We start from the raw sequence: 115,343 nt of genomic DNA on the forward strand, positions 1-115,343 counted from the left end.
TATTTCCCACACAATTTGACAAAGAGCCGTTAATTATTAAAAAGAGTTCCAAAACATTGTTAAATCAATGCTTTGGGCTCTTTTTTCTTGTTTGAAATTATCGTTAAATGCTATTTTAAGTACCATTTACTAAAAATTAGCATATTTTGAGAATCTTTATCCAGTTTCCCTTACCTTTTCAGGTGTTACATGAGTATAAATATTCATGGTTGTTTTTATATCTTTATGTCCTAGACGTTCCTGTACTTCTATGATACTAGCACCAGATTCAAAAAGTAAACTAGCGTGAGTATGTCTAAAACCATGTAAAGTAATTTTAGGTAAATTAAACTTTTCTAAGATGCTATAAAGCCAGTCATTCGTAGCTTGTGGGTAATATAATTCATTAAATTTATTAGTAAAAAGAAATTGTGATTCTTTAGAAGTATTATAGCCAAGCTTAAAATACCATTTTTTTGATTATAACGCCATTGTTCGAGAAACTTAATAGTTTTGGTACCAGGAGCAATTTTTCTTTGAGAACTAATTGTTTTTGGCTCCTGAATGATGATTTGGTTATATTCTTTCATAGCAAGAGTTTTACCGATTGTTAGATTTTGATTGAAAATATCAATATCTTTCCATTGCAAAGCAAGCACCTCAGATTTTCTCATATCAGTAAAGGCTAAAATTCTTAAAAAAGTTAAAATTTTAGTGCTAGTTCTGCTTGAATCCTCTGTGTGGCTTTCTAAGTACTCAAAAAACGTTCTTAATTGTTCTTTAGTGTGATTCAAATGTTTTAGCGAGAATTACAGATATGGTATCTGCCCTAACTGATATTGTAGCTAAAACCGTTACGAAAAAAGAAATAAAATCTATTGGTGAGGTACATCGAGTTGTTATACCAAGTGGTGAAACCTTATCTAAATCAAAGGAGATGGAGGGGGGCTGTTCGCGGTTTTTATTCGAATGAAAAAGTATTGCTGGTCAAACCAATTATATTAATGTAGATCCATCATAATTAAGCAGAGGTTTTCAAGTTGCAGATGGTGTTTCGAACGTTATGAATGTCGTCTATTTGGTTGTTGGACAATACTATATGTCTGAAGTAAATGATAAGCTAGAGTCTATGAATAAAAATCTCATTGAGATAGGGAATTTTGAACAAAGAGAATTTAAGTCGAAAATATTTTCATTAAACACGAGAGTAGGTAAAATAAGTAAATTTAGTTCTCATATATTAGAGAATGAGGAACTGAGAAACAGGCAGTTACATTCTTTAGAAGCTATAGAAGGAAAAGTGACACAACTCTTGCAACAGGTTAATATCACGATTGATGCTTTTTTCCAAAACAATGAGCAACTAGATTTTAAGACGTATTTGGAGAAGATAAATGAGTTGAGCATGTTACTTAGCTATCAAATAGTTCTTGTTTCTTTGTTATAAGAGGTAAACAAGTTGATGTATTCACTGAATAAATGTGCTGTTAATGCCGAGATGTGTTATTAGATGTTCAATGGCTATTTGAAACAATCAAATGAAAGCTTATTAAAATTAAAGTTATGTCATAAAATTCAAACAAAAAATTAGGGAATAGACTTAGTTAACCACCGAATTAAAAAGTATTGTTTCGAAAGAGCGGTAGGTGAAGTACAAGGTCTATTTAATATGAATTGGAAATATAAATTACTTGACGAAAATATTGAAAAAATAATTATCAAGCAAACAGTTGATACAAAATTACAATTAGCACCTCTTGAAGAAGTGTTTGACAAAGATATAGAGATTGTCGCAAAGGATGGAAAACTTTGTTACTTGAAGTAATTGAATAAAAAAGAACTAGCTCTATCCCGTGTATCAAATCAATATGAAATCAAATACATTAGTTACTGAAATTGATAAATGTTTTAGAATTAATAAATAAGAGTAATAAGAAAATTAATTTCTGAGTTTTATGCTTATTACTACTTAGTGATAGATAAAAAAGCTAATGGAAGAGGTAGTGATTTAATCGAATATCGAGTGTCAGGAATGTTTTTAAATCAGTTTTCTTGACGCTTTTTTTGTTTCGATTGGTTTGGTTGTCTCTGAAGAAGAAAAAGCATCAATTTTTAAAATTGGCCAAGCTTACATTCTTCTGATATGTGTATGTAAATATCTATAGTTGTTTTTATATTTTTATGTTGTAAGTAGCTTTAAGGTTTTAACACAAAATTTTTATAATAATACTGATTGGCTGTATCTGAATCCATGAGGCAATATTATATATACGTACCATTATTTTAATTTCTCTTCATTTCTACCCAGGGAGTTTCTTAGTCATTCATTTATAGCATACTTGTGATAATATTTTTTGATTTTTAGCTTGTGAAATGGTAAAACTTTTCTATACAAAAATTATGAGGTCTTTATTTTATTTAAAATGTTATTTTATCAATTCTAGAACAGACTAATCTTTTTAAACTAAAAATTAAAAAATATATAATATTTAACTGTATATTCTGTTTTTAGAATTAAAAACACTGTATGTATTGATAATTTTTATTTTTAGTATATGATTATTATAAAAGGAGAATTGAAAATGTTTGATTTTAAACAAGAAATAACTAGAAGTATAGGAAATGCTAATCTTAATTACCAAATTGATAATGTAAAATTAACTGATTACCAAAAGTATATAAATGTTATTCAAACTGGTAATATAGGAAATTTGAAAGTTAAGAATCAAGAATCATCAAAAATAATCAAACTTCAAGATATTTCGATTGGAGGGACAAAAAGTAATGTTAAAAAGAAAATAAGGAATGAAATTATTTGCATTAAAGAAACGGATGACTCTTGCCATTTAATAGCAAGATGTTTAGGAGGTACTAATCAACAAGTTAATCTTTTTGCTGGAACGCGAACTCTAAACAGAGCGATAATGAATCATGTTGAAAAAGTTGTAAAAAATTTTATTAAGGCAAGTAGTACAAGTGTATTTTATCGAGTTGAATTAGTACATGAAGTTCAATCTCAAAGGGTAAAAAAAATAGAGATTATAATTGTACCTTTAAATTCTAATGTTATTCCTGTTAAGGTAGAAATATTCAATGTTTAACAAATAAAAAGATTTAAAACAGGTGTTACATATTAATTGAATCAATAAGATAGATTAATTTCTGAAATAGCTCTTCAAAAAGTTAATGCCAAACTAAATGGCATTTAGTTAATTTTAGTTGAATATCATTCATTCTGTTTAATAAAAATGAAATGATAAAATATATGTTTAAAGCTTATTGCTATTCATAGGGGATTAAAAAATCTGATGGAAGGTTCTGTAGGTTAATAAAACAGAGCTAGTTAAACACTATGTTTACTGGCTTTTTTGTTTTGGAATTTGAGAGGGCAGATACGTAATACTGTAAAGGTCCGTTGCTAAACAATATTGACCCATCCTAAGGGACTATAATTATAGTCCATCCAGTAGACTAGATAATTAGATTTTCTAGAATCATGTCAAACTACGGCTAGCCGTTGATAGTGTAGCGAGTACTTGGATCTGCCAATATCGTCTTACCTCAATTTCATTTGAAAACATAAGGATTTCTCTAAAAAGAAAGCGTTGACATTAAGAAAATCTTGTGATATTATTAAGGTGTAATTAAGGAATGTGATTAGTTTGGCTAAGCATGACCGATTTACCAATGTCTTTTGAGGACCTTGAGTAGATTGGTTTTTTTGTTTTTTTAGGAAAGGGAATGGCTGTAAAGATGCATGATCAATTTTCTGTAGATATAAAATTAGTATTGATAAGTAGGCGTGGCAGATATAAAGAAGCACGACTTGACCTGGTACAATCAGCTGGAACGTACCCTGTTGTACAAATAAGCGTTGTATAGCCCTATGATTATAAAAAGAGTATTGAATAACAATACAATTATTTGTGAAGAAAATAATGAAGAAATCATTATAAAGGGAAAAGGGATTGCTTTTTCGAAAAAAGCAGGAGATATGTAGAAGAAGCTAAAGTTGAAAAAATTTTTAGGTTAGAAACAAATGAAACCATAGGGTTGTATCAAGAGGTGATTATGAACACGCCTGAGGATATCATTTTGATATCTGAAAAGATGATTGATGATATTAAAAGAAATACCAATAAAAAAATTAACGATAAAATATACGTGACACTTACAGATCATATCTCAAACCTATTGGAACGCATAAGTATGGGGATTGTGTTTGATAGTTCTTTGCTATGGAATGTTCGAGCACTTTATCCAGAAGAATATGGCTTGGCTAAAAGTGCAGTTAGCTTATTATCAAGGCATTTAGATCTCAAAATTCCAAGTGATGAGGCGAATTTTATTGCCATACATATTGTTAACTCTGAGATGAATTTGGACTTGCAAGAGACTGTGAATATTACCAGAACGATTGATTCAGTTATGCACTTAATCACAAACGAATTTAAGGGCATAGCATTGATTGAAGATTCATTAGACTATGCAAGATTTGTACTCCATTTAAGATATTTATTGCAGAGAATCATACAAAATGAAGCACTAAATAGTCATAAAGAAGATAACATGCTTAAGTTACTCTTTAAGGAATACCCTAAACAAGGGGAATTAGTTACAAAAATAGTATCGGTTTTATCTGATAAATACAAAAAAGAGATTGCTGGAGAACGCTTGTTTCTGATGATACATGTGATTCGATTAACCACAAATTAATCAAGGAGGATTATTATTTTTTAATTGGAAGGTGACAGTTCGGCTGGCTTGACCATGTTCATCGCAACTAAAAATTGGAGGATTTGAACATGAATTACGCAAAATTAGCAAAAGAGATCATAGACAATGTAGGTGGCGAGAGTAACATCGTATCTTACACGCACTGCATGACTCGATTGCGATTTATTCTAAAAGACGTAACAAAGGCTGATGACGTAGCCTTGAAAAAGCTAACCGAAGTAGTAGGTGTTGTCAACAAAGGAGGTCAGTATCAAGTCATCATTGGGCCAGAAGTTAGTGAAGTCTATCTTGAAGCAAAAAAAATCGTCAAAGAAAATAAAAGTGATGACGCGTCAGTAGCATCATACGAGAAAAAAGAGAAGTCAGTAAAAAAAGGGCCTTCTCAGATTTTAGATAATGTAATGGGCGCGCTCGCATCATGTATGACGCCTTTGATTCCCATTCTCTTATGTGCTGGTTTTTCAAAAACGGTAGCCGCAGTTTTTGGTCCGCAGTTGCTTGGCTGGTTTAGCAAAACAAGTGATTTATACAATTTATTTACATTTGTTGGGGATGCTGGATTCTATTTCCTACCAGTATTTGTTGGCTATACGGCTGCAAAAAGATTTGGTACGAGTGAAGTAATGGGCTTACTCTTAGGGACGATTATGATTCATCCCTATTTAATCCAGTTAATTCATGATGGTGGTAAATTTAGCGTTTATGGCCTACCTATTATTCTTCAAAATTACACATCAACAGTACTTCCCATGGTCTTAATTGTTTGGGTTATGTCTTATGTAGAATCATTTTTCAAAAGAATAACGCCAAATACCTTGAAAACCTTTGGTGTCCCCTTTGGCACACTCCTCGTTATGCTACCACTTGCACTAGGTGTCTTAGGACCACTGGGTGGCTTTTTAGGAACTTATATTGGCAATGGCTTAATTTGGTTGCATGCAACGATTGGTCCTCTAGGTGTAGCTGTAGTTGCTGCATCGTTTAGTTTATTAGTCATGACAGGTATGCATACAATTTTGATTGCCTTCTTATTTATGACATTTGCTCAAAATGGGTTTGATAGCTTTTTAATGCCAGCGATGCTTGTCAGTAGTTGGACTTGTGTGGGTGTAGCAGTAGCTTGTGTGTTCCAATTTAAAAATCGGGATAAAAAATCAACAACGATAAGCTATTTGTTCACTTGGTTTCTTGGTGGTGTTGGTGAACCTTTATTATATGGCTTATTTGCGAGATATAAACAAGCATTGTATGCACAAATTCTTGGTGGGTTTATTGCTGGGTTAATCGTCGGATTTTTAGGTTTAAAAGCACATGTCCTAAATCCATCAAGTGGCGTATATGGATTAGCCGCATTTTTCGGTGGCTCAAAGATGAACTATTTGTTCTTAGTCATTTCAGTAGTCGTCTCATTTGTTGTCAGTTTTATCGCGATGACAGTCATTAAGCTGACTGAAGAACAAAGAAATTAGCTGGAGAGAAAAAATGATAGTATCAGATGTTATTGCACAAGTAAAAGCACTTTATACAGGTATTGACCAAGATGGCAATAAAATTGATGAACATACGACGAGAGATAAGGTTTTATTTGGGGACGAAAATATAGCGTGTACTGGGATTGTTGTAACTTGCTTTGCCTCTGTAGCGGTGATTCATCAAGCGATTGAGCAGGGCGCAAATCTAATCATTTGTCATGAGTCTATGTTTTGGAATCGTGGTAATGTTGGTAGTGTTTTAGAACAAAATGAAATTTATAAGAAAAAAAGTGCATTATTGGCTGAACATAAAATAGTCGTCTGGCGAAATCACGATTTTATTCATTCGGGGTTCAATGTTGATGGCAATATCGTAGATGGTATATTTTATGGTGTTATGAAGAGTTTAGCTTGGGATGAGTTTCTCATCAAAAAGTATGATGATCACTTGAATTTTAAACTCCCTGACTACTCTGTTAATGAGATCGCTAAACACCTGATTGAGAAATTAAATCTAAATGGTTTGAGAATCATTGGTGATCCTGAAACGCGCGTTAGACATATCAGAATTCCTTTTCATATATTAGGTTTTGAGTATGATTTAAGTCTGATCATGGATATGGAGGAAGAGAAAATTGATGCCTTAATTGCACTAGAGATTATAGATTTTACTGTGAGCGAATATATAATAGACTCGTCTCAACTCGGTAGACCCAAAGTCGTCTTTTCCGTGGGTCACTTTAATCTAGAAGAGCCAGGTATGGCCTATCTTATCAATTATCTGCCAACATCTATCACAGAAGCGCTTGATGTTAGCTTTGTTAAATCTGGAGATACATTTGACTATATTACCAAATAAATAAAGCATGTAGTTACGTAGTAATGAGAGAGATAGCTACATATTATTTAACCCTGAAAACGCCTCATAGTTTGCCTTTTCTAAACATAAGAGAAGTTGTCTTTGGACAGCTTCTCTTATGTTTTATAGGTCATTTTAAAGGTAATCCGTCATATTGTTTTAATCGGTAAATACTAAACGATACATTATGATAAATCAGCTTTATCAATTCGGATTGACGGATAATGATCTAGTGCTAATAAATTAGTGTTTAAGTCACAACTATAGAGAAAATAAAAACTATTATCCTCATTAGTCGTGACTAGCTCTAAAAATTTGTCATGGATTAACTGATGATCTATGGAAATAAAGACAATTGATACGACACCATACTTTTCATCATCATTATCATTTTCAACATGAGCTTTCATTATTATCTTCAATTCTTCTGGTGAATTCAATACATCATTGATGTATGCGTCTCGTTCATTATTCATGATTTCTCCTTTTAAAGTAACAATAAGATGTAAGTAATAGCTGTCCGAATTGACTCACCTGTTCTCATCTATTAGTTAAAATGGGTAAGTTTATACTTTCAAATAGGAATTTTCCCATAAATCAGACCTCTTTACATCTAATTATACTAATAAATTCATCTTTTCTCAAACTTAAACAGATAATAAACGTAATAAATGATGACATATCTTTTAAATACAAATTTTGCGCTATTTTTTTAGGACTTGAGATACGTCATGCCTGTATTTTAAATATACTGAATAACTTCCTCAAAGTTAAGCTTCAAGACATGATTTTCCGTAATGTATCTCTTTATATCATCAACAAACCAATAAGTTGACAACCAAATATGAATAAGATAAACTTATACTTACGAATTTTCGTAAGGTTACGCTTGACGTGATTTATTACAAGTAATCAGTCTGCTATTTTAGGATGATATCAAGTCATCTCATGACAGTAAACATCACAATAATTGGTACACGATGAAAGGATAGTTTAAACATGAAAATGGCACATACCTGTGTAAGGGTCAAAGATTTAGCTGCGTCTCTTGAATTCTATAGCAAATCATTTGGTTTTGAAGAAAGTAGTCGCAGAGATTTCCCTGAATATAAATTTACTTTAGTTTATTTAACCCTACCAGGAGATGACTATGAACTAGAGTTAACTTATAACTATGATTCAGAAGGCTATGAGTTAGGAAATGGTTACGGTCATATCGCAATCTCTACTGATGATCTTGAGGGATTACATCAAACCCATAAAGCAGCGGGATTCGACGTGACTGACTTGAAAAATTTACCTGGTGAGCCACCAGCCTATTATTTTATTACGGATCCTGATGGCTACAAAGTTGAAGTCATTAGATAAGAAACGGTGACTTTCAGTAGGTTGAATACAAGCGCTTAGCCATGTCTAAGCGCTTTACTAAGCTATATTTAGGTTAGATAATGAATTAGCAAAACAGGCATGCTAGTCATAGCATATGCCTGTTTTAAGATAGTTAAATCGTGTTAGGAGATTTTTTATGATACAAGTAAAACAGATCATCACAGGCCCTCTAAAAGAAAACTGTTATCTTATCTATAATGATCATGCGGTGTTAATCGTTGATCCTGGAGATAATGCCGATGTCATCAAAGCAGAAATCAGTCGGACACAAGCAAAACCGATAGCTATCTTACTAACACATGCGCATCATGATCACATAGGCGCCTTAGAAGCAGTTCGTAGACAGTACAAGGTGCCTGTATATATCAGTTCAATCGAACAAAGTTGGCTAACAAATCCGGTATTGAATTTATCTGGACTACCTAGAAATAAGGGGATTGCCGATGTTATTTGTCGACCTGCTGAATACGAATTTGAAAAGTATCAAAGGTACACCTTAGGGGATATGACTTTCAAGGTTGTTCCGACACCTGGTCATTCTCCCGGTAGCATGAGTTTTATATTTGATGACTTTGTCATCACGGGAGATGCACTATTCAGTGGTAGTATCGGCATAACTGATCTCCCTTTTGGAGACAAAGAAGTTCTGCTAAATGGGATCAAGACAGAGCTTTTCACATTACCTGATCAATTCAGAGTTTTTCCAGGACACCGGGAAGCAACAACGATTGGTAAAGAAAAAGACACGAATCCTTTTTTTAATTAACCTCAGCTGAAAATATAGCCGCCTTAACTATCAATAATGTTTCGTCTGTTCGACGACTGTTACTAATAAGATGAGTAGTGAAGCAAGTAGCAAGTCTGCTTGTTTTTTTTATGTATTTGATAGCTGCTAATAAATTTTGTAATGATATACCAATGCGTAACTGACTAAATTAATTTTAGGTTTTGAAAATAGGAAAAATGCAGGTTAAGGTGTCGTCTAATTATTTCCAGCGCATAAAAATTAAACTGTCAAAATACTTGAATTATAATTAAATTGTTAGTATAATAACATTGTTGGTAATGAAAGAGGATTTTTATGAACAAAAAAATAAGTTTAGCACCGATCGTCGTTTTTTTTAGCCTACTTTTTGCAGGTCAACCTGTACAAGCAGAAGTTAAATCCCAAGAAATTACGAGTTTAGAAGAACCCACATGGGTATTTAAGACGGGGATGTCACGTGCAAAGTACCATGATCGTCAAGATTTAGGTGTGGTCTTAAACGCAGGTGCGACGATCAAGATTAGAAAATCAAGTCATGCAGATGGCTATAAAAGCTTATCACTTTGGTTATTGGCAAATGATAGAAAATTAGAAAAGAGTGTTACAGTCACAAATGATTGGCAGACTGTCACAACCACATCTAGTGTTGTCCCCTTTATCAATACACCTTATGGGGAAAAAAATGCAGCAATAGAGTATGAGATTGAGGGCTCATCTACTAGCCTACCTATTTATGATCAAAAAAAGAGTGAAACGGCGTTCTTTTCAGAATGGGATGCTAGTAATGCAGCATTCGGCCTGATTAAAAGTGATAAATTTCAACTCCTCATACCAAGTGCTGAAAAAAACAAGATAAAAAAATTATCAGATTTCACCTCTTTAGCAGATTATATTAGCTATCAAGACAGCATTATCAACTATTATGATGGGTTGATGGGATTGACAGCGTCGCAAGGGATTAATAAAACGCCAGAAAATCGCTTTTTTCTGAAAGCAGATGGCGGTGTCGGTTCCGGAGTGGGTGCCTTTTATAGTGATAATTATTCGGCAAATGGTGAGCCAACAGTCGTCAATATGTGGATGACCAAATGGAATTGGGGGACCTTACATGAGCTGGGTCATGCCTACCAGCCAGCTTATGGGAATAAAGGCATGTATACTGGAGAAGTAGCTAACAATCTTTTAGCGGTGCTATTCACATACGAGCACAGAGGAAAAGCTGATGGAGATAAAAAATCATGGCTGTATAACTACAACAAGAAACAGGCTGTCGAAGCATCTTTATATGATGCGCTGGTAAATAATGGACAAGGCTATGCAGGTGTCGATTTACGCCGACGTTTGATTTTACTAACAGATTTAACACAAAGTGTTGGGAAAGAGAATTGGACCAAGTTAAATGTTTTCTATAGAGAAGCAATTAATAATGGTGACACAGCGATTCAAAATTTGTCACTTCCTGATTTGTTTACTTTATATTATAGCAGTCAAACGAAAAAAGATTATAGCCCAGTTTTTACTAAATGGGGGTTATCATTGACTGCTTCAAGACAGCCTACGATAAACCGAGGGAATGACTATCCAGGTGTTGCTTCTTTGATCGATGTTGTGCCCAAATCAAATCTAGATGCTGCGGTCAGCTTTTTGAGCGATAAATTATTGATAGATTCCCAATTTAATTTGGTAACAAATCAAGATATAGCAGGCTTGCAGTTACCAGGTGGGGGATTGAGCATTCACCTTAAGATTGATGAGTTTGCCCAATTAAAAGGTAAGACATTACAATTGAAAAATGGGCAAGAAATCGTAAAAGAAGTTGTTATTGAGTCACCTGATTTGCTGGTGCCAGATCTGAAAAATGGCATTTATACGATGGTCTTTCCGGAAACGGCAAAACGGTACATAATCAACAATTACTATGGCTATGTACGGGATGCGCAGAACGAGACAACTGCAATCTTTACGGAGCTAGCAGGTAGTCAACTATTTGATGAAGTAATTGCTTTTAAAGGGATACAGTATGACTTTGCTTATTTGAAAACCGATTTTCAAAGACAAAAGATGACTGTTGATGTCTTTTTGGAGCGACCACATCTTTATTATGCTGGCGAACTTTATGCATCCATACAAGTCTTTGATGAAGCAGGTAAACAGATTTATGAAAAGATGATAGAAGGCACGGATGTCAAACCAGAAAAAGTAGAGTTACCACTAAAAGAAGGTTATCAAATTAAAATTTTTCATGCTGAAACAAAAAATCGATTGCGTGGCTCAACTGCTGGCTTAATCAATCCAGCAACTAAGACGAATGTACTTCTGGTTAAAAATGGTCAATTAGTTAACCAAGATGGGACGTCATCAGCAACAGTCGCAGTAGATAAAATTTTGACGGCAATCGAGCAGTTGAAACAAGATCCTGCCCTCAGTGCCCTCAAAGGATCACCTGAAAAAGATCAGATTATTGTGGCAATTCTAGCTTTACCACAAGTAGATCGAGATCAATTATTAGTGGACCATCAAGATCTTCTAAATCTGAAACCTGGTCAGATGACGATTCGCTACCTCGATGACAAAGGTACGGTGATTTCTCCACCAGATGTTCAAGTAGGACGTTTTGGTGAAACTAGAAAACTTCAAGCTAAAGCAATATCAGGTTATGCATTTTCAGAAGAGACACCAGAGGTTGACCTAGCCTATCAACTTGACCCAACCAGTCATACCTTTATTTATAAAAAGCAACCTGACCCAATCCTCCCTAAAAACAAGTTATTATTAAAGGATGCTGTTTTAATACAAGGGGAGATATGGGATCCTGAAATGCATGTCGTCGAGTTGATAAAAGATAACGAGACCTATACATTTGCTGATGCTGTCAAGTCTGGGGCGTTAACTTATACACCTAAAGGTCTAGATACTAGCAAAGTGGGTACCTACACAGTAACCTACACATATGCTGGTGCTGCGAGTACAGCTAAAGTGATAGTTAAGGAAACAAACCAAGCAACCGCAACTACAAAAAAATCACCTGAAGTGCCGCATTCAGTTGCCTCTAGTCAAGCTCTTGCTAAAGAAAAGAAACAGGTTAAACTCTTGCCTAAAACAGGTGAGAAGAAAACTTACCTAGCAGTGATACTAGGTTTGCTACTTATCATTGTTAGCTTATATGATATTAATCATAAACGTAAAGCTAGTAATTAAGGGTAAAGAGCTCGTCTTAGGACAGCTTTTTTTGCTTTTTCCATAAAACCTATTCAAAGTGTTATAGGGCATTTTAAAAATAGTCTCATCATTTACGAATAAAAGTTTGTCTATTCTCAAAAAATATAATACTACATTTAAATGTAAACTAAATTGAAGTTTAAAGTTTGCAACTATAGGGAATAAATCAAATTTAGGGCGCATAGGAGAAGTTGCATGAAAAAAATGACAGTAAAATAGCGACGAAGATGATCACTAGAGTCGCTATGTTTTTAGTTTTAAACATTATATCTGGTATGATTGCCATACCGGTTCCAGCTATCGGCGTGCCATTTGTACTACAAAACATGTTAATTATGATGACTGGTGGTTTTCTAGGTAAAAAATATGGCACCTTTTTATGGATAAAGTATGGGGTAATGACCCTATTTATTTAAAGGTAAGCGTTGATCATCATTTTGAAGTATGGTCTTGCGATAAAAAAGTGGCGGAAGCTTGTATCATGAAATGACTAAGTTCTTTTTGTAAATGTCTATAATTAGTTGTAATTTTCGATAAATTTGTTATAATTAATTATATATCAATAGGGATTTAATTAGGATTTAAAACAGGGGAGAACTTATGAAGAAAAAATTGCTAATGCTCGTTTTTGCTACAACTTTACTGGTCGGTTTATCCGCTTGTAGTAGTAAAGCAGCTACAGAATCATCTAAATCATCATCTAGTTCAGAAAAATCTGAAGTTGTCAAAAAATCGTCTAAGTCGTCTGAAGAAAAGAAAACAACAGAATCATCTTCTGCTAAAAAAACAGGTAAAGCTAATCAATTTGATTTGATGATTGAAGCTGCTCAGTCACAAATTCCTCAGTTGAAAAAACAATTTGGTGATACTTATTCTGATATGACAATCACAAGAGGTGAAGGGGATACTATCGTCTATACTTATACCTATGCGCAAGATCCAGCTGTTGCTATCGATGCTGCTGCTTTAAAACCGACTTTGGTTAAGGGATTAAAACCAGTTATTGATTCGACTAAAGGAATATTCCCAGATGTGAAAATTCAGATTATCTATCTAAAACCTGATAAAACTGAACTAGTGAATCTCATGATCACACAGGAAGATACAAACGCTATCGGTTAATGTTGCAAAAGTGACTGATGTGCAAGCAAGCTTTAAAAGTGAGTACCGTAGTACTTGCTTTTTTTGTATGCCGTTAGACGGATAAATAACCTATGATGACACGATTAGCTATCTGGTATGGGTATCTCAAGATATATCGATTATGATATAAAAGTTAAAACAGTTGACAAGCGTATTCTTATAGTGTTTAATATACCCATAGAGGTATATTAAAGGAGAATAAGATGCTGTCACTATTTAAAAAATATCCGAGTGTTACGACGATGGAATTAGCAGAGTTAGCCAAAGGTAACATAACTTTGCTAGATGTTAGAACACCAAGTGAATATCAAGGTGGGCATATTGCTAAAGCAAGAAATGTGCCATTAAACACGATTGATAGCTATCAGGCAACGAAAGACCAGCCTGTCTATATCATTTGCCAGTCAGGTATGAGAAGTAAGCAGGCAACACGTATTCTATCTAAAAAAGGTGTTGAGGCAATCAATGTCCGAGGTGGCATGAGTCAATGGCATGGTTTAACAAAAAAAGGCAAGTAAAGCATTAGATAGGAAATTAATCATGGAAAAAATTATTATTATTGGTGGTGTAGCAGGTGGTATGTCTGCTGCGACACGCCTGCGTCGTTTAAAAGAGGATGCTGAAATCATTGTGTTTGATAAAGGCCCTTATGTCTCTTTCGCCAACTGTGGCTTACCTTACTATGTCTCAGGAGAAATCGCACAAAGAGATGCTTTAATCTTGCAAACACCAGACTCTTTAAGCACACGGTTTAACTTAGATGTCCGACCACTTCATGACGTGATTCGGATCAATCCTGAGAAAAAAACAGTTACAGTCAAAAATCAAGAGGGTATTTTTGAGGCGTCCTATGACAGTCTTGTACTCTCACCAGGTGCCAAGCCTTTCATTCCAGAAATTGCTGGCTTGCAAGATGCTGATAATATTTTCAGCCTCAGAAATGTACCAGACTTAGATAAGCTGATGGCTAAGATAAACGAGAATGGGGCAGAAAAAGTAACGGTTATCGGTGCTGGTTTTATTGGGCTTGAAATGGCTGAGAACTTAAAGCAAAAAGGATTAGCCGTCACAATCGTTGAAAAAGCGTCACATGTACTGCCTACAATGGACGAGGAAATGGCTGCTTTTGTAACGCAAGAACTAGTCCATCAAGGCGTGCGCGTGATAACCTCTCAGTCAGCAGTGGCTTTTAAGGATAAGGGCAGAACGATCCTCCTAGAGGATAGCACGACGCTTAACTCTGATATTACGATACTATCAGTTGGCATACAGCCAGAAACACCTTTGGCCCAAGCAGCAGGGATAAAGTTAGGGTTTCGGGGCGGTATTCTAGTAGATGAGCATTACCAAACTAATCTCAAAGATATATATGCAGTGGGTGATGCCATCGTCGTTAAGCAGCAAGTTACGGATTCGGACACCTTAATTTCATTAGCGTCTCCTGCTAACAGACAAGGCCGTCAAGTAGCAGATGTGATCGCTGGGTTACCCCGACAAAATAAAGGTAGTATCGGGACAGCGATCGTTAGGGTATTTGATTTATCAGTCGCATCTACTGGTCTAAGTGAGCGAGCAGCTAAACAAGCAGGCTTGCAAGTTGAGGTTGTCCATACGACGGGTAAAGACCATGCCGGCTATTATCCAGGGGCAACAGATATTACCTTAAAACTCATTTTCAACCCAGAATCTGGTGTTATCTATGGCGCGCAAGCGGTTGGTAATAAAGGGATTGATAAAAGAATAGATATCATCGCGACGGCCATCAAAGGTGGTCTAACCATCTTTGATCTGCCAGAGTTAGAGTTAACCTATGCCCCACCATTTGGCTCAGCCAAAGATCCAGTTAACATGATTGGGTATGCAGCCATGAATTTGCTAGAAGGCCTAAGTGATCATGTGCAGTGGTATGATTTAAATGCTGAATTAGCCACAGGAAAAGTGTTACTCGATGTTAGAAATGAATCGGAATTAAAGACAAATGGCCAGTTCAAATCGTTTGTGAACATTCCCTTAGACGACTTACGGTCACGTTTGTCAGAGTTGGACAAAACGATTTCCTACATCGTCACTTGTCATAGTGGCCTTAGAAGTTACATAGCAGAACGCATCTTAAAACAAGCAGGATTTAGCGTTCAGAACTTAGATGGCGCATTTTCCCTATACAATACAATTAAACCGGAGGACATTAACCATGTATAAATCGATTTACAGTGATGATTTTTATCAACTAACACAAACAGCATCTTTAGCGGTATTAGACGTCAGAGAAGTAGAGGAGTTTGAAGATGGGCACATCGCGTCAAGTGAGAATTTGCCCTTAAGTAGTCTGGTACTGGACTATGAGAAATTAGATAAAAGTCAGCCTTATTTTGTCATCTGTCATGCAGGCGTGCGCTCAGCAAATGCCTGTGAGTTTCTAAGTCAAGAAGGCTATGATGTGACAAATGTTATGGGGGGTATGTCAGCTTGGGAGGGCGATGTCGTATGACAACATCTTGTGATACAAAGGTTTTAAACCGTTTGAAACGGACTGAAGGTCAACTTCGTGGGATTCAAAAGATGATTGAAGAGGAGAAGACGTGTGTCGATGTCATTACACAACTCAGTGCTGTTCGCTCAAGTGTTGACAGGATTATGGGGATCATCGTTGCAGAAAACTTGAAGCAGTGCCTAGAAAATCCAGAAGTAGATCAGGCCACGCAAACAGAAAAAATCGAGCAAGCCATTCAACTGATTGTTAAAAAATGACTTTTTATGAAATTTAGTACTATCTATGATCAGCTGTTACCTTTACAAACTATAAATATTAAATTAGTACAACAAATTACAGAAAACGCTTGCAATTAGGTGGGTAATAGTGTAAAATGAAGTTAATTAAATGGGTAGTTACTGATTATGCAGGCTATACCTTGAAATGTACAGGATAATATCGTGTACGTTTTAAGGTATGGCCTTTTTTTCGTAAGGAGGTGAATAGTTGCGTGGAAATTAGGAAGGTACTAAATAACAACTCCGTTTTAGTTGGTAAAGGGACAAAAGACTACATCTGGATCGGAACGGGTATCGGGTATAAAAGAAAGCCTGGTCAGGAAGCAGATGAGACAAAAATTGACCGTGTTTTTGTCTTGCAAAAAAAATCCTCTGAGAGATTGATGGACTTATTGCAAGATATTCCCATGGCTTATGTCATACTTGCAGATGAGATTATCAAGTACGCTAAAACAGAAATTTCATATGAACTGAGTGATGCCCTCTATATTTCATTGACTGACCATATTTTTAATATGATTCGCTTAGAAAAGGAAGGCTTAACCTTTACAAATCAGTTGTTCTGGGAAGTGAGGAAATTCTACCGCAAAGAATTTTCAGTCGGTGAGATGGCGATTCAGCTAATTAATGCTAAATTTGATGTGACACTTGATATGACAGAAGCAGCCAATATCGCCATGCATTTTATTAATGCGGAGCTAAATACCGATGGTCAAGTTGAAAATATTAATGAATTAACTAGAAAGATTAAGGATATCACTGAAATCATTCGGATGCATAATCAAATAGAGGTCGACGGTGAAAGTTTAGACTTTGAACGATTTGTCACACATCTAAGGTTTTTCTTTAAACGATTAGAAAAAGTAGAGGTTAAAAATAAAGGGAATCCGTTACTCGTATATGCGATTGATAAGTATCCGGCCGCTTATGAAACGACCGTATTAATTGGCAAATACTTAAAAAAAGAGTTGGTTGATGATGAACAGTTATATCTGACGCTGCATGTCCAAAAATTAATTGAAAAATAAGACAAGGTGTCACTGGTAAAGCAGGCAAGACTTGATGAAGCTGATGTGAAGCAGCTTTGTTTGGTCTTGCTTTTTTTATTGACATTAGATTAAAGAGGAACCGTATGACGGAGTACCAAAATTTAAACGAAACCATCTTGAAAAATATAGGTGGGAAAGAAAATATTAGCGGGTTAGCGCATTGCATGACGCGTCTGCGCTTTAGGCTAAAAGATGAGTCGAAAGCAAACACGGAGGTAATCAAAAAACTATCTGGCGTCGTAACAGTCGTCCAAAGTGGTGGCCAGTATCAAGTTGTGATTGGTAACCACGTCTCAGAAGTTTATAAGGAATTTGTTGTGATGGCAGGCATTCAAGATGCAGCACCATCAGAGGCCAGTGAAGACAAACCAAAAGGTGTTTTAAATAATTTTATCGATATTGTATCAGGTATCTTTACACCAGTTATTAGTGTCTTGATGGCAGCAGGGATGATCAAAGGGCTTGTCGCTTTATTATCAGCCTTTAAATTACTAGAGCCGACGTCTGGTACCTTTATCATCTTAAGTGCAACTGGAGATGGCCTTTTCTACTTCTTCCCATTATTCTTGGGTTATACGGGCTCTAAGAAATTTGGCGGTAAACCATTTATTGGGATGGCGATTGGGGCAGCCCTAGTCTATCCCACCATTACAGCGACCATGGCAAATGGAGATGCTTTATTTACCTTATTTCGTGGTACTGTAATTGAATCCCCTGTCTATGTCACTTTCTTAGGGATACCCGTTATTTTGATGAGTTACACCTCCAGTGTCGTGCCGATCATTGCGGGCACTTATTTAGCGGCCAAGTTAGAAGGGGTCTTTAATCGGGTGATTCCACGTCTTGTCCGTAGTTTCTTTATCTCCTTTTTAACCTTAATCATTACGGTGCCACTTGTTTTTCTAATTGTTGGGCCACTGACAACCTGGTTAGGGTTGTTCTTAGGTCAACTCTTATCTGCATCCTATAATTTGAGTCCAATCTTATCTGGGATTTTAATCGGTGGTTTTTGGCAGGTGTTTATCATGTTTGGCTTGCATTGGGGCTTTATTCCGATTGCCTTAAACAATTTAGCGACGCTTGGCTATGATGTTGTCATGATATCGGGTTCAACAACGCCACTTGCTATGGCAGGCGTGACCTTAGGTGTCATGTTAAAAACGAAAAATAAAAAGTTAAAAGAAATTGCTCTTCCAGCCTTCCTATCCTCACTATTTGGTGTGACTGAGCCAGCCTTATATGGGGTCACCTTACCAAGGAAAAAAGTGTTCTATACGACCTCAGTTGCAGTCGCAATGGGTGGTGCGATTATGGGACTGTTTAAAACGAGAGCCCATATTAACGGTGGAACTGGTATCTTTGCTATCCCACGCTTTATTAATCCGAAAAGTGGCTTTGACGCTAGTTTTATCGGCTTTATCTTAGCCTGTCTAGTCGCCTTCGGAGCAGGGTTCTTAATTACTTACTTCTACTCTTATAATCCCAAGATGGATGAGGAAGATGCATCTGTATCTGAGACTGAAACGGGTGATAATCATCCGACTAATGAGACAATCGCACCATCAGCGGAATATGAGATCTTATCGCCGGTTAAGGGTGAGATAATTCCCTTAGACCAGCTAAAAGATGCCGCCTTCTCTACCGGCTTATTAGGAGATGGCCTTGGCATCATCCCAAGCGAAGGCAAGCTCTATGCGCCGGAAGATGGTGAAGTGACTGTTTTGTTTCCGACAAATCATGCTATTGGTATGCTTTTAGACAGTGGCATCGAGCTTCTGGTGCATGTCGGGATGGATACGGTTGACCTCACCGGCAACTATTTTGAACCCTTAGTTAAGCAAGGAGATAAGTTTAAAAAAGGTCAGGTGCTACTAACCTTTGATATAGAAGCCATTGAAAAGGCAGGGTATGGGTTAGAGACCCCCGTTATTGTGACCAATACGAAAGATCTACTAGACGTGCTTAAAACGGATGAAAAAAATGTTGACACGTCAGATGTCTTATTAACGATTATTACATAGGAGGTTCATAATGAGCGATAAAAAAAACATGATATTATTTGTAGCAGACCAAATGCGAAGTGATGCGATGGCACACATGGGTAATCCAGCAGCGATTACACCAAATTTGGATAGCTTAGCACAAGAAGGGGTATCATTTGAAAATGCCTACTGTCAAAATCCAGTCTGTGTGCCATCTCGAAATAGTTTTCTAACGGGGTTGTATCCCCATGTCAGTGGGCATCGGACCATGCATTACTTGCAACGTGAAGATGAACCAAATATCTTAAAAGAGATGAAAGAAAATGGCTATGAAGTCATCTGGATTGGTAGAAACGATATTGTGCCTGCCGATCGACCAAAGACTGCCTACTGCGATGAATATTACGATGGTGTTGTACCAGAAAATACGCGGGATGCTGAAAATAGTGAAATGAAATTTTCGGCTGATATGAATGCCGATAGTAAAAAGCTCTATGATGAGATGCTATCAGGGGATACCTACTATTCTTTTTATATGGGTAAACTACCAGATGGCGAAGGCTATGGTAAAACTGATTGGAACTGCGTCGAGCAAGCTTTAGCTTATATTGATCGGAGAAGTCAATCAGGATCGGATAAACCGTTCTTTGTTTATTGTACGATTTCATTCCCACATCCGCCCTATGCTTGTGAGGATCCTTGGTATTCAAGTATTGATCGTCATCAGTTACCCAAGCGTCGACCGAGTGTCAAGGATATACCGAACAAGGCATCAATGCTCTATGGGATTAATGAAAAACAGCACTTAAATGACTGGTCAGAGGAGCGCTTTGATGAACTGAGAGCGACTTATCTCGCTATGGTGTCACGATTTGACTCTCAATTGGGGATGATTAAGGATAAGCTAAAAGAAGCAGAGCTTTATGATGACACGACCCTGATTGTGTTTAGTGATCACGGTGATTATACTGGGGATTATGCCATCACAGAAAAAGTACAAAATTGTTTTGAAGATCCGATTTCAAATGTCCCATTACTGATTAAGCCAGCCAAAGGGATTGCTGTGACACCTCGAATTTCTAAGGCGCAAGTTGAGCTATTAGATTTGCCGGCAACACTGGCCGATTTAGGAGGCTTTAAGTTGTCCTATACCCAATTTGGTGAATCTCTTTTACATGCTGTATCTGGAGATGAAACGCATAAGGATGCCGTATTCTGTGAAGGTGGCCGTGTTCATGGCGAAACACAGGCTATGGAGCTAGGACACAGTCCAGTATCAACCTATTGGCCTCGTTTGTCCACGCAATATAGTGAAGGGCCTGAGCACACTAAAGCAGTTATGTGTAAAATGGGAGACTACAAATACACCATGCGACTTTATGAGACAGATGAGTTATATGATATGATTGCCGATCCTATGGAAATCAATAATTTAGCAGTTGACCCAGCATATCAAAAAATCGTGCAGGAGATGAAAAATCGGGTGGCAGAATTTTATATGGCGACGACTGATTTTGTGCCTATGAAAAAAGACAAGCGCTAAGGCATCACCTTGGCTAAGCGATGTCATCGTTGCAACACAAGAAAACCGAGTTTGCTAGGAACCTACGTTCTCTATTTGAGGAGTTGACTTAGTAAACCGGGTAAGACAAAATGAAAGGTGTAAGCCTATGAAACAGATATCAGTGTTGATCAAACCTGCTTCTTCACTTTGTAATATACGCTGTAAATACTGTTTCTATGCCAATGTAAGTGCCCTTCGTGAGGTGCGTTCGTTTGGTAAAATGACGTCAGAAGTAGCAGAAAAAATGATCGCAAATATTTTTCAGGATTTAGCAGATGGTGATGTACTCACACTTGCCTTTCAAGGCGGTGAGCCAACCCTGGCTGGTCTATCTTACTTTGAACATATTATCGCTTTAGTAGCGGCACAGGTGAAACAAATCGACGTACACTATACCATTCAAACAAATGGGATGGTAATTAATGAGCAGTGGTGCAGGTTCTTGAAAGCCAATAATTTCTTGGTAGGCTTATCGATTGATGGGCATCCCCTCTATCATGATTTAAATCGTATTGATCCAAAAGGTAACGGAACATTTCACCGGGTCATGCTAACCAAGCAGCTATTTGATACCTATGCCATCGACTATAATGTCCTCTGTGTCTTGACTGCACCTTTAGCAAAGGAAGCCGAAAAAGTATTTCAGTTTATCCAAAAAGAGCAGATTAGCTATATTCAGTTTATCCCCTGCTTGGCTGACTTAGATACAACTGAGGGTAGTGACTACGTCTTGACACCAAAAGGATTTTCGGCATTCTATCGTCAAGTATTGACTGATTGGTTGGCTGCACTAGAAAAAGGACAGGCTATCAGCGTTAAACTATTTGATGATATCATCAATCTTTTGGTAGCTAAGCGCGTGACATCCTGTGGGATGTTAGGAAATTGCCAAGTGCAGTATGTGATTGAAGCAGATGGGAGTGTCTATCCTTGTGACTTTTATGTGCTGGATGACTATCGTATGGGCTATATTCAAGATGAAACGCTAGGTCAGTTATTTACCAAGAAAAATGCGAAACGCTTTATCTGTGAGAAACCCAATCTGCCAGAAACTTGCCAGACCTGTCCTTTCTTGAACATGTGTCGTGGTGGTTGTAAACGCATGAAAGATGCCATGTATGTTGATCAGAATGGGGACTGTGGCTACGCTGCACTATTACATGAATTTTTACCTCAGATTGATCATATTTTAGCGACAGTAGAGGAGCGATGTTGATGATAGGGGGACTCTATTTCTTTGTTATCGTCATAGCAAACACGATTGGTGCGATATCGGGGATGGGTGGAGGGGTACTCATCAAACCAACTTTCGATTTGATAGGTGCACATTCAGTTGTGGCGATTTCCTTTTATTCATCAGTTGCTGTACTTACCATGTCCCTAGTATCAACCGCTCGACAAATCAGCAGTCATCAGCAGTTTAATTGGCGCTTGATCACATGGGTATCAGCAGGTGCAATAGCTGGGGGGGTGTTTGGCAACCGCACACTTGATTATTTACTAGATAAATTTGACAGTGACATATCAGTTCAGATGATACAGATTGTCTTGACAGTTATCACATTACTTTTTGCCTTGTGTTATAGTAAAATGACACATATAGGGTATCAATTAAGCAACAGTATCTGCTACTTGATTTGCGGTTTAGTATTAGGTTTTCTAGCTAGTCTATTAGGAATAGGTGGTGGGCCAATTAATGTCTCCTTGTTTATGCTACTATTTTCGATGCCAATTAAAGAAGCAACAGTTTACTCAATATGTAGTATTCTTTTTTCACAGCTATCGAAAATAGGGACTATAGCCTTAGGTGTTGGGTTTTCCAGCTATGATTTATCTGTTTTAGCCTATGTTATACCAGCAGCGATTATTGGTGGTTTATTAGGTGGGAAATTAAGTCATGTCTTATCTGAAGAGAGAGTGATGCAGGTCTTTCAGGTTGTTATCATAAGTGTCTTATTAATTAATTGTTATAATGGTTTCAAATTACTATAAAAAAAACACCTGCTATACTTTTGGCACAGTAGCCAAAGTATAGCAGGTGTTTTCGTCGTGGGTAATGTCAAAAATCAGCATTTAGTTCATCAGCGATATCTTGTAGGGCATCAAACCTCAAGTAGTGGACAGCAAAACCATCAGTTTCATTAAATTTGGCCACTAAATATTTGAGCTTTGTCTCATTTTCTTCATCATAGAAAACAAAGGCACCGTCGGCGTGCTGGATTAAGAAGGCGTTGTATTCGCGAAATTGTCCTGGATTTTCGTAAGCATCGTAGGCATATTGGATGAAGTCAACTTGCTTGAATAATGCCAATTTCGTTTGATTGCTCTCATTCCAATTCTGACCATGTGTTTTGAAAGGGAAAATCGTCGCAAGCTTAAAGTCATAGTCGCTTTTCATTTCTAAGGCGACTTGTAAGACCCAGTATTCGAATCCTAGATTGCCACCAAAAATTAGCCATTCTAGTCCTTCAGATGCTAAACTCTCTAATTTTTTTCGAATGGCAAGTTTAATGACAGTAAGTTTGATGTCTTTTTCGTCAAATAGGCTAATATCAAATGCCGTATAGCCGGCAATTAGTAATGTTTTCATCTTTAAAATGATCTCCCTTTTCCATCTTGTTTCAATTCGGCTAATGTTTTTCTCATGTAAGCGTTTAAAAGTGATTTTGTACCTTAATCTACCCCTATATACTATCATTTACTTGCACATTAGACTATAAAATTATATACTTGTTATGACTATATTTTATTATGATGAGGTGCTAAAAGCTTGCTGTAATCATGAGTTTATTGATATGATATCAATCTCAAAGATTGCCCCGTCACTCGAGTTTCAGTATTTTATAACTACTGAATTTGAATGGCAGAGTGCTTATCTTAAAAGCTTATGAAGGGGAACTCATGGTTAATTATCCAGGTGGTATTGTAAGTGCCCGAAAACAAAAAAATCAACAACCTAAACCAGTTAAATTTGGCAAACGTGGGATGAGCTTTGAAGCTGAAATTAATGCAACAAATGCCTATTACTTGGCGCATGGTTTGGCAGTGATACATAAAAAACCGACACCAATTCAAATCGTCAAAGTCGATTATCCTAAGCGTAGCCGTGCAAAAATTACAGAAGCCTATTTTCGTCAGGCATCGACAACAGATTATTCAGGTGTTTACCAGGGTTATTATATTGATTTTGAAGCAAAGGAAACACAAAATAAAACGAGTTTTCCCTTGAAAAATTTTCATGACCATCAAATTGAACACATGGAAAATGTATTGAGTCAAAAAGGTATTGCTTTTGTCCTTTTACATTTTACAGTACTTTCAAGAACATTTTTACTTAAAGCATCTGATTTAATCCCATTTTATAAAGAAAACAAGGGGCAAAAATCGATTCCTTTAACTTTTATTGAAGATAAAGGAGATGAGATTTCAAATCAACTACTACCTAGTATCCCATATCTTGACCCTATTCACAAACTTTTAGGAGGTGACTCACATTTCAAATCTACAACAAAATAGACAAAAATCAAAATTACGTGTGTTGAAAGTGATTAAATGGTTTCTCATTTCAATATTTACAGCTATTATTCTGGCATTTGCAGCAGGCGTAGCCCTTTTTGTTTATTATGCAAAGGATGCACCGGTTCTAGATGAGTCTAAACTTCAATCTAAACCTTCTTCTGTCATTTACGATAAAGATGGACAAATTTTAGCAGATTTAGGGGTTGAGAAGCGAGAGTTAGCAAAAACAAAAGATATTCCTTTAGCCTTGGTGGATGCAGTCACATCTATTGAAGACCACCGTTTCTTTAAACATCGAGGTGTTGATCCGATTCGAATTATCTCATCAGTTATCCATAATACACAAAATGATAGCATGCAAGGTGGCTCGACGCTTACTCAGCAGTTGATCAAATTATCTTTTTACTCGACCAAATCAGAAGATGCAACGATTCAGCGTAAAGCACAAGAAGCGTGGATGGCAGTTAATCTTGAGCGTCAGAAGACAAAAGAAGAAATAATTACCTATTACATCAATAAAACATATCTTGGTAATGGTTATTATGGGATGCTCACGGCAGCAAAAAGCTATTTTGGCAAAGCGTTAACTGACTTGGATTTGTCGCAGGTTGCGCTACTTGCTGGTATGCCACAAGCACCAAATTCATATGATCCATATGCACATCCACAAGCTGCTAAGGAACGACGTGACATGGTTTTAGGTGCCATGTATCGCTACAAGAAAATTACTAAAAAACAGATGGATGAGGCCATAGCCAAACCGATTTCTGATGGCTTACAAGCACAGTCAACTCATAAATCAATTCCAAGCTATCTTGATAACTATATTAAACAAGTGATTGAAGAAGTTCAGGCAAAAACTGGGTTAGATGTTGACAAAGCTGGCCTTAAAATCTATACGCCACTGGATAACGCAGCACAACAAAGATTATGGGATATTTTCAATACAGACCAATATGTGGCCTTTCCTGATGATCTTTTCCAGGTTGCATCAACAATTGTTGATGTTGATTCTGGAGCTGTTGTTGCCCAACTTGGCGGACGTAAACAGCCGACAGATGTCACATTTGGCTTAAACCAAGCTGTGCAAACTAACCGAGACTGGGGCTCTACCATGAAGCCACCGACTGACTATGCACCTGCTTATGAATATGGTGTCTACAAGTCTACGGGTGATATCATTAATGATAGCTGGTATATGTATCCTGGTACAAGCACGCCTGTTTATAACTGGGATAAGCTTTATCAAGGAAATATAACAGTTCGAAAAGCAGTTTGGGGTTCAAGGAATATTCCTGCCATTAAGACACTTGCTGCAGTTGGCTTAGATAAATCACAGAAATTCCTTGAGGGATTAGGGATTAACTATCCAAACATGCAATATTCAAATGCGATTTCGAGTAATAACCATGATAATAGTCCAACATATGATAGCAGTAAATATGGGGCTAGTTCTGAAAACATGGCAGCTGCCTATGCGGCATTTAGTTCGGGTGGTATTTATACCAAACCTTATTATGTCAACAAAATAGTAGATGCAGATGGAAAAGAGACCGTATTTAAACCTGCTAGGAGTCGTGCGATGAAGGCGACAACGGCCTATACAGTCACAGATATTCTTAAAGGTGTGATTACTAATGGGACGATGACAAATGGTGTCATACCTGGGTTAAACCAAGCAGGGAAAACAGGGACATCAAACTATAGCGATGATCTATATAGTCAAGCCATGGCTAACATAGATGGTCCATACGATGGTAGCTCTCTTGCGCCGGATGAAAACTTTGTCGGCTATACACCAAAGTATTCGATGGCGGTATGGTCAGGCTACCAAAATAGTTTGACTCCGGTTTGGGGATCTAAATTGTATCTTGCTTTGGATGTTTATCGTGAGATGATGACTTACCTGGCATCAACGACGAATAATCCCGACTGGACGATGCCAGAAGGCATTCAAAAAACAGGTAGTGAGTTGACAATCACCAAGTGATGACAAAATATTGATGACTTATCTTGACAATGATAGCTATTCTAGTATATAATAGAATAGTTGTGGCGGTATAGCCAAGTGGTAAGGCATGGCTCTGCAAAAGCTTGATCGTCGGTTCAAATCCGTCTACCGCCTTATTTTGGCAACTACATGAGAATACACGAAAGTAAAACCGCATAACAGTGCGGTTTTTGTGTTTTTAGTTTTACCTAGTTTCATGTCCTCTCAAAAAAATAGGTTGAGTTTAGGTCGTCTAAACTCAACTTACTACAGGACTAGGTCTTATCTTATATATTGACAAAAATTAGATATATTGCTAAAATTTTGATAGATGAACGATTCGAGAGAGAAAACGTAGGCATGTTATGTCGTGCGTTTTTTAAGTTGGTAAACTAGAGGTCACGCCTAATTTGGCAGTGATTGTCTGGGCAGACATAAAAACAAGATATATTGTTTTCTAGAGGAGAGAGGAGTAAGCAGTTATCATAGCATTACTGAATTATAAAAAAAATGACGATTCTATTTTACGACCTGTTGGTGCAGGGTTATCCATTCTGTACCCTTTAGTCATAGGGCTAGTATGCCACAATCTGGTGATTTCACAATTTGGTGTACTTGGTGCATTTAGTTACTTAGCCTTTCAAAAGATCAGCATTGCCTATAATCTAAAAGCAACCCTATTTCATGGACTGAGTATAATAGCTGCTTTTGTTTTAGGTGTTTTAGTATCAAAGGCCATCTTTTTATTGCCATTCGTGATTGCTATTCTCTATATTATCGGGTTTTTAGCCACTAAAATATATCGGATACCAAAGCCAGGTCATTTTTTTGTGATCATGGTTTTTGCAACGGCGACCAATTTGAGCTTACCCCTATATGATTTACCGAAAATGAGTGGATACATCAGTATCGGGATCATCTCTGGTATGATCAATGGCTTGTTACTCTCCTATATTGAGAAATTACCATGGCAAGGTGAACAGGCGCCGTTTCAAAGGTTATCTTTTAAGGATAAATATTATGTGACGATCTATAATCGGCCAAGGGTTTGGATTGATGCGATTAATTTTGCTTTCATTCTATTTGTAGCTGGCTATATTGCCTATTTGCTTCGTGAGGATTTTGGTTATTGGGTATTAATCAGCAGTGCTGCAGTACTGAGTGGGGAAGAAGTAGCGATTATCAAGCATCGTTATTTAGGCAGAATTCTGGGTAGCATCATCGGCTTACTGATAGGTGCTGTGCTGATATCCCTTCCCTTATCAACGCTAACTATCATGATTATTTTGCTTTTTTTAAACATTTCAGTTGAGTATTTTATGCCAAGAAATTATGCCTTGGCGAACTTTTTTACCAATCCTCTGGTTCTGCTGTTAAGTCTTTTGACAACTAAGCGAGATCACACTGCCTTGATATTAGGTAGACTGAATGGTGTTATCATTGGTAGTTTATTAGTGGGCCTGTTAATTGGTTTGATGCATTACGCGCTTAAAACAAATGACAATGAATTCTAATATGCATTAGGTCGAGTAGCTGATCAGCATAGCTCTGGTCCGGATTTATAGGTATATCAGATGAAAGAAAGAAAATCATGAAGAAAAAAATAATGAAGATTGTATTGTGGGTATTATGTATTATTCTAGGCCTAACCTTAGTTGCTTTTATCGCTTTTCAAGTGTCTCCAAAACCTAGTGCCATGCTTATCGCAAGGGCATTTAATGGAGAAGTGAAAATTTCAGATCAGAAACCTTTTGACAGTGCTGCTAAAAATGTAACGGTCTCATTAGATAAGACCTATCAGTCAAAATTTAAGGATAATACATATGATGTCTATTATCCTAAAGCGAGTAAAGCCCCGGTTCCTGTTTTATTATGGGTTCATGGGGGTGGTTATGTTGGCGGAGACAAAGAAGGTGCAAAAGAGTTTGCAACAAGAATCGCTTCCGACGCACAGGTTGCGGTCGTATCGATGAATTACCAAGTAGCCCCTAGCTCTCAGTACCCTAATCAGGTTGTTCAGGTAGAGGAGTTGATAAGCGCGCTTAAAAAGCAGCATGACAAGCGGTTAGACCTATCCAACTTGTTCTTAGGTGGGGATAGCGCAGGCGGTCAAATTGCTTTACAATTTGCGGCGACACAGACCAATCCTAGCTATGCGAAACAAGTTGGCATATCACAAGTTTTAGAAGCGAAAACAATCAAAGGTGCTATTTCTTACTGCGGTCCTGTAGATATCAAGCAGATGGCTGATCAAGCGATTGATGGGAAAGCGATGAAATTTTTCATCAAAACAGTTGCCTGGTCTTTAATTGGCACAAAAAATTGGCAAAAAGATCCTAAGTTATTTGAGGCAAGTGTGGTTGATCATGTCACAACGGCATTTCCACCGACCTATATCACTGATGGCAATGCCTATTCATTCCAGGATCAAGGGCTTGCCTTGGTATCAAAATTAACATCACTAAACCTACCGGTTACAGGGTTATTTTACAAAGACCAAAAGAAACAGATGACACATGAATATCAGTTTAATTATGCAACAGATGAGTCAAAAGCATGTTATGAGCAGACCTTGCAGTTTGTAAGGCAGTATAAGTAAGGCAAGGATACCTATTTTTCAGTAGAAAATAACCGTTTAGAGGCAGACGGTTTTTTTTTCTACTACTGAGTTGATAAAATCAACTAAATATTATTTAAAATTGGAAACACACCATGCTATAATTAAAAGAGTAGAATAAAGATATGAACTGGTTACTAGCACGTTTAACAATGGGAGCAAGTCGGATGACAATGCAAGGTGAAAGTGATACGATAATGTCAGGGGATATCAAGGTCAAGGATGGTGGGGTGATTCATTACCTACGAACAGGAAAAGGGACACCTTTGATCCTGCTCCATGGTAATTCGCAAAGCTCGGCCTATTTTGAACCACAGATGAATCTGCCATTTGATACAATTGCCATTGATTCTAGAAATCAAGGGAAATCAAGTAGTTCTAAGGCGCTAAATTTCAAGCTAATGGCACAAGATCTTTTGGACGTTCTAGATGCTTTACATCTAAAAAAAGTAGATATCTTAGGGTTCTCTGACGGGGCTAATATCGCCATGATGTTTGCAAAAAACTATCCGGAACGTGTCAACAAGTTAATCTTAAATTCAGGCAACTTAAAATTTTTGGATATCCACTTTATATTTAGAGTCCTATCAAAGATTGAACATTTTTTTGTCCGTAGTCCTGTTTCTGCTTTATTGGTCAAAGATATAGGTGTAAAATTAGCAGATTTAAAAAAATTTATGATGCCAGTTTTAGTTATTGTTGGTCAATATGATTTAATCAGGCTATCATCCTCTAAAAAAATTGCCCAAGCTAGCCATGGTCAATTTATAGAGATACCCAGAGGATTTCACACGGTTTCCAAAACCAAACCCACAATATTTAATCGCTATGTGACGCGTTTTTTACAAGATAAATAGGAAAGATAGGAATATGCTGAACTTCTTTAAACAAAATAAAAAGTATTTCAAACTCATTTTTATGCTTGCGGTTGCGTTTGTAGCGCTGACTCAGATTGCAAGTCTGATCAAGCAAGTCAAGCCGGACAAACTGGCCTTGATTTTTGAGAGGTTAACTTTCTTTGATGTGATACTTATTGTACTGACAGGTATCATTAGTGTCCTTCCCATGCTAAACTACGATAGGATACTCAATAAGCTCGTAGGAACCCATTTCCCAATAGGTGAGCTGCTCAAAACATCTTGGTTGATTAACACCATTAACAATATCGCTGGATTTGGTGGTGCTGTTTCCATTGGCTTACGTAGTCAATATTATGGTAAAGAGAGTAAAGAAAAGCTTTTGTCAAATATCTCAAAAGTCTTCTTTTTTGCCTTGTCGGGGTTGTCAATCTATGGCCTAATTGGCTATGCTTTTATTAGATTAGGTAAGGTTGATGAGTTTCTAGCACAGTATAGTCCTTGGTTGATTGGTGCTGCTGCTTATTTTGTTATCGTGCTTTTATTTACTAGGAAGAATTTGGGTGGTCTTAAAAAAAGGCTACAGGCTGAATTGTTATTGACCAGTTTTCTAGAGTGGAGTGGCGTTATGCTGACCTTCATCGTCATTGGTCATGTGCTGGATGTCAAATTATCAGTCGCCAGTTTGATCGTCCTTGTCACTGCAAGTTCAGTGATTGGTATTTTGTCGATGATACCTGGTGCCCTTGGCTCATTTGACGTGATGATGTTACTCGGTCTGCTCCATATGGGTGTTTCCAGGGAAATTATCCTAATTTGGTTATTACTTTATCGCATCGCCTATTATCTGTTGCCACTAAGTATTGGTCTTTTAAGTTGGCTATTTACCACGGGACGTGAGTTTGACAAGCGCTTTGATGGTATACCGATTAATTTGAGCAAGGAAGTCTTGCATAAAGTTGTCTCACTTTTAATCGGCATAACGGGAGGTCTGCTGGTCCTTTCTGCTACTGTACCCGAAGCCTTTCGACATTTTGTATGGTTACGACGTATTTCGCCTTGGAATGCAAATCTAATCTCAGAATCTCCTAAAATTATTTTGGGCTTTCTCTTAATTATCACCAGCCGTGCCATTAAAAATCGGGTATCTCGCGCCTATATCCCTACCTTGATTATAGAACTAGCCATGATAGGCTATATCTTTTTCGATGATTTTTCTTGGTACTCTATTGTCCTGATGACGGTATTATTTTTGATGACGATCTTCATTCGCAGCGAATTATATAGAGAACAGCTGGTTTTGAGTTATGAATCTATTCTTTTTGATAGTTTTGTCGTTGTCGGCTTGATGCTACTTTATATTATCGTTGGCACCTTATCACGACCTGCTTATCAGCTGCATCACAAGGTAAATGATTTTCTATTATTTCCGTCTGAAAAAATCTGGTTTAGTGGCTTGATCGGGATATTTATTGTGGCAGCGGTTTGGTTTTTGTATCTCCATTATTTACAGGGGAAACGTCTCAAGATTGGGACAGAGCTTGATGAAGCTAGAGCACTAACGATTTTGTCAACTTATGGTGGTAATACACAAAGTCAGCTTTTGTTTATGGGTGATAAACGGATGTGGGTCTATGAGGACAAATTACTCGTGCAATTTGCTATCCGTCAAGATAAGATACTGGTGATGGGGACACCATCAGGAGATTTGTCTTGTTTATATGAGGCGCTACTCGCTTTTATCAAACTGTCAGATCACCTTGGCTATCGTCCAGTCTTCTATGAAATTGATGAAAAGACGACCTTGATTTTACACGAATTAGGCTATCATTTCATTAAACAAGGAGAAGAAGGGCACGTCAGCTTGACTGAGTTTAGTTTAACTGGAACGAAAAATAAGACGAAGCGTCAGTCCGTGAATCAGGTTGAGAAAGCAGGGTTTCGTTTAGCCATTTTGACAGCTGAGGAAGTGACACCTGAGGTGATGACAAGACTCCGCGCAATTTCTGATGAGTGGTTGGGTAAACGTCGAGAAAAAGGCTTTTCTCTTGGCTACTTTGATGAAGCCTATTTGATGAAGGCACCGATAGCAATCGTCCGCTCAGATGAGCAGATTGTTGCCTTTGCCAATATCATGCCGACTTATACGAAAGAGTTTGTGACCATTGACTTGATGCGACATACTGATGATGCCCCTAAAGGGGTGATGGATTTTCTATTTATCAAGCTATTTGAACATTTTCAAACAGAAGGTATCGCTAAGTTTGATTTAGGTATGACACCTCTTGCCAATGTTGGGACAGCAAGAAGTTCATTTGTATCAGAGCGGATTGCTAACTTAATTTATCAATTTGGTGACTCCCTCTATAATTTCGAAGGCTTACGCAATTATAAGAAAAAATATGTGACATTCTGGGAACCACGCTACACTGCCTATTCGCATAATGCTAACATTGCCTTTGTCATGCTAGCACTTCTCCTACAAGATAATCAAAAAGTGATAGAAAACGAGGATTGATGAGATGACGAGGATTTTAAACTTACGAAACCGTCTGCAGACTGAAGGATTAGAGGCATTGATTGTGACTAATCTAAAAAATATTTACTACCTAAGTGGGTTTTGGGGATCAGCAGGCACTGTTTTGCTGACACAACAAGCACAGTACTTATTAACAGATTCACGCTATAGCACTGCTGCCAGAGAGTCAGCACCTGATTTCACAATCATCGAGACCCGGCAAGCGATTGCTGAGATAGATAGGCTTGTCAAAAAAGAAGGGATCCGTAATCTTGGCTTTGAAGATACTTTATCTTATGCGGAATTTCAAGCCATGCAAGCACAGTTATCAGCTAGTAACTTGAAGCCTTTGACAAATTTTATAGAAATTCAGCGACAAATCAAATCACCAGATGAAATTAGAACGATTAAGAAAGCTTGTCAAATTTCGGATCAAGCTTATAAAGATCTTCTTAAATTTGTTGAACCTGGTAAGTCAGAACTTGAACTGGCAACCTTTTTAGATTTCAAGATGCGTGAGCTTGGTGCATCTGGTATTAGTTTTGATACCATCGTGGCATCAGGGGTGAGAAGTGCCTTGCCGCATGGTCGTGCGACCCATAAACCAATCGAATTTGGGGATATTGTCACAGTCGACTTTGGCTGTTACTATGATCACTATGCCAGTGACATGACAAGAACCTTTTTTGTAGGAGAAGCAGATCCCAGGTTACAAGCCATTTACCATGTTGTCCAAAAATCCCAGCAAGCAGTCATTGATACAAGTAAAGCAGGCCTGACTTATGGAGACTATGACCTTGCTGCGCGTCAGGTGATTGATGCAGCAGGATATGGGGATGCCTTCACGCATGGTATCGGACATGGCTTAGGCTTAGATGTTCATGAAGTACCCTATTTTTCTAAATCATCACAAGAGCAGTTGCTAGAAAATATGGTCATTACAGATGAACCGGGTATCTATCTTGATGGTCTAGGTGGTGTCAGAATTGAGGATGATTTATTGATCACTAGTCAAGGCGTAGAGGTCTTAACCTTAGCACCCAAGGAACTTATTATCCTCTAAATATAGCGAAATTATTTGAAATATGATAAAATGGAGAGAACAGACAAAAATGCAGAAAATGAAAGTGAGATTATAACACATGGTAGCAGCAAACGAACTGAAAGCGGGAATGACTTTTGAAACAGATGGCAAACTCTTGCGTGTCCTAGAAGCAAGCCATCACAAACCTGGTAAAGGCAATACGATCATGCGTATGAAATTACGTGATGTACGTTCTGGCTCTACATTTGATACGTCATATCGTCCAGAAGAAAAATTCGATCAAGCTATCATTGAGACACATAATGCACAATATCTATATAAGATGGATGATACAGCCTATTTCATGGATAATGAAACATATGATCAATATGAAATTCCAGTTGAAAGTGTTGATAACGAGTTGAAATTTATTCTGGAAAATGCAGAAGTTAAAATTCAATTCTTCGGTACTGAAGTGATTGGTGTTCAAGTACCGACAACTGTTGTGTTAGAAGTTGCTGAGACGCAACCTTCTATCAAAGGTGCAACTGTAACTGGTTCAGGAAAACCTGCCATCATGGAAACTGGCCTTGTTGTCAATGTCCCTGATTTTATTGAAGTTGGACAAAAGCTTGAAATCAATACTGAAACAAGTGCTTATTTGAAACGTGCCTAATCATGCCTGACATTAATCGTATTAAAAGAGGGGAAGAAAAAATTATGACAGATACAAATACAATGATCAATATTGAAACACTCGGTGAGATCGTCATCGCACCTCAAGTTATCGAAACGATTGTTGCGGTTGCAGCAGCTAAAATCGATGGTGTTTACAGTTTGAGAAACAAACGTTTTGCTGATCTTATCGGAAAAAAAGCTGATGGTCGTGGCGTTTATGTGCATCAAGATGAAGAAAAAATTATCGTAGATATCTACGTTTATTTAACATATGGTGTTTCTGTACCAAGTGTTGCCATGGAAATGCAACGTATTGTTAAAGAAAATGTATTGGATATGAGCGATATCGTAATCGATGAGGTCAACATTCATGTCGCTGGTGTTGTCCCTGAAAAAACACCAAAACCTGATTTCAAAGAACTATTTGATGAGGATTTTCTAGATGTCGACTAAGCCGTTAAACCAGCATGAAATTAGAATTCGTGCTGTACAAGCCCTATATTTGTTAGAGATGATACCAGACGAAACAGTCGAGGATGCGATGATGTTTGCCTTGACAAACGATGCGCGCCTTTTGAGTCAAACGTTAGCTGATGATACCGTGGTAGCAATAAAAAAGAAAACCAAAAAAGTTGGTAATGTCTTTTCATTCACACCAAATCGTGAAGGTGGCGTGACTAAGAGACAAGAGTTTACGAGTGAGTCTGTTACACCAGAAGCAGTCGTAGAGACACAAATTGAGGCGACTATTTTAACAGATAGATTTGACGACGTACACAAAAAAAACTTAGAGTTTTTGATGTCTCTAGTCTATGGTGTTCGCGCTAAAAAAGTAGCTGTTGATGAAGCAATTAGCCAATACCTGGCTAAAAACTGGTCTATCAAACGTTTAGCACCGATCAATCGCGTGATTCTCAGATTAGGGACCTTTGAAATCCTATTTTCTGAAACACCTCGTGTTGTTGCCATAAATGAAGCGATTGAACTTGCAAAAGTATTTAACGATGAAAAAGATGCGAAATTTATAAACGCTATTTTAACCAAAATAGGTGAATAATTGCGTGATTAAAAAGCTAATACAAGTGATAGCTATCCTTGTATTAGCTTTTTTGTGCTAGTCTAGAAGATAATGGTTTCTTAATCTAAGCTTGTATGCGCCAACTCAACGACAGGAATCAGCAAATGCAGATGTTGTTTCTAATGAATTAGTTTCTTAATTTTAAATCCCAATTTATCAGAAATATTTGGTAAAATAGTAACATAATTGTTTTCAATGATCAATTCATTGTAGAGAGAGGTCATACATGACACAACCATTATTTTTAGATTCAGTACTTCAAGAAAAGATTTGGGGTGGCGATCACCTTAAAGGATTCGGCTATGACCTACCATCAGATAAAATAGGCGAATACTGGGCCATTTCTGCCCATCCAAATGGGGTATCAACCATTAAGAATGGCCCATTCTCAGGTGTTAAACTAGATGAACTGTATCAAACGCATCGTGCCTTATTTGGGAACAGTAAGAAAGATGTCTTTCCGTTACTCACAAAAATTTTAGATGCTAACGATTGGTTAAGTGTTCAGGTCCATCCAGATGATACCTATGGTCTGGCTAATGAAGGAGAACTTGGTAAAACAGAATGTTGGTATATTATTGAAGCGCAACCAGGTGCTGAAATAATTTATGGTCACAATGCTGAAAATAAGGCTGAATTACGTCAGATGATCGAATCAGGGGATTGGGATCATTTACTGACAAAAGTTCAGGTTAAGGCGGGAGACTTTTTCTATGTGCCGAGTGGGACCATGCATGCGATTGGTAAGGGGATTCTTATCTTAGAGACCCAGCAGTCATCAGATACCACCTATCGTGTCTATGATTTTGATCGGAAAGATGATCAAGGCAATCTAAGAGAATTGCATATTGACAAATCAATTGATGTGCTAAATTTTGGTGCACCAGCAAATACGACAGCTGTAGTAACAGAGACGTCAAATCTAATCAAGACGTCTTATGTCTCAAACGCGTTTTTTACCGTAGAAAAATGGGAAATTTCGGGATTAGCTAAGTTTGATAAAACTGCCCCATACACGCTATGTTCTGTCTTGGAAGGACAAGGCACACTAACTGTAGCTGGTCAAGGGTACCCTGTTAAAAGAGGGGATCATTTTATCTTAACAAGTGATATGGCAAGTTGGGAATTTGATGGTCAGTTAATGATTATTGCTAGCCATGATGGAGAATAAGTATGGCTGAAATTACCTATAATTCTTGGGTTTCTGCCTATAAAAGACCTTTTGGTGCCGCGCTGATTGGCACAAATTTTGAATTTGATTTACTCATCGATACGCCGCATCATGTAGAAGTGAACTTTGTTATTCAATTCGAAAAAGGCTTTAAATCCTATGAGAAAATGACAGCTACTTCTGAGAAAAACTTTCATTTTTCTTTAAATACCTTGTCTGAGATTGGCTTTTATAGCTATTATTTCCAAATCATTGAGTTTGATGGGCCACATGAGTACCGTTACTTTTATGGTGCAACAGACATAGGTGGTGGGTTAGGGATGACTTATGCGGATGAGGGAGCAGTTGTTCCCTATACACAAACCATCTTTTTAAAAAAAGAAAAAGCACCAGATTGGTATCGAAACGCCGTTTTTTACCAAATTTTCCCAGATGCTTTTGCCCAGAAAGGCCATGCCAATCAAAAGGATGATATCTTCTTTTATGGGAAAGAAACAGATAAACCTTATTATATCCGAGAAAAAAATGGGGATATCACGCATTGGACTTTTTATGGTGGTAATTTACAAGGGATTGTAAGTAAGCTGCCTTACTTGAAAACATTGGGTGTGACAGCACTCTATCTTAATCCAATTTTTGAAGCAAGAAGTACGCACAGATACGATACAAGTGACTATATGAAAATTGACTCTATTTTAGGGTCTGAAGCTGATTTTCAAGCCTTAGTTACTGCCCTTCATCAAAATGATATGAGACTGATATTGGATGGTGTTTTTTCTCATGTTGGTCGAAACTCTAAGTACTTTGATTTTGATGGTAAATCTGGTGGGTTGGGCGCCTATCAAACTGATAAGTCTCCTTATTTTGATTGGTTTTCATTTAATCACTATCCGGATGACTATAAGTCATGGTGGGGGATTAAAGATCTGCCAACGATAGATAAAAGTAAGACAAGTTTTCAGCAGTTTATTTACGGAGATGCAGATAGCGTTCTGGATAAATGGAATGGCCTTGGGATTGATGGCTGGCGCCTTGATGTAGCAGATGAGCTGCCAGATACCTTTATCAAAGGGATTCGGGATACCTTAGAGCGCTATCCTGATCAAGTCCTCATTGGTGAAGTTTGGGAGGATGCATCACGTAAAGTCGCTTATGACCAATATCGCAAGTATATATACGGTGACGGCTTACATGCGACCATGAACTACCCATTCCGCGATATTATTTTAGGCTTGTTAGTAGGTGGTTTATCACCAGAACAAGCAGCGAAAAAAGTGATGCAGTTATCTGAAAATTATCCTAGAGACATCTTTTTAAATAATTTTAATAATATCGGGACCCATGACACAGAGCGGATCTTAAGCTTGCTTGATCATGATTTGACGAAACTTAATTTAGCCGTTGGCTTATTGATGACCTTACCTGGTGTGCCGACGATTTATTATGGAGATGAAGCAGGGATGACTGGTCTAAAAGATCCAGATAATAGAGCCTTTTTCCCTTGGGATAGTATCAATCAAGATAGCCAAAAGATTTATCAAAATTGGATTAAGATTAGAAAATCAATACCTGCTCTAGCCAATGGTGATATCAGCTTGTTTTATTCGGATAAGATTTTTGGATTTGTCCGGACAGATGAGACGCAGTCTGCGATTTTTATTTTTAATCTTACAAATGAAGGCGTATTAGTCAATGCACAGGATATGACATTTTTAGCGCAACCGGTTGAATTTTCCCCGTTTTTTGTTGGTGCACTTGAAAGTATTTATAAATTAAAATAAAGAGCAGATAAACTATTAGTAGGCTACTGCAAAAAAAGTTAGCTAGTTTAGATAAGACTGATGTCTTATCTTTTTTTTATGCTTTTTCCGCCTTTACAAGAAGATATGATGCCGGATAGTGTATTAAGTATACTGCGTAAAAAGGAGCACTAAGAGTAGCTAACTATTCACATTAAGGGAAAATTATTTATATATGAAAAAGTGCTGTTAAATACTGAATTTTCAGGCTAATTCAAGCAAACGGTTTCACCTTGTGCTATAATTAGAATTAAATAAGGGTTATATGATAAGGAGGTTGCGATGGTCCAACAGTCAATAGATAAGGCATTAAGCACATTTTCAACTGGCGAAAATTTTCATGCACAACACTACCTTGGCTGTCATCGAACGGCAGACGGCTACGTTTTTCGTGTGTGGGCACCTCATGCAAAACAGGTTGCATTAATCAGCGACAAGACGCAATGGCGAAGTAAGCCGATACAGATGACCTTAACTCATTTAGGCGTTTGGGAAGTCTACTTACTAGCAGGTCAAGTCGCAACTGGCGACTATTATAAGTATCTTGTGACCCGCTCAACTGGTCAAATGATTGAGAAGCTAGATCCTTATGCCATTCGGTTTGGTGAACGGCCTGATACAGCAGCCCAGATCTATGATATTTCACCTAAAGATTGGCAGGATAAGGCCTGGTTAACAAATCGACGTCAGTGGGATATGTTTAGCTCACCTGTAAGTATTTATGAAGTACATGCGAGCTCTTGGCAGCGGCATGATGATGGGCGCTTATATACCTTCTCAGATTTAGCTAAAACGTTAATTCCATATGTCAAGTCGCTGGGCTTTACCCACATTGAATTTATGCCCTTGATGACGCACCCGCTAGGGATGAGTTGGGGGTATCAACTGACTGGTTATTTTGCCTTGGAGCATACTTATGGCACACCAGAGGCATTTCAGGATTTTGTTGAAGCAGCCCATTTAGCAGGAATTGGTGTGATTATAGATTGGGTGCCGGGTCATTTTTCTCAAAATGATGATGCTTTGGCCTACTATGATGGGACGCCAACCTATGAGTATCAAGATAAAAATAAGGCACGCAATGTCGGCTGGCAAGCATTAAACTTTGATTTATCGAAACCGCAAGTGCAATCCTTTTTAATCTCATCCCTAAAATTTTGGATTGAATTTTATCATCTTGATGGTGTCAGAATTGATGCCGTATCTAATACACTGTATTTAGATTATGATCAAGGGGAGTGGACACCTAACTCAGATGGGTCAAATATTAACCATGATGGGGTTGCCTTTTTCAAAAAATTAACGAGTGTGATTAAATTATCTCACCCAGATGTGATGCTATCAGCAGAAGAGGCGACGAGTCAAACCAAGATAACCGGTATGGTCGAAATGGGTGGCTTAGGCTTTGACTTCAAATGGAACATGGGTTGGATGAATGATGTTTTAAAATTTTATCAGATGGATCCGCTCTATCGTGGTCAGTATTTTAATCTATTGACCTTTAGTTTTATGTATATGATGGATGAACATTTTATCCTGCCCTTCTCCCATGATGAAGTTGTACATGGGAAAAAATCATTGATGCATAAAATGTGGGGTGATCGCAAGCAACAATTTTCCGGTCTGAGAAATCTACTAACCTATCAAATGTGTCATCCAGGCAAAAAGTTATTGTTCATGGGACAAGAATTTGGTCAATTTCTAGAATGGAAATATGATTGGCAGCTTGAATGGGAGACTTCCGATGAGTTGAATGATCAGATGCAGTACTTCACAAGCAGTTTGTCACATGTTTATCGTGAGTTTCCTCAGTTATTTGAACTCGACCATGATTATTCTGGATTTGAAGTCATTGATGCAGATAATACAGCACAAAGTGTCTTGAGTTTTATCCGGAAAGATGCATCAGGCAACCAATTGATTTGTGTCTTTAATATGGCACCAATCGAACGCCATCAGTTTACCATAGGTGTGCCACTTGCGGGTACTTATACTGAAGTATTCAATACAGAGATGTCCATCTTTGGTGGGAACTGGCAAGCCCATAATGCTGATCAAGAAACTCAGAAAGCCCAGTGGAAAACATATGAGCAAACCTTGAGTTTTACGCTACCTGCACTTGGTGCGGTCATTTGGCAAGTATTAGCAGAAGAGACTGACAAACAAAGCCAAGCCATAAGCAGTAAGTCACATGAGCCATTATTGGTCGGTCATGTCACAGAGCAACAGTGGGCAGTACTAGCCCCCTATTTTCCAGTCGGGTCACGATCGAAATATGATAAGCGAGACCTTGTGAGTGCCGTCTTGTTCATTAAACAAACCGGTCGTGCATGGTCAAAATTACCTGACAGGTTCCCGCCTTATAAAACAGTCTATGCATTTTATAAGCGTGCTACTAAACTGGGCATTTGGCAGCGAGCCATGTCCGAATATGAGACTTTAAAAACCAACAATTGAGTAAATCATCAACGCGAACTACCTAAAAATCAATTTATCATGCACCATGTTATTTTCCACTATATGACAAGATTACCTTTATAAAAAGGAAAGAGGAAAGAGTATGAAAGAAGAAATGCTTGCATTGATTTTAGCTGGAGGTCAAGGGACTCGCCTAGGCGCATTGACATCTAGTATTGCCAAACCTGCTGTGCAGTTTGGTGGACGGTATCGGATTATCGATTTCGCACTCTCAAATTGTGTGAATTCAGGGATTAAAAATGTTGGGGTGATTACACAATATGAACCGCTGAAACTAAATGCCCATGTCGGTAATGGCTCTGCTTGGGGACTAGATGGTATTGACAGTGGTGTGACGATTTTACAACCTTACTCAGCTACGGAAGGCAATAAGTGGTTTGAGGGAACGAGTCATGCTATTTTCCAAAATATGAGCTATATTGATAAGTTGGATCCGGAATATGTTTTGATTTTATCTGGCGACCATATTTATAAAATGGATTATGATAATATGCTACGTGCCCATAAAGATAGCCAGGCGACCTTAACAGTGGCTGTTATGGATGTCCCTTTGGACGAAGCAAGTCGATTCGGTATTATGAACACGGATACGTCAAATCGTATCGTTGAGTTTGAAGAGAAACCTGAGCATCCCAAATCGACCAAGGCATCAATGGGTATCTATATTTTTAACTGGAAAGAACTCCGCCAAATTTTAGCAAACGGTGAAAAAAATCAGGTAGATATGAGTGATTTTGGGAAAAATGTCATACCAGCCTATTTAGACGCAGGGGAACCTGTTTATGCCTACGAGTTTTCAGGTTACTGGAAAGATGTCGGCACGATTGAGTCCTTGCATGAGGCAAATATGGCCTATATCTCACCTGATAACGAACTTGATAGCCGGGATCGGAGTTGGAAAATTTACTCACATAATGAATTTGCACCACCTAATTTCATTAGTGAAACGGCGCAAGTCAGAGATTCGCTCGTTGTAGATGGTGCGATTGTAGCGGGTGCTGTCAAGCATGCGATTATTTCAACCAATGTCCAAGTTCATGAAACAGCTGTAATCGAAGACTCTTTCATCATGACAAATTGTGTGATTGAGTCAGGAGCAGTGATCAAATATGCCATTATTGGTGAAGGGACACGAATTGGTGCCAATGTTGAAATCATCGGCACTGAAAAAGAGATTGCAGTCGTTGGGTATAAAGAGGTAGTGGGGGTAGAAAATGAAGACAGCTAAATATTGCGCGATTTTAGGAAATGCGCTAGGCACACATAATCTTGGTCAACTAGTTGATTCTAGACCACTTGCGACGTTACCATTTGATGGCAAGTATCGCTTGATCGACTTTCAACTCTCAAATCTCGTTAATGCAGGGGTTACCAATATTTATGGTATTTTTTCTCAAAAGAATGTCCCATCTGTACTCGACCATATTCGAACAGGCCGTGAGTGGGGACTAAATACATTATTAAACCACTTTTTCGTTGGCTTTTATAATAACGATGATCGTGAGGAAATCGTATGTGACCCAACTTATTATCCGCAACTGCTGACTTTCTTACGTCGCTCATATAGCCAATATACAATCTTTTCAACGGCTGATATTTTATGTAACATTAATTTGGATCAATTGATTCATGTGCATGAAGTCAACCAACGAACGATGAGTATTGTCTATAAAAAGATGCCTAAAGATCAGATGAGTTCAGTTAATAGTGTTCTGAAACTGGATGAAACGGATACGGTGACATCAGTGATTAACTATGCTGAACAGGATCATTCAGATGATGAGCTGATTAAGATGTCAACAGGGATTTATATTATCAATACAGATTTCTTGATTGCCATGATGGAAAGTGAACAGCACCAAGAAGCACCTCGGAAGTTAAGATTCCTTTTACTCAACAAACTTGTTGAATTAGGGGCACTTGGCTATGAGTATACAGGGTATATGAAAAATATCTATGATGTTAAATCTTACTTTGATGCTAATATGGATATGTTAGATCCGAAAAAATTTAACTCTTTATTGCATACAACGCAAAAAGTCTATACAAAGGTCAAAAATGAAGAGGCAACGTATTTTGCTGCCTCCTCTGAAATCTATAACGCACAGTTTGCTTCGGGCTCTGTTATTGAAGGACGTGTAGAGAATGCGATTATTTCAAGACGCTGCCAACTTGGTAAAGATGCATCAATAAAAGAGTCAATTATTTTTCCAAACGTTCAAATTGGTGAAGGCGCAAGTATTACCTATGCCATTATTGATAAAGGGGTGGTAATAGACCCAGGTATCAATGTGATTGGTACAGCAGCACATCCGATTATCGTTTCGAAAAAAAGTCATGTGACAGAGGATGTAAGGGTATGAAGATTTTATTAGCAGCAGCAGAGGCAACGCCTTTTATCAAGACAGGCGGCTTAGGTGATGTGATTGGTGCCCTACCTAAAGCATTAAACCAGCAGGCAGATGTTGAGATACGTGTGATTCTACCTTATTATAAAAAGGTGGCTGAAAAATTTAGTGAGCACCTCTCTGATGTATTTTGGACATTTATTCAAGTGGGCTGGCGCAAGAAATATGTTGGTATTAAACAGATGGTACTCGATGGCGTTACCTTCTATTTTGTCGACAATGCCGATTATTTTGGTAGTCGTGATGATGTCTACGGCTATGCTGATGATGGGGAACGATTTGCCTATTTTCAATTGGCTATTTTAGAGGTGATAGAACGTTTAGATTTTGTCCCAGATATCCTACACGCAAATGATTATCATACAGCACTCCTCCCTTTCTTAATCAAAGAGAAATATCATTGGCGACAAAATTTTTCAGCAATTAAAACGGTCTTGACTATTCACAATATAGAATTCCAAGGTCAATATGACAAAGGCCTCTTACCAGACTTGTTTGGTATGGGTACAGAGCGTTATGAGGACGGCACAGTTCGCATGGCAGAGTGTTTTAACTGGTTGAAAACAGGTATCATCTATGCGGATCAAGTCACGACTGTTTCACCGACCTATGCACGTGAAATTCAAACACCAGCATTTGGTAAGGGATTAGACGGAATCCTGCGCATGGTATCCAGTAAATTATCTGGCTTAATTAATGGGATCGATACGACCCTCTATGATCCGATGACAGATGCCCATTTGGTTGCCCCTTTTAATGCGGCAGATTTAACAGGAAAAGCAGTGAATAAAGCTAGTCTCCAGAAACGTGTGGGACTGCCAGTAGATGCCGACATCCCTTTAATTGGGATTGTCAGCCGACTAACCTATCAAAAAGGCTTTGATCTTGTCATAGATGAGATGGAAAACTTGCTACAAAAGGATATACAGATCGTTTTATTAGGAACGGGTGATTCAAAATTCGAATCGGATTTTGTTCAGTTTAGCCAGCTATATCCAGAAAAAATAGCGGTTAACATCACCTTTAATCTTGAGTTAGCACAGATGATTTATGCAGGTAGTGATCTATTTTTAATGCCATCAGCTTTCGAGCCATGTGGGCTTTCTCAGATGATGAGTATGCGTTATGGCACACTACCAGTTGTTCATGAAACAGGTGGGTTAAAAGATACAGTCCTCCCTTACAATCAATTTGATGGGCGTGGCACAGGATTTAGCTTTGCTAATTTTTCAGGCTACCAGTTAGTGCAGACACTTTTCTATGCACTAGATATTTACGATAATCAGCCAAACATTTGGCGAGACTTACAAAAGCAAGCGATGACAACTGATTTCTCATGGGATATTGCAAGTCTTAATTATCTCACCCTTTATCAAAAGCTACTAGCCTAGTCATCACCTAAAAAAGCTGTTAGCTAGTCATGCAGTAGTATGCGGTATATAGTCCATATAAAATAAAACGAGGTAGCGGTCATGGAACAGTTAACAAAAGAACAGTTTATAAAAGCGTTTAAAGCGCAATTGCATACAGATTATCTGGTTGATAATAATGAAGCAACTGCAGAAGAACACTTTAGAACACTAGGCAAACTCATTAAACAATATGTGATGTCTGATTGGCTACGTCGTCGAGATGAGATTGTCAAAGAACAGAAAAAAACGGCTTACTATTTTTCAATCGAGTTTTTACCGGGTAAAATGTTACAGACAAATTTGTTAAACCTTGGCATCTATGATCTTGTTTCGGAAGCACTAGCAGATATTAACGTTGACTTGGCTGTCTTAGTCGAAGCTGAACGTGATATGGCCTTAGGAAATGGTGGATTGGGTCGTCTGGCCTCATGTTTCATGGATAGTCTACCGACGATCGGTGCACCTGGATTTGGTAACGGTATTCGCTATAAATACGGCTTGTTCAAGCAAAGAATTGTGAATGGTTATCAAGTTGAGTTACCTGATGCTTGGTTACCATCAGAAGGTAGCGTATGGGAGACGAAGAAGCCCCATTCAGCAGTAGATGTTAAAATCTATGGTAGTGTGTATTTAGCACCTCAAGAAGATGGTGCTTTAAAACCAATCTATGAAAATGTTAAAACCTTGCATGCAGTGCCTTATGACGTCATCCAAATTGGCTTTAATAATGGTGTTGTCAATAACCTACGCTTATGGGATGTTGAACTTCCTGAAAAATATGAGCTAGATTATCAAACGCTTGCAGATCGTCGACGTGTTGAAGATATTACAAGTTTTTTATACCCAGATGATTCATCACGTGATGGCCAGGCCATGCGCTTGATTCAAGAGTACTTTATGGTATCAGCTGGTTTACAGACAATCGTCGCTTCCTACGCTAAGATGCACTTACCAATGGCCAAAATCCATGAAAAAGTAGCTGTGCATATTAATGACACACATCCAGCCATGGCAGTACCAGAATTAATGCGTATTTTGATGGACGATTATGGTGTCAAATGGGATGATGCCTGGGCAACAACATGCAAAGTCATGAGCTACACCAACCATACAGTCTTATCCGAAGCACTTGAGAAATGGGATACTGGCTTATTTAAAGAAATCGTGCCAAGGATTCATCAGATCGTTGGGGAAATAGACCGTAAGTTCGTCAAGGAATGGGTTGGAAAAGTTGATACTGGCATTATTGATCGCACAAGAATTGTCCAAAATAACCAAATTCACATGGCTAATCTAGCCATTATAGGTGGTCATTCAGTTAATGGTGTTGCTAAGCTACATACGGAATTGTTGATTGAGGATGTATTAAAAGAGTTTTACGTCCTTTTCCCTGAGAAATTTAACAATAAAACGAATGGGATTGCTCAACGTCGTTGGAGCCAGATTGCCAATCCCGGCATGTCAACTTTGCTTGATGACTTGATTGGCAAGGGATGGCGTTCAAATATTCATGAGTTGTCCAAGTTAGAAGAAGTGCTAACGAGGAGTGACGTTCAAACGTCATTCTATCAAGTGAAACAGGCTAATAAACAAAAATTAGCTGATTACGTGAAAAAGACCCTTGATATTGACTTACCAATAGATGCTATTTTCGATGTGCAAGTGAAACGACTGCACGCTTATAAACGACAGTTGCTAAATGTCATGCACATCATCAAATTGTATCAAGATTTGAAGGCTGATCCAGGATTAGAGATGACGCCACGTGTCTTCATTTTTGGGGCAAAAGCTGCACCAGGCTATCACTTTGCTAAATCAGTCATTAAAATTATTAACGAGTTAGCTAATCTGATTAACTATGATACAAGCTTAAACGATAAACTAAAAGTTGTCTTCCTAGAAAACTACAACGTCAGTCTGGCAGAATTGATTGTGCCAGCAGCAGATGTATCCGAACAAATTTCTACAGCAGGTAAAGAAGCTAGCGGTACCTCAAATATGAAATTCATGATGAATGGTGCACTAACGCTAGCCACTTTAGATGGGGCTAACATCGAAATAAAAGATGCAGTTGGTGAGGATAATATTGTCATCTTCGGTATGGATAAAGATGCAGTCTACGCCCATTATGATAAGCATGACTATAATTCTCGGGCTATCTATGACTCAGACCCAACCATTAAACGCGTTGTTGACGCCTTTATAGATGGGACGATTCCAAATACACACTATGAGGGTCATGAAATTTGGGATGCCCTTATCTCCTATAATGATGAGTACTTCTTACTAGAAGACTTTACGGATTATGCTGAAAAACAAGCCTATATTTCAGCGCTTTATCAAGATAAACCTAGCTGGCAAGCTAAAGTCATCAAAAATATTGCCAATTCTGGTAGATTCTCGAGTGATGACACAATAGAAGGCTATGCAAAAGACATTTGGGGAATCATTTAGGACCTAAGTAGTAAAGCATAAAAAAATAGACCATCATTATGATGAGGGTCTATTTTTTTTTTGCTTCGTTTGCTTATTTAGATTTGATATAGTTAATCCCATCCGCCTTAGGTGCTGCGGATTTACCAAAGAATAGGGCAAGGACAACGATTGTGATCACATATGGTGCGATTTGGAGGTAAACAACAGGCCATTCGCGTATAACAGGCAACTGAGCCCCGATAACGGCTAGAGACTGTGACAGGCCAAAGAAGAGGCTTGACAGCATAGCGCCAACTGGTTTCCACTTACCAAAGATCATAGCAGCCATGGCGATGAACCCTTGTCCAGCAATTGTTGAACCTGAGAAGTTAACCGAGATAGATTGTGCAAATATGGCACCACCGATACCACCGAGTAAACCAGAGATCAGGACACCTGAATACCGCATGAGATAAACGTTTATACCGAGCGTATCAGCAGCCTGTGGATGTTCACCAACTGAGCGCAGTCTCAAACCAAAGCGGGTCTTAAAGATAATGAAATGGGCGATAAACGCAACAAGTATAGCGATGTAACCAATGAGCGATGTATCGGTAAAGAAGATTTTACCAATAACAGGTATTTTAGAGAGGACAGGGAAGTTGAAGTAGCCAAAAGAGTTTTGGATATTATCAGTCTGTCCTTTTTTATAGAGTGCCTTAACAAGGAAGACGGCAAGTGCAGGTGCCATCAGGTTAAGTACTGTACCTGAAATAATATGATCTGCTCGGAAATTGATCGTTGCGACAGCATGTAAGAGTGAAAAGACGATGCCGATAAGACCGCCAAATAATGTCGCAAACCATGGTGTGGCACTACCGAAAGTAGTAGAGAAGGTCAGGTTAAAGACGATACCAGAGAATGCCCCCATCACCATAATGCCTTCAAGACCAACGTTTACGATCCCCGCACGTTCTGAAAATGTGCCACCTAGACTTGTAAAAATCAAAGGTGTCGCATAAATCAGCATGGATGAAATGACCAGTTGTAACATTGCGATTAATGTCATGATTTATCTCCTTTTACCGTTTTTTTCTTAAATTGAAATTCTGGTAAGAATTTATCAATCACAAACTTGATACCAACAAAGAAAATAATGGTAGCGATCACGACTGAAATGATTTCTGAAGGGATCCCTGTATTTGTCATACCAGGTGCGCCGACTTTTAGTGTTGAAAAGAGGAAGGCAGCAAAGAAAATACCAATAGATGAACTTTGGCCAAGTAAAGCGACTGCCATACCATCAAATCCGATTTGTAAATTTGAACTTTGGACAAAGAAGTTTTGGAAAGTACCTAATCCTTCAGCAACGCCACCTAGACCAGCTAGTGCACCAGCGATGACCATCGATGTGATGATCGTCCGTTTTGCTGAGATACCTGCATACTCTGATGCATTAGGATTTAGCCCAACTGCGCGTATCTCGAAACCAAGTGTTGTTCTAGAGAATAACATGGCAATGACAATCAAGGCAATAATGGCAATGATAATCCCGATATTCATCCGTGAGTGATCAGTTAAATTAGTGAAAAAATCGGTACGGAAAGTCGCATTTTTACTGACTGATATCGTACTATCTTTGGACTGCATAATCCCTTTACCACCAACTTTAATCTTATCCCAGACATTATGGACAATATGTGTCGTGGCAAAAAGAATGATATAGTTCATCATGATGGTAACGATGACCTCGCTCGTCCCATATAAGGCTTTTAGGACCCCAGGGATCATGGCGATAATAGCACCAGCTAGCATGCCAATGATGATAACTGCAGGGATCATAAGGACCCTAGGTAAATCAGGATTAGTTAAGGCAAACCAGGAAGCAGCTAGCCATCCTGCAAGTGCCTGTCCAGACATCCCAATATTAAATAGGCCTGCACGACTCGCTACTGCAAAAGATAATGCAGTTAAGATGAGTGGCCCCATACTCCGAAATATTTCGCCGATTGCTTTAGTTGTGCCAAATGCTGCTGTCAGTAAATCTTCATAGCCCCATAATGGATTATAGCCAAAGCCTAGCATGATAAGTGCACCTAAAATGAAACCAAATAAGATCGCAATAAGTGGCACTAACGTCTTTTTAAGATTGAAATTTTTCATCAATTTGTCTCTCCTCCAACCATCAAAACACCCAGCGCTTGTTTGTTAGTTTGATCTGGGCTGACGACACCTTGGATTTTACCATCATGAATCACAGCAATCCTATCTGAAACATTAAGTATCTCATCCAGTTCAAAGCTGACAACTAGGACGGCACGTCCTTCTGTACGCGCTTGAATCAAGCGGCTATGGATATATTCAATCGCACCGACATCAAGCCCACGTGTTGGTTGACTTACGATCAATAACTTAGGATCACGATCAATTTCTCTTGCGATGATTGCTTTTTGTTGATTACCGCCTGATAGTGATTTTACTGGGATTAACTCGCTAGCACCCCTGACATCAAATTCCGTCATCAGCTCACGTGCATGTTGATTAATTTTTGGATAGTTGAGCATACCAAATTTACTGAGTGGTGGCTGGTAGTAGGATTGCAGTGCAATATTTTCAGCCACAGACATGTCAAGTACTAAGCCATCTTTATGTCGATTTTCTGGCACATGACTGACACCCATTTCAGTAATTTTGCGAGGATGAAAGTTAGTCGCATCAATACCGTTAATTGTAATTTTACCGCTTTCGACTTTGCGTAAACCAGTAATTGCTTGAATTAATTCAGATTGTCCATTACCATCGATACCTGCGATACCAACAACTTCACCAGCACGAACTTGTAGATTTAAGCCTTTGACAGCCTGGGCACCACGAGATTCATTGACAATGAGATCTTGAATGTCGAGTATGACAGCTTTAGGAGATGCTGGCACTTTTTCTGTCACAAAGGAAACACTGTGACCAACCATCATTTCTGCAAGCTCTTTATTTGATTTGCCTAAAACCTCAGTTGTTTCGATAGATTTACCACGACGAATAACGGTTACCCGGTCTGCAACAGCACGGATTTCATCGAGCTTGTGGGTAATTAAGATGATTGACTTGCCTTCTTTGACAAGTGTTTTCAAAATAGCCATCAATTCATCGATTTCAGCAGGTGTTAGTACCGCAGTTGGTTCGTCAAAAATAATGATGTCAGCACCACGATAAAGTGTTTTCAGGATTTCCACACGTTGTTGTTGACCAACTGAAATATCGGCTATTTTAGCATCGGGTGTAACTGATAAACCATATTGTTCTGATAAGGCTAAAATCTCCTTTTCAGCTTTTTTGATATCTAACGTGATCCCTTTTGTTGTTTCGTTACCTAAAATGATATTTTCAGCAACAGTAAAGGCATCAACCAGCATAAAATGTTGGTGAACCATGCCGATGCCGAGCTCACTTGCGCGCGAGGGGGAGCTAATTGCTTCAGTACGACCGTTAATCAGAATCTCACCTTCAGTTGGCTCAAGTAGTCCTGAAAGCATGTTCATGAGTGTGGATTTACCAGCACCATTTTCACCTAAGAGTGCATGGATTTCGCCTTTACGTACTTGGAGATTAATATGATCATTTGCAGTGAATGTGCCGAAAGTTTTCGTGACATCACGCATTTCAATAACATTTTCTATCATAATCTGGGCTTTCTATGTGTTCTTTTAGTCTTACTAATTATACCAAAATCTAGGCTTAAATAAGTCGTTTTTTGCTAATAAAATATCACTTATGCGTCACTTTTTATTTGCAGTTATTTTTTTGTTTTCTTACCAGCTATTTTTAAAGTGAGCGCTAAGATTGCAGCTTCAATAAGCTAAAAAATGGCAGCTAGGAACAAGCGAAGCAACTCGCATACGGTTGCTAATTAGACCGACTGTTCTCCCGTTTGAACATAAAAAAACAAACCTACATGACTTGTAGGTTTGTCGATGTGTGTCATCTAGCAAGTTATGCTTGCTTATTTTTCAGGGACTTTAACATCACCTGATTTGATTGCTTTACGCGCGTCGTCAACAGCTTTAACAGCTTTGTCTGACATGTTATCATTGATCAAATCAACTGATCCATCTTTAATACCGTAAGCAGTATGTTTGCCACCTTCAAATTTCTTGTCTGCGGCTTGATCGGATACTGTTTTCACAACTTGACCAACTTTTTTGAGAGTTGATGCAAGGACAAAGTTTGCATCTTTACTATCTTTAGACTTGTAGTTACCTTCAGCTTTTTGGTCACGGTCAACGCCTAATACCCAAACTTTATCAGCTTCGTTTTTACCTTCATTAATGGCTTTAGCTTCTGAGAAGACACCAGCACCAGTACCGCCAGCAGCTTGGAAGACCACATCTGCACCAGATTTGTATTGGGCAGCTGCAATTGTTTTACCTTTAGCAGCATCTGAGAACGAGCCAGCATATTGGGCATCTACTTTAATATCAGGATTAACGGAAGCCACACCAGCTTTAAAGCCAACTTCGAAGCGTTTGATAACTTCACCTTCCATACCACCTACAAAGCCAACTTTATTTGTTTTCGTTGTTTTAGCAGCAGCTACACCAGCTAGGTAAGCCGCTTCATTATCCATAAATGTTGCTGAGAAGACATTTTTTTGGTTGTCAATCACATCGTCAATTAGGACATAGTTAACTGATGCATTGTTTTTTGCTGATTCAGCGATGGCATCATGTAGTGCAAAGCCAATCCCATAAACGAGTTTGTAGCCTGATGAGATAGCACTGTCCAGATTTGTTGCATAATCAGATTCAGATGCTGATTGGTAGTAGGTGAAACCATTGTCTTTTGTTAAGTCTTTTGATTTACCCCAACTTTGCAACCCTTCCCAGGCAGATTGGTTGAATGATTTATCGTCAACGCCGCCTGTGTCTGTAATGATTGCTACTTTAAGATCTGTTTTTGAATCACTAGTTGATGCGGACTTGTTACGGTTACCACATGCTGCAAGTGATAAAACTGCAATAGCAGCTAACCCTAAACCTAAAACTTTCTTGTTCATTAAAAGACGCCTCCAAATGTATTATTTGCTAATCCATAGCTTTAAACTCATTTTATCCTACTTTGGAAGGGTTCACAAGTGAAAATGAGATTTCTTTTAATATTTCAATCCTATAGTTCGGTTTTTATATGAAATATCTAATATTATCAGCTAAAAATAGGATTAGTGTATGCCTTTTGGCAGCAGCAGTAGGTGCCTACAAAAAAAGACATATCAACAGAGACATGCCTTATTCGGTTATTTTTGCTGCTTACCAGCATTTCTTTTTTTCTTATTTCCTGTAGAAATTGCGCTGTTAAACTCTTGTTTAGCCTTGGCAACATCTTTAGGGGTTACATCTTTTAAACCAGCTGTTTTAACGATAGGCGGATTATCTTTGAATTCTTGATCAATTTTGGCACGTAAATGCGGTTTGATCATGAACGTCACAATCAATTGTTGAATCACACCGAACACCCCACCGATAACCCAATAGAGCGTCACACCCGCAGGTGAACTAAATGAGAAGAAAATGATCATCAGGGGACTCATGTACATCATGGTCTTCATTTGTTTCTTTTGCTCCTCATCGATACCTATCGTTGAGAGATAACTTTGAACGAAGTAGAAGATACCGGCCATAATCGTCAAGGCAATGCTTGATTTCCCAAGGTCTATCCCAAGGAAAGTAGCGGTTGAGATACCTTGTGTATAGCGTGCGGCATAGAACAGTGCTGAGAAAAAGGGCATTTGAATCAAAAGTGGTAAACAGCCCATAGAACTCAGCATATTAACGCCATTTTCTTTTTGAGCAGCCATTAATTCAGACTGAGCAGCCATTTTTTCTTCATTTGTCTTAGCGTTTTTTAACTTGTTTTGTATTGGCTCCAAAACTGGCTTTAGGTAACGCATTTTTTCTTGCATATAGCTTGATTTATAAGCTTGATTAAGACCCAGCGGTAAGATGACTAGTCGAACGATGACAGTCACCAAAATAATGGCAATACCAAATCCGAACCCTAAGTTATGGGCAAAGAATTCAACAGCAGCACTCATCGGTTTGACAAGAAAGGTATAGACAAATCCGTCTCCGGTAGGTTTGCCATTTTTTGTTTTGACGCAGCCAGTTAAAAATAATAAGGCAGTTAGCATAAAACCAGATAGTAAGAGTCGTTTAGTTATTTTTTTCAAAAAAATTTTCCTAATTTCTAATGGGTTTTTCAATAAATAGTAGCAGATGCAGTATTACAAAAAGCATATTTTGGTATCAAATGGCTAAAATAAGTCTCAAATCAAGGCCAGAATATGCAAGATATCGTAAGTATTCTAGAAAAATCCAAATATATATGTCTATTCTACCATAAAAAAAAAAAGATTTTCAATAAGTCCTAGGACTGAGATCTTTTTTTTAATCCTTGTCGCCTATTATCAGATGATTTATTTGGTAAAGTTGTTGATATCAGTTGCAAAGGCGCTAAGTTTATCAGCGGATGCTTCATTTGTTTCTGCAACTGCGGCTAGATAAAATTTAATTTTGGGTTCTGTTCCAGATGGGCGAACAGCCAGCCATGAACCATCTTCAAGGTGGTATTTGAGCACATTTGATGGCGGTGTTGTTAAGTTCTCGACCTGACCATCGGCAGTTGTTGCTGTATTGTGGAGGAAGTCTTCTGTTAAGACAACTTGAATACCATTAAATTGCGTCGGTTGATTATGACGGAATTTATCCATGACCGCTTTAATTTGTGCGGCACCATCAATACCTTCAAGTGTAACTGAAATCGTATTTTCAAGATAGTACCCATATTCAGCATAGATATCTTGAATGCCGTCATATAATGTCTTGCCAAGTGATTTATAGTAGGCTGCAACCTCACAGATTAAAAGGAGTGCTTGGATGGCATCTTTATCACGTGCAAAAGGTTTGATCAAATAGCCAAAAGATTCTTCAAATCCCATCATGTAAGTTTGAGATCCAGTTTCTTCAAATGCTTGTATTTGCTCAGCAATAAATTTGAAACCAGTTAATACGTTAATCATCTTAACATCGTAAGATTTGGTAATGGCTGTAACTAATTCTGTAGAGACGATCGATTTGACGATCGCAGCATTCTCAGGCAATGTACCAGCTTGTTTGTGTGCTTCAAGGATATATTTTGCTAAAACAGCACCAATCTGATTCCCAGTTAGTGGTTGATAGCTACCATCAGGTAAACGGACTTCAACGCCTATTCTATCAGCATCTGGGTCAGTTGCGACTAGCATATCTGCATTGACTTCGTGGCCTAATTTTTCTGACAGTTCAAATGCTGCTTGACTCTCAGGATTTGGTGATTTCAAAGTTGGGAAATCGCCATCAGGAATGACCTGCTCTTCTACAACTGCGATTTTCTCAAATCCAGCTTGTGCCAATGTTTTACGACCAAGCATTTCGCCTGTCCCATGTAATGGTGTAAAAACAATGTTCAAGTTTTTACCATAGTTATCAATAATTTCTTGATTAATCGTAACTGATTTAACATTTTCTAGATATTTTTTATCGATGTCATCACCGATGATTGTGATCAACTCACTGGCTTCATCCGCCATAGGGATATGGAAGATGTCCTTAATCTCTTTGATATAATCAGTTAATTTATCTGCATCTTCAGGTGGCATTTGCCCGCCATCTTCACCGTAGACTTTATAGCCATTATAAGGGGCAGGATTGTGAGAGGCAGTAATCATGATGCCTGTTAAGGTACCAAGCTCACGAATCGCAAATGATAGTTCGGGTGTCGGGCGTAAAGATTCAAAGACGTAAGACGGAATATCATGATGCGCTAAAACGCGTGCAGCATCAAAAGCAAATTCTCTTGAAAAATGACGAGAATCGTAGGCAATGGCAACACCACGTTTTTTACTGTCCCCTTTAGCATCCATCAAACGTGCCAGGCCCTCTGTTGTTTGTTGCACAGTAAAGATATTCATCCGATTTGTACCAACACCAATTAAGCCGCGTTGACCAGCAGTACCAAACTCAAGTGACGTATAGAAAGCATCCTCTTTTGTTTGTTCAGTCATCTCTGTCAATTCATTTTTTAGGTAGTCAGGAAGGTCTTTGAAATCGGCCCATTTTTGATACGTTTCTTTATAAGACATGTCGTCCCCTTTCGTTTAGTAAGCATTTTCATTTATAAGCCTATTCTAACAGAATTAACCGTAGATTTCACGTTTTAACCTGATATTAGCTTCTAAATTTGATTAAAATCGGTACTATACTGGCACATAAGACAGTAGCAATAATGGCTTCTACAATCGAGTTTGTAGCGATAATTGTTGCGATAAGTGCTTTAAATGTCATATTCAGCTGGTGATTGAAGAAAAGAAAAGCTGAACTGAGAACTAAAATTGTATTGACAGCTGAACTGGTAAAACCAGCAAGACCAGCGCCAACCCTATTTTTTACAAGCTTGTAAATAAAGAATGGCAAGATACCAACGATAATCCGAGGGATAAAGGCGATAAAAAGTGACCAGATATTACCGTTAGGGACAAAAGGAGAAAAGAGAAATGAGGTCGGAATCGGTGCAAGTGTCGAGTTCAAAAATGAAATCATCCCCATCACGAAGCCTAGAAAGGCACCTTTACGCCAACCGAGAACGATAGAGCCGATAATAACGGGAATGTGCAATAAAGTTGGTTGAATCGGAAATGGCCAGAAACTATAGATAACTCTTGAAAGTAAGTGGATAATTACCATGATAGCAATAAAAATACCCAGGATGGCAATATCAGACGCTTTGGATTTATTCTTATATTGGGTCATTTAATTGGTGAAGTCAATCATGATGACTGACTCATTCCTTTCATATAGGTGGGTGCCAAGAGACAAGACACGAGATAGGATATATGGGATAAGCGTCAATCAAGACTAGCTTGCACCGCACTGACAATATCGGCTACAGTGGCCAGTGCCCCCCTACCCAGGTCGCCACAAGCAAGTAGCGCAACTCTTGGTTCGATTTCTTTGAACCCAATTTCTTTAAGCGTTTTGATATTGGCTTGTGTCAAAAGATTGTCATACATAGCTGTATTCATAGCTGGTGCAATCATTTTTTTAGCAGTAATCGGTAGGGCAAGTGCAACTGCAGAAATGATATCATTTGCACGACCTTGCGCTAGCCGTGCAATCGTATCAGCAGTAGCAGGTGCAACTAGAAAAAGGTCGGTATCTTTAGCTAAAGCAATATGGTTGACCACATCTGGTCTATCTTCAGCCATAACACTTGTGTGAACTGGATTTTTTGACAGCACTTGGAGTGTTAGCGGCGTGATGAACTGCTGGGCTGATTCGGTCATTAAAACAGTCACATTGTGACCTAATTTCCCTAACTCTGAAATGATATCGGCTGCTTTATAGGCTGATATGCTACCGGTTACGGCGATCGTGATAGTTGTCATAAGTTTCCTCGCTTTTTGAAACGATTAAGGCAGCAATGTCGTGCTTTGTTTGTGCTTCCAGTATATCATACTGGCTGATTAGCAGACCCAAATGCTGCGTTTCTGAAATTGTGGTTAAATCATTGGCTAATATATAATCCGCTTTATTTGTCATCAAGGATTGTCTGGCTGTCTGAATGAGCTGTTCAGTTGACACATCAACCATCAGCTTAAACCCGACCAAAATGATAGCTGGATTTAAAGGTTTGATCATTTTAATCACCTTGGGCGTTTTCTTTAAAAATAAAACTTGATAGTCTTGCTGAGAAGAAATCTTCTGCTCAAGATTATGCTTGGTCAGCAAGTCTGTCAGATCAGGGGTCTGCTTGACAGTATCTAAGTCGGTCATGTAGACAGGTGTATAGTCTGATACCGCCATCGTATGAATGCAGACATCTGAAAGTGGTATCCATTTTGTGATACTTGAAATCAAGCTGGTCACATCAGAAATCCGAATGATAGTGAGTTTTAGGTGGGGATCTGGCACGACGGCAGTTAACCCAGCTAACAAGATAACCGTATGATTAGCTGCTAAAAAATGTTCGGCTAGCAGCTTACCCAATGTCCCAGTTGCGAAATTTGTAATCCCACGAACTTGATCAATCTTTTCAGTTGTGCCACCAGAGGTGATGAGAATGCGCATGGTCATCCTTTCTAGTAAGTTTTTTTTATTATAGCACAAAAGGGAAGTAGGAGGATAGTTTTTAAGCACGTTGCGTATCATAATAAGATAAAAAACGAGAAGCATGCCAATAGGTTAGCAGCCATCTCGTTTTTAAAGGTAGTTTAGTTGATTTTTTTCATGTCACCCTGTGGAAAATAGGTGCCTTCCTTCATGTCATTAATAAAGACATGAATAGCTGATTTTGGGGCACCAGTGTTTTTAATAACGGCTTGTGTAATGTCATGAGCAAGTGCAATTTTTTGCTCAGCAGTACGACCTTCAAATAGATCAACATGGACAAATGGCATAAGTAGGACCTCTTTTCTTATTATGAGTTTATTGTCACATATTTCAAGATGACTTGCAAGTCTTAACGTGTGGTTCTGAACGTATGGTAAAGATGAGCAATTATGACGATTTACAAAGGCATCTTCAGTTACTGAAAAGTTAACAGTAACTATAGGAAAATTTAATAGTAGATATACATAAATATCAGGCTAAACATGGTATAATTGGTGTATTAAGCTCATGTTTGACGTAGGTATAAACATTGAGATGTAGCAAATGACCTGATAAAAATAATAGGATGAGGCAAGCAGATATAGCTGCTCATTTAAGCTATCATAAGTAATGGATGGCTGAGAAAACGATTAGATATGGATAACACAATGGTAAAATTTGGCAGAATACTTAAATCATTGAGTGGTTTTTATTACATTAAAGATGACTCTGATAACACGGTTTATCAAACGCGGGCAAGAGGTAATTTTAGACAAAAAGGCACAAAACCAATCGTTGGCGATTTTGCTGAGTTTTCTACCGCAGAACAATCAGAAGGCTATGTTCTAGCAATAAAGGAACGTAGTAATGCACTTGTAAGACCACCAATTGCTAACATTGACCAAGCAGTTGTTGTTATCTCCGCAATCGAGCCAAACTTCTCGCTAAATTTATTAGACCGTTTTCTAGTCTTGTTAACCAATAAATCGATCAAACCCTTGATTTATTTATCAAAATTAGACTTAATTGACAATCTTGCCTATTTTGAAAAAGTACGTGATGAATATGAGGAAATTGGTTACTCCTTTTTCATGAATGACTGGCAAAAACTCGTTGACGAATTTCCTGATAAAGTGACAGTATTTATGGGGCAGACAGGTGTCGGTAAGTCAACACTACTAAATAAAATTGCACCAGAGATGGCCTTGGCTACGCAGGAAATTTCCGATAAACTTGGCCGTGGTAGACATACGACGCGACATGTTGAGTTATTCGACATTCATGATGGATTGATTGCTGATACGCCAGGATTTTCTTCTTTAGATTATGAAATTGATAATCAGCCAGATCTAAATGCAGCTTTTCCAGAATTATTGCGCTATTCATTTGGTTGTAAATTTCGAGAGTGTACGCATGCACATGAGCCTAAATGTGCTGTAAAGCCCGCAGTGGCATCTGGAGAAATTGCGCAGTCCCGATATGATAATTACTTACTATTTTTATCGGAAATAGAGGGTAGACGAGAAACCTATAAGAAAGTGGTAAAAAAATGAAACTAGCACCATCAATATTAGCGGCTGATTTTGGTAATTTTGAAAGAGATGCGAGACGTCTAGAAGCAGCGGGAGCGGACTATCTCCACATCGATATTATGGATGGTCATTTTGTTGAGAACATTAGTTTTGGTGCCGATGTTGTCAAGGCAATTCGTCCTGTGACCAAGTGTCTTTTAGATTGTCACCTCATGGTCGAAAATCCTGAGAAATATGTCGCAAGTTTTGCACAAGCTGGTGCTGATAGTCTCAGTATACATGTTGAAGCAACAAGACATATTCATGGCGCCATTCAAAAAGTAAATGCAGCAGGACTAAGAAGTGCCGTTGTCATTAATCCAGGGACAGATATTTCAAACATCAAACATGTCCTTGAAATCGTTGACATGGTACTTGTCATGACTGTAAATCCAGGATTTGGTGGACAAAAATTTATACCTGAGTGCCTTGAGAAGGTACGTGAATTGGCAGATATTCGTCAATTTCGGGGCTTAGATTTTGAGATTGAAGTGGATGGAGGTGTAGATAACCAGACAATTATTGCCTGTCGTGATGCCGGTGCAGATGTGTTTGTCGCGGGGTCATATGTATTTGATGGCAATGTTGAAGAAAATATTGCGACATTACGTGAAGCGTTGAATTAAAACACGTATAAATCTAGGTGACGTATTAAGGCGATGAAGCGCAAGTTAGAAAGTTAGTTATGAAATTTATACATACAGCAGATTTACATTTAGATAGAGAATTTGAAGGCTTGGTACAAGAGGTACCTTATCAGCCATATAAAATATTGGAAAAAATAATTGATTTCGCGATTGGTGAAGCTGTTGAAGTCGTTTTTTTTGCGGGTGATAATTTTCATCAATCACAACCAAGTATTAAAATCCAAACCTATTTTGCTAGCCAGTTAGCACGTCTGGCACCACATGGGATTCAGGCAGTAGTCATCTTTGGTAATCATGACTATTATAGAAAGTCAGTTTATTGGGTGCAGTTTTCAGATAATGTCACAGTGTTTCACTCAGAAACTGTCATGACAAAAAAGCTGACTTTAAAAACAGGAGAGACGCTTGCTGTATCAGCATTTTCTTATCAACATCCTCATATTTCTGAAGATAAAATTGTTGATTATCCATTAAGAGATTACACTTGTGACTATCATATTGGTTTATTTCATGGTGAAATTTCGGGGCAGCGCTTTGCACCAGCAAATCTGACTGATATGCTGTCAAAAGATTATAATTACTGGGCATTAGGGCATATTCATCTTGCTAGCCAATTAGCAGATTCAGTCATTTACTCAGGGACACCGCAGGGTCGCAATAAAAAAGAATCAACCAATTTGATTGTCTATGGTGACATTTTACCATCGGGTAATTTGATTTATTTTCAAGATTTAGCGGAGGTTCATTTTGAAACCGTGACTTTAGATTTATCAGACTGTCAAACCTTATCACAGGTTTTAACCTATATTGCGTCAAATTTAATAGATGAAGCGGTTTGTTACAGTTTAAACCTCAAAAATTATGAAAATGTTGCTGATAATCTACAAGAAGCGATTGAAAATGAAGAGTTGCTGGAAGAACTGCGTCAAAAAAATATAATCGTCAAATTAAAGTTGTTACCACTCGCCTCAAACAAGCAGCTGCTTACAAGTATTGAGGTGCCTGAATTTGCCATGCCAGCGATTGATTTCAAAGATATTTATAGTCTCGTTCCTCATAAAAAAGACATTCAGGAAATCTTTGATGACCCTGAATTTGTAGCTGAAGTACAAGAGAATATCTCCTTATATGTCAGTCAATACTTCGAATTTGGAGGAGGCCAAGATGAAAATTAAACAGCTCAAAATCGAAGGGTTTGGTAAATTGATTAACCAGACCTATGATTTTAAAGATATGACGACAGTTATAGGAGATAATGAGACAGGTAAATCAACAATACTGGCCTTCATCAAATATATGTTATTTGGGTTCGAAAACGCAACGACATCAAACCAAAATTATAACCCTTTAGATTTGAAAAGGTACGGGGGGGAAATTCTTTTATCACATGAGGGAAAAGAAATCCAAATTGAGCGAGTTAAGATTTTACGAAGTGGGAAACCAAGTTTTTCTTGTGAAATGACTGATGGGGAAACAGTACAAGTCATAGATGAGGCCACTTGGCGTGATTTTATAAGGCCACTTAATGCTAAAGTTTTTTCAGAAATTTATTCTGTCACGCAGGATAATTTACAGATCTCAACAGTAAAAGATTATAATGCGGAGCGGCTGGATGAAGAATGGCGCATGTCAGCAACAACTGGAACAGTCGCTCTTTTTGATCAAATTCAACTCTTATCTAGAACACGCGATGATATTTTTACGACAACTAGAGCAACTAAAAAGCCTCTCAATCAAGCATTAGCAGATATTACAGCTGTAAAAGAAGCAATTGATAAGAAGACAACTGAAGAGGCTGCGCTGTTGCCTTTGATGGCAAGAAATGATGTCTTAAGTCAAGAAATAGCGAAGTGTCGTGACGCACAAGAAAAATTAGATGATGAGATTAATCAAAGTAAGCACAGACTGAGCTACTTGTCTGAATACCAAGAGTATCGTCAGTTGCAAAGTCAAGATTTAACCAATATTTTATCTAGTGAAGAAGCAGATAATTTGAGACAAAAGCATGGGCTTCATGAAAAATATAGTCAGGAATTAGCAGCTTTAAATCAAAAAATATCTGAGAATACGGTCGCCCTAGAAAAGCTTGAGACACCTAAAAATCAATTCTTAAAAAATGCTAAAACAACAGCTAGATTAGATCAGGTTAAATTAGCCTATCCGCAGGCAATTTCTGCAGAACAACAAATTAAGCAATTGACATTTAGCAAACAATACTTAATCATTGCAGTTATTTCTTTGATTTTAATGGGCATTAGTTTTTTGATAAAGCCTTTATTAGTCATTTTATTTTTAATCGTCAGTATTGTCATGTTTGGGTTGCAAGTTAAGACGAGTCGTATTGTTCAGGCCAAACTAGCAAAAAACCAAGCTGTTTTATCCGATTTTGATATCGAAGTTGCTTATTTTTCAGATTGGTTACCAGAAGATTGCCTGACGATAGCAGATAAAATAGCGGCATTGACCAATCTTGATAAAGAAGTTCAGGAGTTAAAACTGCTTTTAAGTCGCTATGATCAAAGAGAGACGATTGAGAAAATGACGGCATTGCAAGCCTTAGATAATGCCATTTTTGAAGAACTCCCTGATATTGATACTGCACCAAAACTTTTGGCACGATGGGCCCAACAATCACGTGATCTCTTGCGTCTAACTAGACTAAAAGAACAACTTTCTGCTATTTTTGATTTAGCAACAGTTTTTAATGGGAATAAAGAACAGATGTTAGTTGATCAAAAGATTGCTGAAAAAGCTAAGGCTAGTACAGAACTTAATAGCTTAATAGATGAGCATGCAAGAAATCTTGCAGTAATCAACCAGCAAAAAACCGATACAACGCTAGCAGATTTATCAGCTAAGTTAGCACGTAAAAAAGAAGGTTTGAGAGATTACCTGGTTGATTTTGCAACGAAATCAGCAGAAATTAGGTTGATTGAAGCAGTTATGATGAGCTTATCATCTGAAACGCTTCCGGATATTCTAAAACGTGCTAGCAGTCTATTTGGTCATTTGACTAATCAGACTTGGCGAGAAATTTACTTGGAAAAAGAAATCTTATGGGTCGAAAATAGTCGACAACAAAGTCTTCGCTTAATTGATCTATCTACTGGTACCAGGGACCAGCTGCAACTGGCCCTGAGATTAGCCTTTATCCAGTCAAAACACCAAGATTTCCCCATCTTTTTAGATGATAATTTCTTGCGCTTTGATAGTAAACGACGATTGAATTTTTCAAATATGTTAGCAACGATTGCAAAAGATAGACAGGTCATATTATTGACAAGTGATCAAGGGTTAGCACTTGAAACGGAAGGAACGATTAGCTTATGACACAATTAAAAGACTTACAAGTAGGTGATGCTTTTGAAGGTCTATACTTAATTAAACAGGCGGATTTACGTCAAACAAGAGCTGGAAAATCCTTTTTGGCCATGATTTTTCAAGACCGAACAGGTCAAATTGGTGGCAATTTATGGGATGCAGATGATTATATGGTCTCAACCTTTACCAAAGGTAAAGTTGTTTACATGCGTGCTGTCAAAGAGTTATATCAAGGGACACCGCAGGTGAATAAAATATTCTTGCGTTTACCTGAAAACACAGAGCCTAATAATCCTAAGGATTTCAAGGCTAAGTCTCCAGTAAATGAACAAGAGTTACGGGATTACATTCAAAAAGCGATTTTTAAAATCGAGAATGCCACTTGGAACAGAATCGTTCGCTATATCTTTAAGAAATATGACAAGCAATTTTTTGAATACCCTGCTGCCAAAACGAATCACCATGCTTTTGAAGGCGGTTTGAGCTTCCATACAGCTACGATGGCGCAACTTGCAGAAAAAATTTGTGAAGTTTATCCTATTTTGGATGAGAGCTTGATGTTAGCGGGTATTTTACTACATGATATGGCCAAGGTGATTGAGTTTTCAGGTGCTGAAAACACGACCTATACCTTGAAGGGGAACTTAATCGGTCATATTGTCTTAATTGATGAAGAGGTTTCAGAAGCAATTACTGAGCTTGAAATTGACAATGACAAAGAAGAAGTGACGATTTTACGCCACGTCTTGTTAGCGCACCATGGCTTACAAGAATATGGCAGTCCGGTTAGACCACAAATTATGGAAGCTGAGGTCATTCACCAAATTGATATGATGGATGCAAGTATCATGATGATGACAACTGCTTTGAATCAAATCGTTCCTGGTGAAATGACACCCAGAATTTATCCCTTGGATAATCGTAATTTTTACAAGCCAAACTTAGATAAATAATATGTAGCGGTCCATCGACTCGGATTCATCGAGAAAAATGTATGATGCCATAAAAAAAATCCCCTCACATCACTGATGAGGGGGATTTTTTTATTTGAGGATATCCATTTTTAAAACATCATGGATTGTTGCCTTTAAAAAAGTAATAATTTCTGTTTCAGTGGAGCTGATATTGCCACTGGCAATCAAATTGGCAAAACCAGTTGAAAATACCCAAGTACCTGTAAGCAATCTATGGACTTGTTCCTCTGTTAGTTTTGAGTAAACTGGACTATCCCTGATGATACGACGAAATAGGTTATAAGAGAAGTCGTTAATAGACGTATTCGTACTCCCATTTTTTTCCAAATAAATCGTACCAAAAAGTTTTGGATTTTTGCAGGCAAAACTGATATAGTTTAGTGATAAGTTGATGATTGGATCCTCATGCGTTTGTTTAATCAAAAGTTCATTTTCTAACTTGTCATAAATTGTATCAAAAAGTTCAGTCCTGAGGGCATTCATATTTTGAAATTCTGCATAAAGCGGTTGTGTTGAGATATTCATATATTTAGATAATGCGCGAGCAGTTAATTCTTTAACGCTTTTTTCTATCAGGAATTGCTGTGCAGCTTCTAAGATATCTTCTTTAAATATTGTTTTATTTCTAGCCATTGTTGTATCCCTTCTATGTTATTTATTATATAATAATTGTATGAGAACTACAAGCGAAATTATGAAAAAAATGGTATAATTAGTAAGATGATAAGTGTTTTTTTATGATAATAAGTGAGAATAGTTGGGAAACCATGATAAAATGGACCTGTATTTATCACTGTCCAAGGAGGAATGATGACAATTAAAAAACTGTCAAATGAACAATTGAGCATTGAAGTCGGCGAGTTTGGTGCAGAATTACAGTCGATCAAAAAAGATGGCATTGAGTACTTATGGCAAGGGAATTCTGATTTTTGGGGACGACGCGCACCCGTATTATTTCCAATTGTTGGGAAACTAAAACATGGTAGATACACATATGATGATGCTAGCTTTCAATTATCTGGACATGGCTTTGCGCGTGATAAGGTATTCAAATTAATTGATGGTAGCGATGAGGCTGTTATTTATGAACTCAAATCAGATAAGGAGACGAAAATCGTTTATCCGTTTGATTTTAGATTGCGTATCACTTATAGACTGCAGGGCAACCAACTTTCTGTCAATTGGGAGGTTAAAAACTTAGATGAAACTGAGATGTATTTTGGTATTGGTGCACATCCGGCTTTTAACGTCCCTTTGGGAACCGGTAAGTTTGAAGACTATAGTTTAGCCATTAGTCCAGAAAAAAACCGACAATTGATCCCGCTAAATGTATCGGAAGGCACAATTGATTTAGCTAAGAAGCAGGTAAGCAAAGACAACACCTTTAACTTAAGCCGTGCGCTCTTTAAAAATGATGCCCTTGTGTTCGAAACACCAGAAGCGACAGAAGTTGTGTTATCTAATTCAGTAAATGACAGGTCTGTCAAAGTCTCTTGGGATCATATGCCGTTTGTCGGCCTTTGGAGTCCTTATCCAAGTGAGGCACCATTTGTTTGTATTGAACCATGGTGTGGTATTGCTGACGATGATAATACGGATGGTGATTTAACCACTAAATTTGGGATTAATATGCTTTCTCCAGGTAAAAAATTCAAAGCAGGCTATACGATTATAATTAACTAGTTTAGAAGATGTTATGCAAGCCATAGCATCTTTTTTTATGTCATGGCTTGCTATACTTAGAACTGGTCATAAAAAAATTAAATGATTGATCGGAAAGAAATGATGTGAAATCACTATCAATCATTTTTTAAAGTGTTAAAATAGTAATAATTATAGAAAAAATGAGGGTAGAGATGACTGAAACTTCTGAAAAGAAAACACCGAAAATAAATACGATTCTATCACACATTGGGATCAATCATGACGAAGCAACTGGTGCCTTAATATCGCCAATTCATTTGTCTACTACTTATCAACACCCAGAATTTGGTCAGTCTACAGGATACGACTATACACGCACTAAGAATCCAACACGATCTACTCTAGAAGAAGCATTAGCAGCCATCGAAGGTGGTGATTTTGGAATCGCAACGAGTTCTGGTATGTCAGCTATTGTTTTAGCCTTTGACATTTTTCCAGTTGGCTCAAAAGTTGTTGCTTCAAGGGACTTATATGGCGGGTCTTTTCGCTGGTTTAATGACCAAGAAAAGCGAGGTATATTTGACTTTGACTATGTCGTAACAGAGGATGAGATGCTAGACGCCATCACATCAGAAACTGATATCGTTTATATTGAAACACCGACTAATCCCTTGATGATTGAAGTGGATATTACAAAAGTGGCTAAAAAAGCACATGAACATGGTGCTAAAGTGATCGTGGACAACACTTTTTATACACCGATTTATCAACAACCTCTTGTTTTGGGAGCGGATATAGTTGTCCATTCAGCTACTAAATACTTATCAGGTCATAACGATGTATTGGCGGGAGCTGTTATTGTTAAAGCGGCGTCGCTTTATGACCAACTGATTTATAACTTGAATACGACGGGGCCAGTACTCTCGCCTTTCGATAGTTATTTGGTGATGCGGGGCTTGAAGACGCTATCATTACGGATGACACGTGCCACAGAAAATGCAACAGAAGTTGTGGCATTTTTAAGGCAACATTCAGCAGTAAAAGAGGTCCTCTATACTGGATTAGGTGGTATGATTAGTTTTAAGGTCAGTGACCAATCAAAAATTCCAGATATGATTAATGCACTGAATATTATCACATTTGCTGAAAGTTTGGGTGGTGTGGAGTCCTTGATCACCTATCCAGCAACACAGACACATGCGGATATTCCAGCACCTGTTCGTGCAAGTTATGGTTTAACTGATGACCTGCTTAGACTCTCGATTGGGATAGAAGATGTAACTGATTTAATTGATGATTTGGCGCAAGCCTTGAAAGTGTGAGAAAGAACATGACAACCTATAATTTTACAACTGCACCAAAGCGATTAACGACCCATTCTGTAAAATGGCAGGCAACAGAAACAGATCCAGAAATTTTGCCAATGTGGATAGCGGACATGGATTTTGAAACCTTTCCTGAAATGACTGCTGCCATTAAAACCTTTGCAGACTATGGGATTTACGGTTATGCTTATGCACCAAAGTCGCTATATGATGCGATTGTTGCTTGGGAAGACGCCCAGCATCACTATGCAATCACTGCTGATGACATCGTCCTAATATCTGGTGTCGTTCCAGCCATAACCGTTGCAATTCAGGCATTCACAGAAGAAAATGATGCTGTTTTGATCAATACCCCACTCTATCCGCCATTCGCTCGGACGATTAAGCTCAATAATAGAAAACTAGTCACGAATTCACTTGTAGAAGTGGCTGGTAAATTTACCATTGACTTTTCCCAATTAGAGAAAGATATTGTTGATAATGACGTTAAACTCTATGCCTTTTGTAGCCCACATAATCCCGGGGGGCGTGTTTGGACAGTAGCAGAATTGACACGTATCGCTGAACTGTGTCAGAAATATCAAGTTACCTTAATCGCTGATGAAATCCACCAAGATTTAACCTTGTTTAATCATCAACATCACAGTTTTAATACAGTAGGTGACTATCGTGATTTTGCAATCATCTTGACTAGCGCCACGAAGACATTTAATATTGCGGGAACAGGAACAGCTTATGCTTTGATTGAAAATGAGGACTTGAAGCGAAAATTTAAGGCCCGTCAATTGATGAATAATCAACATGAAGTCACTACCTTAGGCATGCTTGGCACTGAGACCGCCTTAACGTCAGGTGCCCCTTGGTTGGCAGCATTAAAACCTGTATTGGAAGAAAATCTAGCATTTTTGACTGATTATTTTGCTAGCAAGGCCCCACGCATTAAAGTGATGCAACCAGAAGGGGGTTACCTAGTCTGGTTAGATTTTTCTGACTATGGCCTTGAGGATAAGGACTTACACCACTTACTTAAAGCAGATGCTAAAGTTACCTTAAATGAAGGCATTAATTTTGGTGCCGAAGGGCTAGGGCATGCACGACTAAATATTGCAGCACCTCTTGAGCATGTTAAATTAGCAGTCGAGAGGATTGCTGCTGCTTTACCAAAATGATAAACCGATTTCAGGATAGCTAAGCCTTGATAGCAAATCAACAATTTTTTTGATATAATACTAAAAGAATAGAAAATATCAGAAAGTTGGTCTATCAAAATGGGAAAATTTCAAGTTGTCACACATCCACTCATCCAGCACAAGCTCACAATTATTCGTCAAACAGCTACAGGAACGAAAGCTTTTCGTGATCTTGTGAATGAAATTGCCATGCTTTTAGGGTATGAAATTTCACGTGAATTACCACTAGAAGATATTGAAATCGAAACGCCAATTACAAAATCAATTCAAAAAACATTGGCAGGGAAAAAATTAGCAATTGTGCCTATTCTACGCGCTGGTATCGGCATGGTTGATGGTATTCTATCTTTAGTCCCTGCAGCAAAAGTTGGTCATATCGGTATGTATCGTGATGAAGAAACCTTGCAACCAGTCGAATATCTGGTGAAACTACCAGAAGATATCGATCAACGTCAAATTTTTGTTGTTGACCCGATGCTAGCAACAGGTGGATCAGCTATACTCGCTATTGATTCACTTAAAAAGCGTGGTGCTGCGGGTGCTAATATTAAATTTGTTTGTTTAGTAGCTGCTCCAGAAGGCGTTAAAGCCTTACAAGAGGCACATGCAGACATCGATATCTACACAGCGGCCTTAGATGAAAAATTAAATGAGCACGGCTACATCGTACCAGGATTGGGCGATGCTGGTGACCGTTTATTTGGAACGAAATAAGCATGATCGATAAGTTAAAGGTTGTGTTAGCAAATTTTAACGATAATAGAACCTATAGTGGTGATGGCTATTACAGAGTCAAATCCTTTGATGATGGTAGTTATGAGTTAGAATTTTCTATTTCGGGTAGCTGTGGCACCTTTGATAGCCATCCAGCCATTAAATTTGCCTTATCTCCTGAGTCTGATAGAGTGACATACTTGCTATATCGGGATATGGTAGCAACTCCCATCAAGTTCTTTAAACCAGAAAGTGATGCAGAACAAGAGTTTGTCAAATTAGCATTTGAGCAGTTAGTTGACAAATTTTATCTGCTAAAATGAGCAAGTTAACACCGCTATCAGGGCGGTGTTTTTGTTTATAGAAATTTAAAATAAAGACTTTAATTTCTTATCTTTTGATGCTATAATTATAAATTGAGTACTAAAAATTAAAATATGTTATGCCTGATGATTATATCAGGCATAACATATTAATTACATAATGGAGCAATCATTGAAAAAAATTAATGTGAAACAGATTTTGGTAGGTAAGCCCTTGAAATCAACAGATGACGACAGTCATCTCCTCACTAGATTCCAAGCTTTAGCGATGTTGTCAAGTGATGCCTTGTCTTCTATTGCCTATGGTACTGAGCAGATCGTGACAGTTTTGCTGACCTTATCAGCTGCAGCTATTTGGTATAGTTTACCAATTGCAGGCCTTGTCTTAGTCTTACTCGCTGCATTGACACTTAGCTATCGACAGATTATTCATGCCTATCCTCATGGAGGTTGTGCTTATGTTGTCTCAACTGAGAATCTGGGGAACAATGCTGGACTAATAGCAGGTGGTAGTCTACTAGTTGACTATATGTTAACTGTAGCAGTTTCAGTTTCAGCAGGGGCAGATGCCATCACATCTGCCTTGCCATCCTTACATCCGTATAATTTGCTCATTTCTATCGCTTTGGTGCTGTTGCTAATGCTGATGAATCTTCGTGGGCTCCGAGAATCAGCTGGTTTTTTGTTGGTCCCCGTCTATACGTTCGTAACAGCAACTGTTCTGTTACTAATTGTCGGTATGTTCAGAGTCGTTTCTGGTGACATTTCATATAATGCAACGAGCCATATCGGAACGGTAGTACCAGGTATTTCAATTATTCTACTACTAAAAGCTTTCTCTAGTGGGTCAGCCAGTTTGACAGGTGTTGAGGCAATCTCTAATGCAGTGCCATTCTTTAAGAAGCCTAAGGCTCATAATGCTGCAGGTACATTGGCTTTGATGGCAATTATCTTAGGGGTCTTCTTTACTGGCATCACCTTTTTGAACTTCTACACAGGTGTCGTACCCAATGCCCATTCAACCGTATTATCTCAAGTCGCACATAATATATTTGATTTTAACGGCGCTGGTCGTATCTTCTACTATATTTTTCAATTTTCAACAGCTATGATTCTTGCAGTTGCGGCTAATACTGGCTTCTCCGCTTTCCCAATGCTAAGTTACAATCTAGCAAAGAATAAGTACATGCCACATATGTATATGGAAAAAGGCGATCGTCTAGGCTATTCTAACGGAATTATCAGCTTAGCTGCTGGTGCAGTCGTTTTATTGATGATCTTTAATGGCTCAACGGCCAGACTCATTCCGCTATATTCGATTGGTGTATTTGTACCTTTCGCCTTATCTCAAACAGGTATGGTCATCAAATGGCATAGAGAAGCTGGTAAGAAATTCTGGCGTCGTGCCATCTCAAATATTATCGGTGCAACAATCTCAGCCATTATTGTCCTCATTTTACTCATCTTCCGTCTCGCTGACATTTGGCCATTCTTTGTTGTCATGCCTATTTTACTGGCTGTCTTTTATGCCATAAAACGTCACTATACAGAGGTTGCACATCAATTGCGACTAGAAGATAAGATTGTAGACCATGTTTTTACTGGCAATACGGTGATCGTGCTTGTTGGTAATGTCACAAATGTGGCAGTTGGTGCCATGAGTTATGCCAAATCTATTGGGTCAGAAGTGATAGCAGTCCATGTATCAACCAAGGAAACTGGTCATAAAGATAGAGAAGTTGAAGCTGAATTTAAGAAAATCTATCCAGACGTGCGCTTCTCCATTGTTGAATCTAGCTATCGCGATATCGTCAAACCAGTTGTGCGTTACGTCGACCTGGTTTCTAAATTGGCAAGTAAGAAAAATAATACAGTCACCGTTATCGTCCCTCAATTTGTACCAAAACGATCATGGCAAAATATTTTGCATAACCAAATGTCTGTTCGCATGAGATACTACTTAAGCTGGCGTGATAATGTTGTTGTATCAAGCTATTCATACCATCTTAAAAAATAAGGTATCTCAAGTTAATCAAGAGGGTATCTGCCCTAACAAAAAAAATGACTAGTCTAATTAGTCATTTTTTTTATTATTTTAATAAGTCACGTTCTCTGTACCAAACATCTGGTTGCCAGATCCAATTTGTGTCATATTTTTTGAGTAAGTTGAAACTTTCAACTGGTCCCATAGATCCAGCTGGATAATAATGTAGCGGTGCTTTATCAGCTTGCCACGTATTCACAATTTTATCAATCAATGTCCAGGATGCTTTCACTTCCTGCCAACGACTAAAGTTTGTCACATCACCATTTAAGACATCATAAATCAACTTTTCGTAAGCCTCTGGAGAATTTCCGAGGGCATCTGCATCATGTCTGAAATCTAATTTAACAGGTTCGATAGAGAAGTGTTTGCCAACTTCTTTTCCGTTAACCTGTAATGAAAAGCCTTCTGTAGGTTGGATGTAAATCGTTAATATATTTGGTGTAACTGTCTGCTCGAAAATATTGGCATTATTTTTAAAAATAATATTAATGCGTGTACCCTTTTCTGTCAAGCGTTTGCCAGTTCTAAAGAAGAAGGGCACATCTTGGAAACGGTCAGTATCTACGAAAAAGACACCACTAGCAAAGGTTTCTGTTTTAGATTGTGGCGCAACGTTTGGTTCGTCGATATAAGCTTGATAATCATGGTTATTGATTTGACCAGCTTGGTATTGACCACGAATAAAGTTAGTATTAATTGCCTGTTCATCGGGTAAGCGTAAGCTCTCAAGCACTTTAATCTTTTCAGGTAAGACATCCGCACTTGAAAATGAAGCAGGTTTATCCATGGCAAGAATGGAGAGGACTTGTAGGATATGGTTTTGTACCATATCTTTAAGTGCGCCGGATTGGTCATAATAGCCACCGCGGTCCTCAACACCAATCGATTCAGCAAAGGTAATTTGGATATTATCGATAAATTCTTTGTTCCAAACATGTTCAAACAAGATATTAGCAAAACGAACAGCGAAAATATTTTGAATCATTTCTTTACCAAGATAATGGTCAATTCTAAAAATCTGATTCTCGTTAAAGGTTTCAGATAAGGCCTGATTGAGTTGCTTTGCTGTCTCTAGATCAGTTCCGAAAGGCTTCTCTATGATCAATCTTTCAAAGCCTTGCCCATCCACAATATGCTCAGATTTTAGATGATCTGCAATTGTCCCAAAAAATTCTGGCGCCATAGCCAAAAAGAAAACTTTATTATGCTCGGTTTGATAGGTAGCAGAGAGCTCATCCTGCAATTTTTTTAAGGTGGCATAGTGTTCAGCATCCTGAACATCATGACTTTGATAGTAAAAATGTGAGGCAAATGTTTTGGCTTGCGTTTCAGATACAGCTAAATCTGAGATGGATTCAAGCACAATACCCTCAAAATAGGCCTTTGTCCATGGTCTACGTGCGGTACCAATCACGGCAAAATTTTCTGCTAAAATACCAGACTTATAAAGGCGAAACAGTGAAGGATAAAGTTTACGCTTTGCTAAATCTCCACTTGCGCCAAAAATTGTGATGACTACTTTACTCATATATTGATTTCTCCCAAAATTCTTTTTAGCTCTTCTAATTATATCAAAAATTCCGTCAAAAGGTCCGATATACGTATGGATTAGCCGGTTTTTTGACCTCATTAATCTTTTGTGGCTTGATAATTGGTATTTCTCTCTTGAATGGTGTATAGTAGGCCATTTGAATTTGGCCAGTTATCTCTATCCAGGTATTATTAGGATAGGCCTTACCATCAGTTAACGTTCGTAGACCGAAAACGCCAGAGTCAGCGATACAATGGATAATACCAAATCTAAAGAGGAATTGTGCATCGGGAGTGGTCGGGTCATTATAGACAAAGCCAGTATAGGTAACTGTTTTGCCCTCAAATGTACCAGGGAAGTTATAAATCAACTCCATAATTTCCATATAATTATCAGTTGTGATATTAATGGTAGATTTGTTTTCATAGGTTGCCAACTCTTTTTTCATTATTTTGTCATAAACAGACTTGGTAAAGTAGAGGCTGGTATTTGGCTGAAGATATTGAATTTGAGTCCCATCAGAACTATCTCCCGATCCTTCTGCCAAAGGGAAGTTAAAGCCCTTAGCAGAGACGATGGTAGCATCCAGTGTTTTAGACGGGATGAGAATGCTAGATAAAATTGGTGTCGCAAGTAACAGTAGGGCAAATGCTCTCGCTAAGGCTGAGTTGATATGACTGTGCGTTTTAGCATGCCGCATCCAGTTAATCAGCTGAACAAGTGCGAAAAGTAAAGAAAGTAAGGCAGATAGTACCGCTAGGTAGCTATAGTGGGTATTGATGTACTGATTCAGTTTTCCAGTGAGTTGTAAGTACATCATCAGCTCAAAATAGCCAGATAAAATCAAGAATCGGATCATAGTAAGCTTACCCCCATACTGATTGTCAACACAAGAAGTGAAATCGCAATCACATAGCGGACGATAAATTTAGTCTTGAAGTAATGCTTCATCATCAATAAATTTTTAATATCAACGACAGGGCCAAATAAAAGAAAAGCAATAATAGGTGCAGTCCCAAATAGGCTGAGTAGGCTAGCACCGATAAAGGCATCTGCCTCGCTACATAATGAGAGTAGGAAAGCAAACAGCATCATCAGCAAGATTGCAACAACGGGGCGATGTGTAAAGGTCGTTAATAATCTCGTTGGGACAAAGACTTGAATTGAGGCAGCAATTAAACTACCGAAAATCAGATAGCGTCCTGTGTCGAAGAACTCATCGACTGCATGCGTCAAGGCAGACCAAAGCTTTTGCCAGGGTGTCAGCTTAGCGACATGGTGCATATGGTTATGAGGTGTTGGTGTTTCTAGCAAAATGGGATCATCAAACTTATAGGCTAAAATTAAGCCAACCACTAGGGCAATGATAACAGCGCCTAAAAATCGAAAGAGGACAAATTTGAATGAGTTACCAAAAGCGACAAAGGTAGCAAATAAGACCACAGGGTTGATGATTGGTGCAGCAATTAGAAAGGGAATACCAGTATAAGTTGGCACTTTCTTCTCTAAAAATCGGTTAATGATTGGGACGATACCACATTCACATGATGGAAAGAAAAATCCAGCAAAAATACCGACAAGCACACGTAGGAAACGATTACGAGGTAGAAATTTAGCCACCAAGCTAGGCGACAAATAAGTCTCAATCACACCAGCAACCAAGCAACCGAATAGGACGAATGGCAAAGCTTCTATAATAATCGACAGAAAAATTGCCGCTAGCTGAGACCAGACGTCAGGAAGATTATTTAACATCTTTAGGACGCTCTATATCAGGTCTAGGTAAATCAGTATTGAATTGTTTCAGAAAATCTTCTGGTGTTTTCACGGATTTATCAGAAGTTTTTTCAATTTTTTCTATGTCTGTGAAGACGACCTGAGGTGGTAAGACAGCTAAGTCACCTAAGACTTTGTCCAGATCATCGCGTTTTTTAAAGGTTAATGCCATTTTTTCTCTTTTCTATATAAAGTGATAGTTATAGTTTACACCATTTTCATTAAAAATAGCTTATAGTAAACAAAAAGTATCTTTTATGCCAAACTACTTGCTTTTTTTCAAAAAACCTATATAATTATATAGTAATGGTAGATTGTCGTATTGCGCAGTCTGTCTAAAAAAAAACTTATTTTTTATTCTAAAGGAGACATTTTTAAAATGGCTAAAGAAAAATACGATCGTTCGAAACCACACGTTAATATCGGTACTATCGGACACGTTGACCATGGTAAAACAACACTTACTGCGGCAATCACGACAGTTTTATCACGTCGTTTGCCTTCATCAGTAAACACACCTAAAGACTATGCTTCAATCGATGCAGCACCTGAAGAACGCGAACGTGGTATTACGATTAATACTGCTCACGTTGAGTACGAAACTGCAGCACGTCACTATGCGCATATCGATGCTCCAGGTCACGCGGACTACGTTAAAAACATGATCACTGGTGCCGCTCAAATGGACGGTGCTATCTTGGTAGTAGCTGCAACTGATGGTCCTATGCCACAAACTCGTGAGCACATCTTGCTTTCACGTCAAGTTGGTGTTGGTAAATTGATCGTTTTCCTTAACAAGAAAGACCTTGTTGATGATGAAGAATTGATCGAATTAGTTGAAATGGAAGTTCGTGACCTCTTGTCAGATTACGATTTCCCAGGCGATGACACTCCAGTTATCGTTGGTTCAGCACTTAAAGCCCTTGAAGGCGACTCTGAATACGAAGATATCGTTATGGAATTGATGGATACTGTAGACTCATACATCCCAACTCCAGAACGTGACACTGACAAACCTTTACTTTTACCAGTCGAGGACGTATTCTCAATCACTGGTCGTGGTACAGTTGCATCAGGTCGTATCGACCGTGGTACTGTTCACGTCAATGACGAAATCGCTATCGTTGGTATCAAAGAAGATATCGCAACAGCTATCGTAACTGGTGTTGAAATGTTCCGTAAACAACTTGACGAAGGTCTTGCCGGCGATAACGTTGGTGTATTACTTCGTGGTGTTCAACGTGACGATATCGAACGTGGTCAAGTTATTGCTAAACCAGGTTCAATCACACCTCATAAACAATTTAAAGGCGAAGTTTATATCTTGTCTAAAGATGAAGGTGGACGTCATACGCCATTCTTCGATAACTACCGTCCACAATTCTACTTCCGTACAACTGACGTAACTGGTTCAATCAAGCTTCCTGCTGGAACTGAAATGGTTATGCCTGGTGATAACGTATCAATCGAAGTTCAATTGATCCACCCAATCGCCGTTGAACAAGGTACTACTTTCTCTATTCGTGAAGGTGGACGTACTGTTGGTTCAGGTATTGTTGCAGAAATCGAAGCTTAATACATTTTAGACTTCCAAATAATCTATTTATTGGTCGGACAATAAATAGAAAAAGCATTCAGATATAATCTGAGTGCTTTTTTTGTTAGTATTTTTAGCTGCATAAGAAGTTAAATAAAAAACAGCCAAAGCTTGGCTGTTTAGTTTGCTTTTTTAAAGACACCACGGTCGACAAGTGCATTCATTTGGAAATAGAATTTGTCTTGAATCATTTTATTTTCAGGTGATTTAAAGATATTGATATGTCTGAGTCCAGCCTTATCTGTAATCGATAGTTTAAAACCAGTCAGGTCGGAATTGACGATGATTTTTAACAAGGGACCGTCTCCAGAGTTTGGGACTTGTTCAAGTATACGAGATAATTCGAAATTACCGATTTTGTTTTTCATAAATGTTGTATCCATTAGTGTGTACTTTTTGATTGAGTCAGAAAGCTGATACGTATCCTTGCAATCATCAAGATGTTTTTCGGTTATAAATGCCATATTAAGTCACTGCACAGGTAGACTAATTATCGGTGCAGTAGCTCCTTTCTTATAGAAGGTTAGTTACGAGATAAAATAGAGGTTAAGATATTCATGAATTCGGTCAGCTCATCCAGTGTATTTAACTCTGAAAATGACACTCTGACAGATTCTTTAAGCTTAGCAGAATCAGACCCATAAATGGCTGTGAGAACATGAGATGGTGCGATATCGCCTGCAGTACAAGCAGATCCTGTTGAAATAGCAACGCCTTGCAAATCGAGTTTCATCAGTAATAAGTCCTGGTTAATCCCAGGGAAGCCTAGATTAATGATGTGTGGCATGTTTAGCTCACCAAACTGATTCAGGTAAAAATGAAACCCATCAAGTTTTGATAAAAAATATGTACTTAACTCGGCTACTTTTGCATCATTTTCGGCCATCTTTTGATGGGCAATCGACAAGGCTTTAGCCATGCCAACAATGCCCACGATATTCTCAGTGCCAGCACGTCTTTTTTCTTCCTGTTCGCCACCATGTATCAGCGGATCCATGACTAGGTTATTCTGGTAAAGAAAGCCGACGCCTTTAGGGCCATGAAATTTATGGGCAGCAGCAGTCAACAAGTCAATCCCTAACTCGCTTGGATGAATGGGAAGTTTACCAATAACTTGAACAGCATCTACATGATAGACTGCTTGGTGAGCGCCAACACCCTTAGCGATATCTGCTATCGGTAAGATTTGGCCAGTTTCGTTATTTGCATACATGGTGGAGACCAGAATCGTATCATCTCTAAGCTCATTCAGTATCGAATCTGCGGTTATACTACCAGTTGTATTTGGATTAACAATCGTGATGTCAAACCCATGCTTATCTTTCAGGTATGCAAAGGCATGCAGGACAGAATGATGTTCTATTGCTGTGGTAATGAGGTGCTTTCCTTTGTACTGATTGGCCAAAGCATAGCCGATGATCGCTTGATTATTCGCTTCTGATCCACCTGATGTGAAAATTAATTGGCGACTAGGTATAGCGAGTATAGCTGCGATGTCATCGCGTGATTGTCGGATTATTTTTGCTGCTGCTCTGCCTGCACGATGAATGCTGGAGGGATTTCCGAAGGTGTCAGTTGCGACATCAAACATCTCTTTCACAACTTCAGGTAGCAGTGGCGTTGTTGCAGCATTATCTAGATATATAATTTGTGCCCCTCCTTTTGGAAATAGTAAGCAACATATAGCTGATTAAAAGATTAGTCTGCTGATTTATTGTATTGGAAGAGTGGACTAACTGGTTTGTTTTCATGAATACGAATGATCGCGTGTGCAAGTAAAGGTGCTGCACTCAAGTACTTAATCATCTCTGGTTTAGGTGTTTCGGTTTTCACTGAATCTGTCACAAGGACCTCAGAAATGCCAGATGCGTTCAAACGGTTAGCAGCACCTGGTGTAAATAGACCATGTGAGGCAACTGCAAATATTTCTTTAGCACCGGCATTTTTAGCGATGACTGATGCATTTGAAAAAGTTTTGCCAGTATTTAAAATATCGTCTATCAAAATGACATTTTTGTTTTTAACATCACCAATGATATAGCCGTTTTCGCGATTTTGATCATCATTGGCATAGTCCACGATAGCAAGCGGGCTTTCAAGATATTCAGCAAGTGAACGGGCACGCTTAATGCCCGAATTTTTCGGTGCAACGACGACAACGTCATCGCCAACCAATCCTTTTTCTTGGTAATATTCAGCAAATAATGGCACAGTGAAGAGATTATCTGCAGGGATATCAAAGAATCCTTGGACTTGTACTGCATGTAAGTCTATGGTCAAAATACGATCAGCACCAGCTTTTGTCAGCATATTAGCCACTAATTTAGCAGTAATCGGTTCGCGTGGTGAAGCTGTTCTATCCTGGCGTGCATAGCCATAGTAAGGCATCACGACATTGACAGAGTTAGCACTTGCGCGCTTACAAGCATCTATCATAATCAAAAGTTCCCATAAGTAAGTATTGACGGGATAAGAAGTTGATTGGATGATAAAAATGTCAAAACCACGGACACTTTCTTCTATGTTAATTTGAATTTCCCCATCAGAGAATTGTTTTGAAGAAATTTTACCCAGTGGGATACCAGAAGTAGTTGAAATCTTTTGTGCTAATTCTAAATTTGAGTTCAGTGAGAAGAGTTTGATCGCCTTGTCTTTGTCAGTCATTTTTGTCCATTTCTACAAATAAATTTACTGATTCCATTTTACCAAAAAAAACAGTAAATTAGTAGTCCCATCTATACGCATTGTCATTTTAGAGAAGGATTTTAGGGCTAGCTAGTAGGCAGCTGCCTAATCAGCAGTTAGGTTAGGTTACCAGTTTTTATAGGTGGTATCGCGCCTCCTTAGGTTTCAGTCATTGCTTGACTTTAAAATATAGACGTGATAAGATAAATCATGTAAACGATTGCAGAAATATACTCTGTTATCGGTGGATTGTAATTTAAAAAGGGGTCTTATTTTATGAAAAAATCAAAACTTATCTCATTGCTTGCAGTATCGGCACTTTCTGTGACGTTTTTAACTGCATGTGGTGGATCAACTGAAAAAAAAGCAGATGACAAAACAACTGAAAAAACTGCAGAAGCTTTCACTGGTGCTACGCGTGGAACTGACAAATTTGACACATTATCAAAAGCATTTGCTGCAAACGGTGCTTGGTTAAACGGTGTGACTAAGGATATTGATGCATCAGGTAAAACTTTAACAGTAGACGGTTTATTTTCTGGTGACGGTCTTGTAAAACGTGAGCTTGCACTATATAAGTCAGGTGCCGATAATAAACCAGTTGAAACGTATACGTTGACTATTGGTAAAGTCGTTGTCAAATCACCTGGTTTCATCATTGCTCAAGGGACAGTTAAAGGTGATGTTTATGTCAATGCGACAGGCTTTAACATGAAAGGGACTGGTAAAATAGACGGTAACTTGATTTTTGCCTCTGATGCCCTTAAAACTGCCTATGAAGCACTCCCAGCTGATGACAAGGGGACTGTTACAGGTTCAGTTAAAGTAGAAGCAGCGACTGTTGTAGGTGTTAAACCAGGTCAGATTTCTGTAGCTGCTAAGGGTGGCGCAATCTCTTATGTTAAAGTGAGTGATGTCAAAGCTGGTGCAACAAAAGGCACAGAGAAATTTACAGTATTATCAGATACATTAGGTAAATCAGGCGCTTGGTTAGCTGCAGCAAAAACAGATATTGATGCGTCTGGTAAAACACTTACGATTGATGGCATGTTCATCGGATCTAAAGGTGAGATTGCTAGAAAAGTAGCACTATACACACAAAATGATAAACACCAAGTGACAAAAACATTTACGTTGACACTTGATAAATTGATTGTGAATTCACCTTATACTGTGATTGCTAATGGCATCATTAAAGGGGATGTTTACGTATCAAAATCAGCGGCTGGTTTTGCTGCTCAAAACGCCAAAGATACATCTGATATGCAAGTCACTGCAAAAATTGATGGTAATCTTTACTTTGCAACACAAGAACAACTTGATGCTTACAACAAACTTGCTGCAACTGCCAAGTATGACGTGACAGGTCAAACAGCTGTTAAAGCAGCGAATTAATCGACGCTAAATCGTCTCGCAAAAAAACACTGTGAAGGTGTTTTTTTAGTTGCGGACATAAGCAGTAGGTGCGCCAACTGGCTTAAGTGTTAGGTTAATCAGCAGCTGCGACAAGCCTAGATAGGCGGTTCGGACTAGTCTTGCTTAAAATCACCTTGCGTCGAGTTAAATCAAGCCTTTTTATGGTAAAATAGGATAATAATAAGTAGTGCTCTGTAGCTTTTTGGCGCAAAGTATGAATGAATCAAGACGAATTGATCATAAAAATAAAAGTGAGAATAAAATGACTGACTATACCTTTTCCCCAGAACTAGATGAGCGATTACGGGGCTTTATCTCGAAACCAGGTAATTTCATTGCTGATATTGGCTTTGTCCATGCTTTATTTGCCTATCCACTTGTAGCAGTTGGGGAACAGTTTATCGTCCCAATCGAAGATAAATCAGTTATTCCTGTTTTTACAACATCAGAAGCAGTAGCAACTTTTCAAGAACAGGTGGCAGAATCACTGACTTATGTCAATAAATCCTTTGTATCAGTTGTCGAAGACTTGATGAGCCAGGAATTTGATGCGATTGCCTTTAATCTACAACCTGCTGGTCAAGATGCAAGTAATGCTACCATGTTACCTAGAGAGCATTTGATTACCTTCATCAATCGCTATACTGATGTCCTTAATAAATTATCTGATAATGCTTCACTGCCGCTCTCTGAGCAGCATTTTCTCATGCCAGCCTTTACGAGACAAACAGCAGATGGTAGTGTATCTAGGATATTTGCGACCCTATCTAACGCAGATGATGAGTCTTTTGTGCCTGTTTTCAGTAATATTTTGAGTTTTTCAAAATGGTACAATCATCCAGATTTTGGCATGCCTTTTCAGGACAGCAAAGGGATTGTCTTGACCTGGTGTCTAAGCGAATTAAAAGCGCCAAGCATGGGTGAAAATGAGTTAGAAGATGTACTAGGTGTAGCTGTAGACCCATTTGACGCATCAGACTATGCCCAATCAATTATCTTGTGGCAAGATCTTGAAGCATCTGGAACGTCTAGTTAATATTAAATAATCAGCACGGTTGTGTACCGCCTTTTCGAGAATAGGCGATGGGAGGTAGAGAGTAAAATGGGCTTTTGGAAAGAGGCGTTTGCAGTTGTTAAGGAGAATGATCCAGCAGCACGCTATAATGTTGAAATATTTCTGACTTCTCCTGGTATAAAGGCACTTGCTGCGCATAAGCTGTCCCATTTTTTTTGGTGCCATCACTTTAAATTAATCGGTCGGATGCATGCCCAATTATGGCGGTTTTTCACACAAATTGAAATTCATCCAGGTGCCATCATCGAAAATGGTGTGTTTATTGATCATGGCTCAGGACTTGTGATTGGTGAAACCGCGGTCGTAGAGTCTGGTGCTAAACTTTACCATGGTGTGACATTAGGTGGGACAGGAAAAGATACAGGTAAACGTCATCCAACTGTGAGACGGGGTGCCTTAATTTCTGCCCATGCGCAGCTGCTCGGACCGATAGAGATTGGTGAGCATGCGAAAATTGGTGCAAGTGCTGTTGTGACAAAGGATGTCCCTGAAGCAGTGACTGTCGTCGGTATACCGGCTAAAATCGTCAGAGTACACGGAGAGATCTCACCAGAACGTGAACTGACTAAATTAGAGCGCGCACGACATGTTAGCTTCTATGATCACATGGGTGGCATATAGCTAAAAATGGTAGGTGCTGTCAGCTAGTGAATCGTTTTAAAAGTGTAGGAGAAGTAAATGATTAAATTATATAATACAATGACACGAGAAAAAGAAACATTTGTCCCCTTGAACAGCGGTCAGGTTACCATGTATGTTTGTGGACCGACGGTTTATAATTATATCCATATTGGCAATGCAAGATCTGTCGTTGCCTTTGATATGATTCGGAAATATTTCGAGTATCGTGGGTTTGATGTCACGTTTATCTCTAATTTTACAGATGTTGATGATAAAATTATCAAGGCAGCCAAAGCGGCTAACCTATCGATTGAAACGCTAGTCGAGACATATATTAAGGCTTATGAGGAAGACACAACAGCACTGGGTGTTAAAGCAGCAACACAACATCCACGTGTACTTGACTTTATGCCTGAAATTATTGCCTTTATCGAGGTATTGATTCAAAAGGACTTTGCTTATGTGGCAAATGGAGATGTTTTTTTCCGTGTTAAGCAGTCTCAAGGCTATGGTCGTTTGGCGAATAAAAACATAGATGAACTTGAAGCAGGCGCATCTGGTCGAACAGGGACACTCGAATTAGCTAAGGAGGACCCGCTTGATTTTGCCTTATGGAAGTCAAGTAAACCTGACGAGCCATCCTGGGAAAGTCCGTGGAGTAGTGGTCGACCAGGCTGGCATATCGAGTGTTCAGTTATGGCGACGAGTATCTTAGGGGATACGATCGATATTCACGGTGGGGGAGCTGACTTAGAGTTTCCACATCATACAAATGAAATCGCACAGTCAGAAGGAAAAACAGGTCAGACATTTGCAAATTATTGGTTGCATAATGGCTTTGTGACTGCAGCAGATGGTGAAAAAATGTCCAAGTCTCTGGGTAATTTTGAGACTGTGCATGATATGCTAGACGTGATCGATGCACAAATCTTACGTTTTTTCTTAGTCAGCCAGCATTATAGAAAACCTTTGGCTTTTTCTGACGATTCAGTTCAAGATGCTGAAAATAATTTTAAAAAAATCAAGCATGCTTATGAGAAGCTAAATTTTGAGATCAAGCAAAATCCAGTCGATTCCCAGCTACCAGATCAGGAAATAAGTGGCTTTCGTCAAGATTTCATCAAGGAAATGGATGATGATTTCAATATTTCAAATGGTCTGACCGTTTTTTATGAGTTGATTAAGTATATCAATACAGGTAATTTCTCACTTGAGGCACTTGACTTGTTTGATGAGATTTTGATGATTATGGGCATTTCATTTGACGAAGGCTTATTGGATGCTGAAATAGATGGGCTCATTCAAAAAAGACAACTTGCCAGAGAGAATCGGGATTACAAGTTGTCAGATGATATCCGAGATACGCTAAAGGCAAAAGGGATTTCCTTGTTAGATACACCAGATGGTGTGAGGTGGACACGTGACTGAATTTCGAGCTGATTTATTAAATGGAATTGCTTTGGCATATGCTGGTGACGCAGTTTATGAAGTGTTTGTTCGCGATCACTTGTTAGCTAAAGGAATCACAAAACCAGGAGAACTACAAAAAAATGCAGTCAGATTCGTCAGTGCAAAAGCACAAGCTTACCTGATTGCTGAGATGGAAAAAGAAACATTTTTAACAGAAGAAGAGTTAAGTTATTTTAAACGTGGTCGTAATGCACATAGTAAAACGACAGCAAAAAATACAGACGTGATTACCTACCGTATTTCTACCGGATTTGAAGCAGTGTTTGGCTTTAACCATTTGACTGGTAAAAATGAACGTGTAGCACAGCTTGCGACTTACTGTATCAAAAAAATCTCTGAGCAAAATTTATGAAAGTTTCCAACATTTCTTGTAGAATAGGTACTATATTAACCAAATATACAAGGGGTTGGGCGATGTACAGAGTAGTTGAAATGCGCGGAGATAATGAGCCGTGGTGGTTTTTTGATGATTGGCGACAGGATATTGTTGCAAAGCATGAGTTTAACGATTTTTATGAGGCATTACGTTTTTACAAGCAGGAGTGGGCGCGCTTATCCAAGTCTTATCCGGAATTTAAAAGTCAAAAGGACTTTCTCGCTGCGTTTTGGGTAAAGACAGATACACGCTGGTGTGTGGAGTGTGATGATGATTTACAGCAGTATCACAGCATTGCTTTATTAGAAGATTGGCATCCTGTAAAAAGCTTTGAGAATCGCTTGCCGTATGCGAAAGCTTCAGGATTTACACCTCATAAAATATGTCAATATAAGGGTTAGCTTGCTAATCCTTTTTTTGTTGTTCAAAAAAAGAAATATCTCATAGCAAAGGGGGAAGTACAAGACAAAAAATACAGCTAATCTCATAAGGTTAGCTGTATTAAACTTGATATGACTGTCAGACGTCAAAGTATCTGCATCCCTAACTTTAAAAGTCGGATAAAAATTGTTCTTGTTCTTCGAGTACCTGCGTTAACTTTTCTCCAAAGCTGCCTTGAATCGTTCCTTCTAAAGTTTTTGAAGCATGGCTCAAGGTCGTTTTGGTCTGTTCGGTTTCGGTTTTACTTCGATCCCTCACTTTTTTTTGATCTTTTGAACTGCTGTCCATAACGAAGAGAGCATTCGATTTGACGTGTGCCTTTTGCAAACTCTTTTGTAGCTCACGCAAGGCTTGTTCCAATATGTCCATTCTTGCTTTATCCTCCTGAATTATCTGATGTCTCTTAATTTTTGACGGTAGTTTAATTCATTCTCTTCTAGTTTTTGTAGGCATTTTCTCTTTTCTTGATTTGCAATCTCATCAAATGTCTCCTGCGCACGATACATCTCTTGCTGGATAAATGAAACGGCTTGTCCATCTACAGCTTGATGCCTAAGTCGACTATTCATCTCCTGAATGGCAGACTCTGTTTCTTGTTGACCTTTTCTTTGCAGAAATCTAATCTGGTCTTCGGTTTCCTCAAGTTGTCTTCGACTATTTTGGTAGTCTGAAATGATGTCTTCTTCTGATAATCCCATTTTATATCCCTCTTAACTGTTGGGCTAATTCGCTATCTCTTGCCACGATGTCAGTTATTTTAGCATTTATTTTGTTGGTTAAAGCGTTGAAATTGTAGGCCATATTGGTAATTTTATCGATTTTTGCTTGATACTTTTGACAAGGCAACGTGACGATTGTATACGGAGTGGCCCCCATATCACGCAAGCATGCCATGATTTCCCACTCCTCCAGTAAAGACCCCATCCATCTAGACTCTGTTAAGGTATCTTGCCACAAGTCTTGTGCATGACGGATATCCTTTTGATAGACTTTGAGAATACTCTCGGTAGCTATTTCAAAATCGGTCGCTGCTTTTTCTACGATAATCCGTGCGGCTTCACTATCTAGGTAGATTTTTCCATTTGCAGATAGACCTCCCCCACTAGCCAGCAAGTGAGATCTGAGTTGATTAAGTCGCTTCATCTGTAGTCCGTATGTTTTTGTTGCATATGTGCCATACCTACTTAGATAGGTTTTAATACGTTCAGCTATTTCAGCATCAGGATTAGCAAAGGGATCCCAATTTCTATTTTTTTTAATCCAATTTTTAGCAGCCCTTTCAACCTGTTTCTTGGTCATATTTGGTGCGAAAATCCCATCTTTAGCTAAACTGTCTAGGTCCAATACATTACCTGTAAAGTATTTTGATAAGGCATTATGATCGCCAATCCCTATAATCCCTTGTATGTTGCCGTATTTATGATCTCGGCGAGATAGGTCTGCCCAAGAATCATTTTGATATCGTGTTAACATGGCTGGATTAGCAATCAGCCGTGTTTGTTGGGGTTTGCTCAAGGTACTAAACTGACTCCCACCCCAGTCATCGAAACTGGTTGTTTTGAATCCAATAGCTTGCCCGTATTTAGCGGCCATTTTCATCATATAGCCACCGGACTGGCTAAATCCTGCGACATCCGTAATTTTGCCATTTTTCTTGGTAAGCTTACCTTGTGTTGCCTTTAAAAAATCTACCGCATCATAGTATTCACTAGATAAACCATCTATCGCACCGACAGCAGTAAGCGCCCCATTTCTACCAGTCTCGCCCCAAGTATTTGTACCAGCATAAACGACCGCACAATTATTATAGTCAACTGTCCCATCAGAATTGACAGGTGCGATGGCCATGGCGTTAAGTTGACTGATGTTACTGCTGGCTGCTTTGTTTACGAGTTTGAACTCTTTTTTTTGCCCCTCAATTTCTAATTTTAATGTTTTTTCTACTGATACGATTTTTACGGATTTCTTGGTAGCGTCAATTGCATTTGCCAATATTTCTGTAGTTATCTCATTATTCATAGGGACCTCCTAATATCTTAATTCATGAACTTCTAGGTTATAGACTATCTTAGCTTTTTTACTACCAGTAGTATTTTTCGTAATTTTTTCAAATTCTTTCTTTTGCTCTTCGCTTACTTCTAGTCCAATGATTTTATTTACATCATCTCGTACATAGATAGTATTATCAAGTTCCATTTTTAACATAGAAGATGTATTTTCAGAATTTAATATATTTTTTTTAACATATTTTTGTAGCTCATCATTATATTCAGTTTCATCATTAAGTCTAAATGTCATGGTGAGAAAAAGTTTATCTGAAACATATATCTTCACAACTGTATCGACATAATTCCCAAATAAAGAGGGACCTAGTATGGGTGAATTTCTATACTCCACCCCAATGCCTTGCCACTCGATCTTTTCGATTCCTTGGTAATTTTTTACTAGGTAATCTGTTACGTAGCTTTGGATAAGCTCAATGCCTTGTTGGTATTCTTTTTCCGTTTTTTGTTTGTCCATGTATCTTTTTCCTTCGATGCCGATGCCAATCAATAGGAGTAGCAGCAAAACACCCATTGCTTTTTTTGTTCTTGATTTCACCATACTCACCATGATTTCTATAGTTGTAGTATATAATACCTAAGTTTATTTTATCATTTTACGTACAATTGTCAAACAAATTCATTATTCAGCATTTGTAAACGATCACTTTGATATGACCTTAGTATTTTTGATGTTGCTTAAAAAAATTGAGCATAATAGTTTACAAACGTAAACTAAAGTAGTAAAATTACAATTGTAAACGTGAGACGCGGGTATTAAAAGATTTGATGGTAGTGATAACATCGAATCGACTTAGAAGACGTCTTCTAAAAAATCATATGCCAATTAAATAGGAGAAAATTATGTCATTCTTAACTTCATTAGCAAATCGTCGTTCAATCTATGCACTGGGTAAAGCCGTCGATCTTGAAAAAGCAACAGCAACCATTAAAGAGGCAGTTAGACAATCACCATCAGCATTTAATAGTCAGACATCACGTGTCTTGATTTTGACAGGTGAAGCACATGATAACTTATGGCATAATATTGTTGCTAAAGATTTAAAAGCTGAAATGGACCGTCAAGGTGTACCAGAATCAGTCTGGTCAGGCACACAAGAAAAACTCGATGGATTTGCAGCCGCAGGCCTGACAGCACTCTTCTTTGAAGATACAGCTGTTGTCAAAAATCTACAAGAGCAATTCCCACTTTATGCTGATAATTTCCCAGTTTGGTCTGAACAATCGACTGGTATCGCATCAGTTAATGCTTGGACTGCCTTGAGTGAACTGGGCTTGGGTGCTAATTTACAGCATTACAATCCAGTAATTAATGACACAGTCGCTAAAACCTATGATATCCCTGAATCTTGGGACTTGCGTGGTCAATTAGTCGTAGGATCACCTGAGGCAGACGTATCAGCTAAAGCATTTATGGCTGATGAAGATCGTTTCAAAGTATTTGGCTTATAAAAAGCTTAAAGCATTCACATATTCAGAAATAAGCGTAAAAAGCTACTCACATCTAGACTGATGTGAGTAGCTTTTTTATAGGGTTAGCTGAAAATAACTAGTTGTTAAGGACTAGACATGCCCATAGAAGAAGGTTTTGACGGTATGAAAAATGGTTTCATTTCCGACGAAGTAAATCGTATCCCCTTTTTCTAAAATAGCATAGGGACCGGGAGACATGACGAGTTCATCATGATGGAGGATGGCAACAATCGTAGCACCGGTTGTCTGCCACAGATTTAACTGTCCGATAGATTTAAATAGATGTTCAGAGTCATCAGCAAGCAGCAACTCAAAAGGTGCAAATGGGCTTTTCTTTTGGACACGTGCAGTCTGTTCAAATAAGGTCGTGAGCGACTCAGATAGATTATCGATAGAAGTTTTCTGTATGGTTAGAATATTATCAATCTGGGCGTGAAGTGCCTGGATATTTGTTGTCTCCTGCGCTTGATTTAAGAAATTTTTCGCTTTTTCTTGCGATAAAATTTCGACACCAGATCCATGAACGACTTTGACGATAGCTAAGTCACTTAGAATACTGATGGCCTTACGTGCGGTTTCCGATGAGACACCAAACTGAGCAGAAAGTGTCGATCGGGCATGAAGTTTACTCCCTATCGGATAGTCACTCTCCACAATTTTTTCAGCAATGGCATAGGCGATTTGGCGGTAACGGGGTTCTCTTATAGCTTTCATATGATGCGGTCTTTCTAGAAAATATAGCTGAACGACGTGACTAATCCTTTATTTTTTTAAAGGAATTTGTCACATCATTTCTTTGCTTATATCATTATAAACTAATTCACTTTATTTGGATATAGACACTAGTTATGATGATAAACATAACGTTGATAAATAATCGGTTAGCGTTAGTTAAGTTTAAAATGTGAGCTTATGGGTTGACAAAGTGACAATTTGTGTGTAAAATCTAAATTGTCACTTGATGACACCCTAACTTTTAGATGGGGTTGTCACTTGTATAATCATTTTATCATAATAAAGGTACAAAAAGGAGGAAATTATGCCAAAGGTTGAAATAAAACAGCTAACTAAAATATTTGGGAAGAAACGTAAAGCAGCATTAGAGTTAGTCAAACAAAACATGAACAAAGATGAGATATTGAAGAAAACAGGTAGCACTGTAGGGGTCTACGATATTAATCTTGAAATCAATGATGGTGAGATATTCGTTATCATGGGGCTATCTGGTTCTGGTAAGTCTACCTTAATCAGATTGCTGAACCGCTTGTCGGAGCCAACTGCTGGACAGTTGATTATTGACGGACAAGATATCACTAAATTGAACAAAAAAGAGTTACTAGATATCAGACGTCGTAAGATGTCGATGGTCTTCCAAAACTTTGCCTTGTTTCCACATCGGACGATTTTGGAGAATACTGAGTATGGCTTAGAAGTTCAAGATGTACCAAAAGACGAACGTCGCAAGCGTGCCGAAAAGGCCCTTGATAATGCTAAATTACTCGCCTTTAAAGACCAGTATCCAGATCAACTATCTGGTGGGATGCAACAGCGTGTTGGGTTAGCTAGAGCATTGACAAATGATCCTGATATCTTACTCATGGATGAGGCCTTTTCAGCCCTTGACCCCATGGTGCGAAGAGAAATGCAAGATGAGCTCTTAGATTTGCAAGCAACTGTTCAAAAGACGATTATCTTTATCACCCATGACTTAGATGAAGCCCTTAGAATTGGTGATCGTATCGCGATCATGAAAGATGGTAAGTTAGTCCAAGTCGGAACTGGTGAGGAAATCTTGACTAATCCTGAAAATGACTATGTTAGAACCTTTACTGAAGGTGTAGACCGAGCTAAGGTACTAGTTGCTGAAAATATTATGATTCCGGCATTTACAACAAATATAGTCGTTGATGGTCCAACAGTGGCCCTGCGTCGGATGCAAGAAGAAGAAGTATCCGGATTGGTTGCCATTGATAGAAATAGACAATTTCAGGGGTATCTTTCAGCAGATGCAGCAGTTCGTGCGCGTAAAGAAAAATTACCGTTATCAGATGTTATCGCTGAGATGCCTCAAATTACGTCAGACACACTGATTTCAGATATTTTACCAATCATTTATGATGCGACAACACCAGTTGCCGTTGTTGATGATGGTCGGCTACGTGGTGTTGTCATCAGAGGTCTCGTGCTTGAAGCGTTAGCAGATGTTGATGATACTGATGAAGTGCCTGAAACAGATAAAACAGACAAGACAGCTGATATGATAGCAGTCGAAACGGAGGAAGTATAACATGTTTAACCTACTCACAAGCCAATTACCGATTAGTAATTGGGCATCTAATTGTGTTGATTGGCTGACGGAACACTTTGCAGGGTTCTTTAATTTGATCCAACAAGGTGGGAATGCCTTGATGGACGCGATGACCAATGGTCTCGTTGCCATCCCGATGTTTCTCGTAATTGCCGGTTTATTTGTCATTGCTGTCGCAACGTCACCTAAAAAATGGGGCTTTCCTATTTTTACCTTACTTGGCTTACTATTAATTGCTAACCAAGGGCTATGGGAAGATTTGATGAGCACGATGACGCTTGTTATCATGTCAGCCTTAATTTCACTGATCATTGGGGTACCACTTGGTATCTTGATGGCTAAGTCTGATCGGACACAAGCGATTGTACAACCGATATTAGACTTTATGCAAACAATGCCCGGATTTGTTTATTTGATTCCAGCAGTCGCCTTTTTCGGTATCGGTGTTGTACCAGGGGTATTTGCCTCTATCATATTTGCCTTACCACCAGTTGTTAGGATGACAAATCTTGGGATTCGCCAAGTGTCTACTTCTTTAGTAGAGGCAGCAGACTCATTTGGCTCTACAACATGGCAAAAATTAATTAAACTTGAGTTACCTAGTGCCAAAAATACTATTTTGGCAGGTGCTAATCAAACAATCATGTTGGCCTTATCTATGGTTGTCACAGCAAGTATGATCGGTGCACCAGGACTTGGTCGAGGTGTCTTATCTGCCGTGCAACATGCGGATGTTGGTGCAGGCTTCGTAAATGGTATTGCGCTCGTTATCTTAGCCATTATCATTGACCGTTTTGCCCAAAAGCTCAACACGAAACCTGGTCAAAAATCAGCAGGTAATAAAACCAGACGTTGGTTAGTTCTTATTAGTTTACTTGTCATGATTGGTGGCGGTATCGTTAACTCATTTTCGCAGGCTACTGAAAGTAACAAAAAAATTAGTTTAGGCTATGTACAATGGGACTCAGAAGTCGCGAGTACAACTGTCTTAGGTCAAGCCTTAAAAGCCCACGGCTATAATGTCACCTTGACACCATTAGATAATGCTGTACTGTGGCAATCAGTGGCAAATAAACAGGTAGATGCCTCTTTATCAGCATGGTTACCCAATACACATGGGGCGCTGTTGAAAAAATATCAGGATAAGCTGACTGTAGTAGGCACCAACTTGACCGGTGTTAAGACGGGTCTTGTGGTACCAGATTATATGTCAGTTAACGCTATCTCTGACTTGACAGACCAAGCTAATAAAACCATAACAGGGATCGAACCTGGTGCAGGTATTATGGCAACGACAGCTGATATGATGAAAGTCTATCCAAATTTGAAGGACTGGAACCTACAAGTATCCTCTAGTGGTGCCATGGTATCTGCCCTTGATAAAGCCTATAGAAACAAAGAAGATATCGTGCTGACTGGTTGGTCACCACACTGGATGTTTAGTAAGTATAAACTTAAGTATTTAGAAGATCCTCAAAAGGTGATGGGAGAAAAAGAAGCGATTAAAACGATTGCTCGCAAAAACTTGAAGTCAGATGATCCTGATACGTATAAGATTTTAGAGAAATTTAAGTGGACATCAGATGATATGGAAGGTGTTATGCTAGATATACAAGCTGGTATGAAGCCAACTGATGCAGCTGATAAGTGGATCAAGGCCAATCAAAAAACAGTTGATAGCTGGTTCAAAAATTAATCAAGCACTATAAGCTGACGAAAGTCGGCTTTTTTTTGTTATCTTTTTTTATAGTTTAGGGTGGGCTAAATTAAAACCTGTTTTTAGACTTTACATAGAGATAGCCATATAAGGTATGTCGTATCAGTAATTAAAATAAAAGGTTGTAAGTTTAGCACTAGCTAATTATTTCAGGGATAATAGTCAGATTAGCTTGACAAAAAGTTTAGCAGGTGCTAAACTATGGTATATAAATGATTAGAAAGTATAGCATGGACGAATTTTCAAAAACAGAACAAGATTATTTAAAAGCGATTTATCAGTTGCAGGATAAGACAAAAGGCTTGGTTGGTATCACTGATATTGCAAACTACCTCAAGGTTGCAGCACCAAGTGCGACTGAAATGATTAAGCGCTTGGCTAAAAAAGAGTTAGTAGAGCACAAAAAATATTATGGTGTGTCTTTAAAACCTAAAGGCTATCAAGAAGCAAGGTTTATTCTTAAATCTCACCGGGTTTGGGAAACTTTTTTGGTTGAGCAAGCTGGTTATCAGATAGACGAGGTACATGAAGAAGCAGAAAATTTAGAGCATGCCTCATCTAAAAGACTCGTTGAGCGTTTATATACCCTCATGAATTTTCCAAAGACTGATCCTCATGGATCAGAAATTCCATCGGAACGCTTCTGGAAAGGCGAATTAATCACACTTGATTTAAGTCAAGCCAAGCTTGAGCATCGCTATGAAGTCGTCGCTATTGCTGAAGAAGTTGTCTCATTCTTAAGTCAACTCGCGGTCGAACAGCCTAAATTTATTACGGTTGTATCACATTTAGCTGATGCATCAGTTATCGTCAAGACAGATGATGGGATGCGGTTTGTCATTCCGAGTTTTCAAAAAAACAGTTGGCAATTAGCCTATTATAGTAATTAGATGTCCTAGGGCAGCTATACCTGGTTTGTATCTCACATGTTTAGAGAACCTATAGGATTAGATTAGGTAAACTCAATTTGCAAAAATACAAAATGCGTTAAAAGGTAGCAAAATCAGATAAGGAGAATCATGAAGAAGCATAAGAAGTTTATCGCCTATGCTAATGGGCCAAGTTTAGCTGAAATAAATGGGACGGTAGACATCCCCAAAAGTAATAGCTTTTGGAAAAATATTATAGCTTTCTCAGGGCCAGGCGCCTTGGTAGCAGTAGGCTATATGGATCCGGGTAACTGGATTACCTCGATTGGTGGTGGGGCTAAATATGGCTATCTTCTTTTATCAGTTGTCTTAATTTCAAGTTTGATCGCCATGTTATTACAGTATATGGCATCAAAACTAGGAATTGTAACTGGCATGGATTTGGCCCAAGCAACGCGGCAACATACTGGAAAAAAACTTGGCTTTGTCCTTTGGGTGATTACGGAGTTTGCGATTATGGCGACAGATATCGCAGAAGTCGGTGGTGGGGCGATTGCCTTGAACTTATTGTTTGGTCTACCGATTATCTGGGGGGTTATCCTGACGGTATTTGACGTCTTACTCTTATTATTTTTGATGAAATTAGGCTTTCGTAAAATCGAAGCGATTGTCATCACCCTAATTACAGTGATCATGGTCGTCTTTATTTATGAAGTAGCGATTTCAAATCCAGCACTTGCAGAACTAGCTAAAGGCTTTGTGCCACAAAAACAAATTTTAAATAGAGGGCAGTTAACCATGGCGCTGGGGATTGTTGGTGCGACTGTTATGCCACATAATCTCTATCTGCACTCCTCTATCGCCCAGTCACGTAACTATAATCGTCAAGATGAAGATGATGTGGCGCGTGCTGTTCGTTTCTCGACTTGGGATTCAAATATTCAATTAACGATTGCCTTTATCATCAATACCCTACTCCTCGTTTTAGGAGCGGCCATGTTCTTTGGTCGTGGTGAAGGCTTAGGCACCTTTACGTCTTTGTATAATGCCTTACAAGATAATAAATTAGCAGGTGCAGTTGCAAGTCCGCTCCTTTCCACCTTATTTGCAGTCGCGCTTCTAGCATCAGGTCAAAACTCAACGATTACAGGGACGCTTTCAGGTCAAATCGTGATGGAAGGCTTTATTAATCTGAAGATACCAACATGGGCACGTCGCTTGATCACACGTGTGATTTCTGTGATCCCTGTCTTAATCGCGGCCATCTATTATCATGGTAGTGAAGGTGGTTTGGATGATTTGATGGTCAAATCTCAAGTATTCCTATCCATCGCCCTTCCTGTTTCGATGATTCCACTCGTTTATTTCACCTCTAGTGAGAAAATAATGGGCAAACGGTTTAAAAATAAAAAAATCATCGCTGGTTTAGGGTGGTTTGCAGCTATTTCTTTAACCATCCTAAATATTAAGCTGATTATCGATATGTTCTAGAAAGGTAGTGAATGTTTAAAATAGATAAATTGACCGTCGCATATCAAGGCGAGCTGATTTTGAATCAGCTGTCTATTACCTTTCAAAAAGGGAAAATTACGGGTATCATTGGGCCAAATGGTGCTGGTAAATCAACCTTGATAAAAGGGGCACTTGGTCTAATTCCCACTAAAAGTGGGCTAGCCTCTCTAGATGGTAAACCGCTAAACAAACTCAAAGATAAGATTGCCTATGTTGAGCAGCGTGCTGCTGTTGATTTAACCTTTCCAATCAGTGTGTTTGACGTCGTATTGACAGGTACCTATCCTAAGCTAGGGCTCTTCAAAAGTCCAGGGGTGGCTGAGAAACAAGCGACACTCGCTGCGCTTGAGCAAGTGGACTTGCTTGCCTTTAAAGACCGGCAGATTGGCAGCTTATCAGGTGGTCAATTACAGCGTATTTTTGTTGCGCGTGCCATCGTACAAGATGCGGAGGTTGTCATCTTAGATGAACCTTTTGTCGGCATCGATATGGCCAGTGAGCAAAGCATTATGTCGATTTTAAAAAGATGGTGTGCTAAAGGTAAGACGATCATCGTGGTTAATCATGATTTGAACAAGGTCACGCAGTATTTTGATGATCTGATTATCATGAACCGTGGTATCGTGGCGAATGGTCCAGTAGGTGTGACTTATACTAAGGCAAATATCCAAAAGGCCTTTAGTTCGGATTTTGGTGATCTCTTATTTGAAAAGGATGATCGTCAAATGCAAGAGGGAGGCCGCCCATGACGAGTATTAGCCAATTTATTTCGGCTTTGTCCCAATATAATTTCCTACAAACTGCCTTGATTACGGCTATATTAGTCGGGGTCATGAGCGGTATTATTGGTAGCTTCATCATTTTAAGAGGCATGTCTCTGATGGGAGATGCCATATCACATGCTGTCTTACCAGGTGTGGCGGTTGCCTATATGCTAGGGATCAACCTGCTTTTCGGTGCATCGGTCTTTGGTATCTTAGCCGCTATGCTCATTGGGTATGTGGCTAGCCATAGTAAACTTAAAAGTGATACAGCGATTGGCATCGTTTTTAGTGCCTTCTATGCACTAGGCTTTATCTTGATTTCCCTGGCAGAAAGCACAACAAACTTACACCATATTTTATTTGGTAATGTCTTAGCTGTCAGTGATGCAGATTTGATCACGACCACCTGTGTGTTGATTGTCGTCATCTTATTTATCGTCTTATTTTATAAAGAATTGTTGATCACGTCGTTTGATACGACCTTTGCACAGACTTATGGCTTGAAAACACAAGCCATCCACTATGCCTTGATGCTGATGCTGACTTTAGTAACGGTGTCTTCGCTGCAAACAGTTGGGATAATCCTTGTTGTTGCCATGCTCATCACGCCAGCAGCTACTGCCTTTTTATGGACAGATAAATTACACATTATGCTGGTTTATTCTGGTGTATTTGGCGCTATTGCTGCGCTTGTCGGTTTGTTTATCAGCTACACTTTTAACCTAGCATCGGGACCAGCTATCGTCCTTGTCGCAGCCATCCTGTTTGGTTTTTCATTTTTAGTGTCACCTAAGCAAGGCATCTTGTTTAAAGTGAACCTGTCAAATCATCATTAAGATTAGAAAAAGAGGACTGGATGTTAAAAAAACTCATCATGACCCTTGTCCCGCTTTCGCTTCTCTTGGCTGGCGTACTCTATTTTACAAGTCATCGGGAGGTAGCCAAGCAAGCAACTGGCAACAAGTTAAGGGTTGTCACGACCAATTCGATTTTAGAGGATATGGTTAGGCAGGTTGCAGGAGATAAGGTGTCACTTCACAGTATCGTAAGTCGGGGTGTTGACCCGCATGAATATGACCCAAAACCTGCTGATATTTCAGCAGCAACACAAGCTGATGTTCTCTTTCATAATGGCTTAAACCTAGAGACAGGTGGTAGCGGTTGGTTCACAAAATTAATCAAAACAGCGCATAAAACCGAAGGGGAGCAGGTTTTTACAGCAAGTCAGGCCGTCACACCGATGTATCTGAGCACCAATACCTCAGAAACCGATCCACATGCCTGGCTTGATTTGGGCAATGGGATTAAGTATGTTCTGACCATAACTGAGGTGTTAAAAAGCAAGGACCCTAAGCATGAAGCCTACTATCAAAAACGCTCAGATGCCTATGTCAAAAAGCTTGAAACATTAGATGCGACTGCTAAAGAAAAATTCTTAGATATCCCAGAAAAACAACGACTACTCGTCACATCAGAAGGGGCATTTAAATACTTTTCGCAAGCCTATCATGTGACACCAGCCTATATTTGGGAGATCAATACAGAATCGCAAGGCACACCCGAACAACTTTCCCAAGTCCTTAAAAAAATTAAGACATCTGATGTAAAAGGTCTTTTTGTTGAAACATCAGTCTCAAAAAAATCAATGACCCAGGTCGCTAAGGAAACTGGCTTAACGATTAAATCAACTATTTTTACAGACTCTCTTGCTAAGCAGGGTGAGCCTGGTGATACTTACTATGATATGATGCAATGGAACCTGGATAAGATTTATCAGGGACTTAAAGGAGAATAGGCTTAAAATGGTTTTGACAAATATCAAATAAAGCATTATAATGAATAACATAAAGACACGTTAATATCGGATGATTTTTGAACAAGCGAGCAGTGGATGGTGAGAGCACTGTAAAATCGAGATATCAATACTACTTTATCTAAAATTGATTTTGAAAAATATCACGTTTGGCTACGTTACAGCTGGAGAGATGTCCGCCTTTTAGGTCGGATAAATTCAGGTGGTACCACGTGTTTAACGTCCTGTGTTCATAATGAACATAGGGCTTTTTTTGATTAAAAAAGGAGAAATTAGCATGATTAACATTACATTCCCAGATGGCGCTGTTAAAGCCTTTGACAGTGGCGTAACGACTGTTGAGGTTGCCGCATCAATCAGCAAGTCTTTATCTAAAAAGGCGCTTGCCGGTAAATTTAACGGTATACTGATCGATACAACACGCGAGATTACTGAAGATGGTACGATTGAAATCGTCACTGCTGATCATGAAGATGCCTTGCCATTATTACGTCATTCAGCTGCCCATCTATTTGCCCAGGCGGCACGTCGTCTATTCCCAGATATTAAACTTGGTGTAGGCCCATCTATTCAAGATGGCTTCTATTATGATACCGATAATGCTGCTGGTCAGATTTCAAATGATGACCTACCACGTCTTGAAGAAGAGATGATGAAAATCGTCAAAGAAAATCTACCTTCGATTCGTCGTGAAGTGAGTAAAGCCGAAGCGCAAGATATTTTTGCTAGTGATCCTTACAAACTAGAACTCATCGAAGAGCATAATGAAGATGAAGGTGGCTTGACGATTTATAGTCAAGGAGAATATACTGACCTATGTCGTGGGCCTCATGTGCCAACAACAGGCCGGATTCAAATTTTCAAATTGCTAAATGTTGCGGGCGCTTATTGGCGTGGTAATAGTGATAATGCGATGATGCAACGTATTTATGGGACAGCTTGGTTTGATAAAAAAGACCTCAAAGCCTATTTAACAATGCGTGAAGAAGCCAAAGAACGTGACCACCGTAAACTTGGTCGTGAACTGGATCTCTTCATGGTAAATCCTGAAGTCGGCTCTGGCCTACCATTTTGGTTGCCAAATGGGGCAACCATTCGCCGGACTATCGAGCGTTATATCGTTGATAAAGAAATCGCGCGCGGTTACCAACATGTTTATACACCAATCATGGCAAGTGTTGAGTTTTATAAAACTTCTGGTCACTGGGATCACTATCATGAGGATATGTTCCCGCCAATGGATATGGGTGAAGGTGAGCAACTTGTCTTACGTCCGATGAACTGCCCACATCATATCGAAGTTTACAAAAACGATGTGCATTCTTATCGTGAATTACCGATCAGAATAGCTGAGCTTGGTATGATGCACCGTTATGAAAAATCAGGTGCCCTTTCAGGTCTTCAACGTGTCCGTGAAATGACACTTAATGATGGTCACATTTTTGTTCGTCCTGATCAAATCAAAGATGAGTTCAAGCGTGCTTTACAGTTGATGACAGATGTTTATGAAGACTTTAATGTCACTGATTATCGTTTCCGTCTCAGCTACCGTGATCCTAAAGATACTGAAAAGTACTTTGACAACGATGAGATGTGGGATAATGCCCAAATCATGCTTAAAGCAGCGATGGATGAACTGGAACTGGACTATTTTGAAGCAGAAGGCGAAGCAGCTTTCTACGGACCAAAACTAGATGTTCAAGTTAAAACAGCACTGGGGAATGAAGAAACACTGTCAACAATTCAGTTGGACTTCTTATTACCAGAACGCTTTGAATTAGAATACGTTGGTGCTGATGGCGAAGGTCACCGTCCTGTTATGGTTCACCGTGGTATCGTCTCTACGATGGAGCGATTTGTTGCCTACTTGACTGAAGTCTATAAAGGCGCCTTCCCAACTTGGCTTGCCCCAACACAAGTGACAGTCATCCCTGTATCAAATGATGTCCATGTTGATTACGCTTGGCAAGTTGCTGATGCCCTTAAAAATGCAGGCATCCGTGTTAATGTCGATGAGCGAAATGAAAAAATGCAATATAAAATTCGCCAATCGCAAACCAATAAAATTCCTTACCAAATTATTGTTGGGGATAAAGAACAAGCTGACAACTCTGTCAATGTTCGCCGTTATGGTAGCAAGGCAACGCAAGAAGCAAGTTTGACAGCATTTGTAGCCGCTATCTTAAAAGATGTCGCTAATTACTCACGCGTCGCTAAATAAGCGAGCACTATAAAAAAGACAAGGGTCGTGTTATGATACGAACCCCAGAATATAGACTTTCCGATAGGAAGGTCTTTTCTAATGGTAAAATAGTCATTTGATTTGACGCTAAAAGTAGTACGGGGACTAGGTAGTCATCCATAAAATATGGTCTATTCACCTCCTTTCAATCTACAAAAAATGAGTAAACTCATACGTTAAGTAAGTGATGTTGGACGACAAGCTTGACAATATAAAAAATCTAACCTATAATTAAAGTATAAAAAAGAGAACGTGCTGTTACACGTTCTCTCTGTAGAACCGTTTAAGACGGTAGCTCATTTATAAACTATAGCAATAGCCTGTTCAACTCGCCAAAGTTAAAGACAGGTTATTTTTTGTTCTTGTCATTAAGTTTTAAGACTAGAATTGCAAAAGCAATCATTAGGCTTAACGCCTGATAAACTGACAAATGGGCATCTCTTCTCCATAGATTTTGATGTTTACTTTCATAAGCATCACCACCTCTCAAAGATAGCCACTGTCTTAACTTTTCTACTTTTTAATTGTATCATAAGTTGCAACCTCATGACTTATGTCTCTTATTAATTGAAAAAAGGGTTGAAATTTCGCTCAGCACCGATCGTTGTTTGTGGGCCATGACCTGGAAAAACCTGATAGCTACTCGAAAGTGGGAAAAGTTGGGTTTGGATTGATGTTTTTAGCGTTTCTAAATCACCGGTATTTAGGTCAGTCCGGCCAATCGTCCCTGAGAACAGGGCATCTCCTGTGAAGACGACTTTTTCAGCTTCAAACACGAAAGAGACACCACCTTGTGAGTGACCGGGTGTCGCAAGGACAGTAAATGAAAAGCCAGATAAGTCATAAGGAGTATTGTTTTCAAAGGTATACTCCGCAGCATTGACGATGACATTTGGTAGATCCTTATCATGACGTGGCAAACCCGAAAGATTTAGGACAGGCGTATAGAGCCAGTCTGCTTCCATAGCGCTGATATAAACAGGTGCACCTGTTTCCTTGCGAACTGCTTCAACACTCATGATATGATCATAATGCGCATGTGTCAGCAAAATAGCCACGACAGGTGTACCAAGTTCACGAATGACTGTCAGAATTTGGTCCGTTTCACTGCCTGGATCGATGATGACCGTTGCTAGGTCATTGGTTAAAAAATAAGTATTTTCAGCAGCAATGCTGTTTCGAATCATTTGAATTTTCATAGCTTCATTATATCAGAAATTAAGAAATCTGGACACGAATAGCTAACTTATCAAGTGATTTAATGTATCTTAAATATCACAGGTTCTTAAAGTGGCCTTGCTTAATAGGATTAGATTGATAGCTAAATAGCTGATATTTTGTGCACTAAAAAAATATGCTAATCCAGAGGCAACTTGATAATATGTTATAATAGGGTAACTTATCTTTTACATAGAAATGACGATTATGACGACATATGCAGTAGTGGATTTAGAGGCGACTAGCGCTAGCCACACGAGTAAAATTATCCAAATTGGGATCGCAATAGTTGAAGATGGCAAGATTACAAAGACCTATCAGACTGATGTGAACCCCCATGAGGCATTAGACTTTCATATTACAGCTTTAACAGGAATTACCACCGCACAGGTAGAACGTGCGCCAGATTTCAGTGAGATTATGCCAGCAGTTGCCGATATATTACAGGACTGTATTTTTGTCGCGCATAATGTTAAGTTTGACTATAATTTATTAATACGCACATTTGAACAACATGGGGCTAGTTTAGACATGCCTAGGGTGGATACGATTGAGCTGGCAAGGGTTTTCTTTCCCAGTCTGAAAAAGTATGGCCTAGAGTCACTTTCGCATGTCTTGAATTTACAACATGATAGGCCGCATGAAGCACTATCAGATGCCTATGCAACGGCTAATTTGTTAATCAAGATGCAAGAAAAAATGGCAAATCTCCCTAAAAATGTCCTGTCTGAAATTCTGCATCATGCAAGCGATAATTTGGTCTATGAAACGCCTTGTGTGATTTCAGAACAGCTCAAAGTAGCCAATCGTAAGCATGCGGATATGCGGAAGGTCAATCATATTGCAACTTTGAAACCTTATTTTTCCGAAAATAAAAATCTAGTTAAGAAAAATTTTCGTGCTAATTTGAAGTTACTGAAGTTGGATGAGCGTACTAAGCAAAAGGCATTCGCTGAGATTATGCGTGAGCGATTAACAGATCCAGCAGCATCATTTATTGAAGCACCAACAGGTATTGGTAAAACGTATGCTTATTTACTAACCTTACTAGGTCAAGGCAAGCAAGTGATTGTTTCTGTCCCAACCAAGGTGCTACAAGACCAGTTGATGGAAGATTTGGCGCCGATTTTCAAGGCTAAATTCGGTGTCAACTTTGCCAAAATACTCGGAACGCGAAATTATATCTCTCTCGAAAAATTTAGCAAGCTACTCTATAAGTGTGATGATGGTAAAAATTTTGAAATCTTCAAGATGAAGATTTTGGTCTGGCTGACAGAAACCAAAACGGGCGAACTGGATGAGGTGAGTTCAACCATGACCAGTCACACCTATCTTGATAGTATTCGACACACAGGGGATGCTAGACAAGGGCAACTCCATTATGAACAAGATTTTTGGCAGTTAACCCAACAAAAATCAAAAAATGCACAAGTCATTGTCATCAATCATGCTTATTTGGCAGAACGAATCGTTGACCAAACAGAGATGTTTGAAAACAAAGTACTATTAGTTGACGAGGCGCAACAGTTGTTTTCTGTTTTAGAAAATGCCCAGCAAAAGTCTGTCAAAATTCTGGACGAACTTGTCAATGTCGTCTCACATACTTCCCAATTACGTAAACGGTTAGTAGAACGTTTGACTTATCAATTATCACTAAAGCAATTAGACATCGAAAAAATTAGGTTAGATGCCACAGAATTGGGCCTAGACGCCATTACAGATGTTCTGGCTAACCCGGACGATTTCATCTGGATGCAAGATCATGTGCTAAAGTCTAGTCCGACAGACTTCTTGAATTTTGCGGCCATGATTCCTAAAGCCACCAAAGTCTATTTGATTGGGGCGACGCTTGCCATGTCTGAAACAAAAGCAGTCTTTCCAGAATTACTTGGCTTTTCAGACTATACGTTTGATACAGTAGCCGCTGATAAAATCACCAACCAAAAGGTTTTTGTTGCAACAGACAGCCCGGATATTACGACGCTATCGCCACAAGGGTATGCCGAATTCTTATCTGAGAAGATACAGGAATTGAAAAGACTTGGCAAACCGATGCTCGTCTTATTTACCAGTCATGCAAGTTTAGCCTTGACTGCACAAGCTTTATCTGACGCTCATGTTAATTTTTTACATGCTGATGAGATAGGAGATGCCAGTCGCGTCAAGAAAAAATTTGATGAACAGCATAATGCCATTCTGCTAGGCAGTAAAAGATTTTGGGAGGGTGTCGACTTTGACAAGCAAGATGAGCTACTTCTCGTGATTACGAGATTACCATTTTCAGTCCCGGATGATATTTTGATTAGAAAGTATGCCAAACGGTTTAAAAATCCCTTCTATGATTTTTCAGTACCCCTAGCAACTTTGCAACTCAAACAAGCCTTTGGCCGTGTTAATAGACGCAAACAGCAGCAATCAACGGTGGTCATTTTTGATAAACGACTTGCTGGTAAAACCTATGCTAAGAAAATGGTTTCTAAACTAGGGCAAACATATGAGATTGATTTTTTAACATTTGACGAGATAATGGATCAAACAAACCCATTTTTAGGATAAGAAAGGACAGCGATGAAAAGAAAGCGATTAACGAAGACAAAACAGATTTGGATAGGTGTGCTACTGGTAATACTTGCCGTCCTCATCGGCATCCTATTCTTTTATACACAGGCTATGCGTCCCTTTACACAGGCAAAAGCAGATGCCATTAGTTTAGCTAAAGATAAAGCGTCAATCAAAAAAGCGACGTATTTTGATATGGTCACCACACAATCCACAACCTATAGTGTGATTGGATTGGATAAGCAGGATAAAAAGCTGGGTGTACTTATCCCTGAAAAAGTCGGTGAAATCACAGTCGTTGCCATGTCAGATAATAAGAGTAAGCTGAATGAAAAAACAGCTAAATTAGGCTTAAATAACGGTAATGTCGTTTGGGTGGCAGCAGACGGGTCATGTTATGACTTCAAAACAGGTGATCAGGTTAAAAAATAGTAGGATAACACTATAAGAACACTGACTTTTCAGTCAGTTTTTGATATAATTTTAAGTAATTACTATTTGTGACGTCTATTTTAACTGAATGAGGGAGAACACGAACAATGGTCTTATCGAACCTAGTCAACCAATTAGAAGAGTCAGTGACACTGGCAGCTTCTGCGCGTGCTAAAGTATTAAAAGCCCAAGGACGTGATATCCTGATGCTGACACTTGGCGAGCCTGATTTTAAGACGCCCGAAAATATTGCAGCAGCAGCGACGGCAGCTATCGCATCAGGTAAAACGAGCTTTTATACACAAGCTGGTGGCCTGCCAGAACTCAAAGCGGCAGTTAGCAGCTATTTTGAATCGTTTTATGGCTATGGGCTAGCACAAAATGAGGTGGTGGTGACAGTTGGTGCCAAATTTGCACTGTATGCCTTTTTTGCCAGTGTCTTAAATCAGGATGATGAAGTCATCATTCCGACACCTTATTGGGTAAGTTATGCCGACCAAGTCAAGATGGTCGGCGGTCGTCCAGTTTTTTCAGTTGGGACACAAGAAACAGATTTCAAAGTGACAGTAGACCAACTAAATGTCCTAAAAACGGACAAGACACGTGTCCTGCTCCTGAATTCACCGTCCAATCCGACTGGTATGATTTATACGGCAGCAGAATTGACTGAGATTGGAAATTGGGCGGTTGCGCATAATGTCTTGATTTTAGCAGATGATATTTACGGTCGTCTTGTCTATAACGGCAATGACTTTACGCCAATCTCGACATTATCTGACGCAATCAAGGCGCAAACGATTATTATTAATGGTGTCTCTAAAACGTATGCCATGACAGGCTGGCGGATAGGGTTTGCAGTTGGCAATCCTGAAATTATCGGTGCCATGAGTAAAATTGCTAGCCAAACGACCTCAAATCCTTCAGCAGTAGCCCAATATGCAGCAATTGAGGCCTTGACTGGTGATCAATCAACGGTTGAGACGATGCGACTTGCATTTGAAGAACGTCTAAATACGATCTTGCCACTGATTAATGAGGTGCCAGGATTTGAAGCAATCAAGCCACAAGGCGCATTTTATCTGTTTCCTAAAGTTGCCAAGGCGATGGAGATGAAGGGGTTTACAGATGTCACTGCCTTCTGTGATGACATTTTAGAGGAAACTGGTGTTGCCGTTGTCACAGGTGCAGGTTTTGGTGCACCTGAAAACTTGAGACTGAGTTATGCAACGGATATCGAGACCTTATTTGCAGCAGTTAAACGCCTCAAAGCTTACATGGAAAAATAAGGTAAGTTAAGCCTGCTACACGAGTATTAAAAAGTAACACGACTAAAGCGTTTGACCTGAGTCACGTGTCAACGAAAAGAATAGGAATAATGAAAAAATGGAAAACGTCGTATCAATCATTGATGTGAAAAATTATGTAGATCAAGAAATTACAATCGGTGCCTGGGTTGCCAATAAATCAGGAAAAGGAAAGATTGCCTTCTTACAATTAAGAGATGGTACAGCCTACTTCCAAGCAGTGGCTTTCAAACCTAACTTTATCGAAAAGTTTGGTGAAGAAGCGGGTCTTGAAAAATTTGATGTCATCAAACATTTATCTCAAGAAACATCTGTCAAAATTACAGGGATTGTCAAAGCAGATGATCGTAGTAAATTTGGGTATGAACTAGATATGACTGATATCGAAGTAATTGGTGAGTCAGTTGACTATCCGATTACACCCAAAGAACATGGGACTGATTTCCTGATGGATAATCGCCATCTTTGGTTACGTAGCCGCAAACAACATGCCATCATGTTAGTTAGAAATGAACTGATCCGTGCGACTTATGAGTTCTTTAATGATCGTGGCTTTATCAAGATTGATAGCCCCATCTTAACTGGTTCTGCGCCTGAAGGCACAACTGAATTATTTGAAACGGACTACTTTGGTCAACCCGCCTTCTTATCTCAAACTGGTCAACTCTATGCTGAAGCAGGGGCTATGGCTTTTGGTAAAGTCTTTACTTTCGGACCGACTTTCCGTGCAGAAAAATCTAAAACACGTCGTCATTTGACTGAGTTTTGGATGATTGAACCTGAAATGGCCTTCACAACGCATGAAGCATCTCTTGAAGTGCAAGAAGCTTATGTTAAACATCTCATTAAATCTGTCATTGACAATCAAACCTATGCCTTAAATGAGTTAGAACGTGATATTTCAGTACTTGAAAAGTACGTGAACACACCATTTAAAAAGATTACTTATGATGATGCAGTGAGTTTGTTACAAGACAATCAAGCTGATAATGACTATGAAGAGATTACATGGGGAGATGATTTTGGCTCACCTCATGAGACCTGGATTTCAAATCATTTTGGCTTACCAACTTTTATCATTAACTATCCTAAAGCAATCAAAGCCTTTTATATGAAACCACATCCAACACGTGATGACGTGGTTATCTGTGCTGATTTACTAGCGCCAGAAGGTTATGGCGAAATCATCGGTGGGTCTGAACGTGCGACTGATTATGAATATCTCAAGACTAAATTAGTCGAATTCGGCCTATCAGAGGAAGAGTATGCTTGGTACCTTGATTTGAGAAGATACGGCAGCGTGCCTCACTCAGGCTTTGGTCTAGGACTAGAGCGTGCTGTGACATGGATTACAGGAAATGAACATATCAGAGAAGCAATCCCATTCCCACGTCTTTTGCATAGATTGAAACCTTAATCAGATAGGGAGCGTTATGAAAAAAATATTAGCCATCTCATTTTTCATTCTGTTAGCAGCTCTAGCTAGTGTGCTGATTTTTCAGGTTGTTGCGAGTAAAACTGGTCAGTCGGTCAATCGTCCCATCAAACTCAGTAGTCAGACGACTAATAAAGTGGTGACAAAAAGGAGCGACACAAGCAAAAAAGACCCCACATCACCAGCCTTAGCACCTGAAGACAAGCAAAAAACTGAGCCTAAGTGGACGAAATCTGATACACCGATCAAGTTTCCAATCTTGATGTATCATCATATCGCAGATGTCGTCAACGGTAATACCCTATTTGTACCTGCTAATGAGTTTAAGATGGAGATGACGGCGCTTAAAAAGGCTGGCTACTATACATTGAGCCCAGACGAAGCCTACCGTGTCTTGACAACAAATGAAAAACCAGCAGACAAAATAGTCTGGGTGACCTTTGATGATGGCTACAAAAATGCCCAGTCAACAGCAGTGCCGATTTTGACTGAGCTTGGTATGAAGGGCAGCTTTTTCATCATTACTGGCATGGTCGGTAACGAGGATAAGATGGCTGATAGCGGCTTATTAGCGATTAAGTCGAATCCGCTCATGTCACTTGGTAGTCATACGGTCAATCATCCAGATTTACAATATGCGACGCATGAGACAGCGACCAAAGAGTTGACGGACTCTAAAGCATACTTAGATAAGCTGTTACAGCAGGATACTTCTGTGATTTGCTACCCATCTGGCCGTTATAACGCTCAGACACCTGCAATCGCTACAGCTGCTGGCTATAAACTTGGCTTGACAACACACCATGGTTTAGCAAGTAGCGCTGATGGGTTATTGTCACTTAATCGCGTGCGTGTGGCCTTTGGTCAAACGGAAACGAGCTTTATGACCTTAATTGACAATCAGTAAGGTAGCAGTAGCTGAATAGGTATCACAGTAATTGCTAGACGTCGCGTGACTTGTTTAGGACATGAGCTGTGGCAATAAGAAGGAGAATAGATATGACGATTAAAACAATTGTAACAGATAAAGCACCAGGTGCTATCGGCCCTTATGTACAAGGTAACATAGCAGGAGATTTCTTGTTTGCATCTGGTCAAATTCCCTTGGACCCCGCAACCGGTGAGATTGTCGGTAAAACAATCACAGAGCAAACAAATCAAGTGATGAAAAATATCAGTGGCCTACTTGCCGCGGCAGAAACAGACTTTGCACATGTGGTTAAAACAACTTGTTTCTTAAGTGACATGGAAAATTTTGTGCCATTTAATACAGCTTATGCCAAGGCTTTTGGCACCTCATTTCCAGCACGTTCAGCTGTCGAAGTGGCACGTCTACCTAAGGATGTGTTAGTAGAAGTTGAAATTGTTGCTTATTTAGGTAAATAAAAAAACGTCCTCGGACGTTTTTTTGATGATCTGAATCAGCACTAGTGTAGTCATTTGATCAACTTGACCAAAATACGCTTGACTGGTGCATATAAAAGGACGACTAGTATAATTGTCCCGATGCCATTAACAGCAGTAGCTAATAGTGAGGTAAAGGAGATGGCAATGGCTGGTTGAAACGAGACGCCCGTAACTAGCGCCCTAATCAACCCGTTTATAAAATCGGTCAATAGTTTGACACCCACGCCAGATGAGACGGCAAGGGTGATAATCCAGAGTTTATCAGAAAAACGGGGGTAAAATTGTCTGTAGACTAGCTGAATTGCTAAGGCGACTAGGACATTTCCGATAAAGACAATCGGCATCTCCACGGCATAGCCGTTCATGACATCAAACATGGCAAGCCCAATCGCACCTGCAAACGTCCCGTAACCAATACCGAGATAGAGTGCGGCTAAGGCAACCACTGCATTACCAACATGGAAAAAAGGTGCACCAATCGGTGCAAAGATACTGACATGTAGGGACTGGATTGAGACATAGGCTAGTGCGGCGAAAAGGGCAGCTAAAATGACCTGCTTTGTTTTATTCTGTGTTAAGACGTAGGTTGGTGCTATGGGCGCTGTTTTTTTATGTGTCATATCTGTACTTTCTTTTTAAGTTAAGCGATTGCCATTATCGCGGTAGGCACCATGCCAGATATGCCCAAGGTAGGCATTAAATGGGGCACCTGCCATAATCGCTTGGTGGACAAATGCCTTAGCCGTTTTTACAGCGTCAAAAGTGGTGTGACCATTTGCTAGACCAGCTGTTATAGCCGCTGCAAAGGTACACCCTGCACCGTGGTTATTATCTGTATGGATGATAGGACTTCTTAAATAATCAAAGGCCTTTCCATCATAATAGACATCCAGAGCTTCACGGTCATCAAAGCGTCTCCCCCCTTTAATGACAACATATTTGGCACCAAATTCATGGATAATTTTTGCGGCATGCTCGATCTCACTGAGACTGCTTAAGTCACCAAGACCGGATAAGATGCCGGCTTCTATCAGGTTGGGTGTGGTGATATCAGCGATGGGCAGGAGCTGTGTGCGTATCGTCTCCGCATTTTCAGAAAGTAAGATACCAGCAGTTCCTTTACAGGCAAGGACTGGATCAATCACGATGTTTTTTGGTTGATAGTGATCAAGCAGCTCTCTCACAACTGAAATCGTTCTGATATCTCCTAACATCCCAGTTTTAAGCGCAGCAGGATTACCAGCTGAAAAAATGGTCTCGAGTTGTTTTTTGACAATAGCCGGTTCAATCGTATCGATATCGTGTGACCAATTGCGCGTGATATCCATCGTGACGATAGAGGTGATGGCACTCATACCAAAGGTGCCAAATTCTTGAAAGGTCTTTAAATCGGCCTGTAATCCCGCGCCACCTGTTGCATCACTTCCAGCAATGGTAAGTGTTTTTTTCATTCTATATGCCTCTTTTCTTTAACCGAACGACTTGTCTATGAAGCTTGTAATCTATTCTAGCATTTGCTATAGTAAATAAAAGAGCCAATTGGATTGTTTTATCACCATCCAATTGTAAAGAGGAGAGGCAAATGGATTGGCAGATTATCAAGGAAGACAAGATACCCCTTTATCAAGTGATCATGAAATATATCATGCAACAGCTTCAATCTGGACAATTATTGCCAGGTGAGAAACTACCATCTGAACGGCGACTTGCAGACCTGATTGGTGTCAATCGTTCAACCATTGTCCGTGTCATGACCGAGTTAGAAGCAAAAGGAATTGTTAAGCGTAAACAAGGTAGTGGGACAATCATTAATGATGGAAAATGGGGGATGCTAAATGAGCCTGTCGTCAGTTGGCATCAGTTGATACAAGCAGATCAATCCGATCCACAGCAGGTATTCATGGCACGCCTGCAAGCAAAATTACAAGATGCGCTTGTCATTGATGCCTATACAGGCGAGCTGCCAATTGATTTGGTACCAGCATTTGAGCTACCCAAAACCAATTGGCGTGACTTTATCGAGGCAGACAAGAAACAAGATGCATTTGGCTATGTCCCCTTACGACAGGCGATTTCAGACATGGTCCAAGCAGATTATCAGATGTCGCTACCAATTGAGCAGATGATGATTACCTCTGGTGGGCATCAGGCGATTTTTCTGATCATCCAAACCTTATTAACGAGTGGGGATGCGATTGGTATTTGCATGCCTTCCTTTTTATATGCCTTACCCTTATTTCAGACAGCAGGGATTCGCTTATTTGGCATTGAAATGGACAGTGAGGGCATGTGCGTATCAAGTCTGGAAGATGAAATTTTAAAGCATCGGATTAAGCTGGTTATCCTCAATCCAACCTTTCAAAACCCAACTGGCAGCACCATGTCCTTGGCCAGACGTCAGGCAATCGTCAAGCTATGTAGGAGCTATCAGATTCCCATTATCGAAGATGACGCCTTTGGCCTTCTGCACTTTGATCAGAAAAATATCCTCCCACCGCTTAAGCAATTAGACCCACAAAATGTCATCTATATCGGCTCCCTATCCAAATTTTTGGGCTCAACAACGAAAATTGGTTGGATTTCTGCACCTCTTGCGGTCTTAGATAAACTATCTACTGCACGTCAAGATTTAGACTTGACCCTAAGTATTTTTCCGCAAGTCCTTGCAAAAGATGCGCTTTCTGATGCGAGTTTTCCAGATAAAATAAAGGGATTACGTCAGAAAATAAGAGATCGACAAGCTTATTTCTTTGAAAAAATAGGGGATAGCCTTACTTGTCGTAGACCCTTGGGTGGCTTTTATGTATGGGTGAGCTTAAGTCCGGAAAAAAACTTGGCTGAGCAATTAGATCAGTTAATGGCAGCAGGTGTTTTATGCTTACCCAGCTTTATTTTTGGGGACAAAACACCTGCCATTCGATTAAATATTGCGAGATTGACTTTCTCTGAAATTGATTATTTAGCTGAGACCTTACGTCAGATAATCGTATGAGAAACAAGTGGTGATATCAGACAAAACAAAGTCAAATTTATGATAAAGACCTGTGTAAATGGTATAATTGAAACAGTTGAATAAAAGTCATTCAGAAAAAAAGATGAGCGAAAGAGGCAAAATTGGCACAGGAAAATATTGTAATACACGGCGCTCGCGCCCATAATCTTAAAAATATAGATGTTACCATCCCGAGAGATAAATTGGTGGTCATGACGGGGCTCTCAGGCTCTGGAAAATCGTCACTTGCATTTGACACCCTTTATGCAGAAGGACAACGCCGCTATGTGGAAAGTCTATCAGCCTATGCGCGTCAGTTTCTAGGCAATATGGATAAACCAGATGTTGATAGTATCGATGGCTTGTCACCTGCTATTTCGATTGACCAAAAGACGACCTCTAAAAATCCTCGGTCTACCGTTGGTACAGTGACAGAAATTCATGATTATCTGCGCCTCCTCTATGCCCGAGTTGGCACACCTTTTTGTATCAATGGTCACGGTAAAATCACGGCACAATCTGTCGAAGAAATTGTCGATAGTGTACTTGGCCTACCCGAAAAGCAACGCCTACAAATCTTAGCACCAATCGTCCGAGCAAAAAAAGGCCAGCATAAGAAGATTTTTGAGAAAATCCAAAAAGATGGCTATGTCCGTGTCCGGGTAGATGGAGACGTCTATGATGTATCTGATGCACCGGAGCTTGATAAAAATAAAAAGCATGATATTGACGTCGTCATCGATAGGATTGTCCTAAAAGATGGGATTCGTGGTAGGCTCTTTGACTCTGTTGAAGCTGCTCTTCGTCAAGGTGATGGCTATGTCAAGATTGATACAATGGATGGCAATGAGTTACTCTTTAGTGAGTATTATGCCTGCCCAATCTGTGGCTTTTCTGTTCCCGAACTTGAACCACGCTTGTTCTCATTTAATGCACCGCAAGGGGCCTGTTCTGACTGTGATGGTCTGGGCATGCGACTAGAAGTTGACCTTGACTTAGTAGTTCCTGACGGCAGTAAGACAATTCGTGAAGGTGCAGTAGTTCCTTGGTATTCTGGGACATCGACTTACTATCCCGCTATTTTAGAGCAAGCAATGACTGCATTTGGTGTTGATCTAGATACGCCATTTGACAGCTTATCTGAAGCAGATAAAACGCTGATTTTTGATGGATCTGGCGACCGACTGTTTCATTTTTACCACGAGGGTGACTTTGGCTTGCGTGATCTAGATATGGCCTTTGTTGGTGTCATCCCAAATATTTTCAGACGATATGAAACAGGGTCTGATGGGACGAAGACACAAATGCGTGCCTATATGAACGAGTTGCCTTGTCAAACGTGTCATGGTAAACGGTTAAATGGTCAAGCTCTATCAGTTAAAATGAATGGCGAAGCAGGCTATGATATCGCTGATTTGTCAGCTTTACCAATCGGTGAACATCTGGCCTTGATTCAGTCGTTGACCTTAACGGAAAATGAAGAGATGATTGCACGACCGATTATTAAGGAAGTAGGCGATCGCCTGAGCTTCTTGAAAAATGTCGGTTTAGACTATCTGACCTTGTCGCGTAATTCAGGTACCTTGTCAGGTGGTGAGAGTCAGCGTATTCGCTTAGCGACACAAATCGGGTCTAACTTGTCAGGTGTCCTCTACATCTTGGATGAGCCGTCTATCGGCCTTCACCAACGAGATAATGACCGTTTGATCGAATCCCTGAAAAAAATGCGGGATTTAGGCAATACCCTGATTGTTGTCGAGCATGATGAAGACACGATGATGGCAGCTGATTATCTGATTGACATCGGCCCTGGTGCTGGTGATTTAGGTGGCGAAATTATTGCAGCGGGTACACCAAAACAAGTCGCTAAAAACAGAAAATCGATCACTGGTCAATACCTATCAGGTAAGAAGAAAATCCCAGTACCGACGAGTCGCAGACCAGTAGATGCAGAAAAAAATGTCAAGATTACAGGTGCATCTGAAAATAATTTGCAAAATTTGACTGTTGATTTTCCTTTAGGTATCATGACAGCCGTTACAGGCGTATCGGGATCTGGTAAGTCAACTTTGGTCAATAGCATTCTTAAAAAAGCACTTGCTCAGAAACTCAATCGCAATAGTGAGAAACCTGGTAAATACAAGTCAATTTCTGGGTATGAAGGCATTGAACGCCTGATAGATATTGATCAGAGTCCGATTGGTCGAACACCACGTTCCAATCCAGCAACCTATACCACAGTTTTTGATGATATTCGGGATTTGTTTGCCAATACCAATGAAGCTAAAATTCGTGGTTATAAAAAAGGTCGATTCTCTTTTAATGTCAAGGGTGGCAGATGTGAGGCCTGTTCTGGTGATGGGATTATCAAAATCGAGATGCATTTCTTACCAGATGTCTATGTACCTTGTGAAGTGTGTCGTGGCAGACGCTATAATTCGGAAACACTGGAAGTTCACTATAAAGAAAAGAATATCTCAGAAGTGCTAGAGATGCGTGTCTCAGATGCGGTTAATTACTTTAAGCATATTCCAAAAATTGAGCGCAAACTTCAGACGATCGTTGATGTTGGCCTAGGCTATGTCACACTAGGTCAGCCAGCGACGACACTTTCAGGTGGCGAGGCACAACGGATGAAACTGGCCAGTGAACTCCAAAAACGCTCAACTGGTAAGTCGTTCTATATCTTGGATGAGCCAACAACGGGCTTACATACTGAGGACATCGCAACCTTGCTAGGCGTTTTAAATCGTCTTGTTGAACAAGGCAATACGATTGTTGTCATCGAGCATAATTTAGATGTTATCAAAACAGCAGACCATATTATTGATTTGGGTCCAGAAGGCGGTATCGGCGGTGGTACGATATTGGCTGTTGGGACACCTGAAGCAGTTGCTCAAGTAGCTGATTCTTATACAGGTAGCTATTTAAAAGAAAAATTGAATTAATGAACAAAACAAGACCACTAAATAGAATCTATCCTTAAAAAAAATAGTTTTGCCAACTTTTTGGTGTAAAACCACTAAAATAGGTAAACTAGCGGTAAAAATAGGTCTCTATAATAAATCATGTGGGAAGTAATTCCTTCATTTTTTTTGTAGAAAAAAATATGAAATCTACTAAAAATGTCTTATTAAACAACACATTTAGGAGACATGCAGAAGTGTAAAAAATAAACTTTCTAAAAAGTTTATTTTTTATTTGCCTCTAAACAAAACACGTGGTATAATTAAATTATTAGTTTGATGATTATTTTTAAAAATAATCAAATTTTATAATTATTTAGGTTGTAACTATATTATAAAAGAATAGAGGAATAAATATGAGTTATTAAAAATTATCAGATAGCGAGTTAAGTGAGATTTTAGGTGGGCGATGAAAACTATGAGGTAACTCATGAAAGAAAAAATGGTAAAAGATTTTTTTAAAGATGTAAACCCTATGTATATAATAATATTAATTATGGTTGGCTTTTCAATAGGTGATTTTTTAAACACTTTAGTTGAAAAAAAAATTGATAGTTTTATTTTACATACGATTGTTGGCGGGTTATCTTTATATGTTACATTAATGTTAAGTATTTATATATACAATATAATAAAAGAGAAAAATATAAATTAAATGAAATTACTGATGAAGCATTAATCACAGTTATTGGTGGTACGATCTTGGCTGTTGGCACACCTGAAGCAGTTGCTCAAGTGGCTGATTCTTATACAGGTAGCTATTTAAAAGAAAAATTGAATTAATTGTTGATAGTCGATAAGAGTAATGTAAATAGCCTTTTACATTGCTTTTTATTTTGCTTGAATTCGGTAAATTAGCGAGACAAATTTGTTGATTTTCTCTTTAAAACATGCATAAAAGTGGTAGAATTAAGCTATATCATTTTTTAGACTAGTCATCTACCCAGAAAAAAAGTCAGGTTTAAACTGATGTTTTAGGTAAAAACTAGCAAGTACAGTGCAAGATAAGTGTGTCTTAAATGAGCTATTTGTGTTGAAAAATAAAAATATTCGGTGATTATATCTGATCACTACTTACGATGACGATTAAACAAAAGAAAGAGGTTAACATGCGCAAAACAATGGACGGGAATATGGCAGCAGCACACGTCGCTTATGCGTTCACCGAAGTTGCATCTATCTATCCAATTACCCCGTCAAGTCCTATGGCTGAATATACGGATGAGTGGCAGGCAAATGGTCGAAAAAATATCTGGGGAGATACCGTCTCTATCAGTGAGATGCAATCTGAAGCTGGAGCTGCGGGAGCGATTCATGGTGCGCTCAAAGCGGGTGCCTTAGCAACGACTTATACTGCCTCGCAAGGGCTTTTACTGATGTTACCAAACATGTATAAAATCGCTGGCGAACTTTTACCTAGTGTGATTCATGTCGCAGCGCGTGCCGTCTCTACTAATGCCTTAAATATCTTTGGGGACCAATCAGATGTCATGACTGCTAGAGCGACTGGTTATGTCATGTTAGCAGAGTCTTCAGTTCAAGAAGTCATGGATTTATCTGCTGTGGCCCACCTTGCGACGATAGAAGCATCTGTGCCATTTATGAACTTTTTTGATGGCTTTAGAACGTCTCATGAACTGCAAAAAATAGAGGTCCTAGACTATGCTGATTTAGGGCCAATGATTAACCAAGAAAAACTGCAAGACTTTCGAGATCGGGCCATGAATCCTGATCATCCGACTGTTTCAGGCACGAATCAAAATGCAGATATTCACTTTCAACAACGTGAAACGACAAATAGTTACTATGAAAAAGTCCCAGCCATCGTTCAAAAATATATGGGTAAAATCAATGCGCTACGTGGCACTGACTATGATTTGGTCAATTATTATGGCGCAGCAGATGCGAGTGAAGTCATCGTCTCTATCGGATCAGTCGGTGAAACAATCGAGCAAACTGTTGACCATTTAAACGCGCAAGGCCGCAAAGTTGGCTTCTTAAATATTCACTTATATCGCCCATTTCCTAGCCAAAATTTCCTGGACAAGTTACCTAAAACCGCGACAAAAATCGCTGTACTGGATCGGACTAAAGAACCTGGTGCTGATGGAGAACCGCTTTATCTAGATGTGAAATCTGTGCTTTTTGACCAAGCAAGGGAGTTGACAGTAATTGGTGGGCGCTACGGTATCGGCTCTAAAGACACGACACCAAACCAGATTGTATCAGTTTTTGATGAGTTGTTTAAGCCAACACCTAAAAAACAATTTACGATTGGGATTAGGGATGATGTGACCAATCTGTCACTTGATCCTGGTCACTCGCTTGATTTAACACCAAGTTCAACTTTCCAAGCTAAATTCTGGGGATTTGGTTCTGATGGCACAGTTGGTGCCAATAAATCTGCCATCAAAATTATTGGGAATCATACTGAAAAATACGTACAAGGTGCCTTCTC

104 protein-coding genes, 1 tRNA gene and 1 pseudogene (1 of these 106 running past the window's edge) are annotated in these 115,343 nt (G+C 38.9%); 76 read left to right on the top strand and 30 right to left on the bottom strand.

Translation table 11 applies throughout. The features are described 5' to 3' along the window. Nucleotides 1–156: 156 nt before the first annotated feature. A pseudogene (locus RU86_RS12270) lies at nucleotides 157–372 on the bottom strand (site-specific integrase); the annotation flags it as partial. Continuing rightward, nucleotides 336–773, bottom strand: coding sequence for a site-specific integrase (locus tag RU86_RS00005; RefSeq protein WP_245810438.1), 438 nt, complete (start codon nucleotides 771–773; stop codon nucleotides 336–338). The gene RU86_RS00005 and the pseudogene RU86_RS12270, both read right to left, overlap by 37 nt. 305 nt (nucleotides 774–1,078) lie before the next feature. On the opposite strand from RU86_RS00005, the gene RU86_RS00010 reads away from it, so the two are divergent. The 7 genes from RU86_RS00010 (at nucleotide 1,079) to RU86_RS00030 (ending at nucleotide 7,047) form a co-directional block, all read left to right on the top strand. Next, a complete protein-coding gene (locus tag RU86_RS00010) occupies nucleotides 1,079–1,426 on the top strand; it encodes a hypothetical protein (protein ID WP_143468071.1) in 348 nt (115 codons plus the stop codon). A 222-nt stretch (nucleotides 1,427–1,648) separates the two neighbouring features. Next, nucleotides 1,649–1,804, top strand: a complete 156-nt coding sequence (locus tag RU86_RS11960) for a hypothetical protein (RefSeq protein ID WP_179296155.1) — start codon at nucleotides 1,649–1,651, stop codon at nucleotides 1,802–1,804. 757 nt (nucleotides 1,805–2,561) lie between these two features. Then, a complete protein-coding gene (locus RU86_RS00015; protein ID WP_179296156.1) occupies nucleotides 2,562–3,080 on the top strand; it encodes a DNA/RNA non-specific endonuclease in 519 nt (172 codons plus the stop codon). A 785-nt stretch (nucleotides 3,081–3,865) separates the two neighbouring features. Next, complete coding sequence (locus tag RU86_RS12275; RefSeq protein ID WP_245810439.1) at nucleotides 3,866–3,979, top strand: CAT RNA binding domain-containing protein; 114 nt, start codon at nucleotides 3,866–3,868, stop codon at nucleotides 3,977–3,979. A gap of 71 nt (nucleotides 3,980–4,050) precedes the next feature. Then, nucleotides 4,051–4,695: a PRD domain-containing protein gene (locus RU86_RS00020; protein WP_245810440.1), complete on the top strand. Its 645-nt coding sequence runs from the start codon at nucleotides 4,051–4,053 to the stop codon at nucleotides 4,693–4,695. 89 nt (nucleotides 4,696–4,784) lie between these two features. Next, nucleotides 4,785–6,185: a PTS transporter subunit EIIC gene (locus RU86_RS00025; RefSeq protein WP_096813445.1), complete on the top strand. Its 1,401-nt coding sequence runs from the start codon at nucleotides 4,785–4,787 to the stop codon at nucleotides 6,183–6,185. Nucleotides 6,186–6,198: 13 nt separating this feature from the next. Next, a complete protein-coding gene (locus RU86_RS00030; RefSeq protein ID WP_096813446.1) occupies nucleotides 6,199–7,047 on the top strand; it encodes a Nif3-like dinuclear metal center hexameric protein in 849 nt (282 codons plus the stop codon). A 185-nt stretch (nucleotides 7,048–7,232) separates the two neighbouring features. Here the strand turns inward: RU86_RS00030 and RU86_RS00035 are convergent, their stop codons facing one another. Then, entirely contained in the window at nucleotides 7,233–7,523 is a 291-nt protein-coding gene (locus RU86_RS00035) for a hypothetical protein (RefSeq protein ID WP_096813447.1), read from the bottom strand. Between the two features lie 523 nt (nucleotides 7,524–8,046). On the opposite strand from RU86_RS00035, the gene gloA reads away from it, so the two are divergent. From gloA to RU86_RS00105, 14 genes are all read left to right on the top strand, one after another. Next, nucleotides 8,047–8,415, top strand: a complete 369-nt coding sequence (gene gloA, locus RU86_RS00040) for a lactoylglutathione lyase (RefSeq protein ID WP_096813448.1) — start codon at nucleotides 8,047–8,049, stop codon at nucleotides 8,413–8,415. A 157-nt stretch (nucleotides 8,416–8,572) separates the two neighbouring features. After that, a complete protein-coding gene (locus RU86_RS00045; RefSeq protein ID WP_096813449.1) occupies nucleotides 8,573–9,202 on the top strand; it encodes an MBL fold metallo-hydrolase in 630 nt (209 codons plus the stop codon). A gap of 315 nt (nucleotides 9,203–9,517) precedes the next feature. Further along, entirely contained in the window at nucleotides 9,518–12,400 is a 2,883-nt protein-coding gene (locus RU86_RS00050) for a putative mucin/carbohydrate-binding domain-containing protein (RefSeq protein WP_096813450.1), read from the top strand. A 248-nt stretch (nucleotides 12,401–12,648) separates the two neighbouring features. Further along, entirely contained in the window at nucleotides 12,649–12,837 is a 189-nt protein-coding gene (locus RU86_RS11965; protein ID WP_489752603.1) for a biotin transporter BioY, read from the top strand. A 184-nt stretch (nucleotides 12,838–13,021) separates the two neighbouring features. Next, the gene (locus RU86_RS00060) at nucleotides 13,022–13,543 is read left to right on the top strand and encodes a hypothetical protein (RefSeq protein ID WP_096813452.1); all 522 of its coding nucleotides are present in this window, start codon (nucleotides 13,022–13,024) and stop codon (nucleotides 13,541–13,543) included. Nucleotides 13,544–13,767: 224 nt separating this feature from the next. Beyond that, nucleotides 13,768–14,082, top strand: coding sequence for a rhodanese-like domain-containing protein (locus RU86_RS00065; protein ID WP_096813453.1), 315 nt, complete (start codon nucleotides 13,768–13,770; stop codon nucleotides 14,080–14,082). Between the two features lie 22 nt (nucleotides 14,083–14,104). Further along, the gene (locus RU86_RS00070) at nucleotides 14,105–15,763 is read left to right on the top strand and encodes an FAD-dependent oxidoreductase (protein WP_096813454.1); all 1,659 of its coding nucleotides are present in this window, start codon (nucleotides 14,105–14,107) and stop codon (nucleotides 15,761–15,763) included. Continuing rightward, nucleotides 15,756–16,052: a rhodanese-like domain-containing protein gene (locus tag RU86_RS00075; RefSeq protein WP_079505206.1), complete on the top strand. Its 297-nt coding sequence runs from the start codon at nucleotides 15,756–15,758 to the stop codon at nucleotides 16,050–16,052. The genes RU86_RS00070 and RU86_RS00075 overlap by 8 nt, the downstream gene beginning before the upstream one ends. Continuing rightward, complete coding sequence (locus tag RU86_RS00080; RefSeq protein ID WP_096813455.1) at nucleotides 16,049–16,312, top strand: metal-sensitive transcriptional regulator; 264 nt, start codon at nucleotides 16,049–16,051, stop codon at nucleotides 16,310–16,312. The genes RU86_RS00075 and RU86_RS00080 overlap by 4 nt, the downstream gene beginning before the upstream one ends. A gap of 233 nt (nucleotides 16,313–16,545) precedes the next feature. Continuing rightward, the gene (locus RU86_RS00085; RefSeq protein WP_096813456.1) at nucleotides 16,546–17,361 is read left to right on the top strand and encodes a PRD domain-containing protein; all 816 of its coding nucleotides are present in this window, start codon (nucleotides 16,546–16,548) and stop codon (nucleotides 17,359–17,361) included. A gap of 104 nt (nucleotides 17,362–17,465) precedes the next feature. Then, the gene (locus RU86_RS00090; RefSeq protein WP_096813457.1) at nucleotides 17,466–19,403 is read left to right on the top strand and encodes a beta-glucoside-specific PTS transporter subunit IIABC; all 1,938 of its coding nucleotides are present in this window, start codon (nucleotides 17,466–17,468) and stop codon (nucleotides 19,401–19,403) included. A gap of 10 nt (nucleotides 19,404–19,413) precedes the next feature. Then, on the top strand, nucleotides 19,414–20,907 hold the full coding sequence (locus RU86_RS00095; protein WP_096813458.1) for a sulfatase family protein: 1,494 nt from the start codon (nucleotides 19,414–19,416) through the stop codon (nucleotides 20,905–20,907). Nucleotides 20,908–21,034: 127 nt separating this feature from the next. Next, nucleotides 21,035–22,144: a radical SAM/SPASM domain-containing protein gene (locus tag RU86_RS00100; RefSeq protein WP_096813459.1), complete on the top strand. Its 1,110-nt coding sequence runs from the start codon at nucleotides 21,035–21,037 to the stop codon at nucleotides 22,142–22,144. Then, complete coding sequence (locus RU86_RS00105; protein ID WP_096813460.1) at nucleotides 22,144–22,920, top strand: sulfite exporter TauE/SafE family protein; 777 nt, start codon at nucleotides 22,144–22,146, stop codon at nucleotides 22,918–22,920. The genes RU86_RS00100 and RU86_RS00105 overlap by 1 nt, the downstream gene beginning before the upstream one ends. A gap of 67 nt (nucleotides 22,921–22,987) precedes the next feature. Here the strand turns inward: RU86_RS00105 and RU86_RS00110 are convergent, their stop codons facing one another. Then, a complete protein-coding gene (locus RU86_RS00110) occupies nucleotides 22,988–23,518 on the bottom strand; it encodes an SLOG family protein (protein ID WP_096813461.1) in 531 nt (176 codons plus the stop codon). Between the two features lie 311 nt (nucleotides 23,519–23,829). On the opposite strand from RU86_RS00110, the gene recU reads away from it, so the two are divergent. From recU to RU86_RS00200, 18 genes are all read left to right on the top strand, one after another. Continuing rightward, complete coding sequence (gene recU, locus RU86_RS00115; protein ID WP_096813462.1) at nucleotides 23,830–24,444, top strand: Holliday junction resolvase RecU; 615 nt, start codon at nucleotides 23,830–23,832, stop codon at nucleotides 24,442–24,444. Nucleotides 24,445–24,472: 28 nt separating this feature from the next. Beyond that, on the top strand, nucleotides 24,473–26,437 hold the full coding sequence (locus RU86_RS00120; RefSeq protein ID WP_245810441.1) for a transglycosylase domain-containing protein: 1,965 nt from the start codon (nucleotides 24,473–24,475) through the stop codon (nucleotides 26,435–26,437). 64 nt (nucleotides 26,438–26,501) lie between these two features. Continuing rightward, nucleotides 26,502–26,572 (top strand) — tRNA-Cys (locus tag RU86_RS00125). Between the two features lie 458 nt (nucleotides 26,573–27,030). Beyond that, the gene (locus RU86_RS00130; protein WP_096813463.1) at nucleotides 27,031–27,951 is read left to right on the top strand and encodes an FUSC family protein; all 921 of its coding nucleotides are present in this window, start codon (nucleotides 27,031–27,033) and stop codon (nucleotides 27,949–27,951) included. Nucleotides 27,952–28,004: 53 nt separating this feature from the next. Then, a complete protein-coding gene (locus RU86_RS00135; protein WP_281252113.1) occupies nucleotides 28,005–29,036 on the top strand; it encodes an alpha/beta hydrolase in 1,032 nt (343 codons plus the stop codon). 143 nt (nucleotides 29,037–29,179) lie between these two features. Beyond that, nucleotides 29,180–29,911 (top strand): alpha/beta fold hydrolase, encoded by a 732-nt coding sequence (locus tag RU86_RS00140; protein ID WP_096813465.1) that lies wholly within the window; start codon nucleotides 29,180–29,182, stop codon nucleotides 29,909–29,911. Between the two features lie 13 nt (nucleotides 29,912–29,924). After that, nucleotides 29,925–32,429 (top strand): bifunctional lysylphosphatidylglycerol flippase/synthetase MprF, encoded by a 2,505-nt coding sequence (mprF, locus tag RU86_RS00145; protein ID WP_096813466.1) that lies wholly within the window; start codon nucleotides 29,925–29,927, stop codon nucleotides 32,427–32,429. Nucleotides 32,430–32,433: 4 nt separating this feature from the next. Then, on the top strand, nucleotides 32,434–33,492 hold the full coding sequence (locus tag RU86_RS00150; protein WP_096813467.1) for a M24 family metallopeptidase: 1,059 nt from the start codon (nucleotides 32,434–32,436) through the stop codon (nucleotides 33,490–33,492). 79 nt (nucleotides 33,493–33,571) lie between these two features. Then, entirely contained in the window at nucleotides 33,572–34,129 is a 558-nt protein-coding gene (gene efp / locus RU86_RS00155; protein WP_096813468.1) for an elongation factor P, read from the top strand. A 44-nt stretch (nucleotides 34,130–34,173) separates the two neighbouring features. Continuing rightward, nucleotides 34,174–34,584: an Asp23/Gls24 family envelope stress response protein gene (locus RU86_RS00160; protein ID WP_047916503.1), complete on the top strand. Its 411-nt coding sequence runs from the start codon at nucleotides 34,174–34,176 to the stop codon at nucleotides 34,582–34,584. Beyond that, nucleotides 34,574–35,188 (top strand): transcription antitermination factor NusB, encoded by a 615-nt coding sequence (nusB, locus tag RU86_RS00165; protein WP_096813469.1) that lies wholly within the window; start codon nucleotides 34,574–34,576, stop codon nucleotides 35,186–35,188. The genes RU86_RS00160 and nusB overlap by 11 nt, the downstream gene beginning before the upstream one ends. Nucleotides 35,189–35,435: 247 nt before the next feature. Continuing rightward, entirely contained in the window at nucleotides 35,436–36,380 is a 945-nt protein-coding gene (manA, locus tag RU86_RS00170; protein WP_096813470.1) for a mannose-6-phosphate isomerase, class I, read from the top strand. A 2-nt stretch (nucleotides 36,381–36,382) separates the two neighbouring features. Further along, a complete protein-coding gene (locus tag RU86_RS00175) occupies nucleotides 36,383–38,161 on the top strand; it encodes a glycoside hydrolase family 13 protein (RefSeq protein ID WP_245810442.1) in 1,779 nt (592 codons plus the stop codon). Nucleotides 38,162–38,461: 300 nt separating this feature from the next. Then, complete coding sequence (glgB, locus tag RU86_RS00180) at nucleotides 38,462–40,636, top strand: 1,4-alpha-glucan branching protein GlgB (protein ID WP_096813471.1); 2,175 nt, start codon at nucleotides 38,462–38,464, stop codon at nucleotides 40,634–40,636. Nucleotides 40,637–40,739: 103 nt separating this feature from the next. Then, nucleotides 40,740–41,885, top strand: a complete 1,146-nt coding sequence (locus RU86_RS00185; protein ID WP_096813472.1) for a glucose-1-phosphate adenylyltransferase — start codon at nucleotides 40,740–40,742, stop codon at nucleotides 41,883–41,885. Beyond that, nucleotides 41,872–43,020, top strand: a complete 1,149-nt coding sequence (gene glgD / locus RU86_RS00190) for a glucose-1-phosphate adenylyltransferase subunit GlgD (RefSeq protein WP_096813473.1) — start codon at nucleotides 41,872–41,874, stop codon at nucleotides 43,018–43,020. Before RU86_RS00185 ends, glgD begins: the two co-directional genes overlap by 14 nt. Beyond that, nucleotides 43,017–44,456, top strand: coding sequence for a glycogen synthase GlgA (gene glgA, locus RU86_RS00195; RefSeq protein ID WP_096813474.1), 1,440 nt, complete (start codon nucleotides 43,017–43,019; stop codon nucleotides 44,454–44,456). The genes glgD and glgA overlap by 4 nt, the downstream gene beginning before the upstream one ends. An 81-nt stretch (nucleotides 44,457–44,537) precedes the next feature. After that, nucleotides 44,538–46,931 (top strand): glycogen/starch/alpha-glucan phosphorylase, encoded by a 2,394-nt coding sequence (locus RU86_RS00200; protein ID WP_096813475.1) that lies wholly within the window; start codon nucleotides 44,538–44,540, stop codon nucleotides 46,929–46,931. A gap of 73 nt (nucleotides 46,932–47,004) precedes the next feature. Here RU86_RS00200 and RU86_RS00205 read toward each other — a convergent pair whose 3' ends face one another. From RU86_RS00205 to RU86_RS00250, 10 genes are all read right to left on the bottom strand, one after another. Beyond that, nucleotides 47,005–47,961: an ABC transporter permease gene (locus RU86_RS00205; RefSeq protein WP_047914998.1), complete on the bottom strand. Its 957-nt coding sequence runs from the start codon at nucleotides 47,959–47,961 to the stop codon at nucleotides 47,005–47,007. Further along, nucleotides 47,958–49,055: an ABC transporter permease gene (locus RU86_RS00210; RefSeq protein ID WP_096813476.1), complete on the bottom strand. Its 1,098-nt coding sequence runs from the start codon at nucleotides 49,053–49,055 to the stop codon at nucleotides 47,958–47,960. Before RU86_RS00210 ends, RU86_RS00205 begins: the two co-directional genes overlap by 4 nt. Beyond that, on the bottom strand, nucleotides 49,055–50,569 hold the full coding sequence (locus tag RU86_RS00215) for an ABC transporter ATP-binding protein (protein WP_096813477.1): 1,515 nt from the start codon (nucleotides 50,567–50,569) through the stop codon (nucleotides 49,055–49,057). Before RU86_RS00215 ends, RU86_RS00210 begins: the two co-directional genes overlap by 1 nt. 320 nt (nucleotides 50,570–50,889) lie before the next feature. Further along, nucleotides 50,890–51,942 carry a BMP family lipoprotein gene (locus RU86_RS00220; protein ID WP_096813478.1) on the bottom strand — a complete coding sequence of 351 codons (1,053 nt, stop codon included), beginning with the start codon at nucleotides 51,940–51,942 and terminating at the stop codon, nucleotides 50,890–50,892. A 237-nt stretch (nucleotides 51,943–52,179) separates the two neighbouring features. After that, nucleotides 52,180–53,112: a membrane protein insertase YidC gene (gene yidC, locus RU86_RS00225; protein ID WP_096813479.1), complete on the bottom strand. Its 933-nt coding sequence runs from the start codon at nucleotides 53,110–53,112 to the stop codon at nucleotides 52,180–52,182. Nucleotides 53,113–53,358: 246 nt separating this feature from the next. Next, nucleotides 53,359–55,062: a phospho-sugar mutase gene (locus RU86_RS00230; RefSeq protein ID WP_096813480.1), complete on the bottom strand. Its 1,704-nt coding sequence runs from the start codon at nucleotides 55,060–55,062 to the stop codon at nucleotides 53,359–53,361. 85 nt (nucleotides 55,063–55,147) lie between these two features. Further along, the gene (locus tag RU86_RS00235) at nucleotides 55,148–55,729 is read right to left on the bottom strand and encodes an ECF transporter S component (RefSeq protein ID WP_096813481.1); all 582 of its coding nucleotides are present in this window, start codon (nucleotides 55,727–55,729) and stop codon (nucleotides 55,148–55,150) included. A 95-nt stretch (nucleotides 55,730–55,824) separates the two neighbouring features. Further along, a complete protein-coding gene (gene coaC / locus RU86_RS00240; protein WP_096813482.1) occupies nucleotides 55,825–56,364 on the bottom strand; it encodes a phosphopantothenoylcysteine decarboxylase in 540 nt (179 codons plus the stop codon). Continuing rightward, nucleotides 56,333–57,046: a phosphopantothenate--cysteine ligase gene (locus RU86_RS00245; RefSeq protein WP_096813483.1), complete on the bottom strand. Its 714-nt coding sequence runs from the start codon at nucleotides 57,044–57,046 to the stop codon at nucleotides 56,333–56,335. Before RU86_RS00245 ends, coaC begins: the two co-directional genes overlap by 32 nt. Before the next feature lie 143 nt (nucleotides 57,047–57,189). Further along, nucleotides 57,190–57,375, bottom strand: coding sequence for a 4-oxalocrotonate tautomerase (locus RU86_RS00250; protein ID WP_096813484.1), 186 nt, complete (start codon nucleotides 57,373–57,375; stop codon nucleotides 57,190–57,192). Between the two features lie 360 nt (nucleotides 57,376–57,735). On the opposite strand from RU86_RS00250, the gene rsgA reads away from it, so the two are divergent. Genes rsgA through RU86_RS00275 form a run of 5 tightly spaced genes read left to right on the top strand, consistent with a single transcriptional unit; the run spans nucleotide 57,736 to nucleotide 63,559 of the window. Beyond that, nucleotides 57,736–58,620 carry a ribosome small subunit-dependent GTPase A gene (rsgA, locus tag RU86_RS00255; protein ID WP_096813485.1) on the top strand — a complete coding sequence of 295 codons (885 nt, stop codon included), beginning with the start codon at nucleotides 57,736–57,738 and terminating at the stop codon, nucleotides 58,618–58,620. Further along, on the top strand, nucleotides 58,617–59,264 hold the full coding sequence (gene rpe / locus RU86_RS00260) for a ribulose-phosphate 3-epimerase (protein WP_096813486.1): 648 nt from the start codon (nucleotides 58,617–58,619) through the stop codon (nucleotides 59,262–59,264). The genes rsgA and rpe overlap by 4 nt, the downstream gene beginning before the upstream one ends. 59 nt (nucleotides 59,265–59,323) lie before the next feature. Then, complete coding sequence (locus RU86_RS00265) at nucleotides 59,324–60,460, top strand: metallophosphoesterase family protein (RefSeq protein WP_096813487.1); 1,137 nt, start codon at nucleotides 59,324–59,326, stop codon at nucleotides 60,458–60,460. Beyond that, complete coding sequence (locus RU86_RS00270) at nucleotides 60,450–62,615, top strand: ATP-binding protein (RefSeq protein ID WP_179296158.1); 2,166 nt, start codon at nucleotides 60,450–60,452, stop codon at nucleotides 62,613–62,615. The genes RU86_RS00265 and RU86_RS00270 overlap by 11 nt, the downstream gene beginning before the upstream one ends. Next, nucleotides 62,612–63,559, top strand: coding sequence for a 3'-5' exoribonuclease YhaM family protein (locus RU86_RS00275; protein WP_047915010.1), 948 nt, complete (start codon nucleotides 62,612–62,614; stop codon nucleotides 63,557–63,559). The genes RU86_RS00270 and RU86_RS00275 overlap by 4 nt, the downstream gene beginning before the upstream one ends. A gap of 90 nt (nucleotides 63,560–63,649) precedes the next feature. Here the strand turns inward: RU86_RS00275 and RU86_RS00280 are convergent, their stop codons facing one another. Beyond that, complete coding sequence (locus RU86_RS00280; protein ID WP_096813489.1) at nucleotides 63,650–64,213, bottom strand: TetR/AcrR family transcriptional regulator; 564 nt, start codon at nucleotides 64,211–64,213, stop codon at nucleotides 63,650–63,652. A gap of 177 nt (nucleotides 64,214–64,390) precedes the next feature. On the opposite strand from RU86_RS00280, the gene RU86_RS00285 reads away from it, so the two are divergent. From RU86_RS00285 to RU86_RS00310, 6 genes are all read left to right on the top strand, one after another. Continuing rightward, complete coding sequence (locus RU86_RS00285) at nucleotides 64,391–65,263, top strand: aldose 1-epimerase family protein (RefSeq protein WP_096813490.1); 873 nt, start codon at nucleotides 64,391–64,393, stop codon at nucleotides 65,261–65,263. Nucleotides 65,264–65,436: 173 nt separating this feature from the next. Beyond that, nucleotides 65,437–66,546 carry a cystathionine gamma-synthase gene (locus RU86_RS00290; RefSeq protein ID WP_096813491.1) on the top strand — a complete coding sequence of 370 codons (1,110 nt, stop codon included), beginning with the start codon at nucleotides 65,437–65,439 and terminating at the stop codon, nucleotides 66,544–66,546. Between the two features lie 8 nt (nucleotides 66,547–66,554). Beyond that, a complete protein-coding gene (locus RU86_RS00295) occupies nucleotides 66,555–67,718 on the top strand; it encodes a MalY/PatB family protein (RefSeq protein WP_096813492.1) in 1,164 nt (387 codons plus the stop codon). A 99-nt stretch (nucleotides 67,719–67,817) separates the two neighbouring features. Further along, the gene (upp, locus tag RU86_RS00300; protein ID WP_047915015.1) at nucleotides 67,818–68,453 is read left to right on the top strand and encodes a uracil phosphoribosyltransferase; all 636 of its coding nucleotides are present in this window, start codon (nucleotides 67,818–67,820) and stop codon (nucleotides 68,451–68,453) included. A gap of 2 nt (nucleotides 68,454–68,455) precedes the next feature. Next, complete coding sequence (locus RU86_RS00305; protein ID WP_096813493.1) at nucleotides 68,456–68,776, top strand: hypothetical protein; 321 nt, start codon at nucleotides 68,456–68,458, stop codon at nucleotides 68,774–68,776. Nucleotides 68,777–68,936: 160 nt separating this feature from the next. Further along, nucleotides 68,937–70,793, top strand: a complete 1,857-nt coding sequence (locus RU86_RS00310) for an APC family permease (RefSeq protein ID WP_096813494.1) — start codon at nucleotides 68,937–68,939, stop codon at nucleotides 70,791–70,793. A gap of 73 nt (nucleotides 70,794–70,866) precedes the next feature. Here the strand turns inward: RU86_RS00310 and zwf are convergent, their stop codons facing one another. Genes zwf through RU86_RS00330 form a run of 4 tightly spaced genes read right to left on the bottom strand, consistent with a single transcriptional unit; the run spans nucleotide 70,867 to nucleotide 74,302 of the window. Beyond that, a complete protein-coding gene (gene zwf / locus RU86_RS00315; RefSeq protein ID WP_096813495.1) occupies nucleotides 70,867–72,351 on the bottom strand; it encodes a glucose-6-phosphate dehydrogenase in 1,485 nt (494 codons plus the stop codon). 55 nt (nucleotides 72,352–72,406) lie between these two features. After that, the gene (locus RU86_RS00320; protein ID WP_096813496.1) at nucleotides 72,407–73,213 is read right to left on the bottom strand and encodes a TIGR03943 family putative permease subunit; all 807 of its coding nucleotides are present in this window, start codon (nucleotides 73,211–73,213) and stop codon (nucleotides 72,407–72,409) included. Next, nucleotides 73,210–74,109 (bottom strand): permease, encoded by a 900-nt coding sequence (locus RU86_RS00325; RefSeq protein ID WP_096813497.1) that lies wholly within the window; start codon nucleotides 74,107–74,109, stop codon nucleotides 73,210–73,212. Before RU86_RS00325 ends, RU86_RS00320 begins: the two co-directional genes overlap by 4 nt. Continuing rightward, complete coding sequence (locus RU86_RS00330) at nucleotides 74,099–74,302, bottom strand: SPJ_0845 family protein (protein WP_096813498.1); 204 nt, start codon at nucleotides 74,300–74,302, stop codon at nucleotides 74,099–74,101. The genes RU86_RS00325 and RU86_RS00330 overlap by 11 nt, the downstream gene beginning before the upstream one ends. Before the next feature lie 207 nt (nucleotides 74,303–74,509). On the opposite strand from RU86_RS00330, the gene tuf reads away from it, so the two are divergent. After that, nucleotides 74,510–75,706 (top strand): elongation factor Tu, encoded by a 1,197-nt coding sequence (gene tuf, locus RU86_RS00335; protein ID WP_096813499.1) that lies wholly within the window; start codon nucleotides 74,510–74,512, stop codon nucleotides 75,704–75,706. A gap of 140 nt (nucleotides 75,707–75,846) precedes the next feature. Here tuf and RU86_RS00340 read toward each other — a convergent pair whose 3' ends face one another. The 3 genes from RU86_RS00340 to RU86_RS00350 are packed head-to-tail and all read right to left on the bottom strand — an operon-like array spanning nucleotide 75,847 to nucleotide 78,391. Next, on the bottom strand, nucleotides 75,847–76,191 hold the full coding sequence (locus RU86_RS00340; RefSeq protein WP_096813500.1) for a DUF1831 domain-containing protein: 345 nt from the start codon (nucleotides 76,189–76,191) through the stop codon (nucleotides 75,847–75,849). A gap of 59 nt (nucleotides 76,192–76,250) precedes the next feature. Then, entirely contained in the window at nucleotides 76,251–77,375 is a 1,125-nt protein-coding gene (locus tag RU86_RS00345) for a cysteine desulfurase family protein (RefSeq protein ID WP_096813501.1), read from the bottom strand. Between the two features lie 50 nt (nucleotides 77,376–77,425). After that, nucleotides 77,426–78,391 (bottom strand): ribose-phosphate diphosphokinase, encoded by a 966-nt coding sequence (locus RU86_RS00350; RefSeq protein WP_096813502.1) that lies wholly within the window; start codon nucleotides 78,389–78,391, stop codon nucleotides 77,426–77,428. Nucleotides 78,392–78,688: 297 nt separating this feature from the next. Between RU86_RS00350 and RU86_RS00355 the strand changes: the two genes are divergently transcribed. The 6 genes from RU86_RS00355 (at nucleotide 78,689) to RU86_RS00380 (ending at nucleotide 83,771) form a co-directional block, all read left to right on the top strand. Continuing rightward, nucleotides 78,689–79,807 (top strand): hypothetical protein, encoded by a 1,119-nt coding sequence (locus RU86_RS00355; protein ID WP_096813503.1) that lies wholly within the window; start codon nucleotides 78,689–78,691, stop codon nucleotides 79,805–79,807. A 283-nt stretch (nucleotides 79,808–80,090) separates the two neighbouring features. After that, nucleotides 80,091–80,864, top strand: coding sequence for a hypothetical protein (locus RU86_RS00360; protein ID WP_218839024.1), 774 nt, complete (start codon nucleotides 80,091–80,093; stop codon nucleotides 80,862–80,864). Nucleotides 80,865–80,930: 66 nt separating this feature from the next. After that, a complete protein-coding gene (gene epsC / locus RU86_RS00365; RefSeq protein WP_096813505.1) occupies nucleotides 80,931–81,524 on the top strand; it encodes a serine O-acetyltransferase EpsC in 594 nt (197 codons plus the stop codon). 57 nt (nucleotides 81,525–81,581) lie between these two features. Next, nucleotides 81,582–82,952, top strand: coding sequence for a cysteine--tRNA ligase (gene cysS / locus RU86_RS00370; RefSeq protein WP_096813506.1), 1,371 nt, complete (start codon nucleotides 81,582–81,584; stop codon nucleotides 82,950–82,952). Next, nucleotides 82,945–83,346 carry a Mini-ribonuclease 3 gene (locus RU86_RS00375; protein WP_096813507.1) on the top strand — a complete coding sequence of 134 codons (402 nt, stop codon included), beginning with the start codon at nucleotides 82,945–82,947 and terminating at the stop codon, nucleotides 83,344–83,346. Before cysS ends, RU86_RS00375 begins: the two co-directional genes overlap by 8 nt. A gap of 62 nt (nucleotides 83,347–83,408) precedes the next feature. Then, a complete protein-coding gene (locus RU86_RS00380) occupies nucleotides 83,409–83,771 on the top strand; it encodes a DUF1033 family protein (RefSeq protein ID WP_096813508.1) in 363 nt (120 codons plus the stop codon). A 148-nt stretch (nucleotides 83,772–83,919) separates the two neighbouring features. On the opposite strand, the gene RU86_RS00385 is transcribed toward RU86_RS00380, so the two are convergent. Genes RU86_RS00385 through RU86_RS00400 form a run of 4 tightly spaced genes read right to left on the bottom strand, consistent with a single transcriptional unit; the run spans nucleotide 83,920 to nucleotide 86,331 of the window. Continuing rightward, nucleotides 83,920–84,180 (bottom strand): hypothetical protein, encoded by a 261-nt coding sequence (locus RU86_RS00385; RefSeq protein WP_096813509.1) that lies wholly within the window; start codon nucleotides 84,178–84,180, stop codon nucleotides 83,920–83,922. A 20-nt stretch (nucleotides 84,181–84,200) separates the two neighbouring features. Continuing rightward, on the bottom strand, nucleotides 84,201–84,509 hold the full coding sequence (locus RU86_RS00390; RefSeq protein ID WP_047915057.1) for a hypothetical protein: 309 nt from the start codon (nucleotides 84,507–84,509) through the stop codon (nucleotides 84,201–84,203). 1 nt (nucleotide 84,510) lies between these two features. Beyond that, nucleotides 84,511–85,830 (bottom strand): hypothetical protein, encoded by a 1,320-nt coding sequence (locus RU86_RS00395; RefSeq protein ID WP_245810443.1) that lies wholly within the window; start codon nucleotides 85,828–85,830, stop codon nucleotides 84,511–84,513. 9 nt (nucleotides 85,831–85,839) lie between these two features. Further along, a complete protein-coding gene (locus RU86_RS00400) occupies nucleotides 85,840–86,331 on the bottom strand; it encodes a hypothetical protein (protein ID WP_245810444.1) in 492 nt (163 codons plus the stop codon). Nucleotides 86,332–86,717: 386 nt separating this feature from the next. Between RU86_RS00400 and RU86_RS00405 the strand changes: the two genes are divergently transcribed. Next, on the top strand, nucleotides 86,718–87,326 hold the full coding sequence (locus RU86_RS00405; protein ID WP_096813510.1) for a nitroreductase family protein: 609 nt from the start codon (nucleotides 86,718–86,720) through the stop codon (nucleotides 87,324–87,326). 111 nt (nucleotides 87,327–87,437) lie between these two features. Here the strand turns inward: RU86_RS00405 and RU86_RS00410 are convergent, their stop codons facing one another. Further along, entirely contained in the window at nucleotides 87,438–88,061 is a 624-nt protein-coding gene (locus RU86_RS00410; protein WP_047915061.1) for a GntR family transcriptional regulator, read from the bottom strand. A gap of 325 nt (nucleotides 88,062–88,386) precedes the next feature. On the opposite strand from RU86_RS00410, the gene RU86_RS00415 reads away from it, so the two are divergent. The 8 genes from RU86_RS00415 (at nucleotide 88,387) to thrS (ending at nucleotide 98,551) form a co-directional block, all read left to right on the top strand. Then, the gene (locus tag RU86_RS00415) at nucleotides 88,387–89,634 is read left to right on the top strand and encodes a quaternary amine ABC transporter ATP-binding protein (RefSeq protein ID WP_096813511.1); all 1,248 of its coding nucleotides are present in this window, start codon (nucleotides 88,387–88,389) and stop codon (nucleotides 89,632–89,634) included. Between the two features lies 1 nt (nucleotide 89,635). Continuing rightward, a complete protein-coding gene (locus RU86_RS00420; RefSeq protein ID WP_096813512.1) occupies nucleotides 89,636–91,351 on the top strand; it encodes an ABC transporter permease/substrate binding protein in 1,716 nt (571 codons plus the stop codon). Between the two features lie 251 nt (nucleotides 91,352–91,602). Continuing rightward, on the top strand, nucleotides 91,603–92,262 hold the full coding sequence (locus RU86_RS00425) for a metal-dependent transcriptional regulator (RefSeq protein WP_096813513.1): 660 nt from the start codon (nucleotides 91,603–91,605) through the stop codon (nucleotides 92,260–92,262). Nucleotides 92,263–92,391: 129 nt separating this feature from the next. Next, nucleotides 92,392–93,732: an Nramp family divalent metal transporter gene (locus tag RU86_RS00430; protein WP_096813514.1), complete on the top strand. Its 1,341-nt coding sequence runs from the start codon at nucleotides 92,392–92,394 to the stop codon at nucleotides 93,730–93,732. An 11-nt stretch (nucleotides 93,733–93,743) separates the two neighbouring features. After that, a complete protein-coding gene (locus tag RU86_RS00435) occupies nucleotides 93,744–94,502 on the top strand; it encodes a metal ABC transporter ATP-binding protein (RefSeq protein ID WP_096813515.1) in 759 nt (252 codons plus the stop codon). Next, on the top strand, nucleotides 94,499–95,353 hold the full coding sequence (locus RU86_RS00440) for a metal ABC transporter permease (protein WP_096813516.1): 855 nt from the start codon (nucleotides 94,499–94,501) through the stop codon (nucleotides 95,351–95,353). Before RU86_RS00435 ends, RU86_RS00440 begins: the two co-directional genes overlap by 4 nt. 20 nt (nucleotides 95,354–95,373) lie before the next feature. Continuing rightward, entirely contained in the window at nucleotides 95,374–96,312 is a 939-nt protein-coding gene (locus RU86_RS00445) for a metal ABC transporter solute-binding protein, Zn/Mn family (protein ID WP_096813517.1), read from the top strand. 295 nt (nucleotides 96,313–96,607) lie between these two features. Beyond that, nucleotides 96,608–98,551: a threonine--tRNA ligase gene (gene thrS / locus RU86_RS00450; RefSeq protein WP_096813518.1), complete on the top strand. Its 1,944-nt coding sequence runs from the start codon at nucleotides 96,608–96,610 to the stop codon at nucleotides 98,549–98,551. Between the two features lie 584 nt (nucleotides 98,552–99,135). Here thrS and RU86_RS00455 read toward each other — a convergent pair. Continuing rightward, nucleotides 99,136–99,771, bottom strand: a complete 636-nt coding sequence (locus RU86_RS00455) for an MBL fold metallo-hydrolase (RefSeq protein ID WP_096813519.1) — start codon at nucleotides 99,769–99,771, stop codon at nucleotides 99,136–99,138. Between the two features lie 226 nt (nucleotides 99,772–99,997). Here RU86_RS00455 and RU86_RS00460 point away from each other — a divergent pair, with 226 nt between their 5' ends. The 6 genes from RU86_RS00460 to RU86_RS00485 all read left to right on the top strand — a co-directional run bounded on the left by RU86_RS00460 (nucleotide 99,998) and on the right by RU86_RS00485 (nucleotide 106,906). Next, complete coding sequence (locus RU86_RS00460; protein ID WP_096813520.1) at nucleotides 99,998–102,346, top strand: helicase C-terminal domain-containing protein; 2,349 nt, start codon at nucleotides 99,998–100,000, stop codon at nucleotides 102,344–102,346. Between the two features lie 12 nt (nucleotides 102,347–102,358). Then, the gene (locus tag RU86_RS00465) at nucleotides 102,359–102,781 is read left to right on the top strand and encodes a cell wall elongation regulator TseB-like domain-containing protein (protein WP_096813521.1); all 423 of its coding nucleotides are present in this window, start codon (nucleotides 102,359–102,361) and stop codon (nucleotides 102,779–102,781) included. A 107-nt stretch (nucleotides 102,782–102,888) separates the two neighbouring features. Then, entirely contained in the window at nucleotides 102,889–104,067 is a 1,179-nt protein-coding gene (locus RU86_RS00470; RefSeq protein ID WP_096813522.1) for a pyridoxal phosphate-dependent aminotransferase, read from the top strand. A 97-nt stretch (nucleotides 104,068–104,164) separates the two neighbouring features. After that, nucleotides 104,165–105,502 (top strand): asparagine--tRNA ligase, encoded by a 1,338-nt coding sequence (gene asnS, locus RU86_RS00475; protein ID WP_047915075.1) that lies wholly within the window; start codon nucleotides 104,165–104,167, stop codon nucleotides 105,500–105,502. 16 nt (nucleotides 105,503–105,518) lie between these two features. Next, nucleotides 105,519–106,427, top strand: a complete 909-nt coding sequence (locus tag RU86_RS00480; RefSeq protein ID WP_096813523.1) for a polysaccharide deacetylase family protein — start codon at nucleotides 105,519–105,521, stop codon at nucleotides 106,425–106,427. Between the two features lie 92 nt (nucleotides 106,428–106,519). Continuing rightward, the gene (locus tag RU86_RS00485) at nucleotides 106,520–106,906 is read left to right on the top strand and encodes a RidA family protein (protein WP_096813524.1); all 387 of its coding nucleotides are present in this window, start codon (nucleotides 106,520–106,522) and stop codon (nucleotides 106,904–106,906) included. Nucleotides 106,907–106,956: 50 nt separating this feature from the next. On the opposite strand, the gene RU86_RS00490 is transcribed toward RU86_RS00485, so the two are convergent. Together RU86_RS00490 and thiD are read right to left on the bottom strand one after the other, a co-directional pair. Further along, nucleotides 106,957–107,547, bottom strand: a complete 591-nt coding sequence (locus tag RU86_RS00490; RefSeq protein WP_096813525.1) for an ECF transporter S component — start codon at nucleotides 107,545–107,547, stop codon at nucleotides 106,957–106,959. A gap of 15 nt (nucleotides 107,548–107,562) precedes the next feature. After that, on the bottom strand, nucleotides 107,563–108,378 hold the full coding sequence (gene thiD, locus RU86_RS00495) for a bifunctional hydroxymethylpyrimidine kinase/phosphomethylpyrimidine kinase (protein ID WP_096813526.1): 816 nt from the start codon (nucleotides 108,376–108,378) through the stop codon (nucleotides 107,563–107,565). Nucleotides 108,379–108,509: 131 nt separating this feature from the next. On the opposite strand from thiD, the gene RU86_RS00500 reads away from it, so the two are divergent. The 4 genes from RU86_RS00500 to nifJ form a co-directional block, all read left to right on the top strand. Next, the gene (locus tag RU86_RS00500; protein ID WP_096813527.1) at nucleotides 108,510–109,919 is read left to right on the top strand and encodes an aminotransferase-like domain-containing protein; all 1,410 of its coding nucleotides are present in this window, start codon (nucleotides 108,510–108,512) and stop codon (nucleotides 109,917–109,919) included. Nucleotides 109,920–110,041: 122 nt separating this feature from the next. Then, nucleotides 110,042–112,867, top strand: coding sequence for an excinuclease ABC subunit UvrA (uvrA, locus tag RU86_RS00505; protein WP_096813528.1), 2,826 nt, complete (start codon nucleotides 110,042–110,044; stop codon nucleotides 112,865–112,867). A 448-nt stretch (nucleotides 112,868–113,315) separates the two neighbouring features. Continuing rightward, nucleotides 113,316–113,540 (top strand): hypothetical protein, encoded by a 225-nt coding sequence (locus tag RU86_RS00510; protein ID WP_096813529.1) that lies wholly within the window; start codon nucleotides 113,316–113,318, stop codon nucleotides 113,538–113,540. A gap of 454 nt (nucleotides 113,541–113,994) precedes the next feature. Continuing rightward, a protein-coding gene (gene nifJ, locus RU86_RS00515) for a pyruvate:ferredoxin (flavodoxin) oxidoreductase (RefSeq protein ID WP_096813530.1) crosses the window boundary here: on the top strand, nucleotides 113,995–115,343 show its start. 2,320 nt of this gene lie beyond the right edge of the window; only the first 1,349 of its 3,669 coding nucleotides appear in the window; the start codon lies at nucleotides 113,995–113,997; its stop codon lies beyond the right edge, outside the window.

Source organism: Pseudolactococcus piscium, from assembly GCF_002441695.1.
Lineage (GTDB): Bacteria > Bacillota > Bacilli > Lactobacillales > Streptococcaceae > Pseudolactococcus > Pseudolactococcus piscium.

Bases quoted from the DNA above. Each gene is read 5' to 3' on its own strand.
- RU86_RS00090 (WP_096813457.1), top strand. From the start codon at position 17,466: ATGACGGAGTACCAAAATTTAAACGAAACCATCTTGAAAAATATAGGT.
- rpe (WP_096813486.1), top strand. From the start codon at position 58,617: ATGAAACTAGCACCATCAATATTAGCGGCTGATTTTGGTAATTTTGAA.
- RU86_RS00380 (WP_096813508.1), top strand. From the start codon at position 83,409: ATGTACAGAGTAGTTGAAATGCGCGGAGATAATGAGCCGTGGTGGTTT.
- RU86_RS00050 (WP_096813450.1), top strand. From the start codon at position 9,518: ATGAACAAAAAAATAAGTTTAGCACCGATCGTCGTTTTTTTTAGCCTA.
- RU86_RS00485 (WP_096813524.1), top strand. From the start codon at position 106,520: ATGACGATTAAAACAATTGTAACAGATAAAGCACCAGGTGCTATCGGC.
- RU86_RS00185 (WP_096813472.1), top strand. From the start codon at position 40,740: ATGAAAGAAGAAATGCTTGCATTGATTTTAGCTGGAGGTCAAGGGACT.
- RU86_RS00080 (WP_096813455.1), top strand. From the start codon at position 16,049: ATGACAACATCTTGTGATACAAAGGTTTTAAACCGTTTGAAACGGACT.
- RU86_RS00350 (WP_096813502.1), bottom strand. From the start codon at position 78,391: ATGACTGACAAAGACAAGGCGATCAAACTCTTCTCACTGAACTCAAAT.
- RU86_RS00035 (WP_096813447.1), bottom strand. From the start codon at position 7,523: ATGAATAATGAACGAGACGCATACATCAATGATGTATTGAATTCACCA.
- RU86_RS00070 (WP_096813454.1), top strand. From the start codon at position 14,105: ATGGAAAAAATTATTATTATTGGTGGTGTAGCAGGTGGTATGTCTGCT.
- RU86_RS00460 (WP_096813520.1), top strand. From the start codon at position 99,998: ATGACGACATATGCAGTAGTGGATTTAGAGGCGACTAGCGCTAGCCAC.
- RU86_RS00220 (WP_096813478.1), bottom strand. From the start codon at position 51,942: ATGAACAAGAAAGTTTTAGGTTTAGGGTTAGCTGCTATTGCAGTTTTA.
- RU86_RS00430 (WP_096813514.1), top strand. From the start codon at position 92,392: ATGAAGAAGCATAAGAAGTTTATCGCCTATGCTAATGGGCCAAGTTTA.
- RU86_RS11960 (WP_179296155.1), top strand. From the start codon at position 1,649: ATGAATTGGAAATATAAATTACTTGACGAAAATATTGAAAAAATAATT.
- RU86_RS00455 (WP_096813519.1), bottom strand. From the start codon at position 99,771: ATGAAAATTCAAATGATTCGAAACAGCATTGCTGCTGAAAATACTTAT.
- RU86_RS00325 (WP_096813497.1), bottom strand. From the start codon at position 74,109: ATGTTAAATAATCTTCCTGACGTCTGGTCTCAGCTAGCGGCAATTTTT.
- RU86_RS00045 (WP_096813449.1), top strand. From the start codon at position 8,573: ATGATACAAGTAAAACAGATCATCACAGGCCCTCTAAAAGAAAACTGT.
- manA (WP_096813470.1), top strand. From the start codon at position 35,436: ATGACACAACCATTATTTTTAGATTCAGTACTTCAAGAAAAGATTTGG.
- RU86_RS00215 (WP_096813477.1), bottom strand. From the start codon at position 50,569: ATGATAGAAAATGTTATTGAAATGCGTGATGTCACGAAAACTTTCGGC.
- tuf (WP_096813499.1), top strand. From the start codon at position 74,510: ATGGCTAAAGAAAAATACGATCGTTCGAAACCACACGTTAATATCGGT.
- RU86_RS00010 (WP_143468071.1), top strand. From the start codon at position 1,079: ATGTCTGAAGTAAATGATAAGCTAGAGTCTATGAATAAAAATCTCATT.
- RU86_RS00265 (WP_096813487.1), top strand. From the start codon at position 59,324: ATGAAATTTATACATACAGCAGATTTACATTTAGATAGAGAATTTGAA.
- RU86_RS00320 (WP_096813496.1), bottom strand. From the start codon at position 73,213: ATGATCCGATTCTTGATTTTATCTGGCTATTTTGAGCTGATGATGTAC.
- RU86_RS00270 (WP_179296158.1), top strand. From the start codon at position 60,450: ATGAAAATTAAACAGCTCAAAATCGAAGGGTTTGGTAAATTGATTAAC.
- RU86_RS00140 (WP_096813465.1), top strand. From the start codon at position 29,180: ATGAACTGGTTACTAGCACGTTTAACAATGGGAGCAAGTCGGATGACA.
- RU86_RS00285 (WP_096813490.1), top strand. From the start codon at position 64,391: ATGACAATTAAAAAACTGTCAAATGAACAATTGAGCATTGAAGTCGGC.
- RU86_RS12275 (WP_245810439.1), top strand. From the start codon at position 3,866: ATGATTATAAAAAGAGTATTGAATAACAATACAATTATTTGTGAAGAA.
- RU86_RS00160 (WP_047916503.1), top strand. From the start codon at position 34,174: ATGACAGATACAAATACAATGATCAATATTGAAACACTCGGTGAGATC.
- RU86_RS00110 (WP_096813461.1), bottom strand. From the start codon at position 23,518: ATGAAAACATTACTAATTGCCGGCTATACGGCATTTGATATTAGCCTA.
- cysS (WP_096813506.1), top strand. From the start codon at position 81,582: ATGATTAAATTATATAATACAATGACACGAGAAAAAGAAACATTTGTC.
- RU86_RS00395 (WP_245810443.1), bottom strand. From the start codon at position 85,830: ATGAATAATGAGATAACTACAGAAATATTGGCAAATGCAATTGACGCT.
- RU86_RS00245 (WP_096813483.1), bottom strand. From the start codon at position 57,046: ATGCGCATTCTCATCACCTCTGGTGGCACAACTGAAAAGATTGATCAA.
- RU86_RS00075 (WP_079505206.1), top strand. From the start codon at position 15,756: ATGTATAAATCGATTTACAGTGATGATTTTTATCAACTAACACAAACA.
- mprF (WP_096813466.1), top strand. From the start codon at position 29,925: ATGCTGAACTTCTTTAAACAAAATAAAAAGTATTTCAAACTCATTTTT.
- rsgA (WP_096813485.1), top strand. From the start codon at position 57,736: ATGGTAAAATTTGGCAGAATACTTAAATCATTGAGTGGTTTTTATTAC.
- RU86_RS00385 (WP_096813509.1), bottom strand. From the start codon at position 84,180: ATGGACATATTGGAACAAGCCTTGCGTGAGCTACAAAAGAGTTTGCAA.
- RU86_RS00470 (WP_096813522.1), top strand. From the start codon at position 102,889: ATGGTCTTATCGAACCTAGTCAACCAATTAGAAGAGTCAGTGACACTG.
- RU86_RS00490 (WP_096813525.1), bottom strand. From the start codon at position 107,547: ATGACACATAAAAAAACAGCGCCCATAGCACCAACCTACGTCTTAACA.
- RU86_RS00405 (WP_096813510.1), top strand. From the start codon at position 86,718: ATGTCATTCTTAACTTCATTAGCAAATCGTCGTTCAATCTATGCACTG.
- RU86_RS00275 (WP_047915010.1), top strand. From the start codon at position 62,612: ATGACACAATTAAAAGACTTACAAGTAGGTGATGCTTTTGAAGGTCTA.
- RU86_RS00200 (WP_096813475.1), top strand. From the start codon at position 44,538: ATGGAACAGTTAACAAAAGAACAGTTTATAAAAGCGTTTAAAGCGCAA.
- RU86_RS00105 (WP_096813460.1), top strand. From the start codon at position 22,144: ATGATAGGGGGACTCTATTTCTTTGTTATCGTCATAGCAAACACGATT.
- RU86_RS00030 (WP_096813446.1), top strand. From the start codon at position 6,199: ATGATAGTATCAGATGTTATTGCACAAGTAAAAGCACTTTATACAGGT.
- glgD (WP_096813473.1), top strand. From the start codon at position 41,872: ATGAAGACAGCTAAATATTGCGCGATTTTAGGAAATGCGCTAGGCACA.
- RU86_RS11965 (WP_489752603.1), top strand. From the start codon at position 12,649: ATGATCACTAGAGTCGCTATGTTTTTAGTTTTAAACATTATATCTGGT.
- RU86_RS00305 (WP_096813493.1), top strand. From the start codon at position 68,456: ATGATCGATAAGTTAAAGGTTGTGTTAGCAAATTTTAACGATAATAGA.
- RU86_RS00480 (WP_096813523.1), top strand. From the start codon at position 105,519: ATGAAAAAAATATTAGCCATCTCATTTTTCATTCTGTTAGCAGCTCTA.
- RU86_RS00025 (WP_096813445.1), top strand. From the start codon at position 4,785: ATGAATTACGCAAAATTAGCAAAAGAGATCATAGACAATGTAGGTGGC.
- RU86_RS00060 (WP_096813452.1), top strand. From the start codon at position 13,022: ATGAAGAAAAAATTGCTAATGCTCGTTTTTGCTACAACTTTACTGGTC.
- RU86_RS00330 (WP_096813498.1), bottom strand. From the start codon at position 74,302: ATGGCATTAACCTTTAAAAAACGCGATGATCTGGACAAAGTCTTAGGT.
- RU86_RS00290 (WP_096813491.1), top strand. From the start codon at position 65,437: ATGACTGAAACTTCTGAAAAGAAAACACCGAAAATAAATACGATTCTA.
- RU86_RS00310 (WP_096813494.1), top strand. From the start codon at position 68,937: ATGGAGCAATCATTGAAAAAAATTAATGTGAAACAGATTTTGGTAGGT.
- glgA (WP_096813474.1), top strand. From the start codon at position 43,017: ATGAAGATTTTATTAGCAGCAGCAGAGGCAACGCCTTTTATCAAGACA.
- RU86_RS00420 (WP_096813512.1), top strand. From the start codon at position 89,636: ATGTTTAACCTACTCACAAGCCAATTACCGATTAGTAATTGGGCATCT.
- RU86_RS00250 (WP_096813484.1), bottom strand. From the start codon at position 57,375: ATGCCATTTGTCCATGTTGATCTATTTGAAGGTCGTACTGCTGAGCAA.
- RU86_RS00020 (WP_245810440.1), top strand. From the start codon at position 4,051: ATGAACACGCCTGAGGATATCATTTTGATATCTGAAAAGATGATTGAT.
- RU86_RS00410 (WP_047915061.1), bottom strand. From the start codon at position 88,061: ATGAAAGCTATAAGAGAACCCCGTTACCGCCAAATCGCCTATGCCATT.
- zwf (WP_096813495.1), bottom strand. From the start codon at position 72,351: ATGAGTAAAGTAGTCATCACAATTTTTGGCGCAAGTGGAGATTTAGCA.
- thrS (WP_096813518.1), top strand. From the start codon at position 96,608: ATGATTAACATTACATTCCCAGATGGCGCTGTTAAAGCCTTTGACAGT.
- RU86_RS00510 (WP_096813529.1), top strand. From the start codon at position 113,316: ATGAAAGAAAAAATGGTAAAAGATTTTTTTAAAGATGTAAACCCTATG.
- RU86_RS00390 (WP_047915057.1), bottom strand. From the start codon at position 84,509: ATGGGATTATCAGAAGAAGACATCATTTCAGACTACCAAAATAGTCGA.
- RU86_RS00445 (WP_096813517.1), top strand. From the start codon at position 95,374: ATGTTAAAAAAACTCATCATGACCCTTGTCCCGCTTTCGCTTCTCTTG.
- RU86_RS00415 (WP_096813511.1), top strand. From the start codon at position 88,387: ATGCCAAAGGTTGAAATAAAACAGCTAACTAAAATATTTGGGAAGAAA.
- RU86_RS00340 (WP_096813500.1), bottom strand. From the start codon at position 76,191: ATGGCATTTATAACCGAAAAACATCTTGATGATTGCAAGGATACGTAT.
- nusB (WP_096813469.1), top strand. From the start codon at position 34,574: ATGTCGACTAAGCCGTTAAACCAGCATGAAATTAGAATTCGTGCTGTA.
- RU86_RS00435 (WP_096813515.1), top strand. From the start codon at position 93,744: ATGTTTAAAATAGATAAATTGACCGTCGCATATCAAGGCGAGCTGATT.
- thiD (WP_096813526.1), bottom strand. From the start codon at position 108,378: ATGAAAAAAACACTTACCATTGCTGGAAGTGATGCAACAGGTGGCGCG.
- coaC (WP_096813482.1), bottom strand. From the start codon at position 56,364: ATGACAACTATCACGATCGCCGTAACCGGTAGCATATCAGCCTATAAA.
- RU86_RS00355 (WP_096813503.1), top strand. From the start codon at position 78,689: ATGAAAAAATCAAAACTTATCTCATTGCTTGCAGTATCGGCACTTTCT.
- epsC (WP_096813505.1), top strand. From the start codon at position 80,931: ATGGGCTTTTGGAAAGAGGCGTTTGCAGTTGTTAAGGAGAATGATCCA.
- RU86_RS00210 (WP_096813476.1), bottom strand. From the start codon at position 49,055: ATGAAAAATTTCAATCTTAAAAAGACGTTAGTGCCACTTATTGCGATC.
- RU86_RS00095 (WP_096813458.1), top strand. From the start codon at position 19,414: ATGAGCGATAAAAAAAACATGATATTATTTGTAGCAGACCAAATGCGA.
- recU (WP_096813462.1), top strand. From the start codon at position 23,830: ATGGTTAATTATCCAGGTGGTATTGTAAGTGCCCGAAAACAAAAAAAT.
- asnS (WP_047915075.1), top strand. From the start codon at position 104,165: ATGGAAAACGTCGTATCAATCATTGATGTGAAAAATTATGTAGATCAA.
- RU86_RS00400 (WP_245810444.1), bottom strand. From the start codon at position 86,331: ATGGACAAACAAAAAACGGAAAAAGAATACCAACAAGGCATTGAGCTT.
- RU86_RS00205 (WP_047914998.1), bottom strand. From the start codon at position 47,961: ATGACATTAATCGCAATGTTACAACTGGTCATTTCATCCATGCTGATT.
- RU86_RS00100 (WP_096813459.1), top strand. From the start codon at position 21,035: ATGAAACAGATATCAGTGTTGATCAAACCTGCTTCTTCACTTTGTAAT.
- upp (WP_047915015.1), top strand. From the start codon at position 67,818: ATGGGAAAATTTCAAGTTGTCACACATCCACTCATCCAGCACAAGCTC.
- gloA (WP_096813448.1), top strand. From the start codon at position 8,047: ATGAAAATGGCACATACCTGTGTAAGGGTCAAAGATTTAGCTGCGTCT.
- RU86_RS00235 (WP_096813481.1), bottom strand. From the start codon at position 55,729: ATGACCCAATATAAGAATAAATCCAAAGCGTCTGATATTGCCATCCTG.
- RU86_RS00465 (WP_096813521.1), top strand. From the start codon at position 102,359: ATGAAAAGAAAGCGATTAACGAAGACAAAACAGATTTGGATAGGTGTG.
- glgB (WP_096813471.1), top strand. From the start codon at position 38,462: ATGGTCCAACAGTCAATAGATAAGGCATTAAGCACATTTTCAACTGGC.
- RU86_RS00440 (WP_096813516.1), top strand. From the start codon at position 94,499: ATGACGAGTATTAGCCAATTTATTTCGGCTTTGTCCCAATATAATTTC.
- RU86_RS00500 (WP_096813527.1), top strand. From the start codon at position 108,510: ATGGATTGGCAGATTATCAAGGAAGACAAGATACCCCTTTATCAAGTG.
- RU86_RS00295 (WP_096813492.1), top strand. From the start codon at position 66,555: ATGACAACCTATAATTTTACAACTGCACCAAAGCGATTAACGACCCAT.
- RU86_RS00360 (WP_218839024.1), top strand. From the start codon at position 80,091: ATGACTGACTATACCTTTTCCCCAGAACTAGATGAGCGATTACGGGGC.
- RU86_RS00015 (WP_179296156.1), top strand. From the start codon at position 2,562: ATGTTTGATTTTAAACAAGAAATAACTAGAAGTATAGGAAATGCTAAT.
- RU86_RS00230 (WP_096813480.1), bottom strand. From the start codon at position 55,062: ATGTCTTATAAAGAAACGTATCAAAAATGGGCCGATTTCAAAGACCTT.
- RU86_RS00280 (WP_096813489.1), bottom strand. From the start codon at position 64,213: ATGGCTAGAAATAAAACAATATTTAAAGAAGATATCTTAGAAGCTGCA.
- RU86_RS00175 (WP_245810442.1), top strand. From the start codon at position 36,383: ATGGCTGAAATTACCTATAATTCTTGGGTTTCTGCCTATAAAAGACCT.
- RU86_RS00150 (WP_096813467.1), top strand. From the start codon at position 32,434: ATGACGAGGATTTTAAACTTACGAAACCGTCTGCAGACTGAAGGATTA.
- efp (WP_096813468.1), top strand. From the start codon at position 33,572: ATGGTAGCAGCAAACGAACTGAAAGCGGGAATGACTTTTGAAACAGAT.
- RU86_RS00425 (WP_096813513.1), top strand. From the start codon at position 91,603: ATGGACGAATTTTCAAAAACAGAACAAGATTATTTAAAAGCGATTTAT.
- RU86_RS00065 (WP_096813453.1), top strand. From the start codon at position 13,768: ATGCTGTCACTATTTAAAAAATATCCGAGTGTTACGACGATGGAATTA.